Annotated in this window: 108 protein-coding genes, 6 tRNA genes and 1 rRNA gene; 17 read left to right on the forward strand and 98 right to left on the reverse strand. The window is 42.4% G+C overall.

Annotation, left to right across the window (positions count from 1 at the left end):
• Window positions 1–106 (reverse strand): 16S ribosomal RNA (locus tag ISX59_RS16435); the annotation flags it as partial.
• A 1,496-nt stretch (window positions 107–1,602) separates the two neighbouring features.
• Here ISX59_RS16435 and ISX59_RS16440 point away from each other — a divergent pair.
• From ISX59_RS16440 to ISX59_RS16455, 4 genes are all read left to right on the forward strand, one after another.
• The gene (locus ISX59_RS16440; RefSeq protein ID WP_005782272.1) at window positions 1,603–2,544 is read left to right on the forward strand and encodes a site-specific integrase; all 942 of its coding nucleotides are present in this window, start codon (window positions 1,603–1,605) and stop codon (window positions 2,542–2,544) included.
• A 439-nt stretch (window positions 2,545–2,983) separates the two neighbouring features.
• Window positions 2,984–5,464, forward strand: a complete 2,481-nt coding sequence (locus tag ISX59_RS16445) for a hypothetical protein (RefSeq protein ID WP_220576078.1) — start codon at window positions 2,984–2,986, stop codon at window positions 5,462–5,464.
• A gap of 23 nt (window positions 5,465–5,487) precedes the next feature.
• Window positions 5,488–6,450, forward strand: a complete 963-nt coding sequence (locus ISX59_RS16450) for a BT1926 family outer membrane beta-barrel protein (protein WP_005811308.1) — start codon at window positions 5,488–5,490, stop codon at window positions 6,448–6,450.
• 92 nt (window positions 6,451–6,542) lie between these two features.
• Entirely contained in the window at window positions 6,543–7,118 is a 576-nt protein-coding gene (locus ISX59_RS16455; protein ID WP_220576079.1) for a DUF4369 domain-containing protein, read from the forward strand.
• A 140-nt stretch (window positions 7,119–7,258) separates the two neighbouring features.
• Here ISX59_RS16455 and ISX59_RS16460 read toward each other — a convergent pair whose 3' ends face one another.
• The 14 genes from ISX59_RS16460 to ISX59_RS16525 form a co-directional block, all read right to left on the reverse strand.
• Window positions 7,259–8,746 (reverse strand): MBOAT family protein, encoded by a 1,488-nt coding sequence (locus ISX59_RS16460; protein ID WP_220576080.1) that lies wholly within the window; start codon window positions 8,744–8,746, stop codon window positions 7,259–7,261.
• Entirely contained in the window at window positions 8,733–9,629 is an 897-nt protein-coding gene (locus ISX59_RS16465; RefSeq protein WP_175413787.1) for an SGNH/GDSL hydrolase family protein, read from the reverse strand. The genes ISX59_RS16460 and ISX59_RS16465 overlap by 14 nt, the downstream gene beginning before the upstream one ends.
• Window positions 9,616–10,989: an SGNH/GDSL hydrolase family protein gene (locus ISX59_RS16470; protein WP_032531560.1), complete on the reverse strand. Its 1,374-nt coding sequence runs from the start codon at window positions 10,987–10,989 to the stop codon at window positions 9,616–9,618. The genes ISX59_RS16465 and ISX59_RS16470 overlap by 14 nt, the downstream gene beginning before the upstream one ends.
• A 112-nt stretch (window positions 10,990–11,101) precedes the next feature.
• Entirely contained in the window at window positions 11,102–11,395 is a 294-nt protein-coding gene (locus ISX59_RS16475) for a PG0541 family transporter-associated protein (protein WP_005782259.1), read from the reverse strand.
• 18 nt (window positions 11,396–11,413) lie between these two features.
• Entirely contained in the window at window positions 11,414–14,572 is a 3,159-nt protein-coding gene (locus ISX59_RS16480) for an efflux RND transporter permease subunit (RefSeq protein WP_005782257.1), read from the reverse strand.
• Window positions 14,573–14,669: 97 nt separating this feature from the next.
• The gene (locus tag ISX59_RS16485) at window positions 14,670–15,686 is read right to left on the reverse strand and encodes an efflux RND transporter periplasmic adaptor subunit (RefSeq protein ID WP_005811320.1); all 1,017 of its coding nucleotides are present in this window, start codon (window positions 15,684–15,686) and stop codon (window positions 14,670–14,672) included.
• 28 nt (window positions 15,687–15,714) lie between these two features.
• Window positions 15,715–17,067 carry a TolC family protein gene (locus tag ISX59_RS16490; RefSeq protein ID WP_032531561.1) on the reverse strand — a complete coding sequence of 451 codons (1,353 nt, stop codon included), beginning with the start codon at window positions 17,065–17,067 and terminating at the stop codon, window positions 15,715–15,717.
• Window positions 17,068–17,116: 49 nt separating this feature from the next.
• Window positions 17,117–17,761, reverse strand: coding sequence for a TetR/AcrR family transcriptional regulator (locus ISX59_RS16495; protein ID WP_005782249.1), 645 nt, complete (start codon window positions 17,759–17,761; stop codon window positions 17,117–17,119).
• Window positions 17,762–18,153: 392 nt separating this feature from the next.
• Window positions 18,154–19,650, reverse strand: a complete 1,497-nt coding sequence (gene hutH / locus ISX59_RS16500) for a histidine ammonia-lyase (RefSeq protein ID WP_032539210.1) — start codon at window positions 19,648–19,650, stop codon at window positions 18,154–18,156.
• The gene (locus ISX59_RS16505; RefSeq protein WP_005782244.1) at window positions 19,647–20,276 is read right to left on the reverse strand and encodes a cyclodeaminase/cyclohydrolase family protein; all 630 of its coding nucleotides are present in this window, start codon (window positions 20,274–20,276) and stop codon (window positions 19,647–19,649) included. The genes hutH and ISX59_RS16505 overlap by 4 nt, the downstream gene beginning before the upstream one ends.
• A 29-nt stretch (window positions 20,277–20,305) precedes the next feature.
• Entirely contained in the window at window positions 20,306–21,559 is a 1,254-nt protein-coding gene (gene hutI, locus ISX59_RS16510; protein WP_022011075.1) for an imidazolonepropionase, read from the reverse strand.
• Window positions 21,560–21,565: 6 nt separating this feature from the next.
• Window positions 21,566–22,468, reverse strand: coding sequence for a glutamate formimidoyltransferase (gene ftcD, locus ISX59_RS16515; RefSeq protein ID WP_032539209.1), 903 nt, complete (start codon window positions 22,466–22,468; stop codon window positions 21,566–21,568).
• A 125-nt stretch (window positions 22,469–22,593) separates the two neighbouring features.
• Entirely contained in the window at window positions 22,594–24,576 is a 1,983-nt protein-coding gene (locus tag ISX59_RS16520) for a urocanate hydratase (RefSeq protein WP_032539208.1), read from the reverse strand.
• A 148-nt stretch (window positions 24,577–24,724) separates the two neighbouring features.
• Window positions 24,725–25,357: a DUF6563 family protein gene (locus ISX59_RS16525; RefSeq protein ID WP_044300969.1), complete on the reverse strand. Its 633-nt coding sequence runs from the start codon at window positions 25,355–25,357 to the stop codon at window positions 24,725–24,727.
• A gap of 169 nt (window positions 25,358–25,526) precedes the next feature.
• On the opposite strand from ISX59_RS16525, the gene ISX59_RS16530 reads away from it, so the two are divergent.
• A complete protein-coding gene (locus ISX59_RS16530; protein ID WP_032536182.1) occupies window positions 25,527–25,748 on the forward strand; it encodes a hypothetical protein in 222 nt (73 codons plus the stop codon).
• 168 nt (window positions 25,749–25,916) lie between these two features.
• Window positions 25,917–27,731: a MutS family DNA mismatch repair protein gene (locus ISX59_RS16535; RefSeq protein WP_220576081.1), complete on the forward strand. Its 1,815-nt coding sequence runs from the start codon at window positions 25,917–25,919 to the stop codon at window positions 27,729–27,731.
• Window positions 27,732–27,764: 33 nt separating this feature from the next.
• Here the strand turns inward: ISX59_RS16535 and ISX59_RS16540 are convergent, their stop codons facing one another.
• The 38 genes from ISX59_RS16540 to ISX59_RS16725 all read right to left on the reverse strand — a co-directional run bounded on the left by ISX59_RS16540 (window position 27,765) and on the right by ISX59_RS16725 (window position 48,523).
• Complete coding sequence (locus tag ISX59_RS16540) at window positions 27,765–28,304, reverse strand: hypothetical protein (protein ID WP_005782234.1); 540 nt, start codon at window positions 28,302–28,304, stop codon at window positions 27,765–27,767.
• Window positions 28,305–28,411: 107 nt separating this feature from the next.
• Window positions 28,412–28,819 carry a hypothetical protein gene (locus tag ISX59_RS16545; protein WP_005782232.1) on the reverse strand — a complete coding sequence of 136 codons (408 nt, stop codon included), beginning with the start codon at window positions 28,817–28,819 and terminating at the stop codon, window positions 28,412–28,414.
• Between the two features lie 136 nt (window positions 28,820–28,955).
• Window positions 28,956–29,441 carry a 50S ribosomal protein L17 gene (gene rplQ, locus ISX59_RS16550; protein WP_005811343.1) on the reverse strand — a complete coding sequence of 162 codons (486 nt, stop codon included), beginning with the start codon at window positions 29,439–29,441 and terminating at the stop codon, window positions 28,956–28,958.
• A 3-nt stretch (window positions 29,442–29,444) separates the two neighbouring features.
• Window positions 29,445–30,437 carry a DNA-directed RNA polymerase subunit alpha gene (locus ISX59_RS16555; protein ID WP_005782229.1) on the reverse strand — a complete coding sequence of 331 codons (993 nt, stop codon included), beginning with the start codon at window positions 30,435–30,437 and terminating at the stop codon, window positions 29,445–29,447.
• 11 nt (window positions 30,438–30,448) lie between these two features.
• A complete protein-coding gene (gene rpsD / locus ISX59_RS16560) occupies window positions 30,449–31,054 on the reverse strand; it encodes a 30S ribosomal protein S4 (protein WP_032539205.1) in 606 nt (201 codons plus the stop codon).
• A 119-nt stretch (window positions 31,055–31,173) separates the two neighbouring features.
• Window positions 31,174–31,563 carry a 30S ribosomal protein S11 gene (rpsK, locus tag ISX59_RS16565; RefSeq protein ID WP_004296327.1) on the reverse strand — a complete coding sequence of 130 codons (390 nt, stop codon included), beginning with the start codon at window positions 31,561–31,563 and terminating at the stop codon, window positions 31,174–31,176.
• Between the two features lie 11 nt (window positions 31,564–31,574).
• On the reverse strand, window positions 31,575–31,955 hold the full coding sequence (gene rpsM, locus ISX59_RS16570; protein ID WP_002558050.1) for a 30S ribosomal protein S13: 381 nt from the start codon (window positions 31,953–31,955) through the stop codon (window positions 31,575–31,577).
• 33 nt (window positions 31,956–31,988) lie between these two features.
• Window positions 31,989–32,105 carry a type B 50S ribosomal protein L36 gene (gene ykgO, locus ISX59_RS16575; RefSeq protein WP_002558051.1) on the reverse strand — a complete coding sequence of 39 codons (117 nt, stop codon included), beginning with the start codon at window positions 32,103–32,105 and terminating at the stop codon, window positions 31,989–31,991.
• 8 nt (window positions 32,106–32,113) lie between these two features.
• Window positions 32,114–32,332: a translation initiation factor IF-1 gene (infA, locus tag ISX59_RS16580; RefSeq protein WP_002558052.1), complete on the reverse strand. Its 219-nt coding sequence runs from the start codon at window positions 32,330–32,332 to the stop codon at window positions 32,114–32,116.
• 3 nt (window positions 32,333–32,335) lie between these two features.
• Entirely contained in the window at window positions 32,336–33,133 is a 798-nt protein-coding gene (gene map, locus ISX59_RS16585; RefSeq protein WP_005782225.1) for a type I methionyl aminopeptidase, read from the reverse strand.
• Between the two features lie 14 nt (window positions 33,134–33,147).
• A complete protein-coding gene (gene secY, locus ISX59_RS16590) occupies window positions 33,148–34,494 on the reverse strand; it encodes a preprotein translocase subunit SecY (RefSeq protein WP_005782223.1) in 1,347 nt (448 codons plus the stop codon).
• A 4-nt stretch (window positions 34,495–34,498) separates the two neighbouring features.
• The gene (gene rplO / locus ISX59_RS16595; protein WP_005782221.1) at window positions 34,499–34,945 is read right to left on the reverse strand and encodes a 50S ribosomal protein L15; all 447 of its coding nucleotides are present in this window, start codon (window positions 34,943–34,945) and stop codon (window positions 34,499–34,501) included.
• Between the two features lie 30 nt (window positions 34,946–34,975).
• Entirely contained in the window at window positions 34,976–35,152 is a 177-nt protein-coding gene (rpmD, locus tag ISX59_RS16600; protein WP_005782220.1) for a 50S ribosomal protein L30, read from the reverse strand.
• A gap of 10 nt (window positions 35,153–35,162) precedes the next feature.
• Window positions 35,163–35,681, reverse strand: coding sequence for a 30S ribosomal protein S5 (rpsE, locus tag ISX59_RS16605; RefSeq protein ID WP_005782218.1), 519 nt, complete (start codon window positions 35,679–35,681; stop codon window positions 35,163–35,165).
• A gap of 5 nt (window positions 35,682–35,686) precedes the next feature.
• Window positions 35,687–36,031: a 50S ribosomal protein L18 gene (gene rplR, locus ISX59_RS16610; RefSeq protein WP_005782216.1), complete on the reverse strand. Its 345-nt coding sequence runs from the start codon at window positions 36,029–36,031 to the stop codon at window positions 35,687–35,689.
• Between the two features lie 21 nt (window positions 36,032–36,052).
• Complete coding sequence (gene rplF / locus ISX59_RS16615) at window positions 36,053–36,622, reverse strand: 50S ribosomal protein L6 (protein WP_005782214.1); 570 nt, start codon at window positions 36,620–36,622, stop codon at window positions 36,053–36,055.
• 15 nt (window positions 36,623–36,637) lie between these two features.
• Window positions 36,638–37,033: a 30S ribosomal protein S8 gene (rpsH, locus tag ISX59_RS16620; RefSeq protein ID WP_005782213.1), complete on the reverse strand. Its 396-nt coding sequence runs from the start codon at window positions 37,031–37,033 to the stop codon at window positions 36,638–36,640.
• Window positions 37,034–37,087: 54 nt separating this feature from the next.
• Window positions 37,088–37,387: a 30S ribosomal protein S14 gene (gene rpsN, locus ISX59_RS16625; RefSeq protein WP_005782211.1), complete on the reverse strand. Its 300-nt coding sequence runs from the start codon at window positions 37,385–37,387 to the stop codon at window positions 37,088–37,090.
• 6 nt (window positions 37,388–37,393) lie between these two features.
• On the reverse strand, window positions 37,394–37,951 hold the full coding sequence (gene rplE / locus ISX59_RS16630; RefSeq protein WP_005782210.1) for a 50S ribosomal protein L5: 558 nt from the start codon (window positions 37,949–37,951) through the stop codon (window positions 37,394–37,396).
• Complete coding sequence (rplX, locus tag ISX59_RS16635) at window positions 37,951–38,271, reverse strand: 50S ribosomal protein L24 (protein WP_005791554.1); 321 nt, start codon at window positions 38,269–38,271, stop codon at window positions 37,951–37,953. Before rplX ends, rplE begins: the two co-directional genes overlap by 1 nt.
• Window positions 38,272–38,291: 20 nt before the next feature.
• Window positions 38,292–38,657 carry a 50S ribosomal protein L14 gene (rplN, locus tag ISX59_RS16640; protein ID WP_004296340.1) on the reverse strand — a complete coding sequence of 122 codons (366 nt, stop codon included), beginning with the start codon at window positions 38,655–38,657 and terminating at the stop codon, window positions 38,292–38,294.
• Between the two features lie 2 nt (window positions 38,658–38,659).
• Window positions 38,660–38,929: a 30S ribosomal protein S17 gene (gene rpsQ / locus ISX59_RS16645; protein WP_005782206.1), complete on the reverse strand. Its 270-nt coding sequence runs from the start codon at window positions 38,927–38,929 to the stop codon at window positions 38,660–38,662.
• On the reverse strand, window positions 38,926–39,123 hold the full coding sequence (gene rpmC, locus ISX59_RS16650; RefSeq protein ID WP_005782204.1) for a 50S ribosomal protein L29: 198 nt from the start codon (window positions 39,121–39,123) through the stop codon (window positions 38,926–38,928). Before rpmC ends, rpsQ begins: the two co-directional genes overlap by 4 nt.
• Window positions 39,124–39,128: 5 nt before the next feature.
• The gene (rplP, locus tag ISX59_RS16655; protein ID WP_005791549.1) at window positions 39,129–39,563 is read right to left on the reverse strand and encodes a 50S ribosomal protein L16; all 435 of its coding nucleotides are present in this window, start codon (window positions 39,561–39,563) and stop codon (window positions 39,129–39,131) included.
• A gap of 23 nt (window positions 39,564–39,586) precedes the next feature.
• Entirely contained in the window at window positions 39,587–40,321 is a 735-nt protein-coding gene (gene rpsC / locus ISX59_RS16660) for a 30S ribosomal protein S3 (protein WP_005782201.1), read from the reverse strand.
• Between the two features lie 5 nt (window positions 40,322–40,326).
• The gene (gene rplV / locus ISX59_RS16665; RefSeq protein WP_004291236.1) at window positions 40,327–40,737 is read right to left on the reverse strand and encodes a 50S ribosomal protein L22; all 411 of its coding nucleotides are present in this window, start codon (window positions 40,735–40,737) and stop codon (window positions 40,327–40,329) included.
• 35 nt (window positions 40,738–40,772) lie between these two features.
• Window positions 40,773–41,042, reverse strand: coding sequence for a 30S ribosomal protein S19 (gene rpsS, locus ISX59_RS16670; protein WP_005782197.1), 270 nt, complete (start codon window positions 41,040–41,042; stop codon window positions 40,773–40,775).
• A 20-nt stretch (window positions 41,043–41,062) separates the two neighbouring features.
• Window positions 41,063–41,887 (reverse strand): 50S ribosomal protein L2, encoded by an 825-nt coding sequence (gene rplB / locus ISX59_RS16675; RefSeq protein ID WP_005782195.1) that lies wholly within the window; start codon window positions 41,885–41,887, stop codon window positions 41,063–41,065.
• Window positions 41,888–41,892: 5 nt separating this feature from the next.
• Window positions 41,893–42,183, reverse strand: coding sequence for a 50S ribosomal protein L23 (rplW, locus tag ISX59_RS16680; RefSeq protein ID WP_005782193.1), 291 nt, complete (start codon window positions 42,181–42,183; stop codon window positions 41,893–41,895).
• A 16-nt stretch (window positions 42,184–42,199) separates the two neighbouring features.
• Window positions 42,200–42,826 carry a 50S ribosomal protein L4 gene (rplD, locus tag ISX59_RS16685; RefSeq protein WP_220576082.1) on the reverse strand — a complete coding sequence of 209 codons (627 nt, stop codon included), beginning with the start codon at window positions 42,824–42,826 and terminating at the stop codon, window positions 42,200–42,202.
• Window positions 42,826–43,443: a 50S ribosomal protein L3 gene (gene rplC / locus ISX59_RS16690; protein ID WP_005782189.1), complete on the reverse strand. Its 618-nt coding sequence runs from the start codon at window positions 43,441–43,443 to the stop codon at window positions 42,826–42,828. Before rplC ends, rplD begins: the two co-directional genes overlap by 1 nt.
• Before the next feature lie 18 nt (window positions 43,444–43,461).
• The gene (gene rpsJ / locus ISX59_RS16695) at window positions 43,462–43,767 is read right to left on the reverse strand and encodes a 30S ribosomal protein S10 (RefSeq protein ID WP_005782187.1); all 306 of its coding nucleotides are present in this window, start codon (window positions 43,765–43,767) and stop codon (window positions 43,462–43,464) included.
• Between the two features lie 82 nt (window positions 43,768–43,849).
• Window positions 43,850–45,967 carry an elongation factor G gene (gene fusA, locus ISX59_RS16700; RefSeq protein WP_005782185.1) on the reverse strand — a complete coding sequence of 706 codons (2,118 nt, stop codon included), beginning with the start codon at window positions 45,965–45,967 and terminating at the stop codon, window positions 43,850–43,852.
• A 53-nt stretch (window positions 45,968–46,020) separates the two neighbouring features.
• Window positions 46,021–46,497, reverse strand: a complete 477-nt coding sequence (rpsG, locus tag ISX59_RS16705; RefSeq protein WP_005782183.1) for a 30S ribosomal protein S7 — start codon at window positions 46,495–46,497, stop codon at window positions 46,021–46,023.
• Window positions 46,498–46,658: 161 nt separating this feature from the next.
• Window positions 46,659–47,060 (reverse strand): 30S ribosomal protein S12, encoded by a 402-nt coding sequence (gene rpsL, locus ISX59_RS16710; protein ID WP_005675419.1) that lies wholly within the window; start codon window positions 47,058–47,060, stop codon window positions 46,659–46,661.
• 250 nt (window positions 47,061–47,310) lie between these two features.
• On the reverse strand, window positions 47,311–47,616 hold the full coding sequence (locus ISX59_RS16715) for a DUF3467 domain-containing protein (RefSeq protein ID WP_032539203.1): 306 nt from the start codon (window positions 47,614–47,616) through the stop codon (window positions 47,311–47,313).
• A gap of 338 nt (window positions 47,617–47,954) precedes the next feature.
• Window positions 47,955–48,215, reverse strand: a complete 261-nt coding sequence (locus tag ISX59_RS16720) for a YtxH domain-containing protein (protein WP_005782178.1) — start codon at window positions 48,213–48,215, stop codon at window positions 47,955–47,957.
• A gap of 62 nt (window positions 48,216–48,277) precedes the next feature.
• The gene (locus ISX59_RS16725; protein WP_005791529.1) at window positions 48,278–48,523 is read right to left on the reverse strand and encodes a GlsB/YeaQ/YmgE family stress response membrane protein; all 246 of its coding nucleotides are present in this window, start codon (window positions 48,521–48,523) and stop codon (window positions 48,278–48,280) included.
• A gap of 191 nt (window positions 48,524–48,714) precedes the next feature.
• On the opposite strand from ISX59_RS16725, the gene ISX59_RS16730 reads away from it, so the two are divergent.
• Together ISX59_RS16730 and ISX59_RS16735 are read left to right on the forward strand one after the other, a co-directional pair.
• Window positions 48,715–49,278 carry a Crp/Fnr family transcriptional regulator gene (locus ISX59_RS16730; RefSeq protein WP_005782174.1) on the forward strand — a complete coding sequence of 188 codons (564 nt, stop codon included), beginning with the start codon at window positions 48,715–48,717 and terminating at the stop codon, window positions 49,276–49,278.
• A 76-nt stretch (window positions 49,279–49,354) separates the two neighbouring features.
• Entirely contained in the window at window positions 49,355–50,491 is a 1,137-nt protein-coding gene (locus ISX59_RS16735) for an acyltransferase (RefSeq protein WP_220576083.1), read from the forward strand.
• Window positions 50,492–50,560: 69 nt separating this feature from the next.
• Here the strand turns inward: ISX59_RS16735 and rpoC are convergent, their stop codons facing one another.
• The 17 genes from rpoC to rpsU form a co-directional block, all read right to left on the reverse strand.
• The gene (gene rpoC, locus ISX59_RS16740) at window positions 50,561–54,844 is read right to left on the reverse strand and encodes a DNA-directed RNA polymerase subunit beta' (RefSeq protein ID WP_005811389.1); all 4,284 of its coding nucleotides are present in this window, start codon (window positions 54,842–54,844) and stop codon (window positions 50,561–50,563) included.
• A 146-nt stretch (window positions 54,845–54,990) separates the two neighbouring features.
• On the reverse strand, window positions 54,991–58,803 hold the full coding sequence (gene rpoB / locus ISX59_RS16745; protein ID WP_005811391.1) for a DNA-directed RNA polymerase subunit beta: 3,813 nt from the start codon (window positions 58,801–58,803) through the stop codon (window positions 54,991–54,993).
• Window positions 58,804–58,907: 104 nt separating this feature from the next.
• The gene (rplL, locus tag ISX59_RS16750; protein ID WP_005782165.1) at window positions 58,908–59,282 is read right to left on the reverse strand and encodes a 50S ribosomal protein L7/L12; all 375 of its coding nucleotides are present in this window, start codon (window positions 59,280–59,282) and stop codon (window positions 58,908–58,910) included.
• A 48-nt stretch (window positions 59,283–59,330) separates the two neighbouring features.
• A complete protein-coding gene (gene rplJ / locus ISX59_RS16755; RefSeq protein WP_005782163.1) occupies window positions 59,331–59,843 on the reverse strand; it encodes a 50S ribosomal protein L10 in 513 nt (170 codons plus the stop codon).
• Between the two features lie 15 nt (window positions 59,844–59,858).
• Window positions 59,859–60,557: a 50S ribosomal protein L1 gene (rplA, locus tag ISX59_RS16760; RefSeq protein WP_005782161.1), complete on the reverse strand. Its 699-nt coding sequence runs from the start codon at window positions 60,555–60,557 to the stop codon at window positions 59,859–59,861.
• A gap of 15 nt (window positions 60,558–60,572) precedes the next feature.
• A complete protein-coding gene (rplK, locus tag ISX59_RS16765) occupies window positions 60,573–61,016 on the reverse strand; it encodes a 50S ribosomal protein L11 (protein WP_004291286.1) in 444 nt (147 codons plus the stop codon).
• A 60-nt stretch (window positions 61,017–61,076) separates the two neighbouring features.
• Entirely contained in the window at window positions 61,077–61,619 is a 543-nt protein-coding gene (gene nusG / locus ISX59_RS16770) for a transcription termination/antitermination protein NusG (RefSeq protein WP_005782159.1), read from the reverse strand.
• Window positions 61,620–61,635: 16 nt separating this feature from the next.
• Window positions 61,636–61,827, reverse strand: coding sequence for a preprotein translocase subunit SecE (gene secE / locus ISX59_RS16775; protein WP_005782157.1), 192 nt, complete (start codon window positions 61,825–61,827; stop codon window positions 61,636–61,638).
• A gap of 14 nt (window positions 61,828–61,841) precedes the next feature.
• Window positions 61,842–61,914 (reverse strand) — tRNA-Trp (locus tag ISX59_RS16780).
• A 53-nt stretch (window positions 61,915–61,967) separates the two neighbouring features.
• Window positions 61,968–63,152, reverse strand: a complete 1,185-nt coding sequence (gene tuf, locus ISX59_RS16785; RefSeq protein WP_005782155.1) for an elongation factor Tu — start codon at window positions 63,150–63,152, stop codon at window positions 61,968–61,970.
• Between the two features lie 50 nt (window positions 63,153–63,202).
• A tRNA-Thr gene (locus ISX59_RS16790) sits at window positions 63,203–63,274 on the reverse strand.
• Between the two features lie 13 nt (window positions 63,275–63,287).
• Window positions 63,288–63,360 (reverse strand) — tRNA-Gly (locus ISX59_RS16795).
• A gap of 32 nt (window positions 63,361–63,392) precedes the next feature.
• Window positions 63,393–63,475: transfer RNA gene (locus ISX59_RS16800), tRNA-Tyr, on the reverse strand.
• Between the two features lie 71 nt (window positions 63,476–63,546).
• A tRNA-Thr gene (locus ISX59_RS16805) sits at window positions 63,547–63,620 on the reverse strand.
• A 98-nt stretch (window positions 63,621–63,718) separates the two neighbouring features.
• A complete protein-coding gene (gene hpf / locus ISX59_RS16810; RefSeq protein ID WP_005782154.1) occupies window positions 63,719–64,018 on the reverse strand; it encodes a ribosome hibernation-promoting factor, HPF/YfiA family in 300 nt (99 codons plus the stop codon).
• A gap of 14 nt (window positions 64,019–64,032) precedes the next feature.
• Window positions 64,033–64,914, reverse strand: a complete 882-nt coding sequence (xerC, locus tag ISX59_RS16815) for a tyrosine recombinase XerC (protein ID WP_032539200.1) — start codon at window positions 64,912–64,914, stop codon at window positions 64,033–64,035.
• Window positions 64,915–64,987: 73 nt separating this feature from the next.
• A complete protein-coding gene (rpsU, locus tag ISX59_RS16820; RefSeq protein ID WP_005782152.1) occupies window positions 64,988–65,179 on the reverse strand; it encodes a 30S ribosomal protein S21 in 192 nt (63 codons plus the stop codon).
• Between the two features lie 172 nt (window positions 65,180–65,351).
• On the opposite strand from rpsU, the gene ISX59_RS16825 reads away from it, so the two are divergent.
• Together ISX59_RS16825 and ISX59_RS16830 are read left to right on the forward strand one after the other, a co-directional pair.
• Window positions 65,352–67,130, forward strand: coding sequence for an aminopeptidase P family protein (locus tag ISX59_RS16825; RefSeq protein WP_032539199.1), 1,779 nt, complete (start codon window positions 65,352–65,354; stop codon window positions 67,128–67,130).
• A gap of 114 nt (window positions 67,131–67,244) precedes the next feature.
• Entirely contained in the window at window positions 67,245–67,757 is a 513-nt protein-coding gene (locus tag ISX59_RS16830; RefSeq protein WP_005782150.1) for a gamma carbonic anhydrase family protein, read from the forward strand.
• Between the two features lie 80 nt (window positions 67,758–67,837).
• Here the strand turns inward: ISX59_RS16830 and ISX59_RS16835 are convergent, their stop codons facing one another.
• Both ISX59_RS16835 and gltX read right to left on the reverse strand, forming a co-directional pair.
• A complete protein-coding gene (locus tag ISX59_RS16835; RefSeq protein WP_005782149.1) occupies window positions 67,838–69,058 on the reverse strand; it encodes a 3-deoxy-D-manno-octulosonic acid transferase in 1,221 nt (406 codons plus the stop codon).
• Window positions 69,059–69,070: 12 nt separating this feature from the next.
• Window positions 69,071–70,588, reverse strand: a complete 1,518-nt coding sequence (gene gltX, locus ISX59_RS16840; protein WP_022012302.1) for a glutamate--tRNA ligase — start codon at window positions 70,586–70,588, stop codon at window positions 69,071–69,073.
• Window positions 70,589–70,682: 94 nt separating this feature from the next.
• Here gltX and ISX59_RS16845 point away from each other — a divergent pair, with 94 nt between their 5' ends.
• Entirely contained in the window at window positions 70,683–72,740 is a 2,058-nt protein-coding gene (locus ISX59_RS16845) for an HD family phosphohydrolase (RefSeq protein WP_005822149.1), read from the forward strand.
• Here ISX59_RS16845 and ISX59_RS16850 read toward each other — a convergent pair.
• The 4 genes from ISX59_RS16850 to ISX59_RS16865 all read right to left on the reverse strand — a co-directional run bounded on the left by ISX59_RS16850 (window position 72,715) and on the right by ISX59_RS16865 (window position 78,254).
• Complete coding sequence (locus ISX59_RS16850) at window positions 72,715–73,188, reverse strand: low molecular weight protein-tyrosine-phosphatase (RefSeq protein ID WP_005782146.1); 474 nt, start codon at window positions 73,186–73,188, stop codon at window positions 72,715–72,717. The genes ISX59_RS16845 and ISX59_RS16850 overlap by 26 nt on opposite strands.
• A gap of 112 nt (window positions 73,189–73,300) precedes the next feature.
• Window positions 73,301–75,100 carry a DUF4091 domain-containing protein gene (locus ISX59_RS16855; protein WP_032539197.1) on the reverse strand — a complete coding sequence of 600 codons (1,800 nt, stop codon included), beginning with the start codon at window positions 75,098–75,100 and terminating at the stop codon, window positions 73,301–73,303.
• A gap of 40 nt (window positions 75,101–75,140) precedes the next feature.
• Window positions 75,141–77,600, reverse strand: a complete 2,460-nt coding sequence (priA, locus tag ISX59_RS16860; RefSeq protein ID WP_032536191.1) for a primosomal protein N' — start codon at window positions 77,598–77,600, stop codon at window positions 75,141–75,143.
• Between the two features lie 75 nt (window positions 77,601–77,675).
• Window positions 77,676–78,254, reverse strand: coding sequence for a porin family protein (locus ISX59_RS16865; RefSeq protein WP_005782143.1), 579 nt, complete (start codon window positions 78,252–78,254; stop codon window positions 77,676–77,678).
• A gap of 340 nt (window positions 78,255–78,594) precedes the next feature.
• Here ISX59_RS16865 and ISX59_RS16870 point away from each other — a divergent pair.
• A tRNA-Ser gene (locus ISX59_RS16870) sits at window positions 78,595–78,682 on the forward strand.
• 97 nt (window positions 78,683–78,779) lie between these two features.
• Here the strand turns inward: ISX59_RS16870 and ISX59_RS16875 are convergent.
• Window positions 78,780–79,940 carry a 6-bladed beta-propeller gene (locus ISX59_RS16875; RefSeq protein WP_032539196.1) on the reverse strand — a complete coding sequence of 387 codons (1,161 nt, stop codon included), beginning with the start codon at window positions 79,938–79,940 and terminating at the stop codon, window positions 78,780–78,782.
• 186 nt (window positions 79,941–80,126) lie between these two features.
• Entirely contained in the window at window positions 80,127–81,560 is a 1,434-nt protein-coding gene (gene aspA / locus ISX59_RS16880) for an aspartate ammonia-lyase (RefSeq protein WP_005782141.1), read from the reverse strand.
• Window positions 81,561–81,881: 321 nt separating this feature from the next.
• Here aspA and ISX59_RS16885 point away from each other — a divergent pair, with 321 nt between their 5' ends.
• Genes ISX59_RS16885 through ISX59_RS16895 form a run of 3 tightly spaced genes read left to right on the forward strand, consistent with a single transcriptional unit; the run spans window position 81,882 to window position 85,514 of the window.
• Window positions 81,882–83,192, forward strand: a complete 1,311-nt coding sequence (locus ISX59_RS16885) for an anaerobic C4-dicarboxylate transporter family protein (protein WP_005782138.1) — start codon at window positions 81,882–81,884, stop codon at window positions 83,190–83,192.
• Between the two features lie 43 nt (window positions 83,193–83,235).
• Complete coding sequence (gene ansB, locus ISX59_RS16890) at window positions 83,236–84,294, forward strand: L-asparaginase 2 (RefSeq protein WP_005782137.1); 1,059 nt, start codon at window positions 83,236–83,238, stop codon at window positions 84,292–84,294.
• 32 nt (window positions 84,295–84,326) lie between these two features.
• Complete coding sequence (locus tag ISX59_RS16895) at window positions 84,327–85,514, forward strand: porin (protein ID WP_220576084.1); 1,188 nt, start codon at window positions 84,327–84,329, stop codon at window positions 85,512–85,514.
• 314 nt (window positions 85,515–85,828) lie between these two features.
• Here the strand turns inward: ISX59_RS16895 and ISX59_RS16900 are convergent, their stop codons facing one another.
• The 19 genes from ISX59_RS16900 to ISX59_RS16995 all read right to left on the reverse strand — a co-directional run bounded on the left by ISX59_RS16900 (window position 85,829) and on the right by ISX59_RS16995 (window position 108,934).
• The gene (locus ISX59_RS16900; protein ID WP_008765406.1) at window positions 85,829–88,204 is read right to left on the reverse strand and encodes a hypothetical protein; all 2,376 of its coding nucleotides are present in this window, start codon (window positions 88,202–88,204) and stop codon (window positions 85,829–85,831) included.
• Entirely contained in the window at window positions 88,191–89,705 is a 1,515-nt protein-coding gene (locus tag ISX59_RS16905) for a hypothetical protein (RefSeq protein WP_118058501.1), read from the reverse strand. The genes ISX59_RS16900 and ISX59_RS16905 overlap by 14 nt, the downstream gene beginning before the upstream one ends.
• Window positions 89,706–89,728: 23 nt before the next feature.
• Complete coding sequence (locus ISX59_RS16910; RefSeq protein WP_008765405.1) at window positions 89,729–92,662, reverse strand: type I restriction endonuclease subunit R; 2,934 nt, start codon at window positions 92,660–92,662, stop codon at window positions 89,729–89,731.
• Between the two features lie 20 nt (window positions 92,663–92,682).
• The gene (locus ISX59_RS21280) at window positions 92,683–93,789 is read right to left on the reverse strand and encodes a restriction endonuclease subunit S (protein WP_250698559.1); all 1,107 of its coding nucleotides are present in this window, start codon (window positions 93,787–93,789) and stop codon (window positions 92,683–92,685) included.
• Between the two features lies 1 nt (window position 93,790).
• Window positions 93,791–94,777 (reverse strand): site-specific tyrosine recombinase/integron integrase, encoded by a 987-nt coding sequence (xerA, locus tag ISX59_RS16925; RefSeq protein WP_118058505.1) that lies wholly within the window; start codon window positions 94,775–94,777, stop codon window positions 93,791–93,793.
• 239 nt (window positions 94,778–95,016) lie between these two features.
• Window positions 95,017–95,883 (reverse strand): DNA damage-inducible protein D, encoded by an 867-nt coding sequence (gene dinD, locus ISX59_RS16930; RefSeq protein ID WP_118058508.1) that lies wholly within the window; start codon window positions 95,881–95,883, stop codon window positions 95,017–95,019.
• A gap of 11 nt (window positions 95,884–95,894) precedes the next feature.
• Window positions 95,895–96,929 carry a restriction endonuclease subunit S gene (locus ISX59_RS16935; RefSeq protein ID WP_165859762.1) on the reverse strand — a complete coding sequence of 345 codons (1,035 nt, stop codon included), beginning with the start codon at window positions 96,927–96,929 and terminating at the stop codon, window positions 95,895–95,897.
• Between the two features lie 2 nt (window positions 96,930–96,931).
• Window positions 96,932–98,470: a class I SAM-dependent DNA methyltransferase gene (locus ISX59_RS16940; protein ID WP_008765403.1), complete on the reverse strand. Its 1,539-nt coding sequence runs from the start codon at window positions 98,468–98,470 to the stop codon at window positions 96,932–96,934.
• A gap of 4 nt (window positions 98,471–98,474) precedes the next feature.
• A complete protein-coding gene (locus ISX59_RS16945; RefSeq protein WP_032840862.1) occupies window positions 98,475–99,941 on the reverse strand; it encodes an N-6 DNA methylase in 1,467 nt (488 codons plus the stop codon).
• A 90-nt stretch (window positions 99,942–100,031) separates the two neighbouring features.
• The gene (locus tag ISX59_RS16950) at window positions 100,032–100,232 is read right to left on the reverse strand and encodes a helix-turn-helix transcriptional regulator (RefSeq protein WP_005675360.1); all 201 of its coding nucleotides are present in this window, start codon (window positions 100,230–100,232) and stop codon (window positions 100,032–100,034) included.
• A gap of 161 nt (window positions 100,233–100,393) precedes the next feature.
• Window positions 100,394–101,950, reverse strand: a complete 1,557-nt coding sequence (gene mobV, locus ISX59_RS16955; RefSeq protein ID WP_008765401.1) for a MobV family relaxase — start codon at window positions 101,948–101,950, stop codon at window positions 100,394–100,396.
• 165 nt (window positions 101,951–102,115) lie between these two features.
• Window positions 102,116–103,165, reverse strand: a complete 1,050-nt coding sequence (locus tag ISX59_RS16960; RefSeq protein ID WP_118058510.1) for a DUF6371 domain-containing protein — start codon at window positions 103,163–103,165, stop codon at window positions 102,116–102,118.
• Window positions 103,166–103,177: 12 nt separating this feature from the next.
• Window positions 103,178–104,641: a DUF3987 domain-containing protein gene (locus tag ISX59_RS16965; protein WP_032840825.1), complete on the reverse strand. Its 1,464-nt coding sequence runs from the start codon at window positions 104,639–104,641 to the stop codon at window positions 103,178–103,180.
• Window positions 104,631–104,963 carry a helix-turn-helix domain-containing protein gene (locus tag ISX59_RS16970; RefSeq protein ID WP_008765398.1) on the reverse strand — a complete coding sequence of 111 codons (333 nt, stop codon included), beginning with the start codon at window positions 104,961–104,963 and terminating at the stop codon, window positions 104,631–104,633. The genes ISX59_RS16965 and ISX59_RS16970 overlap by 11 nt, the downstream gene beginning before the upstream one ends.
• A gap of 239 nt (window positions 104,964–105,202) precedes the next feature.
• Window positions 105,203–105,835, reverse strand: a complete 633-nt coding sequence (locus ISX59_RS16975) for a hypothetical protein (RefSeq protein ID WP_008765397.1) — start codon at window positions 105,833–105,835, stop codon at window positions 105,203–105,205.
• Window positions 105,836–105,842: 7 nt separating this feature from the next.
• On the reverse strand, window positions 105,843–107,201 hold the full coding sequence (locus ISX59_RS16980; RefSeq protein ID WP_008765396.1) for a tyrosine-type recombinase/integrase: 1,359 nt from the start codon (window positions 107,199–107,201) through the stop codon (window positions 105,843–105,845).
• Window positions 107,202–107,399: 198 nt separating this feature from the next.
• Complete coding sequence (locus ISX59_RS16985) at window positions 107,400–107,621, reverse strand: DUF2795 domain-containing protein (RefSeq protein WP_002558131.1); 222 nt, start codon at window positions 107,619–107,621, stop codon at window positions 107,400–107,402.
• Window positions 107,622–107,692: 71 nt separating this feature from the next.
• Window positions 107,693–108,256, reverse strand: coding sequence for a cob(I)yrinic acid a,c-diamide adenosyltransferase (locus ISX59_RS16990; RefSeq protein WP_005782133.1), 564 nt, complete (start codon window positions 108,254–108,256; stop codon window positions 107,693–107,695).
• Window positions 108,257–108,304: 48 nt separating this feature from the next.
• A complete protein-coding gene (locus ISX59_RS16995; protein ID WP_032538263.1) occupies window positions 108,305–108,934 on the reverse strand; it encodes a hypothetical protein in 630 nt (209 codons plus the stop codon).
• Between the two features lie 790 nt (window positions 108,935–109,724).
• On the opposite strand from ISX59_RS16995, the gene ISX59_RS17000 reads away from it, so the two are divergent.
• Together ISX59_RS17000 and ISX59_RS17005 are read left to right on the forward strand one after the other, a co-directional pair.
• Window positions 109,725–110,684: a FimB/Mfa2 family fimbrial subunit gene (locus ISX59_RS17000; RefSeq protein WP_005811517.1), complete on the forward strand. Its 960-nt coding sequence runs from the start codon at window positions 109,725–109,727 to the stop codon at window positions 110,682–110,684.
• Window positions 110,685–110,835: 151 nt separating this feature from the next.
• Window positions 110,836–112,974 (forward strand): glycoside hydrolase family 172 protein, encoded by a 2,139-nt coding sequence (locus tag ISX59_RS17005; RefSeq protein ID WP_050550157.1) that lies wholly within the window; start codon window positions 110,836–110,838, stop codon window positions 112,972–112,974.
• A gap of 7 nt (window positions 112,975–112,981) precedes the next feature.
• On the opposite strand, the gene ISX59_RS17010 is transcribed toward ISX59_RS17005, so the two are convergent.
• Complete coding sequence (locus tag ISX59_RS17010; protein WP_220576085.1) at window positions 112,982–115,063, reverse strand: VapE domain-containing protein; 2,082 nt, start codon at window positions 115,061–115,063, stop codon at window positions 112,982–112,984.
• Between the last annotated feature and the right edge of the window lie 280 nt (window positions 115,064–115,343).

The raw sequence follows: 115,343 nt of genomic DNA on the forward strand, positions 1-115,343 counted from the left end.
CGGTCGCCAGCAAAGAAAGCAAGCTTTCTTCCTGATGCCCCTCGACTTGCATGTGTTAAGCCTGTAGCTAGCGTTCATCCTGAGCCAGGATCAAACTCTTCATTGTAAAAGTATTGTTATATATCCCAATAAGGGACAATATTAGCTCTGTTCAGGATGTCGAAAATTTATTGACGGTCATTTTTCATATACCTATATAATAAGTATTGACGGTTCTAAATTTACTTGTACTACTTGTATTGTTTATCAATTTTTCAAAGAACTCTTCTTTTCGATTGCGCTTCGTTTCAAAAGCGGGTGCAAAGGTAAAAGGTTTATCTCAAAACACCAAATGTTTTTGGAAGTTTTTTTTTTAAAATGTTTCTTTCGAAGGGAAATCTTAAACTATCTATAGATAGGAAAAGAACCAAGAAAAGAAACTGCCTTTTCTTTGCGAATCGGACGACAAAGATAACTACTTTTTAAGTATATAACCAAATAAATTCGGAAATATTTTTCGGGGTAGATCTCTTAAGCGGATCCGAGCGCTTTTGCAACATGTCAATTTCAATAGGCTTTCCCTCTCTTGGAAAGCGGGTGCAAAAGTACGCGATTTACCAATACAAGACAAATTATTAAAGGTCTTTTTTTGAATAAAAAGTGAATTTTATTGTAAGTAACTGAGGAATAGAGCTATTGTTAAACATGTTTTTTGAAGAGGGAGGGAAAGGGAAAAGGGGGACACATTATTATAATATAGAGGGAAAAGAAGAAAGAAAGAAGACCAGGAGGACAGAAAGGGGAAAAGCGGGATACGGACAGACGAAAAAAGGGAAAAACAAAACTTAGTCAAGGGATTTTATTACTCTCAGAAACACCTGTAAGGAATCAGACGAAAACATAAAAAGTTGCTGGCAGGGTTGTATCCTTGTCAGAAGTATCTGTAAAAAAGAGGAGGATTTCACGGGATACAGTCTTTTCAGTACTCTCCGGTTGCGACAAGATTGAGTAGAGAAATCAGAAATCCAGCGGCTTTTGGCGTTAACATTGTTAATTGCGATTGAGGGAACATTTGTTTTAAAAGCGGAAATAACAAGGCTCTTACATTTAAAAGGTTTGTTATTTGAAGACAAAAGACTTGATTTAACACAGCGTTAAATCAAACGACGGAGAAGGAAGAGGATAAAGGTAGGAAAGTATTGGAAATGAAGAAGATGGAGAGAAGAAGGATTGTTTATCGAAAAGAGGGATACAAGGCGGACGGAAAGGGATAGTTGCGATTTGGGTAAGTATGGTTGCAAAGGATTTTCAAAAATGCTACGGGAAGTGGAAACCAGAGGGGGCAGTACCTTTAAAACAAAAGGCGAGCTGGTTTTAAACCAAATAAAGTGAGCGTACAGGGGGCTGTGGAGCCGATTTTTGCCAGACAAGGAAACGGTTCAGAAGAAAAACATCAAAAAAAGATATACGGATTTGAAAAAGAGAGAGAGAGCAAGCAAGAAAGGAAGAGAGAGGAAGGGATAGCGATAATATTACCACATATCCCCTACTCCATTTTCTTCCTCCGACAAAAATTCCTATCTTGTTCCAAAGAAAAAACTAGGAACCAAGCAACACTTACGTATGAAAGAGAAGAACTTTACCCGATTCATGGATACCATGATCGAAAATCTAAAAACGGGCAATGCACTGGGAACAGCCCACATTTACCAAGCGAGTAAAAATGCATTCATTACTTTTCTGGGAAAAGAAGAAATCTATTTCCGACAGATAAAACCGGAACTACTGAAGTGCTTTGAGTACTTCTTGAGAAGCCGAGGGAATAGTTGGAATACAGTATCGACCTATATGCGAGTCCTGCGGGCAGTTTATAATCGGGCTGTAGACCGAAAGTTGGCACCATACATGCCCAGACTCTTCAAAAAGGTATACACCGGCACTCGAACAGACATCAAACGAGCACTGAAGCCGGAAGACATGGGACGATTGCTCAATACACAGTCTACCCGGAAACAGACTGAAACCTTGCGACGTACCCATCAATTGTTCGTATTGATGTTCTTATTGCGAGGTCTTCCGTTTGTAGATCTGGCTTATCTGCAAAAAACTGACTTAGATGGAAATACACTCACTTATCACCGTCACAAAACAGGCAGTCCACTCACCGTCACTGTGCCGAAAGAAGCCATGGATATCATCGACGAATGGAAGAATACAGATCCGGACGCTACTTACCTATTTCCAATATTGGAAGAAAACGAGAAAAGTCAAGATAATTATAGAGTATATCAGCAAGCATTACGGACATTCAATTATCAATTGGCAAAGTTGGCGGATCTACTTGGATTCAACAGCAATATCAGTTCGTACACCGCACGCCATACATGGGCAACACTTGCCTACTATCTGGAAGTGCATCCGGGGATTATCAGTGAAGCAATGGGACACTCCTCCATTAAAGTGACGGAGACTTATTTGAAGCCTTTCAATGTTAAGAAATTAGATGAAACAAATAAGAGCATAATTAAATATGCGAGAGAGGCATATACCAAATTAAATTACTGATTAACAGCTCTGTTACTTTATAGGTAACTCTTTTGTAAGTGTTTGGCAAACATATACCTTTTTTCACAAAAAAGCAAATTAAGAAACATTTTTTTTCAAGACAAAGAGAAAATAATTCCTTCATAGATAGAAAATGATTCCCACAGGCTCCGGTTTGTTGTGAAGTTGTCTCAAAGAATTGCATGCTTCTTCCCCTCTTTGCTTATTGTGGAAGCAAAGAGTCACTCTTTTATTATACCTTATTACATATAAGATTCACTTTCCAACTCCTGGATTCCCCTACAAGACGCTTCTTACGTCCCAAACGATTCATTTACTGTTACCTATAAAGTAACGGTAGATAGAGGTATTATACAGATAGAGGCAAAGCCGGAATTGGCAAGAGAGAAACATTGATTTACTTACATAACATTTTTTATTAACACTTAAAAACAGAGGTATGAGAAAATGGACTTATCTCGTAGCTGCGCTCTTAGTGGGAGGGGCAACTACAACATTCACCGGATGTATCGATAATGATGAACCGGCAGGAATCGAACAACTTCGCGGAGCGAAAGCGGAATTCATTAAGGCAAAAGCCGCCTATGAAAGTGCATTGACCGAAATCCAACTGGTCAAGGTAGAACGGGAAAAAGTTAAGCTTGAGAAAGATCAGGTTGACTTGGAACTGAAAAAATGCAGTTTAGAAGCAGAACAAGCTAAAACAGCAGAACAAAAAGCTTATTGGGAAGCTGAAGCTCAAAAAAGAACTGAAGAGTTCAAAGCAAGGATGTTCGAGCTACAGACACTTACCGCACAAGCTGAGTATAACAACAAAAAAGCCTTGATGGAAATCGAAGTGGCTTTGCTGACAATGAAGGATGATGTGTATACCAAAGAAATCCGGAAGTATCGGAACTTATTAGTTGGATTTACATATAAATCCGAGTCTACCACCAATGGAGAAACAACTACTACAACAAATTCCAGCTATGGTGCATTAGCTGATTTAGCGAATGCAAAATCAGAGTTGATGAAAGCAGAAGTTGCCGAGATTAACTACTTATCTCAAAACAAATATTATCTGGAAGAATTGCAATTGGATAAAACACACGCCACTAAAACACTGGAAATCCAGCAAAGTTTATTGGAAGAATACAAAGCACTGGACGCAACAGGTACAGACAGCAAAGTTCTCGCAGATAAGCTGAAAGGCTATAAAACCGATTTGCAGGCTCTTGACGCTAAAGAAGACGAAGCCTATACCAAAATCGAAGAAATGAGAAAACCGATCTTCCCTATTAATCAACAAATTATTGAAGAAAAGATAAAGCTGGACGCCCAATCCTCTGCTTATACTTTGGCTAAGGCAGATGTAGATCCTGCTTTGGTGAGCGGATTATACAGCGCATTGTCAGTCGAAGAGGGTGAAGACGCACTCGTTGAAGATCTTGATGAAATCTTTGTTGAGGATGCTTGGGACGCAGAATTGCTGAAATACCAATACACCATGAAGAAAGATGTAGTGGTTAAAGATCTTAGCCTCAATGAAAAAGCAACTAAAATAGGAGCCATCGCCAATGCTATAAAGGCATATTATCAAGGAGAGAATAGCGAAGCGTTCGATGCCAGCGGAAAATTACTGGATGCATACAAAGCTAAATTTGAAAATGAACTTAAGCGTTTAGAAATTGATAAGAAACCGGCTTACGCCCAGTTCAAAGCTGATTCTATCACATGGATCGACGCATACGCTGCTTATGTAGGAGCACTGAAGGCTTATAATAACTATAAAGGAGCCAACACTTATCAAGCGATTAAGAAAGAGATCACAACTTATAACAGCTTAAAAGCTGAAGACAAGAAGTTGGAAACAGCCAACACACTGCGTACCTCCATATTGGGATACCTTGAAAAGAGAAAAGCGGTAGACGGTCTTAACGTAGAATTCGCTACTAATTATAAAGACGCTTTAACGGACGCTAATCTGGCTACTTTCAATGAAGCAATTGCAACTGCAGTAAGTAACGATATAAGTTCATTAATCGGCAATGAAACTCTTGCAACATCATTCAATGCTAAAGCTGAAGGTAGCACACTCTCTGCCTTCTTGGAGGCTAATCAAGCACTGTTCGGTGGTTCAACGCTTAATCTTGAAAAGAGCATCGAACCTAAAGAAGTATCAGCAAATAAATATGATATGCCCAAAAATGTTTCTCAGTTGATTGAAGATCCCGACGAAAATTCAGGTTCATTCATTAAATACTCCAATTTAGCCCAGGAATCTAACTATCTGGCTAACCTCGACAAATGGCAGGCTTTGTATGCCAAGATCAAGGCAGAAGCAGATCCTGTACTTGCAGAAGTGGAAGCTATCAACGAAAACATAGAAAAACTGGAAGCACAGATCAAAGATGAAAACGCCGCATTGTGGCAGGCAGAATTGGCTTGCTACCTGATTAAAGGTGATAAGTCGAAACGTAAAAACAATATTTTCTCTGAAGGTAACCCTTACAAAGACTACTATACTTCTAACGAACAAAAACCACTTTTGGGTAATGTCGTAACTGAGTATTCCAAGATTGAAGCCGAAATTGCCCTTGTTGGAAGAGCTATGGAAGATGGATACTTCTACTATACGTATTATGATGCCGACAGCCACACCTATAAGGTAAGCGAAAATAGCAAGACCTTGAAAAGTTTACTTGAATATCAAGAAGGAATTATTACCAAAGCGAAGAGCGCTGTAGAAACTATTGACAACAAAATTGCTTTGTTTGAGAAATTCGGATATACCAATAACGAAGGCAATGAACAGTATCTTGACCTGCTTAAACAAAATATCGAAAAGGCTCAAAGAACAGTAGACGAAATGCAAGCAGCAGTGGATGGCTTGAACGCAACCCTGAAGAAACTCTTGGACGCTTACGCAGCTGAATAATAAAAAATTAAAGAAGAATATATATGATAAAGAAACTATGCATAATCCTTCTGTCTGTATGTACTGTTGCGCCTGTGATGGCGCAGCAATACAGCAGCAGCGATGATGCGTCGTTTGCTCCTAAAAAAGGTCAGTGGCAAGTATCCATGATACTGGGTAGTTCGCAGATGTTCAACAACAATACGGAGAACTATCTGTTGCCTACCTACTGGAACGGACAAAACTATAGCTTTCCGAATGTAGGATTAGGCAATACATCCGGACACCAGTCATCCGATCCGGCTACTTACCTTCAACTGGGAGATTTGAATTCTAATAATTTGGTCAATATCATCGGTATACAGGGAAAATACTTCCTGACAGACCGTTGGGATGTTAATCTGATGTTCAGCATGAACATCGGTGTAACCCCCAAAAAGGATTATATCGAGGGAGACAAGACGGTTACCGATATGCAGATTCCGGCTCTTCAATATATGGAAGGCAGAATCAAAAACAACTGGTCGGTTAATATTGGCTCAAACTATTACTTCAACACAAAAAACGAACGCATCAATCTGTATGTAGGTGGCCTGCTGGGCTGGCAAATGGGAAGAATAGAAACCACACTTCCGTATACCGGAGTCATGGTAAATGATAAAGATATGGACACAGATGGAGATGATACCAATTTACAACCGAGTCAAGATCCGAGCGGACAGGACAATAGTCCGGTCGTAGACGATGGAGACGTCACAGGTACTCCCCTGGAGGTTTATATCCCCAACAGCAAAGCCGGACAGATATTCGGTTTACGCGCAGCAGCCGTTGCGGGTATCGAATACAGCCTCAGCAAAGGACTGATCCTGGGATTTGAAGTTCAACCGGTAGCTTATCGCTACGACATGATTCAGATTATCCCGAAAGGAACACCCGTCTATAAGGTAGGACATCACAACATCAACTTGTTTGCTCTGCCCAACCTGAAAATAGGATTTAGATTTTAAATAAGTCCAGAATACTACGAAAGATCACCCCGTTCTACCTTCGGGTATGTATGGGGTGATTTTTTCTAAACCATAGGATAGATAAGAAGAAGATGAAAAGAGAACTCACAGGAATTTTGTTGATAGTCCTCATAATGGGAGCCTGCAACCATGCACCCCAAGAAGGGACTTACCACCTCAGAGGAATAGTGACCAACGAGAAACTGGAAGGCAGAACCATCTATCTGCAAGATGCTGTCAAAGGCACAGTGAGATATGACAGCGCTACGGTGAGTGAAGGACGCTTTGTGTTCAGTGGAAAAATAAATGCTCCTGAAGTGAGGGAACTCTTTATTCAGGAAACTGACAGCGACCGGTTCCCCATCACTCTACCCATAGTTCTGGAACCAGGAGAGATCAACACAAAAGTAGGAGACATCGTACTGGTGGAAGGCACCGGACTGAACGAGGAGATGATGCAGACCTTGGTAGCCATCGACCGGTTCAAAGACCGGGATTTCACCGGGAAAGAGATAAAAGAAATCAAACAAGCTTTTGCGGGATTTGTGTTGGAACAGATTGTGAGACACGCCGGCAGCCCTGTAGGAAAGTATTTATATAAAGCCTATCAAAACAAACTAAACGAAAAGCAACAAGCCGAAGCACGAAAAACACTCGGTATCGGTTAGGGAAAACATACCGGAACACACTGGCAGGAGTTTTACCTAGTTCTCTGCCTGCCCGGTACTTTTAGTGTTGCACCGGAAAGCTCCGTGAGGAGGTTTCCGGTTTCTTTTTCTCTCCCTTGCCCCAACCGGTACAGAAAGTATCAGAACTGGAAGTAGATGAACGGCTGAATTTCACTACTCTTCATTTGGATAACCAGATAGATCATAGCCACCATCACAAGGGCCTTGCCAAGGAAAGGGAGTTTGATAACTCCACGACAAACAGCATTTTCCCAACTATCCGGAGCAAAATGAAGCAGAAACCCGACTACCATCAGTGCAAATACCCGCCAATATCCCTCAATCAGTTGCGGAAAAAGCTGGGGACGAAAAGCCGTAAAAATCTGGTTCAACATATCCATTGAATTATGAAAATCGGCGTTACGGAAGAAAATCCAGCAGAAACAAACAAAGTGGAAGGTAATAATGACACCCAATACCCGCCGAATGCCGTGACTGGTCTCCCCTTTCTTTCTTCCGGCGATAGACATCCACGCTTTGTGTAGAGCAAGTGCCACGCCATGAAAAGTGCCCCACAATACAAAATTCCAGGAAGCCCCGTGCCACAATCCACCGAGAAACATGGTAATAATCAGATTGAGATACTGACGGAACTTTCCATGTCGGTTACCCCCCAAGGAGATATAAAGATAATCGCGCAACCAACTCGACAACGAAATGTGCCAACGCCTCCAGAACTCGGTGATCGAGGCTGACTTATACGGAGAATTAAAATTCAGATTGAAATGAAAACCAAGCAAAAGGGCGATACCGATTGCCATATCACTGTATCCTGAAAAATCACAATAAATCTGCAAGGTATAGCCATAAAGTCCCATCAGATTCTCAACTCCCGAATAAAGCGTAGGATTGTCAAAAATGCGCTCCACAAAGTTGACACTGATATAATCGGAAATAACCGCTTTTTTGAACAATCCGGCGACAATCAGGAAAATGCCTCTACCGAACATCTCTTGTGACACATACAGCGGTTTACGAATTTGCGGAATAAAATCGCGTGCCCGCACGATAGGGCCTGCCACCAACTGAGGAAAGAAAGAAACATAAAAGGCATAGTCCAGTAAACTGGTAAGGGGCTTGATCTCTCTCCGGTAAACATCGATAGTATAACTTAACGACTGGAAGGTGAAGAAAGAGATGCCGACAGGCAAAAAGATATCGAGTGCGGTGAACTCTCCCCCCATCAGCGAAGCAATGACACCACCAAGAAAATTAGTGTATTTGAAGTAGCAGAGCAATCCTAAATTGACCGATACACTAAGTATTACCCATAGTTTACGCTTCCAGCGGACATCGGTCCGATCCATCAGCCAAGCTATCACAAAATCGGTAACGGTGACAATGGCGAGCAGGAAGAAATAAGTACCACTACTCTTATAATAAAAATAATAAGAGAAAAGAGCGACAAATAAAATACGCGCTGTGTTGCGGTGCTGCAACAGTGTATAGATTACCATGAACGCAGCGAAGAGCCAGAGGAAAATTCCACTGCTGAATATCATCGGAGCATCCGGATTGTATTTAAAGGCCTCCAACAGGCGGCTAAAATCGATATCAATGGGAAACATACTCATTATAGGCTTTAATAATGGCTTCATATAATAATTCTCCCTGAAGTGTATAACCTTCGGGAAGATAGTGCACATGATCCGGACGCATCAGTCCCGCATCTATCCAGTTTTTGCAGGCACGCAGGCTTCCGCCTACGATATTGTACATATCCCACACCACCAACTTGTGGCGGCGGGCAAAATCATGGATTGTATTCACTGCTGTTACCGTACGGGGATTGACAGCATAAGTACGACGCCGGCGACGTTGACGGAAACTCTCGTAAGATCCCGGAGGAGTAGTCAGCAAGATAGGTACATTTGGCAAACTGTCGCGCAACAATCCGAGCAGTTCCTCCATCTGTCGGTAATGCACATTCGAGTTGTACTTCCGGTTATGACTTTCATTCGTTCCAAACGAAAGAACCAACAGCTCGGGTTTCAAGGCTGCAATAGCCGCAATACGGTCAGGATGAGTAAACGTCAGGCAAGTAGCTCCATTGACTCCCATATCCGTATAGGACACCGCTCCAAATGTTTCTGTCAGCCGGGCACCGGTAGTACGGGGAAAGATGTGTCCGCGTATGTGGCTGTCACCGATATGAACAATACGTACGGTATCCTCCGAACTTCCGTTTTGCACCAGCCGTAAACGCTCAAGTATGGGAGTCAGCACTCCCAGGCTATCTATGATTTCATTTCTCCCCACTCCTCTGAAGGCTACGGGAAAAGTAACTTTCACAGAAACAGTATCTCCCAGCGACCCCGGTTCACGCATCGGCTTGCAGGCTTTCGTACCCTTGTCCATCCGCGGGCAGGCAGGCAAAAGATCTTGTGCCTGAACCGAAAAAATTCCGGAAAACAAAAGGAGTAACACCCCCAACCGTTTATTCAGCCTCATAGGCCTTTCTCCTTTCATACTGTTCTTTTCCATAAATCAATGTTTCGTATAGTAGTCCTGCCAGGTGACGTCCACCCCGGAAGTTGATGTGTGTATAATCATAATTAGCCAAAGAAGGCTTGGCATGTACCAACCCTGCCATACTTCCGTCACCTCCCATAGCCTCAAACATGTTCCAGAAAGCAATTCCGCTTTCCGCTGCTATGCTTTGCTGATAGCGAATCAGGTTTTTCACACCGGGCATCGTGCGTAATTCGCCGGTATCGGTCTTATAATCGCGGTCACCCACACTCAGCAACAAAAAACCGGATTGTGGAAAACACTCTTTCAAGTGGTTTATGGCCGTAAGAAGGCCTTTCTTATAAGGATCGTAGTTCCGTCCCCGCTCGGTCGCAACATTCAGACCATATTCCAGAATAATCAAGTCGTAGGGACGCTGGGCATTAAACTCTTGCAGCATCTTTGACGGAATGCTGCGAAGCGAGAGTCCCGAACTGCCGCGCAACGAGAAATTGTCGACAATAATCCCTTGCGTACCATCCATTGCCAATCCATAAAATAAAGTAGAATCTGCCTGATTGATATCCCAGCGCACCGAGCCGATGCGACCGTTTACCTTCATCTGCTGCAAACTGCCGGTAGAAGGGAATTCCCGTGTATCAGTCTCACCACGGTTGACACGAACGGAAAGGCTGACTTCACCTTTGTTATAGAAAAAGATGGAAGCTGTCTGGCAAGTATCGAGCAGGGAAGCATATTTATTCTGCCCCCGGAGTTCGACATAGGCCCCTTCACGAGGAACGAAGTAGTGTCCGGAAACTCCTTGCTTCTTTTTGTCGAAATAAACGCTATCGGTCACCGCATGACTGGACCATCCGCCAAAAGAATGACGTACCGTCGGACGGTATCCACTGGTCATCGAAGTAATGGTAACAAAACCGACACCACACCCACCGAAACGTTTCTGCAACATCTCACGAAGATCGGCAGTGAAAATATCTGCCTCAATAAAAGAATCGCCAAATACCGCTATCCGCACCAACCGGCCTTTCGATTGAATCTCGTCCAAGGCACGATAAAAAGGAGTCATTCCCCGCATCGTAGAGTCACTATAATCTTCGATACAGGTCATCCCACTGCGACACGTATCTACAAATGCAGGTTTCACTACCGGGACCGGAGGCAGGCTGTCTGCTTCCGCTTCATCTTTATCAGGTTCAGGCATACGGACATCACTCAGCAAATCTACCCGTCTCATTGTATGTCCGTCGATCGTTATAGCCGGCAGCCAGTGCATTCCAATCAATGCAAACAAGACAATCAATGTCAGCCACAACGAATATTTCAAATAATTTTTCATGCACGCTCTTAATTTAATAAGAAGTTGCAAAGATAGATAAAACCCATAAAAAGAGAGGAGAATCTACATTAAATTAATGAGATTCTCCTCTGATGTTATCTGTCGGCAGGCGTTAAATGCTCCGCTCCACGTTGGTGACAAAAGCTCTCAGGCCAAGCTGCTCTGTCTGCATGTCCATCTTATGCAATGCATCCAGCAACGGGTCAACCTTCTTGTCGTCCACCACCGTGATGATGGCCGAACACATACTGGGCCAGGCATGGCTGCCGAAGTGGGGATCGCCTGTCTTCGAGCCACGTCCCTGCACCCGTTCCAAATAGGTGAAACCACGGCAACTCAAACGGTCCAGCAAAGCAATGATACGTTCGAAATAAGCCTGATCGAATGTGATTAATACTGATTTCATATCTTGATTTCTTCTTTATTATTTCTTAATCATTTCATCTTTATGCTCTTCAAAGTAAGCTTCCAGCTCACGTTTGCGTCTCAACACTTTACGCTGATGCTTGATACCTGTACCGGCAAACACACAGTATAAAGTAGGAATGAGAATCAAGGTCAGAATGGTAGAAACCGTCAAACCGCCAATTACGGCAATCGCCATCGGACTCCACATCTCCGAACCCTGTCCACCACCGATTGCCATCGGAATCATACCGAGGACAGTAGTAGCAGTGGTCATCAATACCGGGCGAAGACGGCTCTTGCCGGCTGTTACAACGGAGTTAAGCACTGCCAATCCACGCTCACGGCAAAGGGTGATGTAGTCGATAAGCACAATACCATTCTTTACAACGATACCGATCAACATGATGGCCCCCAACAAACTCATCACACTCAGTGTGCTCTTTGTGAAGAAAAGGGCCATCAATACCCCACTGAAAGCAAATGGCAATGAGAACATAATGATAAACGGATAAGTCAATGATTCGAACTGCGCTGCCATTACAATAAATACCAGTACGACAATAAGGATAGCAAGTGTACCCAAGTCGCGGAACGAATCTTGCTGGTCTTCGTATGAACCGGCTACCTGAATTGTTACATCCGACGGAATATCCATCTTATCGATAATGGCGTTACCCGCATTCACCACGTTACCCAATGCTTCGCCGGAGATAACCGCCGATACGGTCACAATACGTTCACGGTCTTTACGCTCGATGGTAGGTGGCGCAAAACGTTCGACAACCTTTCCAAGCTCTTTTACGCGTACGGCTTCTCCACGACTGTTATAAATAAGGATATTCTCGATGCTTTCAATACTTGTACGGTGTTCCGGCGCATAACGCACTTTAATGTCATATTCGTCTCCATCCTCACGGTATTTAGAGGCAATGGCACCATTAATACGGTTACGCAGATAATTACCGGCGGTTGCCAGATTCAATCCGTGCAAAGCCAGTTTCTCACGATCGAAGTCTACCTGATACTCGGGCTGATAGTCACTACGGCTGATGTTGACTTCCGACACACCTTTCACATTGAGCAACTCACGTTTCAGACGTGCAGCTACGCTATCGGTTTCCTCCATACTATAACCATATACCTCAAAATCGGCACTTGCCTGAGCAGACATACCTGTGTTACTACCACCCAGGATGACCTGCGCTTTGCTGAACTCCGGATATTTCTTCAGATCTTCACGCATTTCGTCACAGACTTGTTCAAGGCTGATATCACGATCACCCGGATCGACCAGACTGATGTTGAACGATATAATGTGCGAACCGTTATCCTGCATAGAGGCCCAGGTATTGTCTGAGTCGGCCTGTCCTACCGTATAGTTACATACAGTCATTACACCTTTATATTTGTTCAGCCATTGGTTAGTCAGTTTCTCCGAAATCTCTTGTGCCAGCTCTTTGCGTGTTCCGATAGGTAACTCCAGCTGAACTGCGATACGGGCATTATCCTGCGCCGGGAAGAATTCAGTACCGATGCTCTTGGCACAGAACAGGCTGACGACAAAGAACACGATACAACCAAAGATAACAATCGGACGATGCCGAACTGCCCAGTTCAACATATGGGCATAGCCTGTATCCAAAGCATCCAGTCCTTTCTCAATAGGGCCGAAAAGGAGCTTGAAGGTCTTCGATTGCTTCTTCTGTAAACGCAACAACTGCGAACAGAGCATCGGGGTCAATGACAAAGCAGCCACAGTAGAGATAAACATGATGGCACACATCATCCATCCCAACTGCTTAAACATCACTCCGGACATACCACTTACCATCGTCAACGGGAAGAACACCGCAATCATGGTCAGTGTGGAAGCAATAACGGAGATAGCCACCTCATTGGTTCCGTGCACCGCAGCCTGTTTCGGATCGGAACCACGTTCGATGTGGGTCGTCACATTTTCAAGTACCACAATCGCATCGTCCACCACCATACCGATGGCAATAGAAAGGGACGAAAGTGAGATGATGTTAATCGTATTTCCGGTGACGGCCAGGTAAATAAACGAGGCAATCAGCGAAAGCGGAATAGTGATACATATAATCAATGTCGCACGCCAACGTCCCAAGAAAAGGAACACCACGATGACAACGAATAAAAGGGCATACAATACGGTCTCGGCCAAACTGTCGATGGTGTTGAGGATGTTGTCCGATGTATCGACAATCACTCCCAGCTTCACATCACTCGGCAAATTCTTCTGCAACTTAGGCAGGGCCTCGGCCACTTTCTTGGAGATATCTACGGAATTGGCTCCCGATTGCTTCTGTACGACAATCATGGCACCTTTCACTCCATTATTATATGTTTCCTGAGCGCGCTCTTCTACCGTATCGACTACCCGGGCCACATCACGCAAATAAATATTTGCCCCATTGTAACTACCTACTACAACATCTTCCAGTTGGCGCGAATCGTCAAACTCTCCTTCAACACGCAGCGAATAAGTCTCGTTACCGATATCGAAGTTACCACCGGGGATATTTTTGTTCTCGGCACCAATAATCGAACTGATTGTTTCAATGGTCAGATTATAGGCTTCCAGTTTGTTAGGGTCACAATAGACCTGAATCTCACGTTGGGGCGCACCACTGATGGATACCGTACCCACACCGGGGATACGTGCCAACGGGTTAACAACACGGTCGTCCAGAATCTTATATAATGCCGACTGGCTTTCATTAGCTTGTACCGACAGCAGTACAATTGGAATCATGTCGGTACTGAACTTGAAGATGATGGGGTTCTCCACATCATCCGGCAGCTGAGAGCTGACCATATCCAGTTTGTCGCGTACATCATTTGTCAGTACATCGATATCGTTACCATATTCAAACTCTAATGTAATCAGAGACATATTTTCGGACGAACGGGAAGTGATATGCTTCAGGTTGCTGACAGCATTCAGCGTATTCTCCAACGGACGAGTCACGTTGTTTTCTATATCCGAAGCACTTGCTCCGGGATAGGCGGTCATTACCATGATCGTATTCGTATCGATATCCGGATACAAGTCGATAGGCAATTTGGACAAAGAGAAGAGACCAAAAATCACCACTGCAAGAAAGCAGAGGGAGGTCATAATCGGTTTTTTTACCGCTCCTTCGTATAAACTCATTTTTCCTAATTATTAAAAGTGGATAATGTACCGGTATGCCGTAAATGGTGCCCCATACGTTATAAGGAAACACACGGCATACGGTTACATTGATTCATTATTTTTCTACTTCTACCTCAGTGCCGTTGATCAATCGGGTTTGACCGGCAATGACTACCTGAGAATTGTTGGGTACACCGGACTTCAACTCATATTCAGCACCCATGCGGCGTCCCAGTTCGACCTTATTGTATGTCACCTTTCCATCTTTGTATACATACACATAGCGGTCACCGGCACCTGCCTGTTTCACAATCGCCAGATCGGGAACAACCACATTCTCTTCCGTACCGAAGTTCAGACTGGCACGGGCAAACATTCCCGGACGTACTTTCTGATTCTGATTAGGCAACTGAATCTCTACCTGGAATGTACGGGTAGTCGGATCGATTGTCGGATAAATCAGGCTGATTTTGCCTTCGAAAGCCTCATCGCCATAAACATCCAGTTTCACATCGACAGGAGCACCTTTTTTCACTTTGGTAAAGTAAACCTCGGATACGTTGATCAGCAGCTTAACCGGAGTGATCTTCTCGACGGTCAGCACCGGATTGCCTCCGCTGTACATATCACCGCTATCATAATTGCGGGCAGTCACCACACCGCTGATAGGACTCAGCAAAGAAGTATTCTCCAGCAAATTCTGGTAAGCCGTTTTCTTTACGTCATAGGCCATCTTCGCAGCATCCCATTCCGATTTGGAAGCACCACCCACTTTATAAAGTTCGTCAATACGCTTGAACTCCACTTCCTGGTTGTCCAGTTGCAGTTTAGTCTGTTTCAGGTTGGCAGCATCCATCTGTACCAGTCTCTGTCCTTTGGATACATGATCGCCTACCTCTACAAAGATTTTATCAATACGCACCGGTGATGAAGGCGCAATGTTATTCTTCACTTCAGCTTCTACAGTTGCCGTGTATTCCTGTATCTGTTCTACCGGGCGCGCTGTTACATCAGCCAATTTTACTTTTGGCTTTTCTTCTGTTTTTTCAGCGGCACCTTTGTCTTTTCCTCCAGTGCACGAGCCCAATAGCACAACGGCGAGCAGGGCTACTAATTGGAAACATCTTTTCATATTCAAATTTTAATTGTTGTGTGTTTAGTTACTCTGTTACCTCTTCTCTTCCCAATACCTGATCAAGATCAGCCTTTGCAACCAGATAGTCGTAAATAGACTGATTGTAGGTCAACTGGGCCTGTGTGAGCGCCACTTCCGAATCGTTCAGTTCAAGGATAGTCCCTTTTCCCACTTCATAACGTTTCTGGGCAATGAGACGTCCCTTTTCTGCTTGTACGATTCCTTCTTTATTGCTGACCACCTGTTCAGTGCTTGCGGCCATATTGTCCAGATAGCTGGTGGCCTGCATAGTCAACTGACGCTGTACGTTGGTACGGTTCTCGGTCAATTGCTGCATCTGAATCTTGGTCTGCTTCACCTTCGTAAAGTTACTTGCCTTAAACAAAGGAATACTCAGGCTCAAACCGACAGTAGAATATGGAAACCACTTATAGTGTGACATCTTAAAGTCATTATTCAGTGATGTATACGAATAGTTGAAAGATGCAGCCAGCGTCGGCATAAAGTTAGTCCGCTGAACAGCCAGCGTCTTCTTCAACAAATCGGCATTTAAATCCAATTGCTTCAAATCGCTGTTATTGTTCAGGTTCAGCTGGTTGCTTTCCATCTGGCGACGGAACATCACCATTTCATAATCCTTCAGGTTACCGTCAGCGGCAATAGCTACATCGGTATCCATCCCCATCAGCACCTGCAACTGCAAACGGGCAAGATTCACCCCGTTACGGGCGGAAACAACCGAAGGTTTCAGGCTGCGCACCTGTACATCGGCGCGAATCTTATCGTACTCGCTAACCGTACCTTGCTCGTATTTGGCTTTCACCACTTCATAGTTAGCCTCTGCCTGTGCATAGCTCTGCAGAAGCACCTCGTAGCTGTCCTGTGCCAATAGCAGTTGATAATACGCCTTGGTCACTTGATTCACCAGATCGAGTTTTGACGAGCGTGCCTTCTCAACAGCCAGTTCTACATCCGATTTAGTCAGATTAATACTCTTGTAAAGTGCCGGAGCAAAAACGGGCAGACTCACATTCAGTCCTCCGTTATACGAGTTGTCCGAACCTACCTGGATGGTCTGCGATTCTCCGCCAAAGTCCATCACCATTGTCTGTTTTTTCAGTGTCCGCGAATAAGAACCTGTCAACGAAATCTCCGGAAATAATCCTCCGTATGCCTCCTTCTTAGCCTCTTTTTTCAGCTGAATCTCTTGGCCGGCCACTTTCATTGTGGGGTTTTCACTCAACGCAATTTCCAGTGCTTTGTCAAGCGTCAGTTGCAAGGTGTCTTTAACCTCCTGTGCCTGTACATAACCCACCGAGAGCAGTACAGCCACCGCTAAAAGCATCTTTTTGCTTAAGAAACATTTCATTTTGTTCATACAATAATTTTAGTTGTTTATCCTGGGAACTTCTTTGTGCTTCCCTATCTTAGTGTATTCTTTGTTTTCTATATTCCGTTATGAAATCTTCCAATACCCGTGCTCCTTTCTCTGTGGAAATTCCACGGATATAGGTAAACATAATCGCCTCGTAAACCTCGAGGAAAGAATATTTATTGCAAATATCCGTATTCATCAACAGGTCGAGCTGCTCGTGAACCAACAGGTTGACAATGGCAAAGTTTACATCATCTCTGAATATCCCCTGTTTAATGCCCATCTTGAAAAACTCAATCGTACTGTCTGAGTCTCTTTCCCGGTAATTCTTCAGCAAGCTGTGAACTTTCGGATATTTCTTTATGTCCTCAAAAAAACGTTTGTTCGTTCGATGGAATGTCTCAATGCTCCGCTGATAGCATACAAGTATAACTTCAAGAACATTTTTCGAGTTAGCCAAAGTTTCCGCCAAGAAGGTATTCATCTCCTCCTGACGCTTTAAAATACACTCGGTCAGCAAGCTCTCTTTATCTTGAAAGACCTCATAAAGTGTACGTTTCGATATACTTAAGGACGCAGCAATGTCGTCCATCGTAATACTTTTGATACCATGTGCAGTAAAAGCTTCCGAAGCTGTCTCAATAATTCTGTCTCTTAGTTCCCCTCTTTGTGAGTTCTCTTTCACATTCTCAATCATTAACCCGTTCTTTTGTTGTTAGACTATCGATTATCAGCGTTTTCGCCTAATAGAAACGAAAAACTGAACAAAGATAAGCAGAAAACTCGACGGGATAAATCAGTTTCCTAATTATGCATACATATTTGATAAATATTATAACTTTCCAAACGAAAATCGAAACAAGTGTTAACAGAAAACAATGATGCAAAGATAAGGCTAAGAGATACTTTCAGAAAGGTATTCCCGCCCACCGAAAGAGAAAAATCGATAAACGACGGATATATTCCGATGAATAGGGAAGAAGAAAACCCCTCTCCCGCCCCTCTTCCGTGGAGGGAGAAGGGCAGACATTCAGAGGGGTGCTCTATCTATATCGCCTGCGGAATATAGACAGCATGTAGAAAACGGACTTAATACTCAGACCTTGTCCGGTTGAGGAAAGCGACCGTTTTATGAATTTCTTTGTACATCACGATATCGTCTTTCACAAACGGGACTTCTTTACGATATGCAGCCAGATATCGCTCAAGTATAGGTGAGGTTTTTGCCGGACGTCGAAACTCTATTCCTTGTGCGGCATTCATCAACTCGATGGCGAGAATGTGCTCCAGATTATCCATCACCCGAAAAAGTTTAGTGGCGGCATTGGCTCCCATACTGACATGATCTTCCTGACCGTTGGAAGAAACGATAGAATCGCTCGAAGCCGCATAGCAGTACATCTTATTCTGGCTGACCATGGATGCGGCGGCATATTGGGGAATCATAAAGCCGGAATTAAGTCCGGGATTGGCAACCAAAAATTCCGGCAGCCCACGCAGCCCCATGATTAATTGTGCCACACGCCGCTCAGAGATATTGCCCAATTCGGCCATCGCAATGGCAAGGAAATCGAAAGAGATGGCCAATGGCTGTCCGTGGAAATTTCCACCGGATATAATCTGATCTTCGTCCGGAAAAATAGTGGGGTTGTCCGTCACCGAATTAATTTCGGTCAGCAACACAGAGGAGACATACCGGATGGCATCTTTCGTTGCCCCGTGTACCTGGGGGATACAACGAAAAGAGTACGGATCCTGCACATGCTTTTCGGGACGGGCTATCAGCTCGCTTCCCTGCAACAAACGGCGGAATATTTCTCCTGTCTCAATCTGTCCCTGATGGGGCCGGATCTGCTGAATACATTCCATAAAGGGATCAATACGCCCATCGAAAGCTTCAAGCGAAAGGGCGGCAATCATATCTGCTTTCTTTGAAAGCCGCTGTGCTTTGAGCAAGGCAAAAACTCCGTTGGCACTCATAAACTGAGTACCATTCAGCAAGGCAAGCCCCTCTTTGCTCATCAGCCTTACAGGCTCCCAGCCAAACTCGTCGAGCACACTGATGGCTTCACGCTTCTTACCTTTATAATATACATCGCCCACCCCGATCAAAGGCAAGAAAAGATTGGCCAGCGGTGCCAAATCGCCCGAAGCCCCTAAGGAGCCACGGTCATAGACAATGGGCATCACGTCATTATTGAAGAAATCGAGAATGCGCTGCACAGTGATGACTTGCACTCCGCTATGCCCCAAAGACAGGGCATGTGCCTTGAGCAACAGCATCAACTTGACTATAACCGGACGAATCTCCTCGCCTACACTGCAAGCATGGCTTTTCACAAGGTTCTCCTGCAAGGTGCTGAGTTCATCGGGTGATATGCTTTTACTGCACAACGAACCGAATCCGGTAGTGATACCATACAACGGTTCAGTGGAAGCAGCTATTTTCCGGTCGAGATAGTCACGGCATTTCCGAATGCGCTTTTGGGCTTCCGGAGCCAGTTCCAGTTTCAGATTTTCGTTAATAATGCGTTCGATGATTCCGAAAGTCAGTTCACCGGAGCCTACGTAATAGACATTATTCATTGATTCAGTTCTTGGTTGACAACTTCAAGTAATTCTTTCTCCCGCGTACAGGCCAATTGCTCCAGACGGCAGGCTTCCCGCTTCAATTCGTCGACAAAGGCTGTGTCTTTGAGCGAAGCCAGATTGATGCGGACATTCAGCAAAGCCCCCAGTACCGCCGAACGGGCAGCCATCATGGCTACGCAGGCATCGGTAATGGCATTCCGGTTACCCAGACGGGCTACATCGGCTATAATCTCCATCAACTCGCAGGCATTGCGTGCCACCTGCATCGGGATGAGTGCCGCAAAACGTGTGGCTTCCTGAATAGCAGCGCTCCGGGCAGCTTTCTCTTCATCCGTGGTCTTAGGCAATTTAAAACAACCGAAAACACGATCATACGCCTCGGAATCACGATCGATGTATTCGACAAAAAGCTCCTGCTGTCCAATGCTCAGGCGGGATATATGCTTCATCAGCTCCTCATGTTCCTCATACCCTTTCTTTCCAACGGTCAGTCCGGCTACCATGGCAGTCAGCGCCGAAGCCACAGCACCATTGAGAGCCGCTATACTACCACCTCCGGGTACAGGATCGCTACCGGCTACTTTATCTAAAAACTCTTTTACGGTTAATTCTGCTAACATAGTTCTTCTGATATTATCGGGTTTATATTTCAGACAGACGGATAAAGCACTCCGCTTTTGATAGTCGTATTTACGCAATTCATCCCTACATAATAAGGTAGAATATTATAATCGTCGGAATCGAGCACTACGAAATCGCCCTTTTTACCCACTTCGATGCTGCCAATGGAATCGGCACGGTTAAGGGCAGCCGCACCATTCAGAGTAAGAGCCGTAATGGTCTCTTCTACAGTGAACCGCATATGGATGCAAGCCAAGGCAAACGTCAGAGGTATGGAGCCGGAGAAACAACTTCCCGGATTCAGATCTGTAGCCAATGCCACGGCACATCCGGCATCGATCATATCCCGTCCGCGGGCATAGGGTTCCTTCAATGCGAAGGCAGTGAGCGGAAGGAGCGTGGCAACCACTCCCTTACGGGCCATAGCTTCGATACCTGCATCGGAAGCATGCAACAGATGGTCGGCAGAGACGGCACCTAACTCAGCAGCCAGTTCGGCCCCTCCCAAAGAAACGATCTCGTCGGCATGAAGTTTCGGTAAAAGCCCGTAATCTCTGGCGGCTGTCAGCAAACGACGTGACTGTTCAACGGAAAAGACACCCTCTTCACAAAACACATCGCAAAACTCGGCCAATGAATCCCGCTGAATGACGGGAAGCAGTTCACGGATCAGGAAGTCGATATAGTCATCGGGACGATCTTTGTATTCGGAAGGCAGCGCATGTGCTCCCAGGAAGGTAGGCACAATATCCACGCGCGTACATTCATCATTATTCAGGCTACGCATCACTTTGAGTTGCAGCAATTCCGTTTCACGGTTCAGTCCGTACCCGCTTTTACCTTCAACGGTGGTGATCCCCATGGAGGTCATCTTCCTCAAAAGTCCCTCTGCCCTGGAACGCAGGTAGATGAAAGAGAGTTTCCGGGTAGCTTCCACTGTACTGGCAATGCCACCGCCCCGCTGCATGATAGACATATAGCTCTCTCCTTTAAGACGCCAAGAAAACTCTTCGGCACGCTCACCCCCAAAGACAAAATGGGTATGTGAATCGACAAAACCGGGCAGCAGACATTTTCCGCGGGCATTGTAGTGCCAGAAGTGATGATAATACCCGTCACGTATTTCTCCCCGGTTGGGACCGACGTAAGTGATGGTGCCATCCACAACTTCGACTGTCGCATTCTCCAAGATTTGGAGTTCCGCCATCTCCTTTCCTTTCCGGGCTGAAAAGCCGAGAGGAGTTACTACTTTGGCATTAAATATGATTAAGTTTTCGCTCATGGTCCTTTATTCCATTATACGTAATTCGAGCACCTGCTGCATAGAAAAATTCTCCAAACCGAGATAATAAGAGGCGGTATCGATCAGTGCTTCCATCGGGACAAGCCCCACAATCTCGCTTCCAATAATAGTCACCCCATAACGGCGAGCCTCGATACGCACCAGTTCAAAGGCACGATAGAGGGCCGTACGGGTGTAATCGGTCATATTGATGGACACTTGGGTAATGTTCCGCTCTTTCAGTTCCACTCCCATCGCCTTGACATAACGCAGACCACCGTTGATGTGACGGATGTTCCTGGCAATCTTGGTCGCTATCTCAAGATTATCGGTACTTAGGTTGATATTATAGGCAACCAGAGGCATACGGGCACCAATAGCAACTGTACCGGCCGTAGGATGCCGGTCTGCCGGACCAAAATCCGGCTGCCACTCGGGAAGTTTGATTTTCACGGCCATTCCTTCGAACTCACCTTTACGCACGGCAGCGAGATTTTCACGGTGGGGAGCAGTTGCCGACTTCTCATAAAGAAAAACGGGAAGATGATAGAGTCCGGCTACTTTCTCCCCCACCTCGCGGGAAAGAGAGACGGCTTCATCCATCGTCACGTTTTTAATAGGGATGAAAGGCACTACATCGACTGCTCCCATACGGGGGTGCTGTCCCTGATGATGATTGAGATCTATCAGTTCCACCGCAACACCGATAGCTTCGATAACGGCATCCCGCAAGGCTTCCGGTTCACCGACAAGAGTCACCACCAGCCGGTTATGATCTTCATCATTGCTATAGTCGAGCAACTTTACTCCTGCACGGGCACGAAACGGAGCAACAATACGATCTATTTTTTTAAGATCACGCCCTTCACTGAAGTTGGGAACGCATTCCACGATTTTATTCCAATTCATAACTATACGGTTTTGGGTTCACCACAGATTACACGGATTAACACAGATATTTCAATTTAACTCTCAGTAAAATAAATTATTAATCTGTGAGAATCCGTGTAATCTGTGGTGAGTTATATTCATTTCTAAATAATTATTCTCTTTATCAGCTCTTCATCCACCAGATAGGGCATCGTAATGTGATAAGTATCTCCATGCGACAGATTGAAGGCCTCACTGGTTTCCATCGCATGTTCATTGCGTGCCCACGAACGGCGGGCTACTCCTCCCATCACATCCCAAAGCATAGAAGAACGGAGAATCTCGTCTACCCTCGAACTTCCGTCACATACCATGCCGAAACCACCGTTGACAGCTTTGCCGATACCCACACCTCCACCATTATGCAGCGCCACCAGACTCATGCCCCGGGCACAATTTCCGGCAAAGCATTGCACAGCCATATCGGCCATCACGTTGCTGCCGTCTTTTATATTGGAAGTTTCACGGAAGGGTGAGTCTGTCCCGCTCACGTCATGATGGTCGCGTCCCAGCATGATGGGACCGACTTCACCGTTACGCACCATTTCGTTAAACCGGAGGGCGATCTTTAAACGTCCGGCAGCATCCTGATACAGAATGCGGGCTTGTGTGCCCACCACCAGTTGATTCTTACCGGCATCCTTTATCCAGTTATAATTATCAAGATCTTGTCCGCGGCGCTTCACATCAATGCACTCCATTGCAGCACGGTCAGTCTTGGCAAGATCTTCGGGCTTACCACTCAGGCATACCCAACGAAACGGACCATATCCATAGTCAAAAAGTTCCGGCCCCATAATGTCTTCCACATAGCTCGGCCAGATGAAGCCGTCTTTTTCATCCACTCCATTCCGTGAAATCTCTTTGACCCCGGCATCATAGATGGCTTTCATAAAAGAGTTACCGTAATCGAAAAAGTAAGTACCACGGGAAACAAGCTTCTTTATCACCGCAAAATGACGGTGCAGGGATTCGTTGACCAATCGGCGGAACGTTTCAGGAGATTCGTGCAACAACCGGGTACGATCTTCAAATGTGACTCCGGCGGGGCAATACCCTCCTTCGTAGACGGCATGACAAGAAGTCTGATCGGACAAAAGATCGATCGGAATATCTTCCTGGGCGGCATATTCAAGCAGGTCAACTACATTACCATGATAGGCCACAGAACAAGGTTCGTGCCGTTCGGCAGCACTCAATGCCATCCGGAAAGCTGCATGAAGATCAGTAGTGATATACCCCACCCATCCTTGATTGTAGCGGGTCTCGATGCGGGAACGATCCACTTCGGCTATAATTGAAACAGCACCGGCTATTTCGGCTGCCTTGGGTTGTGCACCGCTCATACCTCCCAAACCGGAAGAGACAAACAGATGTCCGCTCAGATCCTTATCCTGAGGAATACCCAACTTGAGCCGACCGGCATTCAGCAATGTATTGAATGTACCATGCACGATGCCCTGCGGACCGATATACATCCATCCACCGGCCGTCATCTGCCCATAATTGGCAACTCCCATCTGGGCTGCTTCGTGCCAATCATGCTGATTGTCGAACATGCCTACCATCATCGAGTTGGTAATGATAACACGGGGTGCATCCGGACGGGAATGGAAAAGCCCTAACGGATGTCCGGACTCAATGACAAGGGTCTGTTCACGGGTCATCACTTCAAGGTATTGCTTTATCAGCCGATATTGCATCCAGTTCTGACACACCTGCCCGGTCTCACCATAAGTAACAAGTTCGTAGGGATAAAGAGCAATATCAAAACAGAGATTATTGTCAATCATCACCTGAAAAGCTTTGCCCTCGATACAGTTCCCCCGGTATTCGTCAATGGGTTTAGCCTTGAGATCACCGGCCGGACGAAAACGGTATCCATAAATACGTCCGCGTGTTCGTAACTCCTCCAGAAACTCAGGAGCCAGTTTTTCGTGCAAGTCTACAGGGATATAACGTAATGCATTCTTCAAGGCCGTGACGGTCTGCGCCGGAGAAAGGGTGTATCCACGGTCGGGTGCCCGGCGAATACCTTCTACGAATGCCGGATATTCGGGCAACTGATTGCTGAGAGTCATTTTCATAATAAATGGAATTAAGGATTGCAAACTGTCAGCGTTACAATTTGATAACTCTTCGCAATATAGAAAAAAGGAAAGAATCTACAAAGATTTCGGTAGGTTTATTAACAAAAGGTTAGAAGAATAAAAGAAACCGGATAGCTAACGGCCGCTATTTCTCTTCTGCCTTCAACAGACGTAGATATTTATCGGTGACTTTGGCCGATTCGCTATTTTCATTCAGATAGGCAGTCTTCCAGTCCGGATGGCCTTCGAGCAACTTCTCCATCCGCTCTTTCCCGACAAATCCCACCTTATTGGTTTCAGGATCTATCTCATAATATACCCGTTTGGATATTAAAGCGGAAGCGGCAATGGCATCACCAAACTTACCGCCGAGCATTACATCCATTGTAGCATCGCTACCTGCGGCCACAGAGCCAAGGGGTATGGCACTAAAATAGATATGATCTCCTATACGCAGGGCGGGAGCATACCAACCTCCGAAACGAAACTTTTTATAACGCAACCGTTTACAATTGATGTAAAGGGAGGTATCTGCCTGTACGGCATAACAACGGGACTTCAGATATTTGCACATGGAGTCGTCTGACCCGACACTGATCTTATAGTCAGCGCCACCGGTCATCAGAATATGATTCTTTGTACGTCTTTCCACTTTCAGCGAAGTAACCGTATCTCCTTCACAAGCGAGCAGCCCTTTCAGATTGGAATATACGACATTCTGCGCAGTAACTTCCATCACCAGCCAACTCATCAACAGCAGGAAACACAATTTCTTCATAAACGCACCCTATTAAAGATTTTCACGGCGGAAAGGTACACCTTTTAACGAACCGGAGCAAGTTTTCAGAAGAAAAGTTTAAGAAAAAGGAGAGAAACACTTGACTTTTGCTTAGTAATGTCGTATCTTTACTGACAGAATCATAAAGTACGTTCAATTTATATTAGGGATGAAAAAGGGAGGCCGTTGCTTCCCTTTTTTTATGATTCGCCTTGTAAAACCCGACTTGAAAAACTTATATGAAACATGGACAGAGGCTCTATCTATCTTGAAGCAAGGCTCTTCAGAAGTGAAACACCGGCTCTGTTCCATTCAAAGCAAGGCTCTCCGCCCTCTCTTCCCGGTAGCAACGGACCGCAATGCCGGTAGCATCCGGAGAGAACGTGGGTAGATAAGTGAACTTCTCCGGAAGGAACAGGAAAAACACTGAAGATTAGACCGGAAACCGACTCTTACGTTAATAATCAGTAAATCTGCTCTTGACAAAAACAAGCTCCGGGCAAGAGAATGGCGTACTCACACTAAATATATTATTTTTGCATTCAAACAACAGGAGAACATGGAACAATTGAATCTCATCATAGACACTTATCAACGAATCATCCTTGAATCGGAATCACAACTGGCAAAAGTTAAACGACACATCTATCGTATCGGTACACTACGGTTGATACTTTTTGCAGCCGGAGTTGCGGGTATTATCTACTTCTGGAGTGAAGGCAGACTGGTGATCAGCGGCATCGCGGCAATCACCTTTATCCCTTTCCTGCTGCTGGTGAAACTGCATAACCGTTTGTTCCGCCAGAAAGATTATCTTGAAAAGAAGATAGAAATCAACCGCCAAGAACTGCAGGCCATTGCATACGATACGTCTGCTTTCGACAACGGAAAGGAGTTTATCGATCCGGCACATCTTTATACCTATGACCTGGATGTTTTTGGTGAGCATTCACTCTTTCAGTATATAAACCGTACCGCTACGCAACCGGGCAAAAAGAGACTGGCCGAATGGATGAACACACACTTGAAAAATAAAGCAGAAATAGAGAAACGACAGGAGGCTGTAAAGGAACTGGCTCCGGAATTGGAAATGCGTCAGCACTTCCGTATACTCGGGTTGCTGCATAAAGGCAAAACGGCCGATGAAGAAGAGATCAGGAACTGGGCAACAAGCCCGGAATATTACCGAAAAAAATGGTATTTCCGGACCTTAGCCATCCTTGTTCCGTTGGCCAATGCCGTCTGCCTCGGACTGGCTATAGCCGGTGTCATCTCGTTCACCACATGGGGAATTGTCTTCGCAGGTATAGGTCTCCTCAGCTCCTCTTTCTCAAAAGGTGTCAGCCAGATGCAGTCCGTATACGGCAAAAAGATGCAGATACTGACAACTTATGCACACCTGATTCATATAATCGAGGAAAAAGAGATGGAAAGCAGCGCACTGAAGCGGGTGAAAGGACTGGTGGGAGGTGAAAAGCAAACAGCTTCGCAAGCGGTGAAACGTCTCACTGCCCTGATGAACGCCCTGGACCAACGGAATAATATGCTAATGCAATTTGTCCTGAACGGACTCTTCTTCTGGGAATTGCGTCAGGTAATGAAGATAGAAACCTGGAAAGAAAGTTTCGCAGCCAACCTCCCGCATTGGCTTGAAGCAATCGGAGAAATGGACGCCTATTGCTCATTGGCCACTTTCGCCTACAATCACCCCGGATATGTATTTCCAGAAATCGCGTCCAAACCATTCTGTATAGAGGCCGAAGCACTGGGACATCCGTTGATGGATCGAGATAAATGTGTACGCAATGATATTCAGATTGCAAAACGACCTTTCTTTGTTATTATCACAGGAGCAAATATGGCAGGAAAAAGCACCTATCTGAGAACCATAGGGGTAAGCTATCTGCTGGCGTGTATAGGGGCCCCTGTCTGGGCGGAAAAGATGAAGTTATATCCGGCACAGCTTATCACAAGTCTACGCACAACCGACTCTCTGACAGATAATGAATCATACTTCTTTGCAGAGTTGAAACGACTGAAACTTATTATTGATAAACTAAACTCGGGAGAAGAACTTTTCATTATACTCGACGAGATTCTGAAGGGAACGAATTCCATGGACAAACAAAAAGGATCTTTCGCATTGATCAAACAGTTTATGGCTCTGCAAGCAAATGGAATCATAGCCACTCACGACCTCTTGCTCGGTTCCCTTATCGATTTATTTCCTGAAGACATCCACAACTATTGTTTTGAAGCGGACATCACTAACAACGAACTTACTTTCTCATACAAACTCAGAGACGGCGTAGCACAGAATATGAATGCTTGTTTCCTGATGAAGAAAATGGGGATAGCCGTCATCGACGACTGATCCCCATGATATATTGAAACTTGAATTAAAGGATCAATGCCCTTTGATCTTAGTCAAAAAAGCTGCGATGGAAGCTGCTTCACCATTAGTGAAATAACGCACGGAAGTTATCGGGTTATAAGTATAGGGCACAAACTGGAACAGTTGTACGGCAGCAAACTTCTTATCTTCAGAAAGCATTACGTCTAAACGCAAATTTCCACTGGTACCTCCTTTAGCTGTGGACTGCAAAGAGAAATCACCCGACTTCACCATATCTGTCAATTCATCCAGATGTTTCAGATCAAAAAAGATGCTCTGCTCTTTGGCGACACTACCTGTCGGTAAATAAACAATCTCTTTGGATTTCCAAAACAGCCGGAAGACTCCAACCAGGAATAAGGCAGTGCCGAGCACCATAAGCCCCATACTGACAGTCGACGAACGGTCTTCCATTTCAAAGGTGGACACAAACGCGATCACTCCCGCCAATAACATGACGCAAGAGAAGATAAGTCCTGAAATACTTGTACGTTTTGCAATATCTGGGTGTGAAGATGCAAAAATAGTTGCATCAATAGCTTGGGTTGTCATAATATCTAAGTTTAAATTATTAGTGGATAATAGCTGAAAATAGTACCATACCTATTTTTAGCAGGTACAGTAAATCAAAATAATAATAGAACTAATAAATTAAACTCCTATACGATAATGCGCCTTAGAGCGAAAACATAGTATTCGCTTACTGGATGACAACAATAAGAAGTAGTGGTATCATAGAGTTTTCCCCACTGCTGAGACAAGGCAGCATCCCGGTCTGCCAACCTTTGGGCAAGACCTTTTAAAGAGAAAACATATTCGGCTGCTTGAATGCGCTGTATACGTGACATCGCAATTTGATGAACCTGAATACCTGCTCCGGCCAATTCAGCATCAGGAAAGTAAGGAGCCTGGGGATTGCTAACAGTTTCGTGCGTATCTCCTTTAAGCACTGACATAGCCATATAGGTATCTTGTTCCGCCTGTTCTCCTGCGAAATAGTTGTTGGCTACACAATGAAGCGCTACAGCGAACAACATGAACAATATAATTTTAATGAACTTTGCCATATCTACCTGCAAATATAACAGATTATTCAGTCAAACTGTTCATCTTCAAATCATTTTAAAGTATCTTTAGTAAAATCAACAAAAAAGGCCACTCTTTCGAGTAGCCTTTTTTATATCTATAAGAATAATTGTTGAATTATTCTGCTGATTCAGCTTTCGGTTCTTCAGTAGCGGGAGCTTCAGCAGCAGGAGCAGCTTCAGTAGCTTTCTTTGAACGACGAGTACGAGTAGCTTTCTTAGCAACTTTCTCTTTAGCCATGTTTTCGTTGTAGTCAACGAGTTCGATGAAGCACATTTCAGCATTGTCACCCAAACGGTTTCCTGTCTTGATGATGCGAGTGTAACCGCCCGGACGGTCAGCAATCTTCACAGAGATTTCTTTGAACAATTCTGTTACAGCAAATTTATCCTGCAAGTTGCTAAATACAACACGACGAGAGTTTGTTGTGTCTTCTTTAGACTTTGTGATCAAAGGCTCAACGAATTTCTTCAAAGCTTTTGCCTTTGCTACAGTCGTAGTGATTCTTTTGTGCTTGATCAAAGAACAAGCCATGTTAGATAACATAGCACTTCTGTGAGAAGCAGTACGACCTAAATGATTGAATTTTTTATTATGTCTCATTTTTTATTCTTTATCTAATTTATATTTAGAAATATCGGTTCCAAACGACAGATTCAGACTTTCCAGCAAATCATCAAGCTCGGTAAGCGATTTCTTTCCGAAATTTCTGAATTTCAGCAAGTCAGTTTTGTTGAACTGTACCAAGTCGCCCAATGTTTCAACATCAGCTGCCTTCAAACAATTGAGGGCACGTACTGACAGATCCATATCGACAAGCTTAGTCTTCAACAGCTGACGCATATGCAATACTTCTTCATCGAACTCTTCGTTACCATCAACGTCATTACTTTCAAGAGTAATCTTTTCGTCAGAGAATAACATGAAGTGATAAATCAGAATTTTAGCAGCTTCTTTCAGAGCTTCTTTCGGGTGAATGGAACCGTCGGTAGTAATTTCAAGTACCAACTTCTCGTAGTCAGTCTTCTGCTCAACGCGGAAGTTTTCTACAGCGTACTTAACGTTACGTATCGGCGTATAGATTGAATCGATTGGAATTACATTAACATCGGTACAATATTCGCGGTTTTCATCAGCGGGGACGTAACCACGACCTTTGTTAATCGTAATGTCAATCTGCATAGTTGCTTTAGAATCTAAATGACAAATAACTAATTCCGGATTTAACACTTCAAATCCAGTCAAATACTTACCTATGTCACCTGCTTTAAATTCACTAGAATTCTCGATAGTGATGCTCACTTTTTCGCTCTCGAATTCTTCAACTACTTGCTTGAATCTCACTTGTTTCAGATTCAAGATAATGTTGGTAACATCCTCTTTTACTCCAGGAACACTAGAAAATTCGTGCTCAACACCTTCTATGCGGATAGTGGTGATAGCAAAACCTTCTAATGAAGAAAGGAGGATACGGCGCAAAGCATTACCAACGGTAATACCAAAACCGGGTTCCAAGGGACGAAATTCGAATTTACCGAATTTGGCATCCGCTTCCAACATTAATACTTTATCAGGTTTTTGAAATGCTAATATCGCCATGAAATTAATTATTATTTAGAATACAATTCAACAATCAAATGCTCTTTAATGTTTTCAGGAATGTCTGCTCTTTCAGGAATGTGCAACAATTTGCCTACCTTTGAAGTTTCATCCCATTCCAACCAAGCATATTTGCTGTGATTGAAACCAGCGAGAGAATTAGCAATTACTTCCAAAGATTTAGATCTTTCACGAACGCCAATCAACTGACCCGGTTTAACTGCGTATGAAGGAATGTTCACTACCTGTCCGTCAACCGTAATGTGTCTGTGGCTTACCAACTGACGAGCAGCTGCACGTGTAGGAGCAATACCCAAACGGAACACAAGGTTGTCAAGACGACCTTCAAGCATCTGGAGAAGTACCTCACCGGTAATACCTTTAGCTGTAGCTGCCTTTTCGAACAAATTGCGGAATTGTTTTTCTAATACTCCATAAGTATATTTAGCTTTCTGTTTCTCACGAAGCTGAATACCATATTCAGAAGTTTTTCTTTTTCTTGAATTTCCGTGCTGTCCGGGAGGATAGTTTTTCTTCGACAAAACTTTATCAGCTCCAAAGATACCTTCACCGAATTTACGGGCTATTCTTGATTTTGGTCCAGTATATCTAGCCATTTCTTTTTAAATATTTAATTGTTTATTCATGAACTCAATTTGTTGCAGCCGCGATTACAGAGAAGAAATTAATGCAATCCAAAAACAAAATCAAGTATCATTTTTATTAAAGGTAAATCTTAAACTCTACGTCTTTTCGGAGGACGACAGCCGTTATGCGGAAGCGGAGTTACGTCAATAATTTCTGTAACCTCAATACCTGCACCATGAATCGTTCTGATAGCAGACTCGCGTCCGTTACCCGGACCTTTAACATATGCTTTTACCTTTCTCAGGCCAAGATCAAATGCAATTTTAGCACAATCCTGGGCAGCCATCTGAGCTGCATAAGGAGTATTCTTTTTAGAACCTCTAAATCCCATCTTTCCTGCAGACGACCAAGAGATAATCTGCCCTTCACTATTTGCAAGAGAAACAATAATATTGTTGAAAGATGAATGAACATGCAATTGTCCATTAGCATCTACCTTAACATTTCTCTTCTTAGCTGCGACTGTTTTTTTTGCCATATCAACAATTATTATTTAGTAGCTTTTTTCTTATTTGCAACGGTTTTCTTTCTACCCTTACGAGTACGTGCATTGTTTTTAGTGCTCTGACCTCTTACAGGCAGACCAATACGGTGACGTACACCACGGTAGCAACCAATATCCATTAATCGCTTAATGTTCAATTGTACTTCAGAACGAAGATCGCCTTCAACTTTATACTCTGCACCGATGATCTCACGAATCTTTGCAGCCTGATCATCTGTCCAGTCTTTCACCTTCAGATCTTTGTCCACACCAGCTTTATCTAAAATTTTTGCTGAACTACTACGACCTATTCCATATACATAGGTCAACGCAATCTCACCTCTCTTATTTTGAGGTAAATCTACACCAACTATTCTTATAGCCATATACTAAATTATTTTTTTTGCAAAAATAATAAATTATCCTTGACGTTGTTTATACTTAGGATTTTTCTTGTTAATAACATACAAACGGCCATTACGTCTAACGATCTTACATTCTGGCGTACGTTTCTTTAATGATGCTCTTACTTTCATATCTTATTTTATTTATATCTAAATACAATTCTTCCTTTCGATAAGTCGTAAGGAGACATTTCGACTCTTACTTTATCACCCGGCAAGATCTTAATGTAATGCATTCTCATCTTACCGGAAATATGAGCAGTAATCTCATGTCCGTTTTCTAATTCAACACGAAACATTGCATTAGACAATGCTTCAACTATAACTCCATCTTGTTCTATTGCAGATTGCTTTGCCATATATTATATCGCTTTATCTCCTAAAACTTCTTCTATGAATTTAAATGATGACAGAATATCAGCCTCGCCTGCACCTACCGCAATGGTATGCTCAAAGTGTGCGGCACATTTCCGATCTCTTGTTCTCACTGTCCATCCGTCACGTTCCATAATCACTTGTCGGTCACCTTGCGTAATCATCGGCTCAATTGCAATACAAAGACCTTTTTTCAAAAGTGTTCCATATCCCCTTTTACCATAATTCGGAACTTGAGGATCTTCGTGCATGTCTTTACCAATCCCGTGACCGACAAACTCACGCACTACACCATAAGAATGGGATTCACAATAGTGTTGGATAGCATATCCGATATCACCGATTCTCTTCCCTTGTACAGCATTCTGAATACCAATATACAACGCCTCTTTAGTCACCTTCAACAATTGACGGACTTCTTCGTCCACCTCACCAACACAAAAGGTATAAGCCGAATCACCACAGAAACCATTCATGTATGTCCCACAATCCACCGAAACAATATCACCGTCTTTCAACACGATATCTCCCGGAATTCCATGCACAACCTCTTCATTAACCGATGTGCATAATGAAGCTGGAAACGGATCTCCATATTGATTAGGAAAGCCTTTAAAAGTAGGGACAGCACCATGATCTCTGATAAACTCTTCCGCTACCTTATCCAGTTCTTTTGTGGTAACTCCCGGTTTCACTAATTTGGCAACTTCAGCCAACGTTCTCCCAACAAGCAAGTTACTCTGACGGAGCAGCTCTATTTCATCTTCTGTTTTAAGAAATATCATTTCTACTCAAAGAATTAATATGCAGCTACACTACTACCAGTGCGTCCTTTGATACGACCTGACTTCAACAAGCCATCATAATGTCTCATCAACAAATGACTTTCAACCTGTTGCAGCGTATCTAAAACAACACCTACAAGAATTAACAGAGACGTACCACCGAAGAATTGAGCAAACTCAGCCTTCACACCAAAGATGCCGGCAAATGCGGGCATAATAGCAATGAAAGCCAAAAAGAAAGAACCCGGCAAAGTAATACGTGACATGATGTCATCAATATACTCAGCAGTTTTCTTACCTGGCTTAATTCCCGGAATGAAACCATTATTTCTCTTCATATCCTCGGCCATTTGAGTCGGGTTAATGGTTATCGCAGTATAGAAATACGTAAATAAGATAATCATTACTGCAAAAACAAAATTATACCAGAAACTCGTATGGTCAGTAAATGCATGTACGAAACCACTTACATTGTTCGTGTTAGAAAAGCCAATGAAAGTGATCGGAATAAACATGATTGCCTGAGCAAAAATGATAGGCATCACACCAGCAGCATTCACTTTTAAAGGAATGTACTGTCTTGCACCGCCGTACTGTTTATTACCGACAATTCTTTTTGCATACTGTACAGGAATTTTTCTTGTGCCTTGTACCAAAAGAATTGCTCCTGCAATTACTATCAGCAGGAATACTATTTCAAATAAGAACATGATTAAACCACCAGTCTTATCAGTCATACGGGAAATCAACTCCTGGAACAATGACTGCGGAAGACGAGCAATAATACCAATCAAAATGATAAATGAAATACCATTACCAATACCTTTATCCGTGATTCTTTCACCAAGCCACAGGATAAACATACTTCCAGCTGCCAAAATAATGGTAGAAGTAACCATGAAAAGAGTCCAATCTAATGAAGCATTTAAGGAAGGTCCAGCCTGCATTTTAAGATTGAGCAAATAAGAAGGGGCCTGAACCAATAAAATAGCAATCGTCAAATAACGAGTATATTGATTCATCTTTCTTCTGCCGCTTTCTCCTTCTCGCTGAAGTTTCTGGAAATACGGCACAGCGATTCCCAACAACTGAATAACGATTGATGCAGAGATATAAGGCATAATTCCTAATGCGAAAATAGACGCATTAGAAAATGCTCCTCCTGAGAACATGTTTAATAAGGCTAAAAGGCCCTCGCTTGTTTGTTGGTGCAATTGTGTCAGCATACCCGGGTTGATTCCAGGCAGCACAACGTACGAACCGAAACGGTAAATCGCCACAAACAATATGGTAATGAGGATCCGTTGTCTCAGATCCTCAATTTTCCATATATTCTTTAATGTTTCAATAGCTTTTCTCATTGAATCAGAGTTTTACTACATTTCCACCAGCAGCCTCAATAGCAGCAACAGCACTCTTAGAGAATGCATGAGCTTCTACACTCAGCTTAGCAGTCAAAGTTCCGTTACCCAATACTTTTACCAACTGGCTTGAAGAAATGAATCCAGCTTCAATAAAGTCATTAACTCCTATTTTTTCCAACTTCTTAGCTTCAGCCAATTTCTGGATTGTTTCTAAGTTAATAGCTTTATATTCCACTCTATTAATGTTCTTAAAACCAAATTTAGGTACTCGACGTTGAAGAGGCATCTGACCACCTTCAAAACCGATTTTTTTAGAGTATCCAGATCTTGATTTAGCACCTTTATGACCTCTTGTAGAAGTACCTCCTAAGCCAGAACCCGGACCACGTCCGATTCTTTTTCTTGTTTTAGTAGAGCCTTCTGCAGGTTTTAAATTACTTAAGTTCATATTGTAATTCGTTTTATATTCAACAAATAATTACTTAACAATGGCAACCAAGTGTTTAACCTTATCTACCATTCCAAGAATTGAAGGAGTGCTTTCGTGTTCAACCACACGGTTCAATTTGCGAAGTCCCAGTGCATCAAGAGTTCTTTTCTGATCAGCCGGAGCACCAATTCTACTTTTAACTTGTTTGATCTTTATAATTGACATATCTCCCTCCTTATCCTCTAAATACTTTTTCAACACTAATTCCTCTGTTTTGAGCAATCATTCTTGCATCACGCATTTCGCCCAAAGCCATGATAGTAGCCTTCACGAGGTTATGCGGATTTGAAGAACCTTTTGATTTAGCCAAAACGTCAGTTACACCAACACTTTCCAATACGGCACGCATAGCACCACCGGCTACAACGCCAGTACCATGAGAAGCAGGTTTGATGAATACCTCGGCACCACCAAACTTAGCTGTCTGTTCGTGAGGAACAGTACCTTTCAGTACAGGTACTCTTGTCAGGTTTTTCTTAGCCGACTCAACACCTTTAGCGATAGCTGCTGTTACTTCACCAGCTTTACCAAGTCCCCAACCGATAATACCTTCTTCGTTACCTACAACTACAATTGCAGAGAAACTAAAAGTTCTACCACCTTTGGTTACTTTAGTAACACGATTAATAGCAACTAATCTGTCTTTCAGTTCTATATCGTTAGTAATCTTAACTCTATTATTAACTCCTGCCATAATGATTAAAATTTAAGTCCACCGTTACGAGCAGCATCAGCTACTTCTTTTACTCTCCCATGATACAAGTAACCATTACGGTCGAAAACAACAGTCGTAATACCTGCTTCCTGAGCCTTTTTTGCAATCATCTCACCTACTTTAGCAGCAACTTCTTTCTTAGGCAACTTCTCAGTCATACCCAGTGAAGAGGCAGCAGCCAATGTCTTACCTGACAAATCGTCGATAATCTGGACATAGATTTGCTTGTTACTTCTAAATACACTCATACGCGGACGTGCAGCAGTACCTGACACTTTATTGCGTACTCTATATTTGATCTTAATTCGTCTTTCTATTTTTGTTGTCATAATAATACAAATTTACGTAAATTACTTAGCACCGGCTGATTTACCAGACTTTCTGCGAATTACCTCGCCAACAAACTTAATACCTTTACCTTTATACGGTTCGGGCTTACGGAAAGAACGTATCTTAGAGCAAACTTGACCAAGCAATTGTTTGTCACAAGACTCTAAAAGAATAAGAGGATTCTTATTTCTTTCTGACTTTGTCTCTACTTTGACTTCAGGAGGCAACTGTATAAAGATATTGTGTGTATATCCTAATGCTAATTCAATGATATTTCCTTGATTAGAAGCACGGTAACCAACACCAACAAGCTCCAATTCTTTCTTATATCCTTCAGAGACACCAACAACCATGTTGTGTACTAATGAACGATACAAACCGTGAAATGCATGTTTCTGCTTGGGATTATCCAGCATTGCATTTTCGTTTTCAGTTAAAGTGATGTGTCCATCTTCAATAGCAATATTGATAGCCGGGTTCACATACTGGCTAAGTTCACCTTTAGGTCCTTTAACAGTAACCACTTCACCGTTCAGAGTAACTGTTACTCCAGCGGGAATACTAATGGGTAATTTTCCTATTCTTGACATTGCTTTTTCCTCCTATTAATATACATAACACAATACTTCACCACCGATCTTGAGTTCAGCAGCTTCTTTGTTTGTCATTACACCTTTGGAAGTAGATATTATAGCAATACCCAAACCATTAATAACACGCGGCATATCTTTGTAACCAGTATACTGACGCATACCCGGAGAAGATATTCTTTCAAGTTTTTTGATTGCGTTAACTTTGTTAACCGAATCATACTTCAAGGCAACTTTAATTGTTCCTTGAGGACCGTCTTCTACAAACTTATAATTAAGAATGTAGCCTTTTTCAAAAAGAATCTTAGTGATTTCTTTTTTCAAATTTGAAGCAGGAACTTCTACAACTCTGTGCTTTGCATTAATTGCGTTCCTTAACCTCGTCAAATAATCTGCTATTGGATCAGTCATATAAAAAATAATTAAATTAATCAGGACTACCCTGACAATATTTAAACAATATATTTACCAGCTTGCTTTCTTTACACCTGGGATCAGCCCATTAGATGCCATTTCACGGAACTGGATTCTTGAAACACCGAACTGACGGATATATCCTTTAGGACGACCAGTCAATTTACAGCGATTGTGCATACGAATCGGATTAGAATTCTTAGGAAGCTCCTGTAATTTCTGTGCAGCTTCGAAAGCTTCAGCAGGATCTCCGGTTCTCACAATCTGCTTCAAGGCAGCTCTCTTTTCGGCATATTTGGCTACTAATTTAGCACGCTTTACTTCGCGTGCTTTCATTGATTCCTTTGCCATAATTTATCAGTCTTTTTTAGCGTTTTTAAACGGTAAACCGAATTCTTTCAATAAGGCATAACCTTCTTCATCTGTTTGCGCAGAGGTTACAAAGGTAATATTCATTCCGAGAATTCTGGTAATACTATCGATATTAATTTCAGGGAAAATGATTTGTTCCTGAATACCAAGGGTATAGTTACCCTTACCATCGAACTTAGTTTCAATACCTTTGAAGTCACGGATACGCGGCAGAGCCACGCGAACCAATTTTTCCAGGAATTCGTACATTCTTTCACGACGCAGAGTTACCATAACTCCGATCGGCATTTTCTTACGCAACTTAAAGTTAGCGATATCTTTACGCGAAATAGTAGCTACGGCCTTCTGACCGGTGATAGCTGTCATTTCGTTGATTGCCACTTCGATAATCTTCTTGTCAGCAACAGCCATACCCAACCCCTGATTGATAACAATCTTCTTAAGTACGGGTACCTGCATTGTAGAAGAATACTGGAATTGTGACTTTAATGCAGGAGCAATGCGCTCTGCATATTCTTTCTTAAGGCTTGCAGTATTACTCATTACTTAATCTCCTCTCCTGATTTTTTAGAATAACGCACTAAAGTTCCTTCAGAACTTACTTTTCTACCAACACGCGTTGCTTTACCAGTTTTTGGATCAACCGGATTCAAGTTTGAAATGTGGATAGGAGCTTCCTGCTTAACTATACCACCCTGCGGGTTCTTTGCATTCGGTTTTGTGCTTTTAGATACCATGTTGATACCTTCAACTATTGCACGTCCTTCTTTAACAAGAACCTTCAATACACGACCAGTTTTACCTTTGTCTTCACCAGCATTTACGTAAACTGTATCGCCTTTTTTAATATGTAATTTACTCATTACTTAAATCTTTTACAAAATTAAAGTACCTCAGGCGCAAGTGACACAACTTTCATGTTTGTAGCACGAAGTTCTCTTGCTACAGGACCGAAAATACGACTACCTCTAATTTCACCTGCATTATTCAACAACACGCAAGCATTATCATCAAAACGTATATAAGAACCATCGGGACGACGGATTTCTTTCTTAGTACGTACGATCAAAGCTTTTGACACTGCACCCTTTTTAACATCACTTGAAGGGATGACGCTCTTTACAGAAACGACAATAACATCCCCCACTGAAGCGTAGCGACGACCTGTTCCGCCCAATACACGGATACACAGGGCTTCTTTAGCTCCACTGTTGTCACATACTGTAAGTCTGGATTCTACTTGTATCATAATTACTTAGCTCTTTCAATTATTTCTACTAATCTCCATCTTTTAGTCTTGCTCAAAGGACGAGTTTCCATGATGCGTACAGTATCACCTACATTGCATTCATTCTTTTCATCGTGAGCATGGTACTTCTTCGTTTTGCTAACGAACTTACCATATATAGGGTGTTTTTCCTTGAACTTAGCAGCAACTGTAACGGTTTTATCCATTTTATTGCTCAGCACAACCCCTGTTCTTTCTTTTCTTAAATTTCTTGCTTCCATCAAGCTGATCATTTATTGTTAAGTTCTCTTTGGCGTAACTCTGTTCTCATACGCGCAATCGTCCTGCGTAATTGTTTGATCTGCGCAGGATTTTCCAAAGGAGAAATAGAATGATTGATAACCATTTGGTTGTAATTAACCACTTCTGCTTCTACTCTTTCTACCAAATCATTGGTAGACATTTCTTTAATTTCTGCAATTTTCATAAACCTTACGCATTTTGATTTTGAATATCATAATCACGTCTCACGACAAACTTCGTAGTAATCGGAAGTTTCTGAGCTGCCAAACGCAATGCTTCTTTCGCGATCTCGTAAGATACTCCTTCAGCTTCAATAATAATTCTACCTGGTGTAACCGGAGCCACGAATCCTTCGGGGCTACCCTTACCTTTACCCATACGTACATCAGCAGGTTTTCTAGTAATCGGTTTATCCGGGAAAATACGAATCCAAATCTGTCCCTGACGTTGCATATATCTTGTCACTGCAATACGAGCAGCTTCAATCTGTCGGCCTGTGATCCATTTAGTTTCTAAAGCCTTAATACCAAAAGAACCAAAAGCGAGCTGGTTGCCTCTTTGTGCATTACCTTTAGCGCGACCTTTTTGTTGTCTTCTGAATTTTGTCTTTTTCGGTTGTAACATAGTTTCCTAAAATTCAAATTCGTTTAGCGATTATTTTTCTTTCTTTTGAAGTTCTTTCCGCCGCCGTTGTTTCCACCATTGTTTCCACGACCACTTTCTTTGCTTTGTGTAAAGTTCGGAGCCAATTCTCTCTTACCAAAAACTTCACCTCTACAAATCCAAACTTTAATACCGAGAAGACCTACTTTTGTCAATGCTTCAGCATGGCAATAGTCGATATCTGCTCTGAAAGTGTGTAACGGAGTTCTTCCTTCCTTATACATTTCAGAACGGGCCATTTCAGCTCCATTCAAACGTCCTGAAATCTGAATTTTGATACCTTCAGCACCCATACGCATAGTATTTGCGATAGCCATCTTAATGGCGCGGCGATAGGCAATTTTACCTTCTACCTGACGAGCGATGTTATTAGCAACAATCACAGCATCCAGTTCCGGTCTTTTCACTTCAAAGATATTGATTTGAATATCTTTGTCGGTAACCTTCTTCAACTCTTCTTTTAACTTATCAACTTCCTGGCCACCTTTACCGATAATAATACCCGGACGAGCAGTGCAAACAGTAATAGTAACGAGCTTCAGCGTACGTTCAATTACGATTCTTGATACACTTGCTTTCGCAAGTCTTGCATTAAGATATTTACGGATCTTGCTATCTTCCAGCAAAGAGTCACCGTAATCATTTCCACCATACCAGTTAGAATCCCATCCTCTGATAATTCCTAAACGGTTGCTTATTGGATTAACTTTTTGTCCCATCTACCTTAATTTTGATCTTCGTTATTACTTTTAGAACCAACGAACAATGTTACGTGATTTGAACGTTTGCGAATTCTGTATCCTCTTCCCTGCGGAGCCGGTCTCATTCTTTTGAGTGTAGCACCACCATCAACAAAAATCTTCGTTACGAATAATTCGCCACTTTCAGCTTTACGTTCGTTTTTCTGCTCCCAGTTAGCAATTGCAGAGCGCAATAATTTTTCCACTCTTGCAGCTGCTTCTTTTGAAGAAAACTTCAAAACGCCAAGTGCTCTGTTCACTTCCATCCCACGAATCATGTCAGCCACGAGACGCATTTTGCGAGGAGAAGTAGGAACATTTTGCAATTTAGCAAAATACATGGTTTTAAGGGCTTCTTTTCTCTTTTCAGCCGATATTTTTTTTCTTGCTCCCATTATATTTATTACTTTATTATTTCAGATAAATCCTGTTATTTTTTCTTGTTACCAGCGTGTCCTCTGAATGTACGAGTTGGAGCGAATTCACCCAACTTGTGACCTACCATATTTTCGGTAACATATACAGGAATAAATTTATTTCCGTTGTGAACTGCAACTGTATGGCCTACAAAATCAGGCGAAATCATTGAAGCTCTGGACCAAGTCTTAACGACAACTTTCTTGCCTGATTCATTCATAGCAAGCACTTTCTTTTCGAGTTTTACGTTAATATATGGACCTTTTTTTAATGAACGACTCATAGTTTACTCAATTAATCAGATTACTTTTTTCTTCTCTCAATAATGTACTTAGACGATTGTTTCTTCGGAGCTCTAGTCTTAAGTCCCTTAGCATACAATCCCTTACGAGATCTTGGGTGACCTCCGGAAGCACGTCCTTCACCACCACCCATCGGGTGATCAACCGGGTTCATAACAACACCACGGTTACGAGGACGACGGCCTTGCCAACGAGAGCGTCCAGCCTTACCTGAGCTTTCCAATCCATGATCTGAGTTACCAACGCTACCGATAGTAGCTTTACAAGTGCTAAGTATTTGTCTTACTTCACCTGAAGGCAATTTAATTACACAGTATTTACCTTCTCTTGAAGTCAGCTGAGCGAAGTTTCCTGCTGATCTAACCAGAGCAGCACCCTGACCCGGACGCAATTCAATATTATGAATTACTGTACCGACCGGGATATTCTGAAGCGGAAGTGCATTACCAATCTCAGGCGCCGCATTCTCTCCGGACATCAAAGTCGCACCAACTTGCAATCCATTGGGAGCAATAATATATCTTTTTTCACCATCAGCATAAAACAACAAAGCGATACGAGCCGAACGGTTCGGATCGTATTCGATCGTTTTTACAACTGCCGGAACACCGTCTTTATTTCTTTTGAAATCGACAATTCTGATCACTTTTCTATGGCCACCACCCATGTAGCGCATTGTCATCTTACCTTCGCTGTTACGACCGCCAGATGATTTTTTACCATATACAAGCGACTTTTCTGGTACTGATGCAGTAATTTCCTCGAAAGTACCAATAATCTTATGTCTTTGCCCCGGTGTAGTGGGCTTAAATTTACGTACTGCCATTTTTATTAAATATTGCTATAAAAATCAATAGTATCTCCTTCTTTCAATGTCACGATTGCTTTTTTGTAAGCATTCGTACGACCATTGATGATACCTGCTTTTGTATAACGGCTCTTATTTTTGCCAGCATACTTCACAGTATTTACATCAACTACCGTAACATTATAAAGGGCTTCAACTTCACTCTTAATTTCCAATTTATTAGCTTCAGGACGCACGATAAAGCCGAAACGATTCAGCTTATCAGTTATCGCAGTCATTTTCTCTGTCACCAACGGTTTAATAATAATTCCCATTATTTAAGCCTCCTTTTTAGATTAAGATATTGTCAATAGCCTTCAAAGAGCTTTCGGTAAGCACAACAACCCCAGCATTCAATACTCTGTAAGTATTTAATCCTGAGATAGTCTGAACGTTAGCACCTTCGATGTTACGAGCTGACAAATATACATTTTTATTTGCTTCTGGTAAAACTACAAGCAGTTTTTTGTCAGAAACTTTAAGATTTTTTATCATTTCAACGAAAACCTTAGTCTTTGGAGCCTCAAAGTTGAAGTCTTCCACCACTACGATTGCGTTGTCTAGAGCTTTATACGACAAAGCTGACTTACGAGCTAATGTCTTAACTTTTTTATTCAGTTTGAAGTAGTAGTCTCTCGGTTTCGGACCAAATACACGTCCACCACCTACGAGCACCGGTGAATTCATGTCACCACGACGAGCACCGCCACCACCTTTCTGACGACCGATTTTACGAGTAGATCCGCTGATTTCGCTTCTCTCTTTTGACTTGTGAGTACCCTGACGCTGGTTAGCCATAAATTGCTTTACGTCCAGATAGATAGCGTGGTCATTGGGCTCAATTCCGAAGATAGATTCGTTTAACGTAACCTTTCTTCCAGTGTCTTCACCTTTAATGTTATATACGTTAACTTCCATTATTTTTCAATTAATACGATTGAACCTTTGCAACCCGGTACAGAACCCTTGATCAAAAGAAGATTGTGTTCCGCGATTACTTTTAATACCTGTAAGTTTTGAACAGTAACTCTGTCGCCACCCATTTGTCCGCCCATGCGCATTCCTTTGAATACTTTTGCAGGATACGAACATGCACCGATAGAACCCGGTTTACGGGCACGGTTGTGCTGACCGTGAGTAGATTGACCTACACCACCAAAGCCATGTCTTTTAACTACACCCTGGAAGCCTTTACCTTTAGAAGTACCAACAACGTCTACATAGTCTGCGCCGTCGAACAGTTCTACTGTAACAGTATCACCCAGATTTAACTCGTTTTCAAATTCCTTGAACTCGGCCAAGTGTCTCTTCGGTGTTACTCCAGCCTTTTTAAAGTGACCCATCAACGGTTTAGTTGTATGTTTTTCCTTTTTGTCCTGGAAACCCAACTGAACGGCTGCATAGCCATCTTTTTCTACGGTCTTTACCTGAGTAACAACACAAGGACCTGCTTCGATAACAGTGCATGGTACATTCTTACCATCGGCACTGAAAACGGATGTCATTCCGATTTTTTTTCCTAATAATCCTGGCATTTCACTAATTTTTAAATACTACACTTTAATTTCTACTTCTACACCACTCGGTAACTCCAACTTCATCAGAGCATCTACAGTCTTAGCTGTTGAGCTATAGATATCAATCAGTCTCTTGAATGAAGAAAGTTCAAACTGCTCTCTTGATTTTTTGTTAACGAAAGTAGAGCGGTTCACTGTAAAGATACGCTTGTGCGTCGGAAGGGGAATCGGTCCGCTAACAATAGCACCGGTAGCCTTCACTGTTCTAACGATCTTCTCAGCTGATTTGTCAACCAAGTTGTGGTCGTAAGATTTCAGTTTAATTCTAATTTTCTGACTCATTAGTTCTTTTAATTAATAAATTTATAAATAAGATAAAGCGGCAGGCTAAGAGTCATTCGCTAGCCTGCTGCTTAAGATATTTTTAGAGTAAATCAGCACGTCCTTTTACTTCTTCCAATACTGCCTTAGCAATAGAGTTAGAAACCTGAGCGTGGTGAGAGTAAACCATTGATGAAGTTGCACGACCAGAAGTGATGGTACGCAACGCAGTTACATAACCGAACATTTCAGCCAACGGAACCATTGCTTTCACGATACGGGCTCCAGAACGGCTTGATTCCATACCTTCAACTTGGCCACGGCGTTTGTTCAAGTCACCGATAACGTCACCCATGTTTTCTTCCGGAGTAACGACTTCCAGTTTCATGATAGGTTCCATCAATACAGGACCTGCCTTAGCACAAGCATTCTTATATGCCTGGATAGCACAGATTTCGAAAGACAACTGGTCAGAGTCAACCGGGTGGAATGAACCATCGACCAAAGTCACTTTCAATGAATCCAGCGGATAGCCGGCCAATACACCATTCTTCATCGCAGTCTGGAAACCTTTCTGAACTGAAGGAATGAATTCCTTAGGAATGTTACCACCCTTCACTTCATCAACGAATTGCAGGCCACCTTGAGTAAAGTCTTCATCAACCGGGCCGATGTTCACAATAATATCAGCGAACTTACCACGACCACCAGACTGTTTCTTATAGACCTCACGCAAATTAACTGTCTTCGTGATAGCTTCTTTGTAGTTAACCTGAGGTTTACCCTGGTTACATTCCACTTTAAACTCACGTTTCAGACGGTCGATGATGATATCCAAGTGAAGCTCACCCATACCGGAAATAACTGTCTGACCTGTTTGTTCGTCAGTTTTCACTGTAAATGTCGGGTCTTCTTCAGCCAATTTAGCCAAACCGTTAGACAGTTTATCCATATCTTTCTGAGTCTTAGGCTCAACTGCGATACCGATTACCGGTTCCGGGAAGTCCATTGATTCAAGAACGATCGGAGCTGTTTCATCGCACAGCGTATCACCAGTGTGAATATCTTTGAAACCTACACCGGCACCAATATCACCTGCACCGATAACTTCTACCGGGTTTTGCTTATTTGAGTGCATCTGGAACAAACGAGAAACACGTTCCTTCTTACCTGAACGAGAGTTGTAGATATAAGAACCTGCTTCAATCTTACCAGAGTATACACGGAAGAAAGTCAAACGTCCTACATACGGGTCAGTAGCGATCTTAAATGCCAAAGCTGAAGTTTTATCGTCTTCGCTCGGTTTACGATCTTCCTCAGCACCGGTATCAGGATTTGTACCAACTACATTTTCAGTATCCAACGGAGAAGGCAAGAAAGCACAAACATAGTCAAGCAAAGTCTGTACACCTTTATTCTTGAATGAAGAGCCGCACAACATCGGAACTACTGCCATCTGAACAGTTGCATTGCGAAGGGCTCTCAACACCTCTTCTTCTGTGATAGTAGAAGGATCGTCGAAATATTTCTCCATCAAAGCATCGTCAAATTCAGCAACTTTTTCAAGCATCTTATCTCTCCATTCGTTAGCTTCGTCAACGAGGTTAGCCGGGATCTCTTCCACAGTGTAGTCAGCACCCATTGTTTCATCATGCCAATAGATAGCTTTCATCTTGATCAGGTCAACCAATCCTTTGAAGCTTTCTTCTGCACCGATAGGAATAACAACCGGACACGGATTTGCACCCAAAACAGCCTTCATCTGGCGAACTACTTCAAAGAAGTCGGCACCCGAACGGTCCATTTTGTTAACGTAAGCGATACGCGGTACGTTATATTTGTCAGCCTGACGCCACACAGTCTCTGACTGAGGTTCTACACCGCCTACTGCACAGTAAGCAGCGACAGCACCATCAAGAATACGAAGTGAACGTTCTACTTCAGCAGTGAAGTCAACGTGTCCCGGGGTGTCAATCAAGTTGATTTTATAAGTATCACCAGCATACTTCCAACGAGTAGTTGTAGCAGCAGAAGTGATAGTGATACCACGTTCCTGCTCCTGCTCCATCCAGTCCATTGTTGCGGCACCGTCGTGTACCTCACCGATTTTGTGAGTTAAACCGGTGTAGAACAGGATACGTTCAGAAGTTGTTGTCTTTCCGGCATCAATGTGAGCCATGATACCGATATTACGAGTCAAATGTAAATCATTCTTTGCCATTTTCTTTTTCCTTTACTTTAAGTTTTTAATCAAATAGGTATTTCTTATAGTAATTAGAATCTGAAATGAGCAAATGCACGGTTAGCTTCAGCCATTCTGTGCATATCTTCTTTACGTTTGAAAGCACCGCCTTGTTCATTGAATGCATCCATGATTTCAGCAGCCAATTTATCAGCCATAGATTTACCACCTCTCTTACGAGCAAACAGAATCAAGTTCTTCATTGAGATTGATTCTTTACGGTCCGGACGGATTTCAGTAGGAACCTGGAAAGTTGCACCACCCACACGGCGTGATTTTACTTCTACTTGAGGAGTTACGTTATCCAACGCTTTTTTCCAGATTTCAAGAGCTGATTTTTCTTCGTTAGGAAGTTTTGTTTTTACTGTTTCCAGTGCGGCGTAAAAGATTTCATAAGAAGTATTCTTCTTTCCGTCATACATCAGATGGTTTACAAATTTAGAAACCTTCTGGTCATTGAACACGGGATCCGGAAGGATTACGCGTTTTTTTGGTTTTGCTTTTCTCATTTGTTTGAAAAATAATGTTTTTTGTTTTTGGTTGTCTATTTCTTGACGTCTTCAACTCCCCCTCCGGGGAATTTACTCAACCTTTTTATAGCTTATTCCAACAAACTAAAACGAAAGTTATTACTTTTAATTTAAAAAATCAAATTCGGAATCACTCCGGATTATTTCTTCTTAGCCGGTGCTGCTTGTCCCGGTTTCGGACGTTTAGCTCCATATTTAGAACGTCTCTGAGTACGTCCGGCTACACCTGCTGTATCGAGTGTACCGCGAACGATGTGGTAACGTACACCCGGAAGGTCTTTTACACGACCACCGCGAACCAGTACGATTGAGTGTTCCTGCAAGTTGTGTCCTTCTCCCGGAATGTAAGAGTTCACCTCTTTCTGGTTAGTCAAACGTACACGAGCTACTTTACGCATTGCAGAGTTCGGCTTCTTCGGAGTAGTTGTATATACTCTCACGCAAACGCCACGTCTTTGAGGACAAGAATCCAAGGCTGGAGATTTACTTTTCTCCACCAGCACTTCGCGTCCTTTTCTTACTAATTGCTGAATTGTAGGCATTTTAAATTGTTTTTTAATTTATATTATTGTTATATTAATTTCGTAACTATACATTTTGGGCTGCAAAAATACGAATAATATTTGAATAATCAATGCACTACATCTTTTTTTTAATTTTTAAGAGCTTATTTCCCGGAAATCATTTCAATGGAAAGAAATTTGGGTGTAGCCATCCGCTCACCAAGGCTACACCTTTTCCACCGGATAGCTACACCCATTGCCTCGGATGGCTACACCCTTTCTGCTTTCTTCAGGCTTCTCCCTTTATATCCAATATAGGTGGAGTATCTTCTTCCTGCAACCGGATCGAACCGAACGCACGCTCGTATTTGGCTATATTTTCTTCAAGCGCCCGTTGTAAACGTTTGGCATGTTCGGGAGCAAGAATAACACGCGACTGCACTCCCGCTTTGGGCAATCCGGGTAATACCCGTACAAAATCGAGCACAAATTCTGAACTTGAATGAGTGATAATGGCTAAATTAGCATATGTGCCCTGTGCCACTTCTTCTTTCAATTCTATTTGCAACTGATTATCGGGATTCTGATTTTCCATACTTTAATTATTATTGATTATTCTAAATTCTTCTGGCACAAATATACAGATAATGTTTTATAGTAAAGACAAATGCCTTACACTCTTTTCAACAGAATGCAAGGCATGCAATAACAGACCATTATTAACAACTCCCCCTCTTTCTTTATCCAATACCTGAAGCCAGATCAGGAACATCCGGATTGTTAAGAAAGGAAGAACAGACTTATATAGTTCTCAAACGATATCTGAATAATTTCTGGAACAGTTATAAATCATAAACGGCGAACAATAACCTCCGTACACTTTGATAGTGCTATCTTATTCATTGTTCACCGTTCATAAACCACCACCCATTATTAAGAGTTAGATGTCAACTTATCTTTCACCTCAGTCGCTTTATCAGCCACCTTTTCGGCCACTTTAGCACCTGTCTTCACGGCCTTCTCTTTTGCTTCAACGACTGCCAATTCGGCATCTGCCTCTATTTCATGAAGAGCATTGAACACATCATTTTTCAATTTCTTAGCTTTCGCTGTGCGCGAAAAATGATAAACCAGCGCACCGATGGCAGAACCGATTCCAAGTCCCACCAGGAATTTTGCATTTCCACTTCCCATAAACTATTAATTTTTATATAACCACAATAAACAATATCGTTCTATAATAAAGCTCGTTTTCCCTATCGGGAACGACTGAAAAAAGAGGCTATCCAAAGAAATAAAATGGCACCGACAACGGAAGTAATCAAACTACCGATGATTCCGGTTGCTGCCAGCCCGAGAAGGGCAAATACCCAGCCACCCAACACACCACCTATAATCCCTAACAGGAGATTGACTAAGAGGCCGAAACCTCCTCCGCGCATTATCTTACCGGCAAAATAACCGGCAAGGATACCTATCAAAATGTACCAGATAAAATTCATAATGCTTGATTTATATTGTTTTGTTATAGGAACGCTATAGGCACTGAAATGTTCGGGAGTCAAAGAAGGAATTAACGACTATTGAGAAACCTGCCTAAGCAAGCAGTACAGACAGATCGGATTTTCGGGTAACAAATTGTGGCGCTTACTAAAAAGGGGTTATCTTTGCCGAAAAGATAATCTTAGGTTCTATGAAAAATATAATTTACAACATAAAAAAGCAGTCTGAGATGTCTGATGAAACAATAGATTTACTGACGAAACAGCTGACTCCGTGCCGATTCCCTAAAAGGTATCTGCTGATACGGGAGGGAGTCTATCACAAATACGCTTATTTCATAGAAAAAGGAATCACACGGTCGTACTGGCTGGTAGACGGAAAAGAGGTTACGACTTCTTTTTCGTGTGAAGGAGATATCGTGTTCAGCATGGATGAGTTATACTACGGTAAACCCAGTGAAGAGTTTGTGGAAACACTGGAAGATGTACTGCTCTATGCCATCCCCATCAAGACACTGATCGAACTGTACGAAACAAATATAGAATTGGCTAATTGGGGAAGAGTCATTCATCAGAATAGATATCGGGAACTCCATCGCAAACATAAAGAACGGCTGACATTGTCGGCCCGAGAGAGGTATGCAAAACTTAAAGAAAGACTTCCCGATGTCTGCAGCCGGGTCAATCTGGGTTATATTGCCGCCTATCTGGGCATTACTTTGCCTACCCTGAGTAAAATAAGGGCGGAAGAGTGATTTTTAATGTAGAGCAAATGCTGACAGCAAAATAGGTTGTACATTTGTCGCTTAACACATTTAAATCAATTATATCATGGAATTAAAGAAAAGAGAGAATATAGGTTGGATTGACCTGCTGAGGGTGCTCGCCTGTTTCTTCGTTGTTTTTTCGCACTGCTGCGATGCGTTCATCGGGCAATTTGACGCCAATCGGGAGTCGTTTCTGACAGGAACATTTTTAGGTAGCTTGATGCGCCCATGTGTACCCATTTTTGTTATGATGACCGGTGTATTGCTATTTCCCGTACGAACCGACATGGGGACATTTTACAAGAAGAGGATCGGGAGACTGATTCCTCCGATAATCTTTTGGTCACTGGTCTTACCTGTACTGTATTTCGTATATCTGAACTACATCAACCCTAATACTCAAAATCCATTGATTTCCATGCCGGATCATAGTTTGGAGGCTTTGTGGATCAAACTGTATACATTTATCTTTAACTTCAATTTCGATACAGTTCCATTATGGTATCTCTATATGCTGATTGGCCTGTATTTGGTGATGCCTATTGTCAGTGGTTGGTTGGAAAAAGCGTCGAAAAAGGAACTGAAGCTATTCCTAAGCATTTGGGGCGTGAGTCTAATAGCACCTTACGTTAAAATGTTCGCTCCGATGCTGGGCTATCAAGGCAACTATGGCAATATGGGTTTATGGGGAATATGTGATTGGAATGACTACGGAACTTTCTATTATTTCTCAGGATTTATCGGCTATCTTTTACTGGCCTATTATCTTACGAGGTATCCACTAAAGTGGAGTTGGAAGAAACTCTTGGGCGTCACCATTCCGATGTTTCTGGTAGGCTATCTGATTACTTCATACGGATATGTCATCACACAGAACCACTTCCCGGGCAATTATGCCTATTTGGAAATTGTATGGTACTTTGCGGGCATCAACGTGTTTATGATGACCTTCCCAGTATTTGTAATCGTGCAGAAAATAAAGGTTCCTTCAAACCGATGGTTATCCCATATGGCATCACTCACATTCGGCATTTACCTGAGCCACTACGTATTTGTATTTGTCGCCTACGACTTGTTGGATAAGGAACAGTTACCATATATCGTACGTATCATCAGTATGGCCTGTCTCGTATTCCTGACATGCTACGCTATCGTCTGGTTAATGTCGAAAAGTAAACTAACCAATCGTTTCATACGATAACATCCTATAAAAAAGAGCAATCACCTTTACGGCAATTGCTCTTTTTCAGTTATAGTCAATTGAATTGTATTATTCTACTTCATTATAGTCAAGCACAGTCTTTTTGTTAGCCAAAATACGATCGTACTCTTCTTTAGAACCTACAATGATCTTATCAAATTCGCGCAGTCCTGTACCTGCCGGAATGAGGTGACCGCAAATTACGTTCTCCTTCATACCTTCCAATTTATCTATCTTACCGTTGATGGCAGCTTCGTTCAAGACTTTAGTTGTTTCCTGGAAGGAAGCAGCTGACATAAAGCTTGAAGTCTGCAATGCAGCACGAGTGATACCCTGAAGAATCTGAGTAGAAGTAGCGGCAACAGCATCACGCACTTCAACCGGTTTAAGGTCACGGCGTTTCAACATACTGTTTTCATCACGCAACTTACGGGCAGTAACAATCTGACCTGCTTTCAAGTTTTCAGAATCACCAGCATCTACAACTACCTTCTTACCCCAGATACGATCATTTTCTTCCATGAATTCCAGTTTATCGACAACCTGTTGTTCAAGGAAACGAGTATCGCCCGGCTCGTCAATAGTTACTTTACGCATCATCTGACGAACGATAATTTCAAAATGCTTATCATTAATCTTCACACCCTGCAAACGGTATACGTCCTGAACTTCATTCACGATATATTCCTGTACAGCCGTAGGACCTTTGATCGCCAAAATATCAGCCGGAGTGGTAGCACCATCAGACAGCGGAGTACCGGCACGAACATAATCGTTCTCCTGTACAAGAATCTGTTTAGACAGCGGAACAAGATATTTCTTCACTTCACCAGTCTTAGAAGTAACGATGATCTCACGATTACCACGTTTCACCTTACCCATAGTTACCTCACCATCTATTTCAGATACAACAGCAGGGTTCGACGGGTTACGTGCTTCAAACAACTCTGTAACACGAGGAAGACCACCGGTAATATCACCAGCCTTACCTACGGCACGCGGAATCTTAACGATTACCTCACCAGCTTTCACCTTCTGACCATTTTCGATCACAACGTGTCCACCCACAGGTAAGTTGTATGTACGAATCAAGTCACCATCTTCCGTCAAAATATGGGCAGAAGGAACTTTAGTTTTATCCTTAGATTCGATAATGATAATTTCACGAAGTCCGGTTGCTTCATCCGACTCAATCTTATAAGTAACGTTTTCAATAACGCCCTCGAATTCGATCTTACCAGTAGCCTCCGTAATGATAACAGCGTTGAACGGGTCCCACTTCGCAATCAGTTTACCTTTTTCTACTATTTCACCATCGGCTACATAAAGTGTAGAACCGTAAGGAACGTTGTGTGTAGAAAGTACAATACCCGTATTGACGTCGATGAAACGAACTTCAGCCAAACGGCCTACTACCACTTTGGCAGCTTCACCTGTTTCGTCGACAATATCTACCGTACGAAGTTCTTCGAATTCCAAACGAGCATTGTTCTTGGCAACGATACTTGCATTAGCTGCGATATTGGCAGCCGTACCACCGGCATGGAATGTACGCAGTGTCAACTGTGTACCCGGTTCACCAATAGACTGGGCAGCAATTACACCGACAGCCTCACCTTTCTGAACCATATGGTTCGTGGCCAGGTTACGGCCGTAACATTTCGCGCAAACTCCCTTCTTCGATTCGCAAGTCAATACCGAACGGATTTCAACACTTTCGATCGGAGACTCCTGTATCTTCTTAGCGATATCTTCTGTAATTTCTTCACCACCAGCAACCAACAGTTCTCCGGTCTGGGGATGTATGATATCATGTACGGATACACGACCAAGGATGCGTTCGTACAAGGTAGCGATAACTTCATCGTTGTTCTTAAGGTCTGTACAAACCAATCCGCGGAGCGTACCGCAATCCTCTTCATTAATAATAACATCATGCGAAACGTCTACCAGACGACGAGTCAGATATCCGGCATCGGCAGTCTTCAATGCGGTATCGGCCAAACCTTTACGGGCACCGTGGGTAGAGATAAAATACTCCAATACGGAAAGTCCTTCTTTAAAGTTCGACAAAATCGGGTTTTCGATGATCTGGCCACCTTCGGCACCTGCTTTCTGCGGCTTAGCCATCAAACCACGCATACCGGAAAGCTGACGAATCTGCTCTTTAGAACCACGGGCACCGGAATCAAGCATCATGTACACAGAATTGAAACCCTGATCATCAGAAGAAATAGTCTTCATCAAAATGTTAGACAACTCAGAGTTAACATGTGTCCAGATATCAATCACCTGATTGTAACGTTCGTTATTGGTAATGAAACCCATGTTATAGTTATTGATCACTTGCTCAACTTCATCGTAACCTCTCTGAACAAGTGTCTCTTTCTCTTCTGGAATGATAATATCACCCAAGTTGAATGACAGACCGCCTTGGAAGGCCATCTTGTAACCCAAATTCTTGATTCCGTCAAGGAAATCAGCAGTTTTAGCAACACCGCAAGCCTTGATTACGGCACTAATAATGTCACGTAGCGACTTCTTAGAGATAATAGTATTGATATATCCTACTTCAGGCGGAACGATCTCGTTCACGATTACACGACCTACTGAAGTTTCACGCATTACATCAACAATGTTTCCATTTTCGTCAAGGTCTTTCACAATAACCTTCACCGGAGCATGGATGTCTACCTTACCTTCATTATAAGCGATCAACGCTTCTTCCGGACCATAGAATGTGAGCCCTTCACCTTTCGCGCCTTTACGGAGCTTAGTAATATAATACAGACCAAGCACCATATCCTGTGAAGGAACAGTAATAGGAGCACCATTAGCAGGATTCAGAATATTGTGAGAAGCCAACATCAACATTTGGGCTTCAAGCACTGCTTCGTTACTCAAAGGCAAGTGAACCGCCATTTGGTCACCGTCAAAGTCGGCATTAAACGCTGTACATGCCAATGGGTGTAACTGGATAGCTTTACCCTCGATCATTTTGGGTTGGAAAGCCTGGATACCCAAACGGTGAAGTGTCGGAGCACGGTTCAGCAATACCGGATGACCTTTCATTACGTGTTCAAGGATATCCCAAATCACCGGCTCCTTACGGTCTACAATTTTCTTAGCAGACTTCACAGTCTTTACGATACCGCGCTCAATCAGTTTACGAATAATGAACGGTTTGTACAACTCGGCAGCCATCAGCTTAGGAATACCACACTCGTGCATTCTCAATTCCGGACCAACAACAATTACCGAACGAGCTGAATAGTCAACACGTTTACCCAGCAAGTTCTGACGGAAACGTCCTTGCTTACCTTTCAAACTGTCTGACAATGATTTCAACGGACGGTTGGCATCAGTCTTAACTGCACTTGACTTACGTGAGTTATCAAACAATGAATCAACAGATTCCTGGAGCATACGTTTCTCGTTGCGGAGAATCACTTCAGGAGCCTTAATTTCAATCAAACGTTTCAAACGGTTGTTACGGATAATCACACGACGATAAAGGTCATTCAAATCGGATGTAGCAAAACGACCACCATCCAACGGAACCAATGGACGAAGTTCAGGCGGGATCACCGGTACAATTCGTACGATCATCCATTCCGGCTTGTTGCGTCCGCGTGATGCACGGAACGACTCCACCACCTGAAGACGTTTCAGAGCCTCGTTCTTACGTTGCTGCGAAGCATCATTGCCGGCACGGTGGCGCAGTTCGTATGACAACGCATCAAGATCAAGACGTGCAAGCAAATCATAGATCGCTTCGGCACCCATCTTAGCGATGAACTTGTTAGGATCCGTATCTTCCAGATACTGGTTGTCTTTGGGAAGAGTATCAAGAATATCGAGATATTCTTCTTCCGATAGCAAATCGAATTCGGCAATGCCGTCTTCAGCTTTCACACCTGGCTGAATGACAACATAACGTTCGTAGTAAATGATAGAATCAAGTTTCTTAGTGGGAAGACCCAGTAAGTAACCGATCTTATTGGGCAGCGAACGGAAATACCAGATGTGAGCCACAGGCACAACAAGCTGAATATGTCCCATACGTTCGCGACGTACTTTCTTTTCAGTAACTTCTACACCACAACGGTCGCAGACAATACCTTTATAACGGATACGTTTGTATTTACCGCAATGGCATTCGTAGTCTTTGATCGGGCCGAAGATACGTTCGCAGAACAAACCGTCACGCTCGGGTTTGTATGTACGATAGTTGATGGTTTCAGGCTTTAATACTTCACCACTCGAATTCTCAAGGATTTCTTCCGGAGAAGCCAAACCGATAGAGATTTTCGAGAAATTGCTCTTGATCTTATTTTCTTTTCTAAAAGCCATACTTTTATAATTATATGATATGCTAATTAACTAAATAATGTGCCGATTGGCTAATGCCAATGTGCCAATAAGAAAACATGCTAATTATGAAATGCCACAGCCAATGTACCTTAATCGGTACATTGGCATATTGGCACATTAGTTCATTATTCCAAATTGATGCTCAGCCCCAATCCTCTTAACTCGTGCAACAACACGTTCAAAGATTCAGGGATACCCGGCTGCGGCATAGGTTCGCCCTTCACAATTGCTTCATAAGCCTTAGAACGTCCTACAACATCATCCGACTTAATTGTCAAGATTTCCTGGAGAATATGTGATGCACCGAAACCTTCGAGTGCCCAAACCTCCATCTCTCCGAAACGCTGACCACCAAATTGAGCTTTACCACCAAGAGGTTGCTGAGTAATCAATGAGTATGGACCGATAGAACGTGCGTGCATCTTGTCTTCAACCATGTGACCGAGTTTCAACATATAAGTAACACCTACAGTTGCTGGTTGGTCAAAGCGTTCTCCTGTACCACCGTCGCAAAGATAAGTCTTGCAATAGCGAGGCAAGCCAGCTTTATCTGTCCATTCGTTCAAGTCGTCAAGAGTTGCACCATCAAAAATCGGTGTAGCGAACTTTACACCCAAATTCTTTCCGGCACGTCCGAGGACAGCCTCAAAAATCTGACCAATGTTCATACGTGAAGGTACACCCAACGGGTTCAATACAATATCCACCGGAGTACCATCTTCCAGGAATGGCATGTCTTCCTGGCGAACAACACGTGACACGATACCTTTATTACCGTGACGACCTGCCATCTTATCACCTACACCAATCTTACGTTTCTTAGCAATATATACTTTCGCCATCTGGATGATTCCTGCAGGCAGTTCATCACCAATTGTGATAGCAAACTTCTTACGTTTCAGTTCTGCATCGAGCTCTTTGTACTTCTTGATGAAGTTCAGGATCAAATCACGAATCATACCGTTCGCATGATCATCATTAGTCCAGTCGCTCAACTGTATTGCGGTGAAATCAAGTGAATCGAAATCTGATGCACTGAACTTAGAACCTTTGGCAATAACTTCGGCACCCAGATAGTCTTTCACGCCTTGAGATACTTTACCTTCGGTCAATGCCATCAGTTTCTTCACCAGAATGCGTTTCAAGTCTGCTACCTTAGATTCAAATTCATCATCAATCTTTGGAAGCAATGCCTTATCGGCCAACTTAGAACTACGGTTTTTAATGACACGAGAGAATAACTTCTTGTCAATGATCACACCCTTCAATGAAGGGGATGCTTTCAAAGAAGCGTCTTTCACATCACCCGCTTTATCTCCAAAAATGGCACGAAGCAATTTTTCTTCCGGAGAAGGATCAGATTCACCTTTCGGAGTGATCTTGCCAATTAGTATATCACCCGGCTGAATGCGTGCACCAACACGTACAATACCGTTCTCATCAAGATCCTTAGTGGCTTCTTCACTAACATTAGGGATATCGGAAGTCAACTCTTCCATACCACGCTTGGTTTCACGAACTTCGAGTGAATACTCTTCTACGTGAACTGAAGTCAGCAAGTCCTCGCGAACTACACGTTCGTTCAACACGATAGCATCCTCATAGTTATAACCTTTCCAAGGCATGTAGGCTACAAGCAGGTTCTTCCCCAAAGCAAGCTCACCATTCTCGGTAGAATAACCTTCTGTCAAAATCTGACCTTTTGTCACACGATCACCTTTATTGCAGATCGGACGAAGGTCAATAGTCATATTTTGGTTCGTTTTGCGGAACTTCGGAATCCTGTATTCTTTCAATGCAGGTTCGAAGCTTACAAACTCTTCATCTTCAGTACGATCGTACAGAATACGAATAGTAGTAGCATCAACAAAATCAATTACACCATCACCCTCAGCAGCAATCTGAGTACGTGAATCACGCACCAACTGGCGCTCGATACCTGTACCTACGATCGGGGCTTCGCTTCTCAACAACGGAACTGCCTGGCGCATCATGTTCGATCCCATCAAAGCACGGTTAGCGTCATCATGTTCAAGAAATGGGATCAAAGATGCAGCAATAGAAGCAATCTGCTGAGGAGCAACGTCCATCAACTCTACTTCTGAAGGTTCTACAACCGGATAATCGGCATCCTGACGAGACTTAACCTTATTGCGAATAAATGTTCCATCATCATTCAGCGGAGCATTACCCTGTGCAATGATCTTGGCTTCTTCTTCTTCAGCTGTCAGGTAGACAAGTCCGTTTTCAGAAAGGTCTACTTTACCATTATCTACTTTACGGTAAGGAGTTTCAATGAAACCAAGGTCATTGATCTTAGCAAACACGCAAAGTGATGAAATCAAACCGATGTTCGGACCTTCCGGTGTCTCAATCGGACAAAGACGTCCATAGTGCGTATAGTGAACGTCACGAACCTCAAATCCGGCACGTTCACGAGACAGACCACCAGGACCAAGGGCAGACATACGGCGCTTGTGAGTAATCTCAGCCAACGGGTTTGTCTGGTCCATAAACTGAGACAATGCATTAGTTCCGAAGAACGAATTGATCACTGAAGAAATAGTCTTTGCGTTGATCAAATCAATCGGAGTAAACACCTCGTTATCACGAACGTTCATACGTTCACGAATAGTACGCGACATACGTGCCAAACCGACAGCAAACTGATTAGACAGCTGCTCGCCTACAGTACGTACACGACGGTTACTTAAGTGGTCAATATCATCCACATCTGCTTTAGAGTTAATCAACTCAATCAGATATTTAATGATCTCAATAATATCTTCTTTGGTGAGGACACGCACATCCATGTCTGTCGTCAAATTCAACTTTTTGTTGATTCTGTAACGCCCTACATCACCAAGGTCATACCGCTTTTCAGAAAAGAACAGGTTATTGATAACCTCACGGGCACTGGCATCATCAGCCGGATCTGCATTACGCAATTGGCGATAGATATACAGCACAGCTTCCTTTTCCGAGTTACTCGGATCTTTCTGAAGGGTATTATATATAATAGAGTAGTCGGACTGATTCGGCTCTTCCTTATGAATAAGGATGTTTTGAACGCCCGAGTCAATTATTTCATCTATATGTTCCGGTTCGATCACTGTTTCACGGTCGATAATGACTTCATTACGCTCGATAGAAACAACTTCACCGGTATCTTCATCAACGAAATCTTCAATCCAGGTTTTCAAGACACGTGCAGCCAATTTACGACCTACTACCTTCTTGAGATTTGTTTTGTTAACCTTTACATCTTCAGCCAAGTTAAAAATCTCAAGAATGTCTTTGTCATTCTCAAAGCCAATAGCTCTTAACAGCGTAGTAACAGGTAACTTCTTCTTACGATCGATATAAGCATACATCACATTGTTGATGTCGGTAGCAAACTCAATCCATGATCCCTTGAACGGGATGATACGGGCCGAGTACAATTTTGTACCATTGGCATGTACACTCTGACCGAAGAATACGCCCGGAGAACGGTGAAGCTGCGACACAACTACACGTTCAGCACCATTGATGACGAAAGTTGCCTTATCAGTCATGTAAGGGATAGGACCAAGGAACACATCCTGAATCACTGTATCGAAATCCTCATGATCGGGGTCTGTACAGTAAAGCTTGAGTTTCGCTTTCAATGGGACACTATATGTAAGCCCACGCTCTATACAATCATCAATGGTATAGCGCGGCGGATCAATATAATAGTCCAGAAACTCAAGAACAAAATTGTTTCTTGTGTCGGCAATTGGGAAGTTTTCAGCAAATACTTTATACAATCCCTCTTTTTTACGCTTCTCAGGTGGGGTATCTAGTTGTAGAAAGTCTTGGAATGACTTCAATTGTACTTCCAGGAAATCCGGATATTCAAGCGGATTCTTAGTCGAAGCAAAATTAACTCTTTGATTTACAGTATTTGAAGACATCTGTCAATGAATTTGGAGAACTTAATTTTAAATATATACACAAAAAGGTTAAGAATCCTCTTGTGAAGGATTCTTAACCGAATTACCTGATTACCAGGCTAATGTTATTTAAGTTCAACTTCAGCTCCAGCTTCTTCCAATGTTTTCTTCAATGATTCTGCTTCGTCTTTAGCCAAACCTTCTTTTACTACACTAGGAGCACCGTCTACCATGTCCTTAGCTTCTTTCAAGCCAAGACCACAAGCTTCTTTAACGGCTTTAACAACCTGAAGTTTAGCTGCACCAGCGCTCTTCAATACTACGTCGAAAGAAGACTTTTCTTCTGCGGCAGCAGCACCAGCTGCAGGACCAGCAGCAACAGCTACAGCTGCAGCAGCAGGTTCAATACCATATTCTTCTTTAAGGATAGTTGCAAGTTCATTAACTTCTTTTACTGTCAAGTTAACTAATTGTTCTGCAAAAGCTTTCAAATCTGCCATTTTTTGTATGATTTTAATGTTTAATTTACTAAATAAAATGTGTTATAATTATCTTTCACCAAGAGTTTTGAGAACTCCGTGAAGGGTGTTGCCACCTGATTGAAGAGCAGAAATAACATTCTTGGCCGGTGATTGCAACAGGGCAACGATATCGGCAATAACTTCATTTTTACTCTTAATAGCTACGAGAGCATCCAACTGGTCAGCACCAACATAGAAGCTTTCTTCTGCATATGCAGCTTTCAGTCCCGGAATGCCATCTTTAGATTTGTCTTTGATCAGTTTTGCAGGTGCGTTTGCAACATTGCAGAACATCACAGCTGTCGTACCTTTCAAAGAACCATAAAGAGGAGAGAAATCACCTTCAATGCTTTCAAGCGCTTTGTGGAGGAGTGTGTTCTTAACTACCATCAATTTGATGTCAGCCTTGAAACAAGCTCTTCTCAATTCACTTGTTGCAGCAGCGTTCATAGCTGTTGTATCTACCAAATAGAAGTGACCATATTCCTGTACTGTAGCAGCAATCTGCTCAATAATCGTATTTTTATCTTCCTTTCTCATTGTTACTCTGTTTTATTAGATTTCCTCTACTGATTTCGGGTCAATTTTGATACCCGCACTCATTGTACTAGAAAGATAAATACTCTTAATATATGTACCCTTGGCTGCAGTCGGTTTCAACTTGTTCAATGTAGAGATAAATTCTTTTGCATTATCGCGAATCTGCTCTGCAGTGAATGAAACCTTACCAATTGAAGTATGAACAATACCGCTCTTATCAACTTTGAAGTCGATCTTACCTTGTTTTACTTCTCTTACAGCTTTAGCAACATCCATAGTTACGGTACCACTCTTCGGGTTAGGCATCAATCCACGAGGACCAAGCACACGACCGAGTGCACCAATTTTACCCATGATAGATGGCATAGTGATAATCACATCAATATCAGTCCATCCACCTTTGATCTTTTCAATATATTCGTCAAGACCAACATAGTCAGCACCAGCTTCTTTTGCAGCAGCTTCAGCATCCGGTGTACAAAGTACCAACACACGTACTTGCTTTCCAGTTCCATGAGGAAGTGAAACAACACCTCTCACCATTTGGTTTGCTTTACGTGGATCAACACCTAAACGTACATCAATATCTAATGAAGCATCAAACTTAGTAAAAGTGATTTCCTTTACCAAAGATGCAGCTTCTTTCAGTGAGTATGCTTTCCCTGCTTCAATTTTTCCTGCAGCTAACTTTTGATTTTTTGTCAGTTTACCCATTACAATTGAAGTTTATTAATTATTAACCGGGAACTCCCCTTTTACAGCGATACCCATACTTCTAGCTGTACCTGCAACCATTTTCATGGCAGCTTCCACAGTAAAACAGTTCAAGTCAACCATTTTGTCCTGAGCAATCGTACGAACCTGTTCCCAAGTGATCTCGGCAACTTTCTTACGGTTAGGCTCAGCAGAACCACTCTTTACCTTAGCCACTTCAAGCAACTGAATGGCAACGGGAGGAGTCTTGATTACAAAATCGAAAGACTTATCTGCGTAGTAAGTAATGATAACAGGCAAAATCTTACCTGCCTTGTCTTGGGTTCTGGCGTTGAATTGCTTGCAAAACTCCATGATGTTGATTCCCTTAGAACCTAATGCAGGTCCAACGGGAGGTGATGGGTTTGCCGCGCCTCCTTTAATCTGTAATTTGATTAGTCCAGCAACTTCTTTAGCCATTTTTTTATTGATTTATATATAACATTAAACGAAGGACAACTACAGCGTAACAATTCTGCGTTATTCCTTTTCCACTTGCATAAAGCCTAATTCAAGCGGTGTTTTACGCCCGAATATCTTTACCATGACCTTTAGTTTCTTCTTTTCACTATTCACTTCTTCAATGATACCACTGAATCCGCTAAAAGGACCAAAAGTAACCTTTACAGTTTCACCTACAATATACGGAACATTTAAGTCTTCACCCGTTTCTTGCAATTCGTCCACTGTACCAAGTATACGATTCACTTCCGACTGTCTGAGGGGAACCGGTTTATCGGAACCTCCCAAGAAACCTATCACATTAGGAGTATTTCTCAGATGGTGAGAAACCTCACCAACCAAAGCAGCCTCCACCAAAACGTAACCAGGAAGATAACTTCTTTCTTTCACAATTTTTTTACCATTGCGAACCTGGTATACCTTTTCGGTAGGAATCAATACCTGAGACACATATTCGCCAAGGTCGCTGTTTTTAATATCAGCTTCAAGATACTCTTTTACCTTAGCTTCTTTTCCGCTAATAGCACGCAAAACGTACCATTTCTTTTCAATCTCAGACATCGTAATTCCTCTTTTTTTAATGTGGATAAATTATTTTTTCCATAAAATTCTGGAAACAGAAGTCCATCGCGAACACTACCAATGCAATAAGCAGGGAAGCATATAAAACAACTACCGCACTGTTAGTTAGTTCTGAATACGTAGGCCACGACACTTTATGAACAAGTTCGTCGTAAGATTCTTTAATATAAGCTACTACTTTTTTCATTTCATAAATATTAGCACGGGAGGAGAGGCTCGAACTCCCGACACCCGGTTTTGGAGACCGGTGCTCTACCAACTGAGCTACTCCCGTTTGTACATAATCAGTTCCCGATAATACTACCGGGAACTGATTAATATTTAATTTTAGTCGATAATTTCAGTAATCTGACCAGCACCTACTGTACGACCACCTTCGCGGATAGCGAAACGAAGACCGATGTTCAATGCAACCGGGTAGATCAACTCTACAGTGATAGTTACATTATCACCCGGCATCACCATTTCAGTTCCTTCCGGAAGAGTGATTTCACCTGTACAGTCCATAGTACGCAGATAGAACTGAGGACGGTATTTGTTGTGGAATGGAGTGTGACGACCACCTTCTTCTTTCTTCAGGATATAAACCTCAGCTTTAAACTTAGAGTGAGGTTTGATCTGACCTGGTTTACAAAGAACCATACCACGTTTGATTTCGTTCTTGTCAACACCACGAAGCAACAGACCTACGTTGTCACCAGCCTCACCCTGATCCAGAAGTTTGCGGAACATTTCAACACCTGTTACAACTGATTTCTTATCTTCACCCAAACCAAGGATTTCGATTTCATCACCTACGTGGATAACACCAGTTTCGATACGACCTGTAGCTACAGTACCACGACCTGTGATAGAGAACACGTCTTCTACCGGCATCAAGAAAGGTTTATCAACATCGCGCGGAGGCAACGGAATCCAAGTATCAACAGCTTCCATCAACTCCATTACTTTGTCTTCCCATTTTTCTACACCGTTCAATGCACCAAGAGCAGAACCCTGAATGATCGGAGTATTGTCACCGTCGAAATCATAGAAAGAAAGAAGTTCTCTCATTTCCATTTCAACCAGTTCCAACATTTCAGCATCTTCAACCATATCGCACTTGTTCATGAATACAACCAGCTTCGGAACGTTTACCTGACGAGCCAAAAGGATGTGCTCACGAGTCTGAGGCATCGGACCATCAGTAGCAGCAACTACGATGATAGCACCGTCCATCTGAGCAGCACCAGTAACCATGTTCTTTACGTAGTCAGCGTGACCCGGACAGTCAACGTGTGCGTAGTGACGGTTAGCTGTTTCGTACTCAACGTGTGAAGTATTGATAGTAATACCTCTTTCCTTTTCTTCAGGAGCGTTGTCGATAGAATCGAAAGAGCGGAGTTCAGAAAGACCTTTTTTTGCCAACACTGTAGTGATAGCAGCAGTCAAAGTGGTTTTACCGTGGTCAACGTGACCGATTGTACCAATGTTTACGTGCGGTTTGGTACGTTCAAATTTCTCTTTAGCCATAGCTTTACTTGTTATTTATTTGATTAATAATCAGCATTTACATCTTACAGAGCTGTTACCGGGATTTGAACCCGGGACCTCTTCCTTACCAAGGAAGTGCTCTACCACTGAGCTATAACAGCGAAATAGAGAGAGAGCGGAAGACGGGGCTCAAACCCGCGACCCTCAGCTTGGAAGGCTAATGCTCTATCAACTGAGCTACTTCCGCAATTTGCCAAAGTTTTCACTCTGTCTTCTCCGTGGGCAAAGATGGATTCGAACCACCGAAGGCGTAAGCCAGCAGATTTACAGTCTGCCCCATTTGGCCACTCTGGTATTTGCCCTTCATTACAGAAATCGAATTTCGAAGTAAGCGTAAGAACGCCCAAACTTTTTCTATTCTGATTTATTCTTGAGCCTCTTGTCGGATTCGAACCAACGACCCCGAGATTACAAATCACGTGCTCTGGCCAACTGAGCTAAAGAGGCGTTTTTACTTAAAAAATGCAACCGTCACGTCCTAACGCGAGCGAAACGGCTGCAAATTTAGTTATTTATTTCTTTCCCGCAAAATATTTGCGGTATTTTTATTTATTTCGTTGTTTTTCCTTGTACTTAACCAGCTGCTTCTCCAATGCTTCCACACACAAATCAACCGCTTCTTCAAACGTATCACAGATTTTGCTTGCATGAAAATCATTGTTTGGAACCAACACCGTAATTCCGGCCTCCTTATTCTCCGCAGTTTCTGGTTTAACCACCTTTAATGACACCTCTACTTTCTTTATATCTTCGTAATATTTTTCCAACTTAGACACTTTCTTCTGAATGAAAGCCTGCAATTGTTCTGTTGCATCAAAGTGAATCGATTGAATTCTAATTTCCATACTTACCTCCTTTTTTAGGCTCGTGGATGAGCTTGTTTATACACTTTTTTAAGTTCTTCAAAAGTGGTATGCGTATAAATCTCCGTAGTCGCCAGACTACTATGACCTAAAAGCTCTTTCACCGCACCCAACTCCGCATCATTATTCAGCATTGTCGTGGCAAAGGTATGCCTCAACACGTGAGGACTGCGCTTCTTAAGCGTTACCACCTTCGAAAGGTTCCGTTTCACCAAATTATAGACCAGATTCTTATAAAGTCGTTCGCCATTCTCTCTAACAAAAAAAGCATCAGACTTCACTGAAATCACTTTGTTCCTTACATCAACATACTCAAACATCGCTTCTTTCAATTCATCCCCAAAAGGGATCAAGCGCTGCTTATTTCTCTTTCCCGTTACTTTCAGAAGAGAGGCTGAGAAATCTACATCCTTATCATCCAAACCTATCAATTCAGAGAGACGCATGCCTGTGGCATAAAACACCTCAATAATCAAACGATCCCGACACCCCTTAAACCCTTCACCAAAATCCGTGTCATCCAGCAATTTATTCATTTCACTCTCTTTCAAGAAAGAAGGAAGTGGCTTTTTATTTTTTGGCCCCGTTATTTTACGTAACGGATCAATACTCACCTCTCCTTGTCTGAGGAGATATTTATAAAACGACCGGAGCGAACTCAGCTTACGATTCACAGAAGTTGAAGTATACCCCCGATCCATCAGTGAAACAATCCACTCACGAATCAGTTCGGGCTTCACTTCCAACGGATTAAACTCCCCAATCTCCTCTTGAGCAAACTCCTGCAACTGCGAAATATCCTCGCCGTAAGCCAGTACGGTCTTCTCAGAATAATTCCGTTCGTACCGGAGGTAATCAAGAAAAGAATCTGCTAACATAATATCGCTACATCTATAATTCTGCAACGAATGTATGAAAAGAATTCAATAATTCAAAGGAAATTACGAATTATTAATCTTCTACTTGCTGAAGTTTTTGTACGTAAACTGCACGTTCTTTCTTAAGTCTTTTAGTTACAGACGGTTTGTCGAACTGTTGTCTGCTTCTCAACTCTTTAACGATGCCAGTTTTTTCAAATTTTCTCTTAAACTTCTTCAGCGCTTTTTCAATGTTTTCGCCTTCTTTTACAGGTACTACAATCATTTTGTTACTATTAAATATGTTATGGTTTAAAATTTCCGCAGTCAAATTGCGCCGCAAAATTACACATACTTTCTTTATTCACAAAACTTTCGGCAATTATTTCTCAAAATCAATGCAAAAGGAACAGAAAGTAGTTATCTTTGGAGAGTATAACATATAATATATATAATGTATGAAACAGTCTATCAGTGAACGAATACATGCATTACGCATGTGGTTTAAACCAAACATTCAAGCATTCATCATCCCCAGCACAGACCCTCATCTCAGTGAATACGTTGCACCACACTGGAAATCACGAGAATGGATTTCCGGATTTACCGGATCAGCCGGTACGGTAGTGATTACAGAAAAGAAAGCAGGACTCTGGACCGACTCAAGATATTTTTTACAAGCAGCAGAACAGTTACAAGGAAGTGGCATAGACTTATATAAAGAGATGCTGCCGGACACTCCAAGTATCACAGAATTCTTGTCTACCCAATTAAAACCGGGAGAGGCAGTAGGTATCGATGGAAAAATGTTCTCAGTGGAACAAGTGGAGTATATGCAAGCCGAACTTTCATCAAGTAATCTTCAAATCATATTCTGCCCTGATCCTATGCAGGAGATATGGACAAATCGACCGCCTATGCCAGAATCACCTGCCTTTGTATACGACATTGAATATGCGGGAAAAAGTTGCACAGAAAAAATCGCATCCATTCGTACGGAGCTAAAGAAAAAGGGTGCAGAAAGTGTTATGTTATCAGCTTTAGATGAAATAGCCTGGACCCTAAACCTACGCGGAAACGATGTACATTGCAACCCCGTAGTAATAAGCTATTTACTTATTACAGAAGACAGCACGATATTATTCATTGCTCCGGAGAAAGTAACTGAAGAAGTACGGAACTACTTAAAAGAGCAGCAAGTAGAGATACGGAACTACGCAGAAACAGAAATTTACTTATCAGATCTCAAGAGCACCAGCATCCTGATGAATCCGGCAAAAACCAATTATGCTATTTTTTCCTCCGTAAACCCCAAATGCCGGATCATACGAGGAGAAGCACCGGTAGCCTTACTGAAAGCTGTCCGTAACAATCAAGAAATAGCAGGAGTCCATGCAGCCATGCAGCGTGACGGTGTCGCCTTAGTCAAATTCCTTAAATGGCTGGAGTCTGCCGTCCCTTCCGGAATAGAAACAGAATTAAGCATCGATCACAAACTGCACGAGTTTCGTGCTGCACAGAATTTGTACGTAGGCGAAAGTTTTGATACCATTGCGGGTTACAAAGAACACGGGGCTATTGTACATTATTCAGCAACCGAAGAAAGCAACGCGACATTGCAACCCAAAGGCTTTCTTTTACTCGACTCAGGAGCTCAATACATGGATGGCACCACTGACATCACACGTACCATTGCATTAGGTGAGCTAACAGAGGAAGAAAAGACAGACTATACACTGGTCCTCAAAGGACACATCGCATTAGCGATGGCCGTTTTTCCGGCAGGAACCAGAGGAGCACAACTGGATGTACTGGCACGTATGCCATTATGGAGCCACAAAATGAATTTCCTGCATGGCACCGGTCATGGCGTAGGCCATTTCCTCAGCGTGCACGAAGGTCCACAAAGCATTCGTATGAACGAGAATCCGGTTGTATTACAACCCGGCATGGTCACCTCAAACGAACCCGGAGTATATAAAGGTGGCAGCCACGGCATACGAATCGAGAATCTGACACTGGTATGCAAGGCTGGTGAAGGCTTGTTTGGCGAATACCTGAGGTTCGAAACCATCACGCTTTGTCCTATCTGTAAAAAGGGTATAATCAAGGAGTTGCTAACCGCAGAAGAAACAGACTGGCTGAATGATTATCACCGGCAAGTATATGAAAAGTTATCCCCCGGTCTGAATGAAGAAGAAAAAATATGGTTGAAAGAGGCAACAGCCGCAATCTGACAAACCAAAGGAAGGACCGCCTTTATAGGTCACCAAAATCATTATTAGTGTGAATCAGCATCTTATAGGATGCTGATTCCATCTATTTCTCAAACATGTTTTAATCAATAACCTATGGCTTTAATAAAATCAGTAAGAGGTTTTACTCCTGAATTCGGAGAAAACTGTTTTTTGGCCGACAATGCCACCATCATCGGCGATGTAAAGATGGGGCGCGATTGTAGTATTTGGTTCAGCACCGTGCTGAGAGGGGATGTAAACTCCATCCGCATTGGCGACGGAGTGAATATACAAGACGGGAGTGTATTACACACTCTCTATCAAAAATCGACGATTGAAATAGGTAATCATGTATCGGTAGGACATAATGTAACCATTCATGGTGCGACAATTAAAGATTACGCATTGATCGGTATGGGATCGACCCTACTCGATCATGCTGTTATCGGTGAGGGAGCGATTGTAGCAGCAGGCTCACTTGTACTCAGCAATACCATCATCGAACCGGGAAGTATTTGGGGAGGAGTACCGGCAAAATTTATAAAAAAGGTTGATCCGGAACAAGCCAAAGAGTTAAACCAAAAAATAGCTCATAATTACCTGATGTACTCTGATTGGTATAAATAAGACCCGACCTGATAAACAAAAATATCCTCCGGAGGGACTGGGTTCCCCGAAGGATATTTTTGTTTATCAGGTTCAAAGCCTTAAAAATTTATCATGTGTAGTACCTTGTCCGTCGCTCCGGAGTTGCCAATCACATAATTACCGGCGTTAGTTCCCGTTTCTTTCAGGAACTTTTCATCGGACAGAAGCCTGTCAAGCAACGTCTTCAGCTCCTCGTAATCCTTAATCGAATAAGCCCCTTTGGCTTCAATCAATTGTACCGCCTCCATAAACTTCTGATATTTGGGTCCGAAAATTACCGGAATACCATAAACTGCCGCTTCAAGAGTATTATGAATTCCTACTCCGAAACCACCTCCGATATAAGCAATCTCTCCGTAACGATAAATAGAAGACAGTAAACCGAAACAATCGATTATCAGGCAGTCCGCCTTGCGGACATTCTTTTCATCGGCACGGGTATAACGCACAGAAGGACGTTTCAACTTACCAATAATCTCTACCAAATGATTCTCATCGATTACATGTGGTGCTATAATCAACTTCATCTCAGGATGATTATTAAAATACTCAATGAAAAGATCCTCATCCGGTCCCCATGAACTTCCGGCCACAAAAGTAAATGCGCCATCCTTGAACTGTTCCACCAGCGGCAACTCCTTGGCCTGCTCACGAATCTGCAAAACACGGTCAAAACGCGTATCTCCCACTACCGTAACCCTTGTAATTCCAATCTTGGCAAGGAAACGCTTCGATGCTTCGTTCTGCACAAACAAGTGATCAAAATCCTTCAGCACATTTCTGTAAGTACCTCCATACCACTTAAAGAATATCTGATCTTTACGGAAAATGGACGAAACACTATACACGGGGATACGACGCTTGTGTAATTCATCCAGATAGTTCTTCCAAAATTCGTATTTGATGAAGAAAGCCATACAAGGATTCACAATATCCAGAAACTTCTTCACATTACGAGGTTTATCAAACGGCAAATAGCAGACAATGTCGGCTCCACGGTAGTTCTTCCGGACCTCATATCCCGAAGGAGAAAAAAACGTTTGCAGTATTTTATAATCCGGATACCTCTCCCGTATTTTCTCAATCAAGGGACGCCCCTGCTCAAACTCTCCCAAAGAAGCAGCATGAAACCAGATATAGCGCGCGTCCTTCTCTACCTGTTGACGAAGAAGGTCGTACACTACCCAATGCCCCTTCATCATCTTTCGGGGCTTACGGCTGAATGGTGCAGCCAGATGCACCAGAAGGTCGTAAATTCCTATTGCCAGATCGTAAAACATACCTCCGGATTCTTATTTCAAAACCTCTACGGCACGTTTCATACGAGCCAGTGTTTCTTCTTTTCCCAATACCCAGGAAATGTCAAACATATGGGGACCTTTGCCCTCGCCTACCAGCGTCAAGCGGAAAGCATTCATAATATTACCTGTATGATAACCTTTCTCAGCAATCCAATCCATTACAATTTTCTCTTGACCTTCAATACTGAAATCTTCTATTCCGGCCAATACTTCAGCCAGTTCGGCCATACATTTAGCCGAATCTTCTTTCCAGCGTTTTTTAACCGTCTTTTCATCATATTCTGCCGGGGCTACAAAGAAGAAACTGCATACATCCCACAGTTCTTTGACAAAGCTGACACGGTCCTTCATCATCCCAACCACTGTTACTACTTTTTCGAAAGGAGCTTCCACACCATGTTCTTTCAGAACAGGCACAAACAGTTCGGCTATTTCTTCGTCAGACTTCTGTTGAATGTAAATATGATTAAACCAAATCCCTTTCTTATAGTCAAATTTAGCACCCGATTTACTGCAACGGTGCAAGTCGAACAGACGAATCAACTCATCCATGGACATTACCTCCTGATCGTTACCCGGATTCCATCCCAACAAGGCGAGGAAGTTAATGACAGCCTCAGGCAGATAACCCGATTCACGATAACCTGAAGAAACTTCTCCACTCTTCGGATCATGCCATTCAAGCGGAAATACAGGAAATCCCAGACGGTCACCATCACGTTTACTCAGCTTACCATTGCCCTCGGGTTTCAACAACAGAGGTAAATGAGCAAAAGCAGGCATTGTGTCTTCCCAACCAAATGCGCGATACAACAATACGTGCAACGGAGCGGAAGGCAACCACTCCTCACCACGGATCACGTGTGATACCTCCATCAGATGGTCATCAACAATATTAGCCAAGTGGTAAGTAGGCAGTTCATCGGCCGATTTATATAGAACCTTGTCGTCAAGGATAGATGAGTTAATAATCACTTCTCCACGAATCAGGTCATTCACATGAATGTCTTCGTTCGGCTCAATTTTAAAACGTACCACATATTGCTTTCCGTCAGCAATCAACGCCTTCACCTCTTCCTGTGAAAGGGTCAGCGAATTGCGCATTCCCACACGGGTAGATGCGTCATATTGGAAGTTGGCTATTTCAGCACGTTTGGCATCCAGCTCCTCCGGAGTATCGAAAGCAATATAGGCTTTTCCGTTGTCAAGCAACACTTGTACATACTTCTTGTATATTTCGCGACGTTCTGACTGGCGGTACGGTCCATATTCACCTCCAAAGCTGACACCCTCGTCAAACTGAATCCCTAACCACTTAAATGATTCCAGGATATATTCTTCCGCACCCGGGACAAAACGGTTTGAGTCAGTATCCTCGATACGGAAAATCAAATCTCCCCCATGCTGGCGGGCAAACAGATAATTATACAAAGCGGTACGCACACCACCTATATGCAATGCTCCTGTTGGGCTCGGAGCAAAACGAACTCTTACTTTTCTTTCTGCCATAATTTGCGTTAGTATAGGTAAATCGTGGCAAAATTAAACCTTTTTTTCCACACTATTGTTTTTTTTTGTACTTTTCGCAAAAAATTCAAGGGTTATGGAACACTGGAAGAAGAAAAATAGTTTCTCATACAAAGATTTGTTATATAAAGCACTGATTTTCGTCGGTACTGTGGCCTTCATTGTTTATTTCCTACCACGGGATGGGAAGTTTAACTATCAGTTTGACATAAACAAGCCGTGGAAGTACGGTCAGTTAATGGCTACTTTCGACTTCCCGATTTACAAAGACGAAGCAGTGGTAAAAAGGGAGCAAGACAGTCTTCTGGCCTCTTTTCAACCCTACTTTGAATTGAATAAAGAGGTGGAAAAGAACGCGCTCGCCAAGCTTAAGGAGAACTACCATACACATCTGAAAGGGATACTCCCCTCAACAGATTACATCCGTTATATTGAGAAAGGGCTGAAGACCATTTATCAATCGGGAGTCGTATCGACAGAGGAGATGCGAACCCTCCTCCATGACAGTCTCTCTTCTATCATGGTGATTGACGACAAATTAGCCAACCAGCGAATGACTGACGGAATATATACCGTAAAGAGAGCCTACGAGTATCTTATATCGAGTGACACCGCCCATTATAACAAAGACATCCTGCGTCAATGCGCACTCAACGAGTATATAACTCCCAATCTGATTTATGACTCCGTACGTACAGAGACTGCCCGGAAAGAGCTGCTCGACAACTATTCCTGGGCAAATGGAGTCGTACAAAGCGGACAAAAGATCATCGACCGTGGAGAGATTGTCAGCAAACAGACATACAACATTCTGGAATCTTTACGTAAAGAGTCTATTAAGCGGAGTGAATCTCTTGGACAAAAGCGGCTGATACTCGCCGGACAAATCTTATTTGTCGGTATTCTGGTACTTTGCTTTATGCTATATCTGGAACTCTTCCGCAAAGACTATTATGAGCGTAAAGGCAGTCTGTCGCTACTTTTCGCCTTAATTGTATTCTATTGCGTCATCACGGCATTGATGGTGACAAACAATATATTTAATGTGTACATCCTGCCTTATGCCATGCTTCCGATTATCATCCGGGTTTTTCTCGATTCACGCACGGCATTCCTGACACATGTCATCACCATACTGATCTGTTCCATCACCCTGCGATACCCCCACGAGTTCATCCTGACACAATTAGCAGCCGGGCTCGTGGCTATCTTCAGCCTGAGAGAATTGTCGCAACGCTCACAACTGTTCCGCACCGCCCTCCTGGTGATACTGACGTATGCAGCCATATATTTCGCTTTTGAACTGATCAGCGAAAACGATCTTTCAAAGCTGAATGTCAGTATGTACATATACTTCATCATCAATGGAGTGCTATTACTGTTTGCTTATCCTTTATTATTCCTGCTCGAAAAGACTTTTGGTTTTACATCGAATGTAACGCTTGTAGAGTTGTCGAACATCAACAACGATCTGCTGCGAAGAATGTCCGAAACCGTTCCTGGTACTTTCCAGCACTCGATGCAGGTGGCTAATCTGGCCGCCGAAGCTGCAATACGTATCGGTGCCAAAAGCCAGTTGGTACGTACCGGAGCACTGTATCATGATATCGGAAAAATGGAGAATCCGGCTTTCTTTACCGAAAACCAGTCGGGGGTGAACCCCCATAAGAACCTGAGTTATGAACAGAGTGCCCAGGTAGTTATCAGTCACGTAACAGACGGATTAAAACTGGCCGACAAGCATAACTTACCCAAAGTGATCAAGGATTTCATCAGCACCCACCACGGGCGCGGAAAGACCAAATTCTTCTACATATCCTGGAAGAACGAACATCCGGGTGAGGAACCGGATGAAGAAGTATTCACATATCCGGGACCTAACCCGTTCTCAAAAGAAACAGCCATACTGATGATGGCAGACTCCGTAGAAGCCGCTTCACGCAGTTTACCTGAGTATACCGAAGAGAGCATCAGCAATCTGGTAGATAAAATTATCGACTCACAAGTGCAGGAAGGATATTTCAAAGAATGTCCGATTACCTTCAAAGACATTGCGACGATCAAAGCGGTATTTAAAGAAAAGCTGAAAACGATTTACCACACGCGTATCAGCTATCCTGAGTTAAAGAAGTAAGGAGTCCGGCACAAGCATCCTCGAGTATATCGAGCACGTATTCAAAGCCTTCCGCACCTCCATAATAGGGGTCGGGCACGTGATCGGCGGGGATGCGGGTGCAGTATTCCGTCATCCGGTGAATCTTTTCCCATTCTGCCGGAGAGGGAGCTTTCTCCCTCAGGTCATCGATATTCCGATCGTCCATGCCGATTATAAGGTCAAAGTCATAAAAGTCCTCTGTACGGACCGGACGCGAACGATGAACCAGTTCATATCCTCTGCGAGCTGCATGAGCACGCATGCGGCTGTCGGGCAGCTCTCCCTGATGATAGGCCAAGATACCGGCCGAATCAATCATGAACTGATCTTCCAATCCGGCCTCTCTGATCAGATGAAGCATCACGCCTTCTGCCGTAGAAGAGCGGCAAATGTTACCTAAGCAAACAAAAAGTATTTTCTTTTTCATTCTTTCTTATTTTAATTAATAAGGTATAAAAATCCGCATGCAGGAACACGCTACATGGATCTCCCCTGCTACACGTTTCTGCATGCGGTATAAAAAGGTATTGTCGATAACTCTACAACGAATTCAATATTTTGTTCGCCTTATTCACCGTTTCAGCAGCCGGCACTTCCGGGAAGTCCTTCAGTTTAAAGGTGGATAGCATTTTTTCCAGCTTCTTAAATCCGTTCTTGTTTTTCTTATCCGTAAACTCTTTACGTAAGATTGTTATCTTCTCATGAGCCTGAACGCCCTCGATAAGTTTCTCGAAACGGATGGAAGAACGTGCTCCCGGATAAACCAGATAAGTATCACCACCGGCCCAAGCCTCAAAACGTGAGTCGAGCAACGGCTCTTTCGGCCAACTGTTATATGCCCAACGCAGGTAACCGTCGAGGTGATCTTTAGCAGAATAATAGCTCATCCAGGCAGCCTCGGCAGGATCGGAGAAAGTAAAGGTATTCGGGAAAGCTTCTGTACAACAGGTGTAATAAGTTGTAGGCAACTGCTTTTGTGCACGGCGTGCCAATACCTCTTTCGGATAAGAAGCGCCGATAGGAATACAGTAATCGTAAATATCAGCCTCCAATTCTTTATGGAAATTTCCGGCCAGCGAAACTTTAAATTCCGGATCAGCTTTACGGATCACCTGCAATGTTTTCTGCATTACCTCCATCGGGCGTTCGTCCATGGCGATGGCACAAATGTCGAACCAGCCTTTTTCACGCAAATGTTTAGAGAATGACTTCAGCATAGCCACCCACATCTCTTCGTAAGCTTTCTCGCCCGGAGCAGTCTTGGCGTATTGCATACTGTTTGTAGCCTGATCGAAGTACTGGAATGACAATTTCCACGGAACCATTGAATAGCAGTTGATTTGCTTGTCAATGCCTACGCTCATCATCATCTCCACCCACTTGTCGAACACACCATAGTCGAAAGCCCATGTGCCATCAACCTTTTTCGTCCAGGTAACCATCGATTCAAAATAGTCATAAGTCTGTCCGTTCCAAGGTTTGTGCATGATGGTAGCCGTAATAATCTTCTGTCCGGCATCCGCCAGCATCTTCATCAACGGACGCATGGCATCCATATGTTCCTGACTCCAAAGCGGAACCTGATAATAGCGTGCCACGGCAAACGGGCTCTGCCACAAATCCAGATGATAAGCCCATTCGGACGGAGCGGGCAATACGCGGGAAGAGACTTTAATGTCCATCTTGAGGGTAGACAGCCTCTGGTCTCCGTCTTTCACCTCAACGGTGCCGCGATAAACTCCCGGAGACACGGTCTGGGGTATCTGGCAATTGATCCAGATAGCTTGGGTACTCTTAGCCTCCATAGGCATGGAAGTCAGCAAGTGGTCAATCGGATCGGCCACCAACAGAGAGTCATAAATAGAATGATCCGGACGATAGCCACAGGCACCGCGTCCATCCTTATTCAGTTCATCCGTCATCACATAGCGGACAAAACCTCCGCTGAAGGCACTTGCCGGAAGCACGTCGCCCTTGGAGTTTTTAAATTCGGAAAGAGAATAATTCAACCCTTCCAGATCGGTACCTGTCCAGACAACAGCCTGAGCATGGAGTTTCTCGCCACGCCAGCCTTCCAGTGTGACGCTTTTCTGTGATTGAATCATGGGGACAACATGTTTTGCATACCGGGTATCGGTATTTCCCCATTGCACCTGAGGAGTTTTGACTGCCGCCCACTCCTTCCCGGAAGGAGTAACCGGATCGGGTAACTCTTTGTAAGATTGAAGTGGGAACGGAGCCTGTCCGGTCGGTGTTCCACATTGTGTCACTCCTTGCTGTGCAAGAAGCGGGCCTGTACTAACCAGGCAAGAAAGCAAAAGTGTCGTGATTCGCTTCATGGTTTCATTTTTTAAAGGTATATATTAAGATTGGTTTTCATTACATAGGATCTACATCATAATAGACAATCAACGATTTAAACCGTTCGTCTTCTATCATTTCCCGTTGTACACGCAAAAGTAATTCACGGGCGCGACTCATTGGCGCATTTTGTTCTATTTTAACAACTATTTTCCGTATAAACAAAGTCTGGATACGGGCAACGGGAGGCTTATCCGGCCCCAGTATACGGTTTCCGAACAATGCGCGCAGCTTTTCGGCCATGGTATGTGCCATCACATCCAGCAATGTCTCGTTCCGGTTCTTCAGATAAACATACACCATCCGGTAGTAGGGAGGATAATGGAACATCTGTCGTTCGGCCAATTGTCCCGCTACCATATCCTCGTAATCGTTCGTCATCACCTGACGGATGATGGGGTGATCTATACTTTTGGTTTGCAGCACAACCCTGCCCCGTTTATTTTTTCGCCCGGCACGTCCGGCAACCTGTGCCATCAACTGGAAGGCACGTTCGTACGAACGGAAATCGGGATAATTCAACATCGTATCCGCATTGAGGATGCCCACTACACTGACATGATCGAAGTCGAGTCCTTTTGATACCATCTGGGTACCGATCAGTATATCAGTCTTCCCTTGCTCAAAATCTGCAATAATCTTTTCATAGGCCGACCGGGTACGGGTAGTATCCAAGTCCATACGTGCCACAGAAGCTTCCGGAAAAATCAGTTTTACGTCATCTTCTATCTTCTCCGTACCAAAGCCCCTGTGCATAAGTTCGACTCCCTCGCAAGCCGGACACGAACGGGGCAACTGGTAGGTATACCCGCAATAATGGCAAGTCAGCTGATTGATGCCTTTATGATAAGTTAGGCTGACATCACAGTTTTTGCATTTAGGCACCCATCCGCAAGTGCGGCACTCTATCATCGGGGCAAAACCGCGCCGGTTCTGAAATAGAATCACCTGCTGTTTATTATCAAGCGCCTCACGGACGTATTGCAATAACAAGGGGGAGAATTGCCCCGTCATCCGCTTTTTGCGGTGTAATTCCTTGATATCTACCGGAATAATTTCCGGAAGTTGAATTTCTTTATATCGTTCTTTCAACTCCACCCATCCGAATTTACCGGTAGTGGCATTCTGCCAGGTCTCCACCGAAGGAGTGGCAGTGCCTAACAACGTCTTTGCCCCATACATCGAAGCCAGTACGATAGCGGCATTGCGGGCATGATAGCGTGGCGCGGGGTCCTGCTGTTTATAAGTGTTCTCGTGCTCTTCGTCCACAATGACCAGTCCGAGATTCCGGAACGGGAGGAATACCGAAGAGCGCACCCCCAGAATAATGTCATATCCTTCTTCCGTCAATTGCTTCTGCCAGATCTCAACTCGTTCGGCATCGGGAAACTTGGAGTGATAGATCCCCAACCGGGAGCCGAACACCCGTTTCAGACGTTCGGTAATCTGAGTGGTCAACGCAATTTCGGGTAACAGGTAAAGCACCTGTTTCCGCTGACGTAAAGCATCTTCTATCAGATGGATATACACTTCAGTCTTTCCGCTGGAAGTCACACCGTGGAGCAAGCAGACATTCTTCTCTTGAAAGCTCCGCACAATTTCATCATAAGCCCGCTGCTGATGTTCGTTCAGAACGTTCAGTTCCACCGTTTGTCCCGAGATACGGTTCAACCGGCCGATTTCCCGTTGATAGACTTCAAAGACCCGCTTTTCTACCAATCCGTTAAAAACGGCAGGAGAAGCGGAAGCACGCTGCAACAATTCCTTTTTCGATACTTCCTTCAACGTGCCGTCTCCCAATACCCCGGAAAGCTCGACGTACTTCATCAACAGTGCCAGTTGCTTCGGGACGCGTTCTAATTTATCAAAATGTCGCCGGAGATTCTCCTCGCCCGAAGCGTCGGCCGTCAGCCGGACCCGGACTTCTGTTTTGGGTTTATAGGTACGGCGAAGTTCCTCTTTTACAAAAAGGGCTTCCTTATCGAGCAAGGATTTAATAACAGTAAGTATGTTTTTCAGACCACTCTCCTTTTCAAGTTTGGTGACGCACTGCTCAGGATCTTTTGCAAGCAAGTCAAGTATCCGTTGTTCCCGTTCGGGAAGGGGAGCATCGGCTTCAAAGTCAGGGTTGTATTCAACAATTGTCTCGCTTTCCAGTTTTAAACCGGAAGGTAACGCCGCTTTGTAGACATCGCCCTGTGTACAGAGATAATAATCGGATAACCATTCCCAAAACCGGAATTGTACAGGGAGCAGTATCGGAGAGGTATCAAGTACGGCGGAAATCTCTTTGACTTCATATTCAGTCGGCGCATAATAGTGAACATTGCAAACAATGGCTGTATAATACTTTTTCCGCCCGAAAGATACGACTACCCGGCAACCGATTTGTACCTCTTCTGCTCCTTCGTCCGGAAGGGAATAAGTGAAGTAACGGGGAAGAGGCAAAGGTAATATGACATCTACATACTTTTTCATCGTGAGGACAAAGATACAAAAAAATCCCCGACGCAAACGCCGGGGATTTGTATATCATCAGATGATTCTGATTTCTTAGAAAATATAAGCAGCAGATATCTGCCACATTTTAGTCTTATAAGAAAAATCAGCCTCTTTCCATTCCGCTGTTTTATTCAACGGGATATTATAATTGGCTCCTATCTGCAAATGCCTCAGTAATTTCACACCGGCACCTACATTAATACCTATCTGTGCGTTCTTTTTATTCAACCGACCAAGGTCCTCGTAATTCTTATCGCCTGAGAAGTTAAAATAAAAATCCGGACCGGCTGCCACGTAGATACCCAATGCACTACCCAAGCCAATAGTATACTTCAAGTTAATTGGAATATCGAGACCATTCTGTCTGATAGACTCATCACCTACTTTGACACCTCTCTGAGAGAACAAAAGAGCACCGTCAACCCCCAAACCTACCAGTGGGATAGTAACCTCAGCCATCGGGCCGATAAAGAAACCGGTAAAGTTGTCTGTTTTTAAATCAGACTTATTAAAATCAGCTTTTGCCAGGTTTACACCACCTTTCACACCAAACTTGATAAGTTGTGCCTGAGCAGGCATAGCCATACCGATACATACAGCTATCATTAAAGCACTAATAATCTTTTTCATAACTAAGTTGTGTTTAAAATTCGGGACAAAGATATAGTTTTAAATTAAAAAAACATTAAATTCGTTTGCATATTTTCAGCAAAGCGCTCTATTCTATAACATTACTCAACAGCATTTTGTTGTTTCAATCCCCAATATAAAGGACTTGCCGTTTTCTCAATAAAAAGATCCATCTTTATCATCTAAGGGAACTATATACGGGATGTACAACTGGTATATCGGATCTTTTAATAATAGACCCGCAACCTCATAAAGTAGCAGCAAAATCCCGGCAAGAAGAAAAAAACACCCTTACCGGAACAACAAATCATAAAACGATTTACCTTTGTAGTACATTTAAGGAAAGATGCCAGAGTGATCGAATGGGCCGGACTCGAAATCCGGTGAACGGCTTGTCTGTTCCGTGGGTTTGAATCCCACTCTTTCCGCACAGGCTTGCAGGTTCCGATTAAGAAAAAGAGCCTTGCAAAAGCCCGTTTCACCACAGACTGTGACACCTCCCCCTTCTCTATAAAGACCGTTTCCCTATCCCTTAAACTGTATCAGCATCAGGACAGGATTATCATCTACTTTCATTCCCGAAACAATCTTTTTCAGTTCACCACTCAACTCACCGGCTTCGTAAGCCTCCACCAAATCTTCCGACTTCAGAATGACTAAAGCGCAATCTTCGGGATAACGATAAAACATGATGCCTGAGACCGGTTTCGAAGTATCTTCACGATTCTTGAAAATATAGCGGAAAACCTCCTGGGTACGGCGATCATAAAGCCATTCTTCATTTTGCAAATCCAGATGATCAATGCTGTTCATAGGTATCTCCATCGGTTGCTTGGTTAAAAAAAGATAGGGTCCCGCCACTCCTTTCAAAAACAAACCATACTGGTTCCCTTCTTCATTATGTGAAGGGGTCCGGACCAGCAAAGGTTTTAAAGCAAAATCCGGCTCCATCGTAAACAAAGTATCCGAGTCCGCATTGCCTATGTAGAACCGGGAACCATTGCAAATAATCGATGGCTCATGCATATAGCCATACAGATGCGCTTGCTCGTTGATGATTAATTTAACTTGCACACATTTTTTCTGCACATAGCTCAAAGAATCCAGCTGTCCGCTCTCGGTAGAGACAAGGAGGTAGGGATGGAACCCGGCATCCGAACCTGCGGAAGGAGTGAAGTCCCGGGAGGCAATCAGATATTCGGGAGAGAAAAGATACATCTGGTTCAACCATATATTTTCGGGATAAGGAAGCGAACGCTTGAACGTGCCATCCAGCGAATAGACGTGAATTTTTTGCCGGTTCATCTCTTTCAGATAAAGTTCGCCATTCTCCCTGTTTACGTCTACCGTCGCAATATCTTTGTATTCTCCCGGACCATTTCCCACCCGGTGGATACGGGTAAGGGCTTTTCCCTCCCGGCTGAACAGACAGACATCTTCACTCTGGTGACCTATCGTCACGATATATTTATCGGACACTATCGCGGCAACACCATTGAACAGAAAGTCATCGGTAGTTTCCAAAGGAATATATTCCACATCGGCAATGTCTTGCAGAACAATCTCTTTTTCAGGGTAACTTTTTGTCATGTCGACAACGGATAAAGCCTGAGTCTCCGCCTGCTTCGTCCCCTGGCATGAAACCAACAGGTACAGCACCAGAAAGTAAAAAGGGAATCTTTTCATAGTATCATCATTAATCACACCGGCAAGATAGAAAAAAAATACCGGATTCAGCTCTCAAACTTCAGAAAATAAAAAAAGAAGTTGTACCCCAAACCGCTGCAATTCTCCTATCCTCCCTAAACGGAAGAAAGAACTGTAACCGGATTGGGATACAACTTCTTAAATATGCTGACCGGATTCCCCGGATCAGTTGTTAGGCTTAATATCGAGTTTAACCGGATGAATCATGTTTTCCGGCTTCAGGATCGTATCAAGGTCTTCTTTCGAAAGAATGTTATGTTCCAACACCAGTTCGTAAACTCCCTTACCGGTCTCCTGTGCCTCTTTGGCAATTTTGGTAGAATTCTTATACCCGATGACAGGGTTGAGGGCCGTCACAACACCGATACTGTTGTGAACATCTTTCCGGCATTTCTCCTCATTGGCCGTAATGCCGTCTATGCACAAAGTACGCAGTGTATCGAAGCCATTCATCAGCAAATCGGCAGATTCAAAGCAACACTGTGCCATAACCGGTTCCATCGCATTCAGCTCCATCTGAGCCGCTTCGCCACTCATAGCCACGCAAAGGTCGTTGCCTATCACTTTATAGTCGATCTGGTTCATCACTTCGGGGATAACCGGATTTACCTTACCGGGCATGATAGACGACCCGGGTTGCATGGCAGGCAGATTGATCTCACCCAACCCGCAACGCGGACCGGATGCCAGAAGACGCAAGTCATTGCAAATCTTATTCATTTTTACAGCTATACGACGCATGGCTGAAGAATACCCCACCAGACAGGAAGTATCGGAAGTAGCTCCTATCAGATCGTCGGCCAAACGGATATCCAGCCCGGTAATCTTCCGAAGGGCCGCGATGCATTTGGTAGCATATTCCGGTTCGGCGGTAATTCCGGTTCCGATGGCAGTAGCTCCCATATTGACTGTCAGGAAGTCCTGTGCAGCAAAGTCCAGATTCTTAATTTCATCTTGAAGGATGCTGGCAAAACCATTGAATGTCTGCCCAAGCGTCATCGGCACCGCATCTTCCAACTGTGTACGCCCCATCTTGATCACATGTGCAAACTCTTCTGCTTTTCTCCGGAAAGCACCGATCACTTCTTTGAAATGCTTCACCAGTTTCAGATGCGTATAATACATACCTATATGGATGGCAGTCGGATAGGCATCGTTGGTGGACTGCGAACGGTTGACGTGGTCATTGGGCGAACAATATTGATACTCTCCGCGTTTATGTCCCATCAGTTCGAGGGCACGATTGGCTATCACCTCGTTGGCATTCATGTTGGTGGTAGTTCCGGCTCCACCCTGAATCATGTCTACCGGGAATTGGTCGTGATGTTTGCCTTCCAGAATTTCTTTACATGCATGGAGAATGGCATTTGCCTGTTCTTCAGTCAGCAATCCAAGCTCAAAGTTAGCCATAGCGGCTCCCATCTTGGTTATGGCAAGTGCATTGATAAACAACGGATACTCACAAAGGTGATATTTGCTAATGCGGAAGTTCTCTATTCCCCGAAGGGTTTGTACGCCATATAAGGCGGTTTCGGGTACTTCACGTTCACCTATTAAATCACTCTCTGTACGGGTTGCTTTCGATAATTCTTCTTTCATAATATATCTTTATTAACAATTATAATCTTAACTGTGTTTATAATAACCAAACTTAAGCAATATTGTTTTGAAAGCAATCATATTCACTATTTAGTTAACATACTTTAAACAAGGAGTGATTTACGTATAATAAAGCAAATACATGTATCATATTGTAAATAGCATCCGATTGAGAGATATTTTATAAAATCTCCTTCATAATGAAAAAATATGCAAATCAGCAAAAACCAATTAACTTCTTTTTTGTTGATTACCATATCATTTACCAATTCAGAGACAATTTATTAAATTATCTTTGCCAAAAAATTAAAAAAGAAAGATATGATTTTACAATTGGCTTTTGTACTGACAGCTATTATTATCGGTGCCCGTTTGGGAGGTATCGGACTCGGAGTAATGGGCGGCGTAGGTTTAGGGATACTGACTTTTGTCTTCGGACTGCAACCCACAGCCCCTCCGATCGATGTAATGTTGATGATTGCCGCGGTTATTTCGGCTGCATCATGCATGCAGGCAGCCGGCGGACTGGACTATATGGTGAAGCTGGCAGAAAAGTTATTGCGTAAAAACCCGTCACACGTCACTCTTTTGAGTCCTATTGTGACTTATCTGTTCACCTTCGTCGCCGGTACAGGACATGTTGCCTATTCCGTACTGCCGGTGATTGCCGAAGTGGCCACCGAAACAAAAATCCGTCCGGAACGCCCTCTCGGTATCGCCGTTATCGCTTCTCAGCAAGCCATCACGGCCAGCCCCATTTCGGCTGCCACAGTTGCCTTGCTCGGACTTCTGGCAGGTTTTGACATTACTTTATTTGACATTTTAAAAATAACAATCCCCGCTACCATTATCGGTGTGCTGGTAGGTGCACTGTTCTCAATGAAAGTGGGCAAAGAACTGGTGGACGACCCGGAATATCAGAAGCGATTGGCAGAAGGGTATTTCAACTCTAAGAAAGTAGAGATTAAGGACGTACACAACAAGCGCAATGCAATGATCTCGGTTCTGATTTTCATTTTAGCAACGGCCTTCATCGTATTCTTCGGTTCTTTCGACGGTATGCGCCCCACCTTCCTGATAGACGGAGAAACCGTTACATTAGGGATGTCTGCCATTATTGAAATCGTAATGCTTTCGGCAGCTGCGCTTATCCTGATGATTACCAAGACGGATGGAATCAAAGCAACACAAGGTTCTGTTTTCCCGGCAGGAATGCAGGCGGTAATCGCCATCTTCGGTATAGCCTGGATGGGTGACACATTCCTGCAAGGCAATATGGGGCAACTGACAGAATCTATCGAAGGATTGGTTCGGCAGATGCCGTGGTTATTCGGAATAGCTTTGTTCGTAATGTCTATCCTGCTTTACAGTCAGGCAGCCACAGTACGTGCACTGATGCCACTGGGCATCGCCCTCGGCATTTCGCCGTATATGCTGATCGCCATGTTCCCGGCCGTAAACGGATACTTCTTCATTCCGAATTATCCGACGGTGGTTGCTGCCATCAATTTCGACCGTACAGGAACAACCAAAATCGGTAAATATGTGTTGAATCATTCGTTCATGATGCCCGGATTGGTATCAACCGTTGTAGCTATCGTACTCGGATTGCTCTTCATCCAGGTATTTTAAAAATACGAACTATCTATTTTTTAACCTAAATAACAGTTGAGTCATGAAAGAACTAAAAAGACTAAGCCTTGTAGTGGTTACACTACTGCTTTCCACAATGATGGCCTTCTCACAGAAGCCAAACATTCACATCCTTGCTACCGGAGGAACGATTGCCGGGACAGGCGGCTCGGCAACCTCTACCAATTACACAGCCGGACAAGTAGCAATCGGTACACTGCTGGATGCAGTACCCGAACTAAAAAACATTGCCAATGTGACCGGTGAACAAATTGTGCGCATCGGTTCGCAGGACATGAACGACGAAGTATGGCTGATACTTGCCAAAAAGATCAACCAGTTGTTGAAACGTCCGGATATCGACGGCATCGTTATCACTCACGGAACAGATACAATGGAAGAAACGGCTTACTTCCTGAACCTGACCGTCAAAAGCGACAAGCCGGTGGTGCTGGTAGGAGCCATGCGTCCTTCCACCGCACTTAGTGCCGATGGTCCGCTGAACCTTTATAACGCCGTAGTCACCGCAGGGGCCAAAGAATCTGTAGGCAAAGGCGTACTGGTAGCCATGAACGGATTGATTCTCGGGGCAGAAAGTGTATTAAAAATGAATACAATCGATGTACAAACCTTCCAGGCACCCAACTCCGGAGCGTTGGGCTATATCTTCAACGGAAAGGTATTTTACAACCAAGCCCCACTGAAAAAGCATACCACTCAGTCTGTGTTCGACGTAACCAACCTGAACTCTCTGCCTAAAGTAGGTATCGTTTATAGCTACTCAAACATTGAGGCAGATATGGTAACCCCACTTCTACACCACGATTATAAGGGTATTATCCATGCCGGCGTAGGTAACGGAAACATTCACAAGAACATTTTCCCGGTACTGACAGAAGCCCGTAAGAAAGGAATACTCGTTGTCCGTTCATCCCGTGTACCGACCGGACCTACGACACTGGATGCCGAGGTGGATGATGCTCAATATCAATTTATCGCTTCGCAGGAATTGAACCCGCAAAAGTCACGTGTACTGCTGATGCTTGCACTGACCAAAACCAACGACTGGAAGCAGATTCAGCAATATTTTAATGAGTACTAACCGGGCATCGGACCGATAAAACCTGAACACTTATGAAGAAATTAATGGCAATGCTGCTCCTTGCGGGCAGCATTCAAGGAGTATATGCACAAAAGGCAGAAAAGAAGGAAATGTTTCTGGAAAACAAATCGTTGTACGAAGAACTGGCCAACGTGCAAAAAAAGACGGATAAGTTCAATCTGTACCTCAATATGCAAGGTAGTTTTGACGCTAACTTCCGCGATGGTTTCGACGAAGGAGTATTCAAAATGCGTCAACTCCGCATCGAAGCAAAAGGCAATCTCAACAGCTGGCTCTCTTACCGCTATCGTCAACGCCTGAACCGTTCGAACGAAGGAGGAGGAATGATTGATAACATCCCTACCTCGATAGACTATGCCGGAATCGGTGTGAAACTGAATGATCAGTTCTCTTTCTTTGCCGGTAAGCAATGTGCCGCATACGGGGGATTTGAGTTCGACCTGAATCCGATCGACATTTACGAATACAGTGACATGATCGACAATATGAGTAATTTTATGACCGGACTGAACGTCGGTTATAATATTACCCCCACCCAGCAACTCAACCTGCAGATTCTGAATAGTCGTAACAGTTCGTTTGACAAAACATACGGAATCACCGAAGATTCGGAAGGCAAATTGCCGGATCTCAAATCGGGGAAGATGCCACTGGTCTATACCCTGAACTGGAACGGCAACTTCAATAAGGTATTCAAAACCCGCTGGTCAGCCTCCGTCATGAGTGAAGCCAAAGGCAAGAACCTCTACTATTATGCAGTGGGCAACGAGCTGAATCTGGATAAGTTCAATATGTTTGTCGACTTCATGTATTCGCAGGAAGGCATCGACCGCAACGGTACTATCACCGGAATCGTGGGTAATGCCAGCGGACACAATGCTTTCAACGCCGGTTACTTATCTGTGGTGACCAAGTTCAACTACCGTTTCCTCCCGAAATGGAATGCTTTTGTAAAAGGTATGTACGAAACCGCTTCGGTTACTAAAGCAACTGACGGCATTGAAAAAGGTAACTACCGTACTTCCTGGGGATACCTGACCGGAGTAGAGTTTTACCCGATGAAGACCAACCTGCATTTCTTCCTGACTTACGTGGGACGTTCATACGACTTCACACATCGTGCCAAAGTACTGGGACAGGAGAACTACAGTACCAATCGTTTGTCTTTAGGTTTCATCTATCAGTTACCGATGTTCTAATACCAATAAAACAGTCCCGATAAACCGGATCGTTTATCGGGACTATTTATTATTTTCAATTCATTCGTTCGTATCAATACTCCTCTTCATTGAAGAGTTGTGTCTCATTTGATTATCAATCAATTATATTTCAAAGAATGATTTTTAGCCAAACAAACCACACCATCTGAGGCTATCAATGGCAAAGATATGTGTTTTTTGACAAACAAATGAAAACAAGCACAACTTTTTGCTATACACAAGGAAAAATCATTGCCCATGTTTTTTCTTTCCCTTATTTAATAGTAGTTTGTTCGTTCTAACGAACGAAATTATCAGCTAAGACTTCTAATCATATTTTCAACATGATTCATGCGAAATACATAGTCATACCTTTCTGATAAAGGTTCAAGCTCTTTTGTCAGAGTTTCAAACGAAGGTTTACCGAATAGCACAGCCAGGCTATCTACTGCTTTTTGCAAGCGTTTACCCAATATGCGTATAGTTTCAATGTGAGAAAGTCTATTAAATAAGGTCCCATATAATATTGCATATTTCATAGAACGAGACGAAACTTTATTGAAATTCTCATCTCTTTGTGCTGGAAGTTTCATTGTATTGCAAAACTTTACAAATTTTTCCAATGAGTCAAGACCAACGTTACTTATGCTCCTTTCCAAACTATCATAAAACTGTTTCTGAGAAAAGTTTCTTGATGAATAGGGTATTTGGTCAAATTTATAACGAAATTTATTAAGATAACATATCTCCATTGCAGCAAACATAGACAGAGAAAAGAAGTTTAAGTCATCTCTAGTTATAACGCCATCACCTGTAGCTTTTACCTGCTCGTATCGCTTACTTATCATCTTCTGATATTTCATTAACAAAGATGTTGATAATTCACCATAACCTTTTAACAGTTGCTTGCTGAGGAAGATATCCTCCTGTTCTTCTATTTCTCTATTATTGCTTGTTTCTGCCGAGCCTTCTTCCTCTTCATCAATGATCGCATCATCTATCGAACGAATCTTTTTTTTAATACTCTCCTCAATACATTCAATCAGTCTTGATGTACGATCTATTTGGAAAATCCTGCTACTTTTTGCATCGTCATTGTCATATTCCGAATTGTATTTTATTTCGGGCAAAGATAAATCAGATTGCCTTTTATCTTCTGATGAAACTTTAATCTTTGGAGAAACTTTTTCACCAGCATCATTAACTAAGTCCCACATTACATCAGATAGCATATCAGCAACCTCCATACCATCATATCCTTCATTCTCAATACGAGAAATGAATCTATTAAGATTACGACTCATTTTCGACGGATTTGTTGTGGCTAAGAACTCAGTCCAATTGACGAACAGCTTATTAGATATAGATTTCTTGTCTTTATCCACTAAATAACATGTATATTGAGTTTTTGCTAACTTTATATCAGTACTATATCTATTGCCTTTATCATGTTTAAGTTCACTTACAAGAGTCTCAATTCCATTGTCGATAGACAGTAGTACTCCATCAGGAATCTCCTCATTGCTATAGACATTTAATTTACCTGATTCGTAATAAGCGGATAATAGTCTTAATCGTCTTCCAGTTTCAGAAGGAGCTTCATTAGAATGTTTGGATCTATTAGTTGGCACATCTATTCTTTTCTTGGTTTTCAGACCAAGTGTAGATAGAAAATCTTGCTTTGTCGAATGATACAAGACTCCAAACTCTTCATTTATGCCTCTGTGAGTTATTGTTCCAAGTCCGGCTAATGTTGCATTTGCACTGCCAACCATACAATATTCAGCATCATTAGTCTTAAAGTGCAAAACCTTTGCATGCAATTGACGTTCATATGTTTTAAAAGCTATTTTACCCCTTTTTGTTTCGCTGAAATCATAAAAATGAATACTGCTATTTGGAAGCATTCCGCTTGGTGGCAAAGCACAATCTTGGTGAATCAAAACATTCACCGTTGAGTTCGGACAAAGTTGGGATAATGTAATCAATGATTCTCCATATTCATCAAAATATGGACTGAGAAGTGTTATAGTCTGCACCTCATTTAATGGCACTAAATTTGAAATTTGTTGTAAAATCCCAGACTGAGAATCATTATACAGTAAAGCAGCATTTAACCCTTCTTGTACCTTGCACATACTATGAGGCACAATATTGAAAGAGGAATCTAAAAATGTACAATTTTCAGGAATCTCACGAAGAATTCTATTATGATCATAGTCGTTACATTGCTTTGTAAATCGGCAGAGATACTGCCAACATTCTTCAATGAGAGGACGATGCGTCGTATCAGTCTCATCTATCATAAAACCTGTAAATGCCTCATGATTTTTTCCATGTCCTGTAACTGTTAGATTACCAGTACCAAACACAACCAATACAGCGTCATCTCCTACAAAGAAATTAATCTTAGGATGAAAAGCTCCGACAGCACTTATAGATGTAATGGAGTACTCCTTACCAATATGTCTAATATAAATAGGAGATACATATTCCATAGATTTATCCATTTGATTGGTATCGGCAAACACATTTATGCTACATACTTGCTTACGATGAAGCATGTTCAATAATTGATTATCGAAATGTATCAAATCTATGGCATAAGTAGTCAATACAGCTGAATGATATTTGCCATTTTTGCCGCCGCTAGGAATATCCAATAATATTGCATGCTCATTCTTTTCCATAATTCTCAATGAATTGTGATGCTATCTCAGTTAGTGTATTATCTTCATCAAGATAACCCATGTCTTGTAAAAAATTAAATAGAGAATTAATACGCGGCGATGTTTCAACGGGATACCGTTGCTCTACTAGAACAATCCGTCCATCCTCAAGAATAAATTTTCTTAGGTCTGAATTATTCTTTCCCATTTTAGCAATAGCAACCACAGTATGTTCCTGCATTATTTGTACTATCAGAGATTCTATAAAGCTAGATATAGAGAATGACAGGTAACGCTCCATATAAGATCTTAACCCTTCACTGAGTATGCCTCGCTGACGTTTCAAATCATTTTTTTTCTCAAACTCCTCTATTTCTTTTGAGTTATTCTCAAATTCAGTATAAAGTCTCAACAGGAGTCTTATCGCATGTACTGCTGCAGAAATATAATCTTGTTTGCTGACGTAATCCCTTAACTCATCATAGATTATATTTATATTATCACTCACATTTTTCCTCCATTCGTCAAGAGAGTTATAATTCATCTCTTTCTCTATAACCGACAATAAAGATTGTTTAATATCTTGAGAAAGTAGTGCAATTGGAGGATTGTGCAATTCATGAATTTTGTAAAGTATTAAGCAGAAGAACAAGTCAATACAATAATGTAGACCTTCACATAAATAATAGAAATACCACCCAAATGCGGCATGCAAATTACCGTCTTCAGTTATATGCAAAAAACGATTCTTTACAAACTCTTGAATCTCTACGCCTTTTGAAATATCATTTAGGAGCAAAAAGATTGTTTCTCTTCGCAAGGAAGAGTCCTCGTCACTTTTCGTAAGCAAATTATTCAAGAACAGCCATTCCTCAGAGCCTACATTTATGCGATGTATAGCTAAAGATTGTAAGTCTTCTATTGCTTCTTCTTTAAGACTTCCATCCAGAATACATTTAAGAAATAATTTCCGGATGTTTTCATCAATACTATTTCTGACAGCATCAGCTAGCTCTTTTCCTTTGTTACGAAGATAGAATCTGCCTTCTTCAATTTTTACAAGTTCATAATAAATAAGAGAACCAAGATAGTACTGGCCAAAAGCTCCACTTTTGAATGTCCAGTACTTATCTTTAGATTCATAATCAGCACCATCTGCAATATCATAAATACCATCCTCTATTTGCTTATATCTACCTTGTGAAACAAACAAAGCTCCAACCACAGAACCAACATTTTGTTCCTTCATAATTAGTGCCATTGCCAACTCTGCACGACGTATAAAATTATATTGATGCAGAGATGTTTGACCAGCAACTTCAAATTTGTCATATTCACTAAGTAGCCAACAATAAAGGCTGTAATAGCGGATGTGACGGGTTAGATTGGTGAGCCCAGGTAACAATTTGCTATAGGTTGCAATTGAACTGTTCTGGATTCCCAATGGGTCACGTCCACCTTTGAAGCCATCGTTCGATGCCCAAAATACATTTGTGATTTCAGATTGCTTGTATTGTGCCATTGTACAACAGAATGAACAAAATACTAATAGTACATCTCAATATATTGGTATGCACGTTCAAATACATCATTGTCTTTTATCTGATACTTAACCCAAAGGATAGCGCGTAGTTTCTTTTTAATTTCTCTACGGGCTGTAACACTTTGGAATGCATCATTAAATTGACGTACAATGTTAACCACCTCATTATCTATATCATTTACAACTTGCTCAACGATAATTGGGGTTTCTTCAGTCTTAATACTTTGGAAAAGGTCTGTTAAGGCAGCACGAGCTTTTGCTCTTTTATCCTGGGACTCATCCTTTTTCTTTTCTTCTTCAAGCAAGTCTTTTGCTAATGCAAGAAGTTGTTTCAAGAAATCAATACTACTGATTAGATTTTGTTCCATTCGTTCACGTAGTTCATCCAATTTTTCTGCAAATTTCTTGAAGTTAGGATCACCTTTATGCTCGCCCAATCTCAATCGAAGCATTTTCTCTACTTCAACAATCTTCTTCTCACGTGCTTTTTCATCTTCAAGGACTGCATCTATCACATCGGCATCAACTACCAAATCCTCTAGTGGAGTACCAATGTCAATAGTTTCAATGTTGCGATGTATAATCTCAATGGTCTTAGCTCCAAGCAAAGTCCAGATAAGATTACCACCACTTACAGGACGTACACTTTGATACACCTGAGCCAACCAAGTATAATCATTTTGGAATTCGGCCAAACAAGCATCGGGAGAAACTATCTCCCACGCTTTATTGAGGCGGGCAAAGTGGCGTCCAAAGTTTGTCTTCACACCATCATCTTTTAAGCATTGTTGAGCAGCAGTAAGCCCCTCCCATCCACCAATAGTTCTATCTACGCCAGGGAAGAACTCAATACATTGTTGCATGAATGTAGGTATAAGACTTTTGATTTCATCGATATTCTGAACAATGGTCTTAACCGTCTCTTCATCAAAAGCAAGACTCTTAGCAACATCCTCAAATACACCAACAAAATCAACAATCAACCCACATTTCTTATTTTCATTGTAGGTACGATTGGTTCTGCAAATGGCCTGCAACAAAGTATGATTCTTCATTGGTTTGTCCAAATACATACACTGGAGTATAGGTGCGTCAAAGCCAGTTAACAGTTTACTTGTCACGATGACAAATTTCAGCGGAGACAATGGGTCTCTGAACTGGTCAAGCAATTTCTTTTCCTCATCGCGACTACGCTTATACGCCTTATATTCATCTGCTTTATCTCCAGCAGTATGCATTACAATTGTTGTTTGGTCATCTGTGCCAAGAAGAGCATCCAAAGCCTTTTTATACTTGACGCAACATTCTCTATTGTAAACAACAACCTGAGCTTTCATGCCTGTTGGCTTCACATACTCTCTGAAATGAGAGACAATATACTTACAAACGTCATTGATTCTTTTTTCAGCGGTAAAGAATGCATCAACGCTTGTTCTTCTTACCAATTCGTTCTTGTCTTCCTCGCTAATTTGGTCGGTAAGCTCATCAAACTCCTTTTGCAACTTAGCATCGTCCAAATGCATTTCGACTGGAACAGTCTTGAAATTAAGTTCAAGAGTGGCCCCATCTGCTACTGAGTTTTGGAATGTATATTTTGATATGTATCCGTATTTATCCTCCTCGGCTCCAAAACATGCAAATGTATTATGGTCATTACGGTTGATTGGCGTACCTGTTAATCCAAAGAAGAACGCATTTGGCAATGCTGTGCGCATCTTTTTACCCAAATCTCCTTCTTGGGTTCTATGAGCTTCGTCCATCAAGAGGATGATATTGTCACGTTCATCAATTACCTCACCATCATTCAAATCACCGAACTTAAAGATAGTGGTAATCAAAATCTTTCTTTGATGGATCTTTTCCTCCAGTTCTTGTTTGGATGATATGCTATCAATGTTAGGTATTTCTGCACGTGTGAAATCGCCGGTAATTTGGTCTTCCAAATCAATTCTATCGTCCACAATCACAACTGTTGGTGCTTTTAGCACTTCCTGACGACGAAGTTTTTGAGCCGCAAATACCATCAACCACGACTTACCAGAACCCTGGAAATGCCAAATCAAACCTTTACGAGGACCAGAGCCCTTTGTATATGTTGACAAAACACGTTGAACAATAGCTTCGCCACCCAAATATTGTTGGTAACGACATACAATTTTAATTTTCCTACCTCCTGAGGTTCCTGTAAAAACAGAATAGAAGCGATATATATCCAATAGTCTTTCAGGAGTCATCAATGATACATAGTTATGCTCAACATCTTCCAATGTACCATGCTTACGCTCCTCATCAGCAAACCAAGGACCCCATTTGTCAATAGGACATCCGATACCTGCATACTGTAATTCTCTTCCTTCGCTTGCAAAGGTTAGAATATTCGGAACAAACATTTCAGGGATACTCTTCTGGTAATGCATAATATCAGTAGCACCATCAGCCCATGTTACAGACGCCTTAACAGGAGTCTTTGCTTCACCGATAACCATAGGTATACCATTGATAACATATACAAGGTCTAAACGCTTGCCTCCCTCCTTACTCTTTCTCGGATACTCCCACTGATTAGTCACTATGCAACGATTCTTATATTCATCATCCTTGCCTGCAAAGAAACGAATGTTGATATTATCGCCATTGTCCCCAAATGGGTATGAGTTCTCTTCAAACAGCAACTTGCGGAACTTATCATTGGCTGTAATTAGTTCATCAGAAGCTCCTCCACTTGTAATACAAGCTCGAAGTTTATATATAACCTGTTCTGCTTGTTCAGCAGTAATAGGATTCAATGCCAACAATGCCTCCATGAGCCATTCTACAACAAGAACTTCATCAGGAAGTCTCGGAACAAACTGCGGTTCCACATATATCCAACCGCATTGTCCTGCCGCATTAATGAGCATTTGCTCAACCGTATTTTCTTCGTTAAAGTATGCCATATGTTATTATATTTTTGTTTCTAATTGTAATATTCTGATTTATCGGCTTGTGTGAGGACCTCAACAAACAAGATTTGTTCATCCATACTAGGAACAGGAACTTTCATTTTCTTGATATCTGAGAATACGATATCAACTTGATTTGTAGAACCAGTTACATATTGCCTGTATATTTCTGCTTGCGTATCATTTAAAGAAAGGTATGTATTAAGCACTTCTGGAAGAATCACTGCTCTATCTGTTGACAAGGCAATCACATGTCCATCATTTATGTAGGTATTATTGTCTGAAGGACAAATAAATACACAACATCGTCCAAGAGTACCATTTCCAGTTGCATTCAAGAGAACATCTCCTGATTCAAGTATTCTCTTCCTAACTGGGATTTCCTCGTTGTGGTATTTTATATTACCCAAACGTTGACCATCCCAATGGATACATGCTTGATTAATCACTAAGACAGAAGAAGATTCAACATATTTTGGCGTTATCCCCTTATTCATGATTGGACAAACCGATTCAAGGGTTTGCTTATTATGAGTATTATAATACATCTCGATAAATTGCGATTTGCAACCAACAAATTCTGATTTATCGGCTTGTTCTGCAATTGTAACAAACGCTTTCTGATCCTCATCTGATGCATTTGGAATGCCGATTTCCAAATATTTACTCATGTTGAGATTCTGAATTCCTGTCGTCTTGCTTCCCATGCTTCTGATTGCAGTTCTATTTGTCTGATAGAAGTAGTATAATGCATAGAATGCAAACCTTGGATCAACGTCTTTGAATCTCAAAACCTGCGTGAAGTTATTGCACAAAAACAAGTTATCTTCTTCAAATAGCACAACTCTACCCACCGGATTATCAGCAGTTCCACCTGATCTTTCAAGTATGGTATCGTACTTTTTAATTTGCTTTCTAACTACCTTCCTATCTTCAATGCTGCGGGTAACAACATCTGCAAGATTCAGCTTTCCTGAGTTTGTGAAGTTTGTAGTACGTATAACCTTTACTCCATTACCATCCTTATCTTCAGTACCCCATTCACCAGGAAAAGAATCATCAATATAATCTTTTACAGGAGTAGTTTCCATGCCATAAAATATCTCGATAAATTGCGACATACTAACCAATGAATTTATGATGAGACAATTTAACATTATTCTGATTAACCATTGCATATTGCAACGTCGTATCGAGACTCTGATGACCAAGCAGGTGTTGGACTTGCTCTATAGGCATGCCCTTATCTATTGCCATTGTTGCTAATGTGCGACGAAACTTGTGTGGATGCACCTTGGGTATATTCAAATCTTTCCCCATCTGACGCAGTCTAATCTCCACACCGCTAATCTGCAATCTTTCATAAGGAGCCAGGAGTGATACAAACAACGCTTCATTGCTATCTGTACGACTATTGATATATTTCTGCAAATGAATCTTTGTACGAGCATCGAAATACACCTTACGCTGCTTATCACCTTTGCCGGTAACAATACATTCCCTATTGTGGTAGTCAATATCTGAGCGATTGAGCTTAACCAATTCTCCAACACGCATTCCTGTTGATGCCAATAAATCTATCAATGCCAAATCACGTGGATTTGAACAATGGTCTCGCATCAATTCAAGAGATTCATCAGTATATGTTTCCTTTACGGTTTTACCTACCTTTACTTTATGGATTCTTCGTACAGGACTCTTTACTATATAGTTTTCTTCTTCTAACCAAGAAAAGAAACTGGATAGTATTCGTCGGATATTATCTACCGTTACTTTGCTCGCGCCACTTTCGCTTTGATATGTATTTAAGTAATGTCGTAAATCGTCAGTTGTGATATGGATTACCTCTTTGCCCAGCTTAATCAATGCATTATTTATAGTACTGCGATAATAGGCGATTGAATTAGGAGAACATCCTTCAACTTTCTTGGCTGAGATAAAATTCTCTACCAAGATTTGATTATTACTTTCTGTATTGACAGCATCTTTTTCAGTCACGACAATGTTACGGAAGGTGTAATCAAGCACCTTACGCAACTGGGCCAACTGCTCATTATTCAATGAACTGAGCATAGCCTGTTCTATTTCGTTAATCAAGTTCTTAACCATAATCTTACTATATTATAAAGTTAGTCAATTAACGCGCGACCTAAAAGTAACTTTATCACCTAACTTAGTCACTTTTGTATAGCAAGTGACTAAGTTAAGTGACCAAGTTTATCTAATCATCCCCTTCAACTATTACTACTATTCCCATATTAAATTATTGCCTAGGATTTACTCTGCAAAAAGAAATATACTGATTAACAAGTATTTAGATATATATCTGATTTATTCTGCAAATAGTTCTATTTTTTTATTGGGAGTTTAGAAGAAGATTTTTCTATCTTTTTATCATCAGAAACCACACGACGCTCAACTTTCTTTATGTCTTCTGCAACAGGAAGTTCTTCTGGGCGGATTCCACGTTCTCCAAGCATACTTCGCACACTAACATTGTTCTGTACATGTTCACGCGTAATAGAGGATTCTCCATACAGATTTTTCTGTTCTACATTATAATTAGTCATTTCTGTTGCCAGGTTCTTTGCCGCAATAGTTAATGTTGGCAAAAAATCCGCTAATGGACGATTTGACTTAATCCCTAATCTGTGTTTCATATCTTCAGTTGTATGCCCTCCAAATAGTGCAGTATCACCTTTTGAACGAATTCTACCATATCCTTTATCATCAACTCCTCTCTGATAAATATTTTGAGATAGTTGTTTTTCGGACGAGCGCAATCGATCTCGAGCTTCAAGTCTTGATATTTCTTGGATTCGTTCTGCTATTATCTCAGCTCTTCGAGTTTGAACCGCAAAATAACCTTGAGCAAAAGCAATTTCTTCTTTTTTAGGATCTCCGTTTTGTGCAATCAAATAACAAGCATATCGGGTCAACATGAAGTCTATGACCTCACGCTGTGAACCACTACCTAAAGATACCATTTTCGTGACCTCACGAAAATGGTCATCTACATTGACATTCTGTTGTTTACATGATTCTACTGCTCTACCTATAGCAACCTGAAAATTTTCCCAACGAGCATAGCCTAATAATTTTTGCAAATCTCGCGCAAACCAAACTTCCACATTCTCACTACCGTCATCACTCTTGATGATTTGGCCAATTGCATCAAAGTTGGCTTTATGTTGATTAATTCTTTGTATATCCATAATGTATTCTATTAATTATTTATCAAACTCTTTATTACTTGGTCTATTGCCTCTATCGATTTGCGGAGTTCAAATTCTGATTTATCGGCCTGTTCAACAATAGAACCAAATCGAGTTTGTTCTTCCATTGATGGAATTTTAATCCAGAGATTAAGAAGATCAACCTTTGTTGTACTAGGAAGAGTTGTACCTTTGTTCAGCACATTGAAATCTATTGTTTTGCAATGCCAATAGAAATAAACGTAATGAAGGACTTTTTCATCAGGAACTGCTCCAAATGCAGTATCAACGTTCCAATACTTTTCTCTTATTAGCAAAGGCTTGTCAATAGTACCTTTTCTCCCTAACAATATAGAATTAGCAGGAGATAGATAATCTGAGGCCCTTGCCATCTCGCCACCAGTTCCATAGACAGGATAGCCCCCATCCTCAACTTGGATTGATTTATAATCCTTGCCGTTAATTATTTCGACGACTTCTTTCCATTGACGGCTATGATCACTCCTCATGTGAGTATCCCCAAACATCTCGATAAATTGCGATTTCACCATTTCTTGGGTGGCGGTGAGAAGTTTCTTATATGACTCCTTTAGTCTGTATGCAGCCCACAATTTATCTGCTAAGATACGCTGCTCTTCGATGGGGGGAAGATCGAATTCGTAGTCTTTCAGATGTTCCCACTTTACTCTAGGAGATAGACCTCCAGCTGAGCGAGAAACGGCATAATCGAAAAACTTATCATTCTGAATAATGAACGGAAGCAACAAAGGGTCTACCTTACCAGGTATAGCCTCTATCACAGTAATATCCCCAGAACAAATACCATCAAAATCAGCAATAGCGGCCTTTTTTAGATATGCTCTTCTTCGGCCAAACAAGATTTGTCCCTTCTTGAAAGTCTTCGTAAATGTATTCTCGGTGTCTACATCATATCCAGAGAACTTGATTTCTTGAGGAATAAGATGCTCTAATCCTACAATGGGGACACCCGATTTATCACCTTTATGAGTTGCCCTACTTTCTCTTGCAAATTCTTCTAATTTCATACTCATTTGCCGATTAATGTAAACATTTCAGTTATTGAAGAAGTCATCTCTGCATGAACACTCTTCCAATTGCTCAATGTTTCTGAAACTGATAAAACATTAAAGTTATTTTCATTATTCAAAGCATTGGCATATAAAGAGATATTGAGATTGTAGTTGTAATTTGCAATCTGTTCAAGAGATGCCACGGTGCTGAAATTCTGAATTTCAGAAGCATTAAAATATGCAGATACAATCTTTTCAATATGTACCTTTTCCAGATAGCTCTCTGCGTTTTTTCGTGTAACTTCCTTAAGAGCGTTGATAAAAATGATTTTGTTCTTCAAGGTGCTACGTTTCTGATTATTACATATCAGAATGCAAGCTTCCATGGGTGAATTGTAAAAAAGGTTTGCACCAAGGCCAATAACACATTCTACAACATCACTCTTTATCAGTTTTTCTCTTAAACTTTGTTCTTCATCTCTAAACAGAACACCATGAGGGAAAAGTATTGCACATCTACCTGTCTTATCATCCATAGATGCAAGGATATGCTGGAAGAAAGCGTAGTCTGCACGCCCTTGAGGTGGAGTTCCCAAGAAATTACGTCCCCACTTATCGTTCATAAAAGCTTCACGATTCCAAGTCTTAATAGAATATGGTGGATTAGCCAACACAATATCAAACTTACGCAACCTACTTCCGTCTACAAATGCAGGGTGTGCTAAGGTATCTTCACGAACAATAGAAAAGTCTTCTACACCATTCAGGTAAAGATTCATTCGGGCAATGGCGCTGGTGAGTGCATTAATCTCTTGGCCAAATACCTTTACACCTTGCCATGGTTCACCCTTTTTACGAAGAAAGTCCAAACACTTCACAAGCATACCACCCGAACCACATGTAGGGTCATAGATACTTTCACCTGGACGTGGCTGAAGAATCTCTGCCATCAAATCTACTACAGTACGATTGGTGTAAAACTCCTGTGCTGTATTGCCAGCATCGTCGGCAAACTTACCAACCAGATATTCGTAAGCCTGTCCCATTTCGTCTGCAGGGCATGCTTTAAGCGACAAATTGTATCGTGAAAAATCTTCAATCAGAGACGTTATGATATGGTCGGGCATCTTCGCCTTGTTGGTCCAGCCGTCTTTAGGGCCAAAGATTCCTTCCAAACCTCCAATCACACGACCATCTGCATGCTCGCCTGGATTGGCCTGTTCAATAGCAATAAAGGCTTCCACCAAGCGTTGGCCTACATTTTCTGTACACTCGCGTACATCACGCCAATGGGCACCATCAGGAATACGAATTACCAATTCTTGAGCTTGGGCATTGGCATACTCTATACCACCTTCGCAAACATAACCTTCAAACTGCTCATCGTACACATCAGAAATTCGTTTGAAGAATAGCAAAGGGAAAATATATTCTTTGTAACCAGCAGCATCAATCTGACCACGAAGGCGAGTGGCTGCTCCCCAAAGGAACGATTTCAAGTCTTCCAATGAAATAGGTTCATCGGGATTTCTATAATATTTTACAAGTTGTTCCATAGGGTTATAAGTTTATCAGTTTTCTAAATTCTTCTTCACATCTCTTTACCTCCTCGTATGCTGCCTTGAACTCAGCAAGCACTTCGGCATATGGACGGATTTCCTCTTTGTGATATTCCACGTATTTATTAGGAGAAAGGTCATAATCCTTGGCGGCAATAGCATCTAGAGTGACCACTTTAGCAAAGTCTTCTACATCTTCGTAGTTGATGTAAAGTTCGTAAAGGCGGTCTACATTTTCAGGAGAAAGTATATTCTGTGCACGCTTTACGGTGAGAATCTTTGTTCCATCAATCATCAGTACTCGCGCACTATGTGCAGCTGGTTTCAAGCGTCTTAATATCAAGAAACAGGGAGAAAGACCTGTGCCATAGAATAGTTTATCGCCTAATGTCACAACAGCTTCAATCAAATCGCTCTTTACCAGTTTCTCACGAATGCGGCCTTCTTCATTACCACGGAACAATACGCCTTGAGGCATAACAACCGCCATACGGCCATTGCCGGATGCCATACTTTTCACCATGTGTTGAATCCAGGCATAGTCTCCGCAAGAATCGCTGGGTGTTCCCCAAACATTACGACCATATTTATCGGATGACCATTCTACTGAACCCCATTTCTCAAGAGAGAAGGGCGGGTTAGCTATAACACAATCGAATTTAGCAATCTCTCCATTCTGCAAAATCTTAGGTGAACGAAGTGTGTCACCTTGCATGATATTAAAGTCACTGGCACCATGCAGGAACAAGTTCATCTTTGCAATGGCAGAGTTGACAACGTTCTTCTCCTGGCCGAATATACTTCCACAACAAAGACTTGAATGATTCATGTGCTGTACCGCCTCAATCAGCATACCGCCACTACCACATGCCGGGTCATAGACAGTTTCACCTGGTTTCGGATCGAGAATGCGTACAAGCAAGCTTACGACCGAACGAGGCGTATAGAATTCTCCAGCTTGAGCCTTACTGTCATCTGCAAATTTCTTTAGCAATATCTCATATGCATCACCCATTAAATCAGCCGGGTAATCATTGTTGCCCAATCGGCGGGTAGACAGATGTTCTATCAAATCACGAATCTTGCCATCAGAAAGGTTTTTCTTATCTGTCCATTTCTGTGCGCTGAACATCGACAATACACCATATAATGTATCCGGATTGGCCAACTCTATACCTCGCATTGCTCCAACAATTGCAGCACCAAGATTCTCAGAGCGTTCGCGAATATCACTCCAATGGCAACCATCTGGAATTACAAAACGATGTTGTTCAGGCAAGGATGCATACTCCTCATCGCCACCACTTTCTTCAAGCGCAGTTTGAGTTTCCTCGTCATATACATCAGATATACGCTTAAAATAGAGGATAGGTGTTATATAATCTTTGAAGTTATCTTGACTCACAGGACCACGCAATATGTTGCATGCCTCAAACAGGAAGTTGTACAGATTCTGCACGCCTTCCATTTTAAGGGTTTTCTCGTCTTTGGGAACCAGAGATTCTTCTTTATTTTTCTTTTTTACCATAATATATTGCTATCATATGAAGATAGAGAACTATTTTGTAGAGTTAAGAAGCTCTTTTACATCTATATCGAGTACTCGAGCTATTTCTCGGAGTGTTGCCACATCGGGCTGGGAAGTATTAGTACACCATTTAGAAATGGTTGCAGGGTTTTTGCCTAAAACTTCCGCAAGCCATTTACTAGTTTTCTTCTTTTCTACAAGAACTACTTTTATTCTATTCATGTCGTTCATGACGTAATTTTTATTGCTTTGAACGCAAAGATAATTAAAAGTCTATTAAAAATCAGCAATTCCTATGATAAATCTTTCTTAAAAATGGATTTAACCCTTATTTGTATAAAATCAACTCACCGCTACCACCATATTTCTTGGTGATAGCGGTCTTTGAAAAGCTATCGGGAGCGCCCCTTATTCTGCTTCACACTGTATTTGGCCATAATGTATTTGACGGCATGTGAAAAGCATCTTCTTTGGAATGCAAAATCAGGTTCATCAGGTCTGCGACCATCCCAACGTAGGTCTGATTCATTTCCTCCGCCTCCACCCCCAGTTGGAACTACGTAATCTCCACCTATAAGAGCTGTTGCTACTGCACATAACTCATCACGTAAAGATGGTATCGAGAGGTAGTCAAAAGTCTTCAATGCCAAATTAGACCAGTAATTCATGCATTCCGTCAGCGTCTTGTTTTCTGCTTTTAACGTATGAACTTCTTTCATATCCACCAAAATATTCTGGCGAACAGCTTCAACTTGATTAGCGGCTTCATTTCTATAAAGTTCCTCCAATTTACGCCCCATAGCGGTAAATTGCTTCTCGATAATCGTATTTTGACGTTCCAACCACTTATCGGTTCCAAACATTGGCGGTTTCTCTGTAATCTGTGGAGCATTAAACTCAATCTTGTAATTCTTGAAAGGTCTATTCACAGAATGAATGTTTTGGATATCTTTCAGCAACGAGTCCAACTCCTGCTGCTTTATCATCAACTTGGTTTCCTTATCATCGAGTCTTTCTTGGCAATCATGTATCAAATCTTCAATGCACGCTTTCTTGTTTTGATATTCTGCCAATACAACACGTCCTGCAGCCAAATCTTTCTCCAAGATTTTTAATTCATCGGAAAACATTTGCATTTCAGCCTCGATATTATCCTTCATGGTTTGCAATCCTCTGATGGCTTTTTCCATCTTCTTCTGCTCCTTTGCGAGTTTACGGATATAATCTCGCTTATTCAGGTGCTGGATATTTCGACCTTCTACGCTGTCACCCCTCTCCAAACCGTATTTACTACCAACTTCTTCATAGAGTGAGGTATGCATTTCCTTGAGTATTGAACCATACTCATATTTATTCTTTCCGAATTTTGCAGACCACATCACACATTCACGACCACTTTTAGGACGTACCCCAACAGGAACAATAAGTGCATGAATATGTGGTGACGTTTCATCAAGATGAACCTGAAAGCCGATGATATTTTCTTTCCCATACCTACGACAACACCAATTATATACATCCAAAGCCCATTGCTCCACCTCTTTGCATCTATGTATATGGCTATTATCAGAATCTTTATCAAGTTTTAGGTCCTGAGTGCCAAATGCCATTTCCAATGTACGCTCTCGATTGCCACCAAAGATGAGACGAGCACAACAATTGGGTTGAATCTTACTATCCGCTTTGAATGGACGCCAACCAAGTTCATTTAGCCGTTCTTGCAAACGAACATCAAGTCTTTTATCCTGATAGCCCAAAGAGTGAATCTTACCATCGGGGCCAATCTCAAAATTAAGCCTCATTCTGGTTTTGTCGTAGTTATTAATAGAATCGTTGTTCTTAGAATCAATCATCTTATCGTCCCATCTTCTTTCGTTTTCATTGGCTTCTGCTGCGCCAAAAGATTTGCATGCATCTAAATGCATGGCTTGTTTAATACTTTCATTCATAGATCTAATGTTTTAAAAGTTACACATTTGAGCTTGCTCATTTAGAGTTGTGTTTGCCAACCACAAATGGGAGTTTCTTGCTGCAAGGCAAAAAGTCCTTATTGTGTTATGGATTTTATTTTAACTCCTGGACCAAGCTCCTTTGTTATTTAAGTTTTGTACAATCTAAGTGGACTCTGTCATCTGCTGAGCATCTATCAACTCCAAGCCTAAAGCATCAATGAGATTTTGTAAAAGAGGGTTCTTCTCAATCATCATTTGTAGAATCTGGTGTTTGGATGGAGAGAATAGATAGTAGTCAGAAATATCAAGTCCTTTGGATTGTTCTTCTTCAGTTGCTATCTGTTCAAGCATATCCGAGACTACAACTCTGCTGCAGATTCTTGTCAGAATTATCGATTTCTCTTTCCACAATTGCGTAGCTCCCAAATCAGGGATTAGAGTTACATCCCTACCTTTAAGACTGTGAACAAATTCTTCTTTGAAGCATCCATTAATGCCGCCAGTTGCCACCCAAACATAGTTCGGAATGAAGTGACTCATGACAATAGCCGTCTTTTCGCTTTCCACCAATATGACCGGTGCATCCGGATATCTTATCAATAGATGTTCGCCAAATAGACATTGCTTCAGATTGAAATCTTTAAGTTGTAGTTCACGATGCGCCCAGCTTACATAGCTGTGGGGTTCTTTAACCCTATGCCCTGTCTCAGAATTATAAAGTATAATCTTGCCAGAACGTACCTGCTCATTAGCATCAATTTGCCAAAAAACTGTTGCACCTCCCCATTTAGCCGATGTACCAACATGATATAAATGGAATACCCTTTGGGCTTCAGCTTCACCAAACACCCTACATAAGTATTTGTATAAGGGATTCTTCTCAAAATGAGCAAGACTCGCATTAAAATACTCTAAGGGAATAAAAGAGGGTGGCACAATAATTTCTTTTTCATGAGTACTTTTCACAGGCTGTACATAATCACTAGACCGTTCTTCCTTGATGTTTGCATTGGGATTATCACGAAAGAAATCACGTGGAGTGTAATGATAACCACAACTGATTTCATGGTCACATTTCCCAACCTCATTGGAAAAACTTACAACTCCCTCTTCATCAACATATTTCACAAAACATCGAGGTCTCTCACAACTAGGGCAAGCAATCTTGCTTCCCAAACTATACTTTTGCAAATGAAATCTATACTTGCTCATGGATAGATAAGTTTATTCGTTTGCACTATGCACTTTTGCACTATGCTTTGTCTGTAATTCCTCAACTTGGGTTGAAAGTGCAATAGTGCAAGATGCATTTGATGTTTGGTGTTGAATTTTTCGATATTCGCCATGCTTGGTTTTTTCCAGAATTGGCTGCTTTGTCTGACAGAGTTTCTTTAATGCATAGAATACGGTTCTTCTGGGTATTTCATATATTTTCGCAGCAGCGATAGCATCGCTTGCTGTGAATGTATTACCCAACTGAGATAACCAGTCTTCTTTTACATCACCGATAGTATTAGACAAAAGTATCTCTTGTATCCTATGGTAAGTATCTTCATAGTAATCAACCATACGAATAGCGGATTTCACAGAAGACAGGCTTACTGGCTGCATATCTTCTTCGCCTACAGCCCATTTCATTATCTGAAATATCAAGGATAAACGTCCTGCATGGCCATTAAGTTTCATACTGCGACTCTCCACATCTGCATCATCGTCGATGCTATTAACATTATCAATGATATTGTTATACCAATCATAAAAATACACCTCTGCCTCCTCTGTCATTTCCAAAACTTTTGGTTCTGCAACATTCCTTATTTCATTAATCGTGCAGGGAATTTCAAGTACTTTGTTGAGAATAGTCGCCCATTGCCCTGCTATATCAGGTTTTGGGATACTATTATCATTTCTTCTCCATCTTGAAATCTTCCTGTCTTTTGGAAAAATAAAGATAAACCTATCAAGGAATCCGTTAGCAATGAACTCTTTTCTGAACACCTCATGTAACATGTTGGTCTGTACCGTTCCTATTACATTAATACACGGCGTTTTAACACGAATATGACGTGATGAGGACTTGCGTAGAACTTTAATCGTACCACCACTATAAGCTGTTAGCAGAAGTTCAATAAGATTATTATTGCCATTGTATCTCTTTGCAAAATTGAATAGCCCAATAATCTCGTCGACAATTATAGCTATCCCTCGTGGATTGCGCCAATGAGCTTCTACCATTGCTTCTGGTGTGAAGTCTGATATAATATTGGTCAACCACTTGGGCGCTTTCAATTTATCATTTCCTCCGTTCGCCTGCTTGGCACGCTCATATTTCTCAAGTTCCTCACTATATTTCTCGTCAAGACGATCATCCAAATCGTTAATAGGTTTGTAGAGGAAGTTAAGAGGAGGAGTTTTGCCTAAACCTGGTCGCCCAATAAGCATCATATAAAGAGATGGACTGTCTTTCCACTCATTTCTGATATTGATTTGGTATGAATTGCCTATGGCAGCCGCCATCGCAGATATAATAATGGATGCCACATACTCAACATTGAAATTTTCATGTCGAGAAAGGTTCAGAATAATTTCCTGAATTTTATCAGGGAAAACATCCAACGGCAATCCTCCATCAAGATTATGCTCTACCTTTGCTCGGAGCATATTGGTTAAATGCAACTTATCGACCATAGCCACCTCCTCTCCGTTGGGGTAGTTCATCACTTGCCGCAAAGGCATCATAGTGAAAATTACGAAGGAATCGGTCTACATCTTCTTGAGTATACCAATATTTGTCTCCTTGACGTGAATATCCAAGGTAACCATTATCACGCAATTTCTTTAGGTATTTCTCCTTTATACCCAATTTTGCCATCAGTGCCTTATTATCATATAGATGATTTTGGGGCATTTGATGTTGAGCCAAAGCCTTTTCCTGCTCCTCTACAGTGTGGAGGATTTTCTCCAGCAATTCCCGTTCACATAGGGACTCTACATTCTTAATTTTAGCCATATACTTAAACAATTATGGCTTGACGGTCCTGATGCACACTCGGACTTTAAGCCGGGTTATTTCGCTATGGTACGATTGTGCACGTCGTCCATAGCTGCCACGAAAGTAGCGAACCTTTAGGACCTCGAATGTTATGGTAGATTAGTTAGTGTGTTATGAATAATGTTAGGGTAAGTTATGTTGAAGTTATGATTGAGACGCAACTATCTGATTATAAATAAAAAAGAGTAGCCGTTTAGCTACTCAAAAAATTTATCAATCTCTGTTGATTTTACTGGGACTGCTAGGTCTTTCCTATTTTGTCGGGATTGCCCTAGCCCCGAGATGTCAAACAAATTATTTAGCTCTGTGTCCGGGAAAAAAGTTTCTCCAAACTTCCAGGATCCTTTATCATCAAATTTTGAAGGTATTGGTTTGTCCCCACAATAAATACGCCCACACATATACGCCAAAAGAACTTTTGATTCGTTCCATTTATAGTGTGTGCCATCTTCTTTCATATAACCAGCTTCTATGGCCTTTGCAAAAACTTTACGAGCCAATTCTGTATCCAATGTTTCAGAAAGAATAATTTCAGCATCAACAGATACAACTTCTTCCACATTCATAATATTTTTCTCACGAAGAATTTCTGCACCAATAACTAATGCAGCTGCTGAAATCAGAAACATAATTGTGCCCCAAAACTCTGATGAGCCAGTTTCGTTATCGCTGACAGGATTTACAATTCCAAGTCCAACGAGTAATAATGTGCCTACGAATAATGTAATTGCACTTGACCATAGAATTACTCTTGCGTATTTTTTGAAGACGAAGGCAATTGCCAACAAGATAACACAAAGACCAATATTAAGAAATATAATCTGCAACATACTTCATTCAAATTATTTCTAGAGTTTTAAATTCATCTTTTAAACGTGCCACCTCAGTAGAAAGAGTTTCCGGAAGAAATCTTGCATAAACTTTCTCTGTAACATCGGTACTACCATGTCCTAAAAGGCGACTTACTACAGTCATTGACAAACCTTTGTTTAATGCAAACACTGCAAATGAGTGTCTAGCTACATGCATTGACAAATTAAACGGCAGCCCAATCTGTTCACCCACTACCACAAGTGACTGATTGATGCATTTCGTGGCATTATTACGAGCTTTATAAAGGGCTTCAGCATCATCTAGGTCTAATTCTTCTTTCACAAGATTGAATACATATTTGCAGCCTTCCCGTTTTTCTTGCCACTGTCTTAAGATAGATATAGCTTGCTCTGTAAGAGGAATCACATGGCGTTTGTTTGTCTTAATCATAATTTTTCTCAACTCTTTCTTCTCAAAGTTGATATGCCCCCATTGCAATGTCATTACATCCACAACACGAAGTCCGCAAGCATGGAAAGCAAAGAAGAAAATCTCCAGAAACTCTTTCCTGCGTGGTTCAGGGCAGGTTTTGTAGTATTCCAATAGAGCAAGTAATTGTTCTTTATTCAGACTCTTCCCATCAAATTCACTTTCCTCTTCCGACAAAGATACCTTAGTAATAATACGCATATCCTGTATTCGTGCATTGACAGAAGGTTCCAGCATACCCATCTCACATGCGTAAGCACATGCTTTTAATATTGGTGTTAAAGAGTGATTGATTGTTGCATCACTATTCTGCTTTATCTCTCTACGCCACAAAATATATGCATCCAATAATTCAGGAGTGATATCGCCGACATAGATAGAATCGGTACGATATGTACCCTGTTTCGTAGAACGAAGGAAGGTTTGGAATATATTCATTCCGCTTTTACCGTTTTCATATCGACTACGGCCAATCTTGTTTCTTGAGTATTCTGAATAAAGACGCTCCAATGTGAACTCAACAAAATCTTTTCCTTGGTCTGGGCGTGTCAATGGCTTATCTGCAAGGAATCCCGAAATAATGTCAGCAGTGATTTGATTGGGATGCTTTTCATTATACTCAGCAAGCATAGAGTCAATCCGCTCAACACGTGCCAATAACAGTTGATTGAGACGTTTGTACTCAGATCCATAACTGACACGAATTTCTCCACGACCTTGATTGCCGTTCTGATTCCAGTCGGTTTCCTTAACAAAGACATTTGTTGTCTTACGTATAATTTGTCTATTCCAAGTATATTCCAACTCAATAGGGTAGGCTTTATTTTTGTCAGACTCCTTCGGAGTACGGAGACGATATTTGCCCAACGGATATAATCTCTTCGGTCTTCCCATACGCTTCCTTTCGTTTTAATATTCCTGAGGATGCACAAAGGTAGTGTATTTTAGACAAACAAACCCTATTTTCAAGAAGGAAAATTGCATTTTAGACAAACAAACCGCACCATTCAAACCTATAAAACACCAGCGGGACAAACAAATTATTTTTGCTTATCCCGCTGATATTTAAGTGATTAACTTAGATTTTCCTTCTTAATACTCCTCTTCATTGAAGAAGAAATCTTCTTTACTGGGGTAATCCGGCCAAATATCTTCTATACTTTCATAGATTTCGCCTTCATCTTCCATTTCCTGAAGGTTTTCAATCACTTCAAGAGGAGCACCCGACCGCATGGCATAATCAATCAGTTCATCCTTAGTTGCCGGCCAAGGAGCATCTTCCAGTTTAGATGCTAATTCCAACGTCCAATACATAAGCTTTCGTATTTAAAATGTGAATATTAATACCTACTCTCTATTTTTCGGCAAAAGTATAATAAAAAATTTCACTTGCAACTATTATTCCAAAATATTTCGTCTTTTCCCTCATTAAAATTCATTTTACGAGACAAGACAAATAAATAATCAGACAGCCGGTTGACATAAGCCAGCAAATCAGCAGAGATTGTATAGCTTTCGGATAATGCAAGAATACGCCGCTCCGCCCTCCGGCAAACGGTACGGCAAACGTGGCAAAGTGCCGAGCCACGACTTCCTCCCGGAATGATGAAGGAATGTAAAGGCGGAAGAATTTCGTCGGCAGCATCAATTTCACGTTCAATAGCTTCTACATCGGCAGGGGTAATAATACTGACATCGTGCAGTTGGATCTTCTCCTGGTCAGTGGCCAGATGCGAACCAATGGCAAACAGTTTATCCTGCACCGACTGTACGAAATCCAAATCATGCTCGTCCATCAGGTAAGTTGCCAGTAATCCCAGATTCGAGTTCAGTTCATCGACCGTTCCATACGCTTCAAGGCGGATGTGGGTTTTCGGCACACGGGTTCCTCCTATCAGACCCGTTGTTCCTTTATCACCCGTTTTTGTATATACAAGACTCTTTTTCATAATGATAGTAAGTTTATTATTTCTGTAAAGGTTAACACACAAAAGGATTCAGAAGTTGACGATATAGTGCTGTTTTATCTTCGTACGGTCGAAAAAGACGATTCCAAGATCATATAAGTCGAATGTAACACCCGTCCGGTCATCCTGCTGTATCTTTTTCCAGAGTGCTTTCATCTTTTTCGTATAGCAGATACCGGCAATCACAAAAACTCCTTGTTCCGTTGTTCTCGACGCACAGATATCGAATACTTTCTCTACAAATTCCGGGTTACGGTAATGGTGCAAATAAAGAAAATCGACAGGTGTATCTTTCTCTAAAAAGAGTTCGGACAAATCAGAAGCACCCAGATAACCCGCCTTAGCATGTCCGGCCTGCAAATATAGAGACGATACCGACAACGTTCCGGCATCTACAATCGTAGCAGGTTGCATTCGGTTGACCAACCGGAACAATAACCGGTTCACCTTCTTTGATTCATGCTTCCACTTCCTGCCGGGATTTACCGACATTTTCTTTTGTTCAGTCTCCAGCAAACTGTAAGCATAGTAAGGGGTACGCTCATAAATGACGTTGGTTATCAAGTCGAAAGCAAATGGTGAATGAACCCCATATCCACAACGGTGACGAAAGCGGGCCAGCCAGATAAAAGGGCGTTTCAACAGTAGAAATCCGTTCATAATAAATTGAAATATATCGCGTTCAACGCACAAAGATATACTTTTTATCAAAACAGAACAATTTCAACCCAAACCTTCTGATAGATTCAACTCATATCCAAACTATCTATTCAGCACAGTTCTAAGAATATACTATATATCTTAGCACAATATCCTGATCTAAAAACCGATTAATATTTAATCAGCACATTTATTACAAGTTGACTTTTATTTAATATATTTGCATTACTAATGAAAAGATAAACATGGAAAACATATATTTTGCAAATCAGGGGCTATTAATCGGTGTCATAGACCACCCATTCCATTTAGATAGCGAAACTTTCTTTAGGAACTAACTTATTAAATATGAATTGAACATTAATTTATTATGATAGAAAGAGAGAATGACGTGATACTACAGTACATTAGAAGAAAGACCGCATTCCATTCGTGATGAGGGTGTGTCGAAACTCACCACAGAGGAGACAGAGTAACATAGAGTGATTTTTAAGTTATTAATTATCATCATTCTTATTCTGTGATAATCTGTGCAATCTGTGGTAAAAAAGAGTTTTGACACAGTCCCAAAAGCCTTTGTGTATCCATAGACAGCTTATAATAACCAAAACATAAAGACATGATCAACGTCATGCTATTTTTTCAATCCAATTGATAGGGTTACTCAACAAAGTAGCCCTATATTTTTTGCCTACCACTCTCCCTACCATTGATACTCTTCCTAAACTTTTTAGAACCAAATACTTCATAGTGTGTTATTCAAAGACTAAAAACCTAAACAGCATTAAGTATGAAGAAATTAATATTCCTGACCCTCTTGACGGCTGCAATATTCTACAGTTGTTCGGATGACAATTCGTGTGCGCCATGTAAGGAAGATAACGGAGGACTGGTCACCCCCGACCTGAGTGTCACCTTATCCGATACCCAAAGTCCGATGACCGGTGTATTAGAAGCCTATCCTTGCCAGGCTGGCAGTGCCATTTATTATGGAAATTACATAGAAGGCAAGCTGACCCCATTCCCGGGAATGTACTATCTTCAAGATGGGGCAATTTACGGAAATAAGAACAGGGAACTCTCACTTCCGGTAGGTACTTATAACATGATTTATTGGGGTACCCCGAAATATGAAGAGCCCATTTACAGCAATCCGGTTGTCATTGATCCCCAAATCACTATCGGAGGCGATCTTTCCCAGCAATACTTCGGGCTCCGGAGAATCTCGACGGATACCACCTATTATCCGGTATTCGATTTGGTATATACCGTAAAACCGGCACATATTGGTACGGAAGAGTTGAGCGCAGCCATGCAGCGTGTGGTTGCAGGTCTGAAAGTAATCGTAAAAAACAAGAACAATGGAATCCTCAGTTCCAGCATTGCCAGCATGGAAGTTCATATAGGAGGCATTGCCGAAAAACTGAATGTGTATACTGCCGCTCCGGTAAACCAAACCAAGACAGTGGCCTTCCCACTCGTACTGTCAGCTGACGGCACGCAGATGAGCAATGCTACGGTCATGCTTTTTCCTTCATCTGCGAAACCAATGTTCAAACTGATCATCAAACTGAAGAACGGAAATACCAAAACCTATCAGCAACCGCTGAACGCTCCGTTAAAAGCTAATAACAAGTTGACTCTCACACTGACTTTAGGTGACATCTTCTCGGAAGAAACTTCCGGAGGATTCACCATCGACAACTGGCAAGAAGAAAACGAAACGATAGACATACCGACACTGGAATAATAAATACGCCGGCTCACCCCACCATGAGTCGGCAAAACCCCAAAAGAATGCTTCATGTAACGTCTGTACTACGATTTGGTACGATTCATTATAGCCTCATCCGATATACTTTCTTAATATTGCGGCTACTTACCATCAATAAAATCGTATTATGGACACAAAATGGAAACAACTCTTATTATCTTCTCCGAAGCCTGAGTTTACAACAGGAATAATGAGATGGGGGATCACCTTACTTTTCTCCGCTCTGTGCACCTGTTCATTTGCACAGACAAAATATCAGATCACAGTAGAAACTCTCCTGAAAGAGATGACCTCACGGGATGAAATGAGCCGCTATCCGGCCCTGCCCTATCGCAGTATGCAGCAAAGCAGCTACGATCGCAGGTCCGTTTCTCCTGACCAGCCCAATTGGTTTGCCAATGATGACGGCGAAGGATTCATCCGTCTCGAAGAACGCAACGGACGGAAAGAAAAGGTTCTTTTTGAGGACAAAGGTCCCGGTGCCATTACCCGTATATGGCTCACAACCTTTGGCAGCATAAATACAATCTTACGTTTCTATTTTGACGGAAAAGACGAACCGGGCTGGGAGGTGCCCTCTTATGATCTCCAGAAGTTCGGTGTGCGAGGATTGAAGAAAGGGTTAATCGAACCGGACAACAAATGGAACAGAGGCAGCCTGATTTATCTACCTGTCCCCTATAACAACGGCTGCAAAGTGACCATGGAGGAACTTACCCCCGAACGGACTAACCGACACTTTTTGTTCAATTACCGCAAATACCCCACAGGTACTCCGGTAGAAACTTTCTCACAGGAAGTGGCAGACCGCATACCCGCTTTAGCAGAAAAAACATCCGACGCACTCTATAAAAATATGGATAAGGGATTTGATCCCCAGTCTGATTATGGCAAAGGTTCACTTAACCATCAACAGAGCTTTTCATTAAATAAAGGTGAAAAGCAAAAGCTGAACCTTCGCACAGGAAAAAGAGCGATCAGCCTTCTTCAGTTCAATGTGAAAACAGATAAAAACCTGAAACCCGGAACAGACGATTTTGCCCTATTGATGCGTAGCCTGATCGTAACCATAAGCTTTGACGGGAAACAAACCGTATGGGCTCCACTATCCGATTTTGCAGGCTCCGGCATGGGATCTTTTGCGTCCAGGAGTTTTTTCTTCTATTCCGACGGCAAAGGGATTGTCTGCAGCAAATGGTTGATGCCCTATAAGCAAGATTGTGAAATCACGATCTTGAACCTCTCTCCATACAAAGCCGATATACAAACAGATATTGTTTCACAGCCCTATGAGTGGGACAACCGGTCTCTCTATTTCCATACAGCCTGGAAGCAGGAACGTGGTCTGCCCGTCGTCACCTGGATGGAACACGAAAAATGTATGGATTGGAATTTCGCCACTATATCCGGCAGAGGAGTTTATCGGGGAGACCTGCTATCACTTTTCAACCATACGGCAGAGTGGTATGGAGAAGGAGATGAAAAAATAACCGTAGATCACGAACCATTTCCTTCCCATTTCGGAACAGGCACTGAAGACTACTACAGTTTCGATGGTTATTTTAAAAGTCAGACACCATTTGCCGGGCAACCCCGCCAGGATATGCGAAATTTTTATGGCTACAACAGCTTCTTCAGAGTCAGATGCTTAGATGCCATTCCCTTCAACCGGCAATTGAAGTTCGATTTCGAATTGTTAGGTTGGGAAAACGGGACGGTAGATTACTCTTCGACTGTATTCTGGTACGGAGACTTAGGTTCCGAAGCCACAGGCTCTTCCGGCTTAGAAGAAATAGAAGCAGGGTTATTGCCTACCCCTACTCAATCTCCTGTCTGCAACATACCAAATGCCATTGATTTTTGCCAAATCCAGCCAACTTCCAAATCAGAAAGGCTGCGTTATGACAGACAAAGACTCAGCGGGCATCCGGGCAAATGGAACTTAAAAGACCATCTGGTATGCCATGGCGGTAAGGAAGGCGATTACATCGAGTTCGAATTCTCCGGTTTTGAGGATCGTGAATACAGCTTGAATCTATTTTGTACCAAAGCAACCGACTACGGCAATATAAGGTTGTATGTAAATCACCCCAAAAACGGAAAGCAGTTGGACTGTTACAGCGAGAAAGTCGAGCCGACAGGTGCCATAAGCCTGGGAATGCACAAGCCCATAAACGGTAAATTTATCCTGCGGATAGAATTGATCGGACGGAATCCGCTATCGACAGGAACTTTGTTCGGACTGGATTGTATACAGATTGAATAAAATACATCTACAACTCCACCACACAATAGAAATTCCCGTTTTTCATTTTCCTGCAAGGCACTCCCAGTTTACGAAGTATTCTGCCAAAATGCACTATCTTCGTAGCCGACAGTTTAAAGCCGCTTTTCTTTTGTATGCGTCCTAAAATATCGACTGCGAGCAGGGTTTCACACTTTTCTCCCTCGCCGGCAGAGCGGAAATACTGTTGAAAGAGCTGTTCAACCGGAGTTTGCAGTTCAAATTCCTGATTGCTCTCCATCAAAATGGCCTCTTCCTCGGGAGAGAAATAAAAGCGCTCACCGTCACGGAGCTCCCGCACTGCCTGCGCATAGAGTTGCGGATAGTTGATGACAGCATCATTACGGATTCTGCCAGTGATATTGATACAGATAAAACGGCGGCTTCCCGAAGGATCGGAAAGCAAATCGCTATGATTGCTGGTCGCTATGAACGAAGCATAACGCTTCAACTCGCGGACAGCCGCCTCGTTGGGCTTACGCACATTAAGCACCGGTTTCTGGAGTATATGTTTCAAGAAGCCTTGATGATTGACACTTACCTGATCGAACTCGTCAATATTGATCAGCATGAAGCGGTTGAGATAAAGCTCGGCATCGCGTTTCCGGCTGAAGTCAATGCTGTCGGTATAATAGGCTCTCAAACCAGGCGGCAGGATATTGCGGCAATAAGTGGATTTGCCGCATCCCTGCGAACCGATCAACAGGCGTGAAACGGAGTTGGCATACTGCTTGTCATTTCCTTTCCAGTGGGCCACCATTGCGAGAAACCAGCGATGGAAGAAGTCGGGCCAATGCGAATTGTCGCAAGGCACGTAGCGGGCTAACGCCCGAATGCGGTCTTTTCCATCCCAACGGGGCAAGCCATACAAAAAGTCGGTAACAGGTGAATAGACCGGCACACGTTCGGAGTTAATCCAGCGTTTCACATCCCTGTCCCAAAGTTCAAGCCCTTCGCTGATAGCATTTACCGCAATTGTATTGAGCACCCGGTCCGTCACCGGACGAAAATCGAAACAAAACGTCTTTCGTTCACGATATTCCACCACTCCGGCCAGTATGTTATAGCGAAACTCATAACGTCTGCCCATAAACTCGTCGGTACGTATGGCCATGGTCTGCTTGAGAGAAATGCAAGGATTACTTCCGAATCGCTTCTCAACGGCATACACATTGTGAACCGTCTCACGTATCAGTATTTCGGACACTTTACCCCGGAAATGCATCAGCGTCCAACCCACTACCTCTTCTTCGGGGATTCCCGAACGAAAACAGTTCCGGGTCAGTTCCACGATCAAAGATTTAGAATCCTCCTCCCGGTCGCAGCCTACCGTATTAAGAGCTTCATACAGTGAAGTTTCAAACAATGTCGAGATAATTTCGCTCCGTTCGTAACCGGGCATCATACGCTGCAAAGGATCAGTTTCCGCCTCCACTGTTTCGCGGTAGGTAACTTCACCGGGCATCGACAAAGGTTGCTCCAGGCGAATGGGGTAGGCATCCGGATTGAAATAGAGCCCCGGATCGAATGAATACCGGCAACTCTGTTCCGGCACCGGATTCTCAAGCGTAACATCCCGGTGTTCCGCCAAAAGCTGCCCTCTGTAAAAGTTCACCGCCCACTGGTAGGCATGAGCATGAAAAAATCCGGCTTCCTCTACGGTTACGGGCAATGAACCGTCGGGACGTAGGAAAGGCACGAGTATCTTTACACTCCGCCCGCTTGAACCGACAAAAGCAATCATCGTCTGAGGCAGTCCGGACAGCTTGTCACGCAAGCGTGCAGCCTCTTCTACTCCGGTGAATCCCTTCACACTCAGAAGTACCAATCCATGATAAGCCTTCATCACCGATATTTCTTTACTCTTGCCCAGTTCCACCGAAAAAAGGATACGGGGCAGTTTGTCCACCGCCGTGACATGTCCACTTCCACCCGAAAACTTCAGTGTCCGACGTAAAGCACTCACGGGGCAGGTTTTGGTTTCGGTTTTCATATTCTCCAACACAGTTTCGAGTTTCACCGTACGTTGTGCTACGACAGTTTCTTCCTTTCGGATCAGGGTTATTTTCATGGTTTTTCCGGTTTTTTATAATGTGGTAAAGGTACTCTTTCTTACCGGATAAAGCAAGCGGATCATCACAAATAAATCAATTATATTTAATAACAAACAAGAGGAGTATTACTTGTTTTCACGATAAATATTATGTATCTTTATAGGAGCATTATCCAAGCCCGGACAGCGGGACTCATGGGCCCGCATACCCAGGCTGACCGGCCTGCATACCGAGGCTAATGAGCCCGGGGATGCGGGCTCAGGTAAAAAACAAAGGAAAAAGGCTAAAACAAAGAAA

The organism is Bacteroides sp. FSHCM14E1 (genome assembly GCF_019633785.1).
GTDB lineage: Bacteria > Bacteroidota > Bacteroidia > Bacteroidales > Bacteroidaceae > Bacteroides > Bacteroides hominis.

Bases quoted from the DNA above. Each gene is read 5' to 3' on its own strand.
- ISX59_RS16525 (WP_044300969.1), bottom strand. From the start codon at position 25,357: ATGAAGAAATTGTGTTTCCTGCTGTTGATGAGTTGGCTGGTGATGGAA.
- rpsD (WP_032539205.1), bottom strand. From the start codon at position 31,054: ATGGCTAGATATACTGGACCAAAATCAAGAATAGCCCGTAAATTCGGT.
- ISX59_RS16460 (WP_220576080.1), bottom strand. From the start codon at position 8,746: ATGTTTCCCATTGATATCGATTTTAGCCGCCTGTTGGAGGCCTTTAAA.
- ISX59_RS16905 (WP_118058501.1), bottom strand. From the start codon at position 89,705: ATGGCACAATACAAGCAATCTGAAATCACAAATGTATTTTGGGCATCG.
- rplA (WP_005782161.1), bottom strand. From the start codon at position 60,557: ATGGGTAAACTGACAAAAAATCAAAAGTTAGCTGCAGGAAAAATTGAA.
- aspA (WP_005782141.1), bottom strand. From the start codon at position 81,560: ATGAAAGAAGAATTATCGAAAGCAACCCGTACAGAGAGTGATTTAATA.
- ISX59_RS16965 (WP_032840825.1), bottom strand. From the start codon at position 104,641: ATGGTCGATAAGTTGCATTTAACCAATATGCTCCGAGCAAAGGTAGAG.
- rplC (WP_005782189.1), bottom strand. From the start codon at position 43,443: ATGCCAGGATTATTAGGAAAAAAAATCGGAATGACATCCGTTTTCAGT.
- ISX59_RS16715 (WP_032539203.1), bottom strand. From the start codon at position 47,616: ATGGAAAATCAGAATCCCGATAATCAGTTGCAAATAGAATTGAAAGAA.
- ISX59_RS17005 (WP_050550157.1), top strand. From the start codon at position 110,836: ATGGACACAAAATGGAAACAACTCTTATTATCTTCTCCGAAGCCTGAG.
- xerC (WP_032539200.1), bottom strand. From the start codon at position 64,914: ATGTTAGCAGATTCTTTTCTTGATTACCTCCGGTACGAACGGAATTAT.
- ISX59_RS16885 (WP_005782138.1), top strand. From the start codon at position 81,882: ATGATTTTACAATTGGCTTTTGTACTGACAGCTATTATTATCGGTGCC.
- ISX59_RS16720 (WP_005782178.1), bottom strand. From the start codon at position 48,215: ATGGGAAGTGGAAATGCAAAATTCCTGGTGGGACTTGGAATCGGTTCT.
- ISX59_RS16475 (WP_005782259.1), bottom strand. From the start codon at position 11,395: ATGAAATCAGTATTAATCACATTCGATCAGGCTTATTTCGAACGTATC.
- ISX59_RS16450 (WP_005811308.1), top strand. From the start codon at position 5,488: ATGATAAAGAAACTATGCATAATCCTTCTGTCTGTATGTACTGTTGCG.
- rpoC (WP_005811389.1), bottom strand. From the start codon at position 54,844: ATGGCTTTTAGAAAAGAAAATAAGATCAAGAGCAATTTCTCGAAAATC.
- nusG (WP_005782159.1), bottom strand. From the start codon at position 61,619: ATGTCTGAGATTGAAAAGAAATGGTACGTTTTGCGTGCTATTAGCGGA.
- hutI (WP_022011075.1), bottom strand. From the start codon at position 21,559: ATGAGCGAAAACTTAATCATATTTAATGCCAAAGTAGTAACTCCTCTC.
- ISX59_RS16835 (WP_005782149.1), bottom strand. From the start codon at position 69,058: ATGTTTTACGATCTGGCAATAGGAATTTACGACCTTCTGGTGCATCTG.
- secE (WP_005782157.1), bottom strand. From the start codon at position 61,827: ATGAAAAAAGTAGTAGCTTATATTAAAGAATCTTACGACGAACTTGTT.
- dinD (WP_118058508.1), bottom strand. From the start codon at position 95,883: ATGGATATACAAAGAATTAATCAACATAAAGCCAACTTTGATGCAATT.
- ISX59_RS16855 (WP_032539197.1), bottom strand. From the start codon at position 75,100: ATGAAGCGAATCACGACACTTTTGCTTTCTTGCCTGGTTAGTACAGGC.
- rpsQ (WP_005782206.1), bottom strand. From the start codon at position 38,929: ATGATCAGCTTGATGGAAGCAAGAAATTTAAGAAAAGAAAGAACAGGG.
- ISX59_RS16875 (WP_032539196.1), bottom strand. From the start codon at position 79,940: ATGAAAAGATTCCCTTTTTACTTTCTGGTGCTGTACCTGTTGGTTTCA.
- map (WP_005782225.1), bottom strand. From the start codon at position 33,133: ATGATATTTCTTAAAACAGAAGATGAAATAGAGCTGCTCCGTCAGAGT.
- ISX59_RS16540 (WP_005782234.1), bottom strand. From the start codon at position 28,304: ATGACAACCCAAGCTATTGATGCAACTATTTTTGCATCTTCACACCCA.
- rpsL (WP_005675419.1), bottom strand. From the start codon at position 47,060: ATGCCTACAATTCAGCAATTAGTAAGAAAAGGACGCGAAGTGCTGGTG.
- rpsE (WP_005782218.1), bottom strand. From the start codon at position 35,681: ATGGCAGGAGTTAATAATAGAGTTAAGATTACTAACGATATAGAACTG.
- ISX59_RS17000 (WP_005811517.1), top strand. From the start codon at position 109,725: ATGAAGAAATTAATATTCCTGACCCTCTTGACGGCTGCAATATTCTAC.
- ISX59_RS16960 (WP_118058510.1), bottom strand. From the start codon at position 103,165: ATGAGCAAGTATAGATTTCATTTGCAAAAGTATAGTTTGGGAAGCAAG.
- ISX59_RS16945 (WP_032840862.1), bottom strand. From the start codon at position 99,941: ATGGAAGGCGTGCAGAATCTGTACAACTTCCTGTTTGAGGCATGCAAC.
- ISX59_RS16480 (WP_005782257.1), bottom strand. From the start codon at position 14,572: ATGAGTTTATACGAAGGAGCGGTAAAAAAACCGATTATGACCTCCCTC.
- rplX (WP_005791554.1), bottom strand. From the start codon at position 38,271: ATGAGTAAATTACATATTAAAAAAGGCGATACAGTTTACGTAAATGCT.
- ISX59_RS16910 (WP_008765405.1), bottom strand. From the start codon at position 92,662: ATGGCATACTTTAACGAAGAAAATACGGTTGAGCAAATGCTCATTAAT.
- ISX59_RS21280 (WP_250698559.1), bottom strand. From the start codon at position 93,789: ATGTCGCAATTTATCGAGATATTTTATGGCATGGAAACTACTCCTGTA.
- ISX59_RS16545 (WP_005782232.1), bottom strand. From the start codon at position 28,819: ATGGCAAAGTTCATTAAAATTATATTGTTCATGTTGTTCGCTGTAGCG.
- ansB (WP_005782137.1), top strand. From the start codon at position 83,236: ATGAAAGAACTAAAAAGACTAAGCCTTGTAGTGGTTACACTACTGCTT.
- rpmD (WP_005782220.1), bottom strand. From the start codon at position 35,152: ATGTCAATTATAAAGATCAAACAAGTTAAAAGTAGAATTGGTGCTCCG.
- ISX59_RS16735 (WP_220576083.1), top strand. From the start codon at position 49,355: ATGGAATTAAAGAAAAGAGAGAATATAGGTTGGATTGACCTGCTGAGG.
- rplB (WP_005782195.1), bottom strand. From the start codon at position 41,887: ATGGCAGTACGTAAATTTAAGCCCACTACACCGGGGCAAAGACATAAG.
- rplN (WP_004296340.1), bottom strand. From the start codon at position 38,657: ATGATACAAGTAGAATCCAGACTTACAGTATGTGACAACAGTGGAGCT.
- ISX59_RS16555 (WP_005782229.1), bottom strand. From the start codon at position 30,437: ATGGCGATATTAGCATTTCAAAAACCTGATAAAGTATTAATGTTGGAA.
- ISX59_RS16530 (WP_032536182.1), top strand. From the start codon at position 25,527: ATGAAAAAGGGAGGCCGTTGCTTCCCTTTTTTTATGATTCGCCTTGTA.
- ISX59_RS16950 (WP_005675360.1), bottom strand. From the start codon at position 100,232: ATGAACGACATGAATAGAATAAAAGTAGTTCTTGTAGAAAAGAAGAAA.
- ISX59_RS16970 (WP_008765398.1), bottom strand. From the start codon at position 104,963: ATGGCTAAAATTAAGAATGTAGAGTCCCTATGTGAACGGGAATTGCTG.
- rpsJ (WP_005782187.1), bottom strand. From the start codon at position 43,767: ATGAGTCAGAAAATTAGAATTAAACTGAAATCTTACGACCACAACTTG.
- ISX59_RS16900 (WP_008765406.1), bottom strand. From the start codon at position 88,204: ATGGAAAAGAATGAGCATGCAATATTATTGGATATTCCTAGCGGCGGC.
- ISX59_RS16725 (WP_005791529.1), bottom strand. From the start codon at position 48,523: ATGAATTTTATCTGGTACATTTTGATAGGTATCCTTGCCGGTTATTTT.
- ISX59_RS16505 (WP_005782244.1), bottom strand. From the start codon at position 20,276: ATGTTAGCAGAATTAACCGTAAAAGAGTTTTTAGATAAAGTAGCCGGT.
- ISX59_RS16470 (WP_032531560.1), bottom strand. From the start codon at position 10,989: ATGAAAAATTATTTGAAATATTCGTTGTGGCTGACATTGATTGTCTTG.
- rpsG (WP_005782183.1), bottom strand. From the start codon at position 46,497: ATGAGAAAAGCAAAACCAAAAAAACGCGTAATCCTTCCGGATCCCGTG.
- ISX59_RS16440 (WP_005782272.1), top strand. From the start codon at position 1,603: ATGAAAGAGAAGAACTTTACCCGATTCATGGATACCATGATCGAAAAT.
- rpmC (WP_005782204.1), bottom strand. From the start codon at position 39,123: ATGAAAATTGCAGAAATTAAAGAAATGTCTACCAATGATTTGGTAGAA.
- rpsH (WP_005782213.1), bottom strand. From the start codon at position 37,033: ATGACTGATCCAATAGCAGATTATTTGACGAGGTTAAGGAACGCAATT.
- rplD (WP_220576082.1), bottom strand. From the start codon at position 42,826: ATGGAAGTTAACGTATATAACATTAAAGGTGAAGACACTGGAAGAAAG.
- rplQ (WP_005811343.1), bottom strand. From the start codon at position 29,441: ATGAGACATAATAAAAAATTCAATCATTTAGGTCGTACTGCTTCTCAC.
- rpsU (WP_005782152.1), bottom strand. From the start codon at position 65,179: ATGATTGTAGTACCTGTAAAAGAAGGCGAAAACATTGAAAAAGCGCTG.
- infA (WP_002558052.1), bottom strand. From the start codon at position 32,332: ATGGCAAAGCAATCTGCAATAGAACAAGATGGAGTTATAGTTGAAGCA.
- rplW (WP_005782193.1), bottom strand. From the start codon at position 42,183: ATGGGAATTATTATTAAACCGTTGGTGACAGAGAAAATGACTGCGATA.
- ftcD (WP_032539209.1), bottom strand. From the start codon at position 22,468: ATGAATTGGAATAAAATCGTGGAATGCGTTCCCAACTTCAGTGAAGGG.
- ISX59_RS16995 (WP_032538263.1), bottom strand. From the start codon at position 108,934: ATGAACGGATTTCTACTGTTGAAACGCCCTTTTATCTGGCTGGCCCGC.
- xerA (WP_118058505.1), bottom strand. From the start codon at position 94,777: ATGGTTAAGAACTTGATTAACGAAATAGAACAGGCTATGCTCAGTTCA.
- rplK (WP_004291286.1), bottom strand. From the start codon at position 61,016: ATGGCTAAAGAAGTTGCTGGACTAATCAAATTACAGATTAAAGGAGGC.
- priA (WP_032536191.1), bottom strand. From the start codon at position 77,600: ATGAAAAAGTATGTAGATGTCATATTACCTTTGCCTCTTCCCCGTTAC.
- ISX59_RS16520 (WP_032539208.1), bottom strand. From the start codon at position 24,576: ATGAAAATGACTCTCAGCAATCAGTTGCCCGAATATCCGGCATTCGTA.
- ISX59_RS16825 (WP_032539199.1), top strand. From the start codon at position 65,352: ATGAAACAGTCTATCAGTGAACGAATACATGCATTACGCATGTGGTTT.
- secY (WP_005782223.1), bottom strand. From the start codon at position 34,494: ATGAGAAAAGCTATTGAAACATTAAAGAATATATGGAAAATTGAGGAT.
- ISX59_RS16850 (WP_005782146.1), bottom strand. From the start codon at position 73,188: ATGAAAAAGAAAATACTTTTTGTTTGCTTAGGTAACATTTGCCGCTCT.
- ISX59_RS16980 (WP_008765396.1), bottom strand. From the start codon at position 107,201: ATGGGAAGACCGAAGAGATTATATCCGTTGGGCAAATATCGTCTCCGT.
- rpsS (WP_005782197.1), bottom strand. From the start codon at position 41,042: ATGAGTCGTTCATTAAAAAAAGGTCCATATATTAACGTAAAACTCGAA.
- ykgO (WP_002558051.1), bottom strand. From the start codon at position 32,105: ATGAAAGTAAGAGCATCATTAAAGAAACGTACGCCAGAATGTAAGATC.
- rplV (WP_004291236.1), bottom strand. From the start codon at position 40,737: ATGGGAGCAAGAAAAAAAATATCGGCTGAAAAGAGAAAAGAAGCCCTT.
- rplJ (WP_005782163.1), bottom strand. From the start codon at position 59,843: ATGAGAAAGGAAGATAAAAATACGATTATTGAGCAGATTGCTGCTACA.
- ISX59_RS16990 (WP_005782133.1), bottom strand. From the start codon at position 108,256: ATGAAAAAGAGTCTTGTATATACAAAAACGGGTGATAAAGGAACAACG.
- ISX59_RS16895 (WP_220576084.1), top strand. From the start codon at position 84,327: ATGAAGAAATTAATGGCAATGCTGCTCCTTGCGGGCAGCATTCAAGGA.
- rpsM (WP_002558050.1), bottom strand. From the start codon at position 31,955: ATGGCTATAAGAATAGTTGGTGTAGATTTACCTCAAAATAAGAGAGGT.
- rplP (WP_005791549.1), bottom strand. From the start codon at position 39,563: ATGTTACAACCGAAAAAGACAAAATTCAGAAGACAACAAAAAGGTCGC.
- rplO (WP_005782221.1), bottom strand. From the start codon at position 34,945: ATGAACTTAAGTAATTTAAAACCTGCAGAAGGCTCTACTAAAACAAGA.
- rpsN (WP_005782211.1), bottom strand. From the start codon at position 37,387: ATGGCAAAGGAATCAATGAAAGCACGCGAAGTAAAGCGTGCTAAATTA.
- ISX59_RS16730 (WP_005782174.1), top strand. From the start codon at position 48,715: ATGAAAAATATAATTTACAACATAAAAAAGCAGTCTGAGATGTCTGAT.
- rplF (WP_005782214.1), bottom strand. From the start codon at position 36,622: ATGTCAAGAATAGGAAAATTACCCATTAGTATTCCCGCTGGAGTAACA.
- ISX59_RS16495 (WP_005782249.1), bottom strand. From the start codon at position 17,761: ATGATTGAGAATGTGAAAGAGAACTCACAAAGAGGGGAACTAAGAGAC.
- rpsC (WP_005782201.1), bottom strand. From the start codon at position 40,321: ATGGGACAAAAAGTTAATCCAATAAGCAACCGTTTAGGAATTATCAGA.
- ISX59_RS16935 (WP_165859762.1), bottom strand. From the start codon at position 96,929: ATGAAATTAGAAGAATTTGCAAGAGAAAGTAGGGCAACTCATAAAGGT.
- ISX59_RS16940 (WP_008765403.1), bottom strand. From the start codon at position 98,470: ATGGAACAACTTGTAAAATATTATAGAAATCCCGATGAACCTATTTCA.
- rplR (WP_005782216.1), bottom strand. From the start codon at position 36,031: ATGACAACAAAAATAGAAAGACGAATTAAGATCAAATATAGAGTACGC.
- ISX59_RS16845 (WP_005822149.1), top strand. From the start codon at position 70,683: ATGGAACACTGGAAGAAGAAAAATAGTTTCTCATACAAAGATTTGTTA.
- rplL (WP_005782165.1), bottom strand. From the start codon at position 59,282: ATGGCAGATTTGAAAGCTTTTGCAGAACAATTAGTTAACTTGACAGTA.
- ISX59_RS17010 (WP_220576085.1), bottom strand. From the start codon at position 115,063: ATGAAAATAACCCTGATCCGAAAGGAAGAAACTGTCGTAGCACAACGT.
- rpsK (WP_004296327.1), bottom strand. From the start codon at position 31,563: ATGGCAAAAAAAACAGTCGCAGCTAAGAAGAGAAATGTTAAGGTAGAT.
- ISX59_RS16445 (WP_220576078.1), top strand. From the start codon at position 2,984: ATGAGAAAATGGACTTATCTCGTAGCTGCGCTCTTAGTGGGAGGGGCA.
- ISX59_RS16490 (WP_032531561.1), bottom strand. From the start codon at position 17,067: ATGAACAAAATGAAATGTTTCTTAAGCAAAAAGATGCTTTTAGCGGTG.
- hpf (WP_005782154.1), bottom strand. From the start codon at position 64,018: ATGGAAATTAGAATTCAATCGATTCACTTTGATGCAACAGAACAATTG.
- ISX59_RS16455 (WP_220576079.1), top strand. From the start codon at position 6,543: ATGAAAAGAGAACTCACAGGAATTTTGTTGATAGTCCTCATAATGGGA.
- ISX59_RS16830 (WP_005782150.1), top strand. From the start codon at position 67,245: ATGGCTTTAATAAAATCAGTAAGAGGTTTTACTCCTGAATTCGGAGAA.
- mobV (WP_008765401.1), bottom strand. From the start codon at position 101,950: ATGAATGAAAGTATTAAACAAGCCATGCATTTAGATGCATGCAAATCT.
- ISX59_RS16485 (WP_005811320.1), bottom strand. From the start codon at position 15,686: ATGAAAAGATGTTTCCAATTAGTAGCCCTGCTCGCCGTTGTGCTATTG.
- gltX (WP_022012302.1), bottom strand. From the start codon at position 70,588: ATGGCAGAAAGAAAAGTAAGAGTTCGTTTTGCTCCGAGCCCAACAGGA.
- tuf (WP_005782155.1), bottom strand. From the start codon at position 63,152: ATGGCTAAAGAGAAATTTGAACGTACCAAACCGCACGTAAACATTGGT.
- fusA (WP_005782185.1), bottom strand. From the start codon at position 45,967: ATGGCAAAGAATGATTTACATTTGACTCGTAATATCGGTATCATGGCT.
- rplE (WP_005782210.1), bottom strand. From the start codon at position 37,951: ATGAGTAATACTGCAAGCCTTAAGAAAGAATATGCAGAGCGCATTGCT.
- ISX59_RS16535 (WP_220576081.1), top strand. From the start codon at position 25,917: ATGGAACAATTGAATCTCATCATAGACACTTATCAACGAATCATCCTT.
- ISX59_RS16975 (WP_008765397.1), bottom strand. From the start codon at position 105,835: ATGTTGCAGATTATATTTCTTAATATTGGTCTTTGTGTTATCTTGTTG.
- ISX59_RS16865 (WP_005782143.1), bottom strand. From the start codon at position 78,254: ATGAAAAAGATTATTAGTGCTTTAATGATAGCTGTATGTATCGGTATG.
- ISX59_RS16465 (WP_175413787.1), bottom strand. From the start codon at position 9,629: ATGAGGCTGAATAAACGGTTGGGGGTGTTACTCCTTTTGTTTTCCGGA.
- hutH (WP_032539210.1), bottom strand. From the start codon at position 19,650: ATGAATAATGTCTATTACGTAGGCTCCGGTGAACTGACTTTCGGAATC.
- rpoB (WP_005811391.1), bottom strand. From the start codon at position 58,803: ATGTCTTCAAATACTGTAAATCAAAGAGTTAATTTTGCTTCGACTAAG.
- ISX59_RS16985 (WP_002558131.1), bottom strand. From the start codon at position 107,621: ATGTATTGGACGTTGGAATTAGCATCTAAACTGGAAGATGCTCCTTGG.